The 113,005-nt window shown below is 65.4% G+C and carries 103 protein-coding genes and 1 tRNA gene (1 of these 104 cut by a window edge); 63 read left to right on the top strand and 41 right to left on the bottom strand.

Translation table 11 applies throughout. From position 1 onward, the window contains the following. From GTP77_RS12985 to GTP77_RS12960, 6 genes are all read right to left on the bottom strand, one after another. Positions 1 to 73: the start of a hypothetical protein gene (locus GTP77_RS12985; protein ID WP_161072577.1), read on the bottom strand. Its footprint begins 239 nt before the window's first position; the window shows 73 of its 312 coding nt (coding positions 1–73); the start codon lies at positions 71 to 73; its stop codon lies beyond the left edge, outside the window. A 25-nt stretch (positions 74 to 98) separates the two neighbouring features. Continuing rightward, on the bottom strand, positions 99 to 821 hold the full coding sequence (locus GTP77_RS12980) for a glycine-rich domain-containing protein (RefSeq protein WP_161072624.1): 723 nt from the start codon (positions 819 to 821) through the stop codon (positions 99 to 101). Between the two features lie 116 nt (positions 822 to 937). After that, entirely contained in the window at positions 938 to 1,909 is a 972-nt protein-coding gene (locus tag GTP77_RS12975) for an ABC transporter permease (RefSeq protein ID WP_161072576.1), read from the bottom strand. A 4-nt stretch (positions 1,910 to 1,913) separates the two neighbouring features. Continuing rightward, the gene (locus tag GTP77_RS12970) at positions 1,914 to 2,993 is read right to left on the bottom strand and encodes an ABC transporter permease (protein ID WP_161072575.1); all 1,080 of its coding nucleotides are present in this window, start codon (positions 2,991 to 2,993) and stop codon (positions 1,914 to 1,916) included. Further along, positions 2,990 to 4,519, bottom strand: coding sequence for an ABC transporter ATP-binding protein (locus tag GTP77_RS12965; RefSeq protein WP_161072574.1), 1,530 nt, complete (start codon positions 4,517 to 4,519; stop codon positions 2,990 to 2,992). Before GTP77_RS12965 ends, GTP77_RS12970 begins: the two co-directional genes overlap by 4 nt. 85 nt (positions 4,520 to 4,604) lie before the next feature. After that, complete coding sequence (locus GTP77_RS12960) at positions 4,605 to 5,600, bottom strand: BMP family lipoprotein (protein ID WP_161072573.1); 996 nt, start codon at positions 5,598 to 5,600, stop codon at positions 4,605 to 4,607. A 518-nt stretch (positions 5,601 to 6,118) separates the two neighbouring features. Here GTP77_RS12960 and GTP77_RS12955 point away from each other — a divergent pair. The 4 genes from GTP77_RS12955 to pcp all read left to right on the top strand — a co-directional run bounded on the left by GTP77_RS12955 (position 6,119) and on the right by pcp (position 10,790). Continuing rightward, complete coding sequence (locus GTP77_RS12955; RefSeq protein ID WP_161072623.1) at positions 6,119 to 8,371, top strand: TonB-dependent receptor; 2,253 nt, start codon at positions 6,119 to 6,121, stop codon at positions 8,369 to 8,371. Positions 8,372 to 8,440: 69 nt separating this feature from the next. Then, entirely contained in the window at positions 8,441 to 9,187 is a 747-nt protein-coding gene (locus GTP77_RS12950; protein ID WP_161072572.1) for a DUF969 domain-containing protein, read from the top strand. After that, positions 9,184 to 10,140 (top strand): DUF979 domain-containing protein, encoded by a 957-nt coding sequence (locus GTP77_RS12945; protein WP_161072571.1) that lies wholly within the window; start codon positions 9,184 to 9,186, stop codon positions 10,138 to 10,140. Before GTP77_RS12950 ends, GTP77_RS12945 begins: the two co-directional genes overlap by 4 nt. Before the next feature lie 2 nt (positions 10,141 to 10,142). Continuing rightward, the gene (gene pcp, locus GTP77_RS12940) at positions 10,143 to 10,790 is read left to right on the top strand and encodes a pyroglutamyl-peptidase I (protein WP_161072570.1); all 648 of its coding nucleotides are present in this window, start codon (positions 10,143 to 10,145) and stop codon (positions 10,788 to 10,790) included. Positions 10,791 to 10,934: 144 nt separating this feature from the next. On the opposite strand, the gene GTP77_RS12935 is transcribed toward pcp, so the two are convergent. Genes GTP77_RS12935 through GTP77_RS12925 form a run of 3 tightly spaced genes read right to left on the bottom strand, consistent with a single transcriptional unit; the run spans position 10,935 to position 13,892 of the window. Then, positions 10,935 to 11,834 carry a LysR family transcriptional regulator gene (locus tag GTP77_RS12935; RefSeq protein WP_161072569.1) on the bottom strand — a complete coding sequence of 300 codons (900 nt, stop codon included), beginning with the start codon at positions 11,832 to 11,834 and terminating at the stop codon, positions 10,935 to 10,937. A 12-nt stretch (positions 11,835 to 11,846) separates the two neighbouring features. After that, a complete protein-coding gene (locus GTP77_RS12930) occupies positions 11,847 to 12,767 on the bottom strand; it encodes a pseudouridine-5'-phosphate glycosidase (protein WP_161072568.1) in 921 nt (306 codons plus the stop codon). A 9-nt stretch (positions 12,768 to 12,776) separates the two neighbouring features. After that, complete coding sequence (locus tag GTP77_RS12925) at positions 12,777 to 13,892, bottom strand: carbohydrate kinase (RefSeq protein WP_161072567.1); 1,116 nt, start codon at positions 13,890 to 13,892, stop codon at positions 12,777 to 12,779. Between the two features lie 236 nt (positions 13,893 to 14,128). On the opposite strand from GTP77_RS12925, the gene xapA reads away from it, so the two are divergent. The 7 genes from xapA (at position 14,129) to GTP77_RS12890 (ending at position 22,773) form a co-directional block, all read left to right on the top strand. After that, on the top strand, positions 14,129 to 14,968 hold the full coding sequence (gene xapA / locus GTP77_RS12920) for a xanthosine phosphorylase (RefSeq protein ID WP_161072566.1): 840 nt from the start codon (positions 14,129 to 14,131) through the stop codon (positions 14,966 to 14,968). A 70-nt stretch (positions 14,969 to 15,038) separates the two neighbouring features. Then, positions 15,039 to 16,232: a phosphopentomutase gene (locus tag GTP77_RS12915; RefSeq protein WP_161072565.1), complete on the top strand. Its 1,194-nt coding sequence runs from the start codon at positions 15,039 to 15,041 to the stop codon at positions 16,230 to 16,232. Beyond that, positions 16,229 to 17,191, top strand: a complete 963-nt coding sequence (gene deoC / locus GTP77_RS12910; RefSeq protein WP_161072564.1) for a deoxyribose-phosphate aldolase — start codon at positions 16,229 to 16,231, stop codon at positions 17,189 to 17,191. Before GTP77_RS12915 ends, deoC begins: the two co-directional genes overlap by 4 nt. Positions 17,192 to 17,213: 22 nt before the next feature. Beyond that, positions 17,214 to 19,598: an aldehyde dehydrogenase family protein gene (locus GTP77_RS12905; protein WP_371869355.1), complete on the top strand. Its 2,385-nt coding sequence runs from the start codon at positions 17,214 to 17,216 to the stop codon at positions 19,596 to 19,598. A gap of 159 nt (positions 19,599 to 19,757) precedes the next feature. Continuing rightward, complete coding sequence (gene deoA / locus GTP77_RS12900; RefSeq protein ID WP_161072563.1) at positions 19,758 to 21,080, top strand: thymidine phosphorylase; 1,323 nt, start codon at positions 19,758 to 19,760, stop codon at positions 21,078 to 21,080. Positions 21,081 to 21,142: 62 nt separating this feature from the next. Continuing rightward, positions 21,143 to 21,550, top strand: coding sequence for a cytidine deaminase (locus tag GTP77_RS12895; protein WP_161072562.1), 408 nt, complete (start codon positions 21,143 to 21,145; stop codon positions 21,548 to 21,550). Between the two features lie 5 nt (positions 21,551 to 21,555). After that, entirely contained in the window at positions 21,556 to 22,773 is a 1,218-nt protein-coding gene (locus GTP77_RS12890; protein WP_161072561.1) for a nucleoside deaminase, read from the top strand. Positions 22,774 to 22,803: 30 nt separating this feature from the next. Here the strand turns inward: GTP77_RS12890 and GTP77_RS12885 are convergent, their stop codons facing one another. The 6 genes from GTP77_RS12885 to GTP77_RS12865 form a co-directional block, all read right to left on the bottom strand. Next, the gene (locus GTP77_RS12885) at positions 22,804 to 23,196 is read right to left on the bottom strand and encodes a YybH family protein (protein WP_161072560.1); all 393 of its coding nucleotides are present in this window, start codon (positions 23,194 to 23,196) and stop codon (positions 22,804 to 22,806) included. Beyond that, on the bottom strand, positions 23,193 to 23,624 hold the full coding sequence (locus GTP77_RS12880; RefSeq protein WP_161072559.1) for a VOC family protein: 432 nt from the start codon (positions 23,622 to 23,624) through the stop codon (positions 23,193 to 23,195). Before GTP77_RS12880 ends, GTP77_RS12885 begins: the two co-directional genes overlap by 4 nt. Positions 23,625 to 23,717: 93 nt before the next feature. After that, entirely contained in the window at positions 23,718 to 24,476 is a 759-nt protein-coding gene (locus tag GTP77_RS12875) for a LytR/AlgR family response regulator transcription factor (RefSeq protein ID WP_161072558.1), read from the bottom strand. Further along, entirely contained in the window at positions 24,476 to 25,402 is a 927-nt protein-coding gene (locus GTP77_RS12870; protein WP_161072557.1) for a sensor histidine kinase, read from the bottom strand. The genes GTP77_RS12875 and GTP77_RS12870 overlap by 1 nt, the downstream gene beginning before the upstream one ends. A 43-nt stretch (positions 25,403 to 25,445) precedes the next feature. Continuing rightward, on the bottom strand, positions 25,446 to 25,709 hold the full coding sequence (locus tag GTP77_RS30195) for a hypothetical protein (RefSeq protein WP_187358700.1): 264 nt from the start codon (positions 25,707 to 25,709) through the stop codon (positions 25,446 to 25,448). A gap of 132 nt (positions 25,710 to 25,841) precedes the next feature. Beyond that, a complete protein-coding gene (locus tag GTP77_RS12865) occupies positions 25,842 to 26,405 on the bottom strand; it encodes a GNAT family N-acetyltransferase (RefSeq protein WP_161072556.1) in 564 nt (187 codons plus the stop codon). A gap of 105 nt (positions 26,406 to 26,510) precedes the next feature. Between GTP77_RS12865 and GTP77_RS12860 the strand changes: the two genes are divergently transcribed. Beyond that, positions 26,511 to 27,587 carry a collagen-binding domain-containing protein gene (locus GTP77_RS12860; RefSeq protein ID WP_161072555.1) on the top strand — a complete coding sequence of 359 codons (1,077 nt, stop codon included), beginning with the start codon at positions 26,511 to 26,513 and terminating at the stop codon, positions 27,585 to 27,587. On the opposite strand, the gene GTP77_RS12855 is transcribed toward GTP77_RS12860, so the two are convergent. Then, positions 27,571 to 28,242, bottom strand: a complete 672-nt coding sequence (locus GTP77_RS12855; protein ID WP_161072554.1) for a TetR/AcrR family transcriptional regulator — start codon at positions 28,240 to 28,242, stop codon at positions 27,571 to 27,573. The two genes, GTP77_RS12860 and GTP77_RS12855, sit on opposite strands and share 17 nt — an antisense overlap. Before the next feature lie 10 nt (positions 28,243 to 28,252). Next, positions 28,253 to 29,722, bottom strand: coding sequence for an aminotransferase-like domain-containing protein (locus GTP77_RS12850; protein ID WP_161072553.1), 1,470 nt, complete (start codon positions 29,720 to 29,722; stop codon positions 28,253 to 28,255). Positions 29,723 to 29,896: 174 nt separating this feature from the next. Here GTP77_RS12850 and aptA point away from each other — a divergent pair, with 174 nt between their 5' ends. The 12 genes from aptA (at position 29,897) to GTP77_RS12790 (ending at position 46,292) form a co-directional block, all read left to right on the top strand. After that, entirely contained in the window at positions 29,897 to 31,213 is a 1,317-nt protein-coding gene (gene aptA / locus GTP77_RS12845) for an omega-aminotransferase AptA (protein WP_161072552.1), read from the top strand. A 54-nt stretch (positions 31,214 to 31,267) separates the two neighbouring features. Next, positions 31,268 to 32,383, top strand: a complete 1,116-nt coding sequence (ald, locus tag GTP77_RS12840; RefSeq protein ID WP_161072551.1) for an alanine dehydrogenase — start codon at positions 31,268 to 31,270, stop codon at positions 32,381 to 32,383. A gap of 14 nt (positions 32,384 to 32,397) precedes the next feature. Next, positions 32,398 to 33,900 (top strand): CoA-acylating methylmalonate-semialdehyde dehydrogenase, encoded by a 1,503-nt coding sequence (locus tag GTP77_RS12835; protein ID WP_161072550.1) that lies wholly within the window; start codon positions 32,398 to 32,400, stop codon positions 33,898 to 33,900. A gap of 61 nt (positions 33,901 to 33,961) precedes the next feature. Then, a complete protein-coding gene (locus GTP77_RS12830; RefSeq protein WP_161072549.1) occupies positions 33,962 to 35,329 on the top strand; it encodes an NAD(P)-dependent oxidoreductase in 1,368 nt (455 codons plus the stop codon). After that, complete coding sequence (gene preA / locus GTP77_RS12825) at positions 35,329 to 36,609, top strand: NAD-dependent dihydropyrimidine dehydrogenase subunit PreA (protein WP_161072548.1); 1,281 nt, start codon at positions 35,329 to 35,331, stop codon at positions 36,607 to 36,609. Before GTP77_RS12830 ends, preA begins: the two co-directional genes overlap by 1 nt. Positions 36,610 to 36,728: 119 nt before the next feature. Then, positions 36,729 to 38,213, top strand: coding sequence for an NCS1 family nucleobase:cation symporter-1 (locus GTP77_RS12820; RefSeq protein ID WP_161072547.1), 1,485 nt, complete (start codon positions 36,729 to 36,731; stop codon positions 38,211 to 38,213). A gap of 30 nt (positions 38,214 to 38,243) precedes the next feature. Then, positions 38,244 to 39,638 carry a dihydropyrimidinase gene (hydA, locus tag GTP77_RS12815; protein ID WP_161072546.1) on the top strand — a complete coding sequence of 465 codons (1,395 nt, stop codon included), beginning with the start codon at positions 38,244 to 38,246 and terminating at the stop codon, positions 39,636 to 39,638. Between the two features lie 86 nt (positions 39,639 to 39,724). Next, a complete protein-coding gene (locus GTP77_RS12810) occupies positions 39,725 to 40,963 on the top strand; it encodes a Zn-dependent hydrolase (RefSeq protein WP_161072545.1) in 1,239 nt (412 codons plus the stop codon). Next, positions 40,960 to 42,675, top strand: coding sequence for a putative bifunctional diguanylate cyclase/phosphodiesterase (locus GTP77_RS12805; protein WP_161072544.1), 1,716 nt, complete (start codon positions 40,960 to 40,962; stop codon positions 42,673 to 42,675). The genes GTP77_RS12810 and GTP77_RS12805 overlap by 4 nt, the downstream gene beginning before the upstream one ends. Positions 42,676 to 42,704: 29 nt before the next feature. Next, positions 42,705 to 43,988 carry a paraquat-inducible protein A gene (locus GTP77_RS12800; RefSeq protein WP_161072543.1) on the top strand — a complete coding sequence of 428 codons (1,284 nt, stop codon included), beginning with the start codon at positions 42,705 to 42,707 and terminating at the stop codon, positions 43,986 to 43,988. Beyond that, complete coding sequence (locus GTP77_RS12795) at positions 43,981 to 45,594, top strand: PqiB family protein (protein ID WP_161072542.1); 1,614 nt, start codon at positions 43,981 to 43,983, stop codon at positions 45,592 to 45,594. The genes GTP77_RS12800 and GTP77_RS12795 overlap by 8 nt, the downstream gene beginning before the upstream one ends. Next, the gene (locus tag GTP77_RS12790) at positions 45,591 to 46,292 is read left to right on the top strand and encodes a PqiC family protein (protein ID WP_161072541.1); all 702 of its coding nucleotides are present in this window, start codon (positions 45,591 to 45,593) and stop codon (positions 46,290 to 46,292) included. Before GTP77_RS12795 ends, GTP77_RS12790 begins: the two co-directional genes overlap by 4 nt. A gap of 18 nt (positions 46,293 to 46,310) precedes the next feature. Here GTP77_RS12790 and GTP77_RS12785 read toward each other — a convergent pair whose 3' ends face one another. Continuing rightward, on the bottom strand, positions 46,311 to 46,724 hold the full coding sequence (locus GTP77_RS12785) for a tellurite resistance TerB family protein (protein ID WP_161072540.1): 414 nt from the start codon (positions 46,722 to 46,724) through the stop codon (positions 46,311 to 46,313). Positions 46,725 to 46,748: 24 nt separating this feature from the next. Beyond that, complete coding sequence (locus GTP77_RS12780) at positions 46,749 to 47,711, bottom strand: TerC family protein (RefSeq protein WP_161072539.1); 963 nt, start codon at positions 47,709 to 47,711, stop codon at positions 46,749 to 46,751. A gap of 100 nt (positions 47,712 to 47,811) precedes the next feature. Here GTP77_RS12780 and nhaR point away from each other — a divergent pair, with 100 nt between their 5' ends. Next, positions 47,812 to 48,711: a transcriptional activator NhaR gene (nhaR, locus tag GTP77_RS12775; protein WP_161072538.1), complete on the top strand. Its 900-nt coding sequence runs from the start codon at positions 47,812 to 47,814 to the stop codon at positions 48,709 to 48,711. On the opposite strand, the gene GTP77_RS12770 is transcribed toward nhaR, so the two are convergent. Next, positions 48,690 to 49,613 (bottom strand): LysR family transcriptional regulator, encoded by a 924-nt coding sequence (locus tag GTP77_RS12770; protein ID WP_161072537.1) that lies wholly within the window; start codon positions 49,611 to 49,613, stop codon positions 48,690 to 48,692. The genes nhaR and GTP77_RS12770 overlap by 22 nt on opposite strands. Before the next feature lie 92 nt (positions 49,614 to 49,705). Between GTP77_RS12770 and GTP77_RS12765 the strand changes: the two genes are divergently transcribed. Further along, positions 49,706 to 50,446 (top strand): sulfite exporter TauE/SafE family protein, encoded by a 741-nt coding sequence (locus GTP77_RS12765; RefSeq protein WP_161072536.1) that lies wholly within the window; start codon positions 49,706 to 49,708, stop codon positions 50,444 to 50,446. Between the two features lie 112 nt (positions 50,447 to 50,558). Here GTP77_RS12765 and GTP77_RS12760 read toward each other — a convergent pair whose 3' ends face one another. Next, positions 50,559 to 51,467 carry a LysR family transcriptional regulator gene (locus tag GTP77_RS12760; RefSeq protein WP_161072535.1) on the bottom strand — a complete coding sequence of 303 codons (909 nt, stop codon included), beginning with the start codon at positions 51,465 to 51,467 and terminating at the stop codon, positions 50,559 to 50,561. Positions 51,468 to 51,563: 96 nt separating this feature from the next. Here GTP77_RS12760 and GTP77_RS12755 point away from each other — a divergent pair, with 96 nt between their 5' ends. Next, a complete protein-coding gene (locus GTP77_RS12755; RefSeq protein WP_161072534.1) occupies positions 51,564 to 52,271 on the top strand; it encodes a histidine phosphatase family protein in 708 nt (235 codons plus the stop codon). A gap of 113 nt (positions 52,272 to 52,384) precedes the next feature. Here GTP77_RS12755 and GTP77_RS12750 read toward each other — a convergent pair whose 3' ends face one another. Then, on the bottom strand, positions 52,385 to 53,131 hold the full coding sequence (locus tag GTP77_RS12750; RefSeq protein WP_161072533.1) for a FadR/GntR family transcriptional regulator: 747 nt from the start codon (positions 53,129 to 53,131) through the stop codon (positions 52,385 to 52,387). A gap of 193 nt (positions 53,132 to 53,324) precedes the next feature. On the opposite strand from GTP77_RS12750, the gene GTP77_RS12745 reads away from it, so the two are divergent. The 7 genes from GTP77_RS12745 (at position 53,325) to GTP77_RS12715 (ending at position 62,524) form a co-directional block, all read left to right on the top strand. After that, positions 53,325 to 56,036: a TonB-dependent receptor plug domain-containing protein gene (locus GTP77_RS12745; protein ID WP_229202175.1), complete on the top strand. Its 2,712-nt coding sequence runs from the start codon at positions 53,325 to 53,327 to the stop codon at positions 56,034 to 56,036. 87 nt (positions 56,037 to 56,123) lie between these two features. Further along, the gene (locus GTP77_RS12740; protein ID WP_161072531.1) at positions 56,124 to 57,278 is read left to right on the top strand and encodes a mandelate racemase family protein; all 1,155 of its coding nucleotides are present in this window, start codon (positions 56,124 to 56,126) and stop codon (positions 57,276 to 57,278) included. A 9-nt stretch (positions 57,279 to 57,287) separates the two neighbouring features. Then, complete coding sequence (locus GTP77_RS12735; protein ID WP_161072530.1) at positions 57,288 to 58,895, top strand: ABC transporter substrate-binding protein; 1,608 nt, start codon at positions 57,288 to 57,290, stop codon at positions 58,893 to 58,895. Positions 58,896 to 58,926: 31 nt separating this feature from the next. Beyond that, positions 58,927 to 59,949 (top strand): ABC transporter permease, encoded by a 1,023-nt coding sequence (locus tag GTP77_RS12730; protein WP_161072529.1) that lies wholly within the window; start codon positions 58,927 to 58,929, stop codon positions 59,947 to 59,949. Next, entirely contained in the window at positions 59,949 to 60,884 is a 936-nt protein-coding gene (locus tag GTP77_RS12725; protein WP_229202174.1) for an ABC transporter permease, read from the top strand. Before GTP77_RS12730 ends, GTP77_RS12725 begins: the two co-directional genes overlap by 1 nt. 9 nt (positions 60,885 to 60,893) lie before the next feature. Further along, complete coding sequence (locus GTP77_RS12720) at positions 60,894 to 61,751, top strand: ABC transporter ATP-binding protein (protein ID WP_371869354.1); 858 nt, start codon at positions 60,894 to 60,896, stop codon at positions 61,749 to 61,751. Between the two features lie 11 nt (positions 61,752 to 61,762). Next, positions 61,763 to 62,524, top strand: a complete 762-nt coding sequence (locus GTP77_RS12715; protein WP_161072528.1) for an ABC transporter ATP-binding protein — start codon at positions 61,763 to 61,765, stop codon at positions 62,522 to 62,524. Between the two features lie 19 nt (positions 62,525 to 62,543). Here the strand turns inward: GTP77_RS12715 and GTP77_RS12710 are convergent, their stop codons facing one another. Next, positions 62,544 to 64,301, bottom strand: coding sequence for an allantoate amidohydrolase (locus GTP77_RS12710; protein WP_161072527.1), 1,758 nt, complete (start codon positions 64,299 to 64,301; stop codon positions 62,544 to 62,546). Positions 64,302 to 64,378: 77 nt separating this feature from the next. Then, positions 64,379 to 65,314 carry a LysR substrate-binding domain-containing protein gene (locus tag GTP77_RS12705; RefSeq protein WP_161072526.1) on the bottom strand — a complete coding sequence of 312 codons (936 nt, stop codon included), beginning with the start codon at positions 65,312 to 65,314 and terminating at the stop codon, positions 64,379 to 64,381. Between the two features lie 112 nt (positions 65,315 to 65,426). Here GTP77_RS12705 and GTP77_RS12700 point away from each other — a divergent pair, with 112 nt between their 5' ends. The 4 genes from GTP77_RS12700 (at position 65,427) to GTP77_RS12685 (ending at position 70,093) form a co-directional block, all read left to right on the top strand. Next, positions 65,427 to 66,656, top strand: a complete 1,230-nt coding sequence (locus tag GTP77_RS12700) for a urate hydroxylase PuuD (RefSeq protein ID WP_161072525.1) — start codon at positions 65,427 to 65,429, stop codon at positions 66,654 to 66,656. A gap of 23 nt (positions 66,657 to 66,679) precedes the next feature. Beyond that, complete coding sequence (locus tag GTP77_RS12695) at positions 66,680 to 67,906, top strand: M20/M25/M40 family metallo-hydrolase (RefSeq protein WP_161072524.1); 1,227 nt, start codon at positions 66,680 to 66,682, stop codon at positions 67,904 to 67,906. Between the two features lie 83 nt (positions 67,907 to 67,989). Beyond that, positions 67,990 to 69,636 (top strand): DUF4214 domain-containing protein, encoded by a 1,647-nt coding sequence (locus tag GTP77_RS12690; protein ID WP_161072523.1) that lies wholly within the window; start codon positions 67,990 to 67,992, stop codon positions 69,634 to 69,636. Positions 69,637 to 69,646: 10 nt separating this feature from the next. Beyond that, a complete protein-coding gene (locus GTP77_RS12685; RefSeq protein WP_161072522.1) occupies positions 69,647 to 70,093 on the top strand; it encodes a thioesterase family protein in 447 nt (148 codons plus the stop codon). A gap of 4 nt (positions 70,094 to 70,097) precedes the next feature. Here GTP77_RS12685 and GTP77_RS12680 read toward each other — a convergent pair whose 3' ends face one another. After that, entirely contained in the window at positions 70,098 to 70,403 is a 306-nt protein-coding gene (locus GTP77_RS12680) for an NIPSNAP family protein (protein WP_161072521.1), read from the bottom strand. Positions 70,404 to 70,553: 150 nt separating this feature from the next. Between GTP77_RS12680 and GTP77_RS12675 the strand changes: the two genes are divergently transcribed. Further along, positions 70,554 to 71,531: a DUF4351 domain-containing protein gene (locus GTP77_RS12675; RefSeq protein WP_161072520.1), complete on the top strand. Its 978-nt coding sequence runs from the start codon at positions 70,554 to 70,556 to the stop codon at positions 71,529 to 71,531. A gap of 36 nt (positions 71,532 to 71,567) precedes the next feature. On the opposite strand, the gene GTP77_RS12670 is transcribed toward GTP77_RS12675, so the two are convergent. Next, positions 71,568 to 73,982 carry a S9 family peptidase gene (locus GTP77_RS12670; RefSeq protein WP_161072519.1) on the bottom strand — a complete coding sequence of 805 codons (2,415 nt, stop codon included), beginning with the start codon at positions 73,980 to 73,982 and terminating at the stop codon, positions 71,568 to 71,570. 210 nt (positions 73,983 to 74,192) lie between these two features. On the opposite strand from GTP77_RS12670, the gene GTP77_RS12665 reads away from it, so the two are divergent. From GTP77_RS12665 to GTP77_RS12655, 3 genes are read left to right on the top strand one after another with little or no spacing between them, the layout of a single operon-like run. After that, positions 74,193 to 75,203 (top strand): ABC transporter substrate-binding protein, encoded by a 1,011-nt coding sequence (locus GTP77_RS12665; RefSeq protein WP_161072518.1) that lies wholly within the window; start codon positions 74,193 to 74,195, stop codon positions 75,201 to 75,203. Positions 75,204 to 75,227: 24 nt separating this feature from the next. After that, the gene (locus tag GTP77_RS12660) at positions 75,228 to 77,732 is read left to right on the top strand and encodes an ATP-binding protein (protein ID WP_371869353.1); all 2,505 of its coding nucleotides are present in this window, start codon (positions 75,228 to 75,230) and stop codon (positions 77,730 to 77,732) included. A gap of 1 nt (position 77,733) precedes the next feature. Further along, positions 77,734 to 78,933: a hybrid sensor histidine kinase/response regulator gene (locus GTP77_RS12655; protein WP_161072517.1), complete on the top strand. Its 1,200-nt coding sequence runs from the start codon at positions 77,734 to 77,736 to the stop codon at positions 78,931 to 78,933. Here the strand turns inward: GTP77_RS12655 and GTP77_RS12650 are convergent. Next, the gene (locus GTP77_RS12650; RefSeq protein ID WP_161072516.1) at positions 78,930 to 80,198 is read right to left on the bottom strand and encodes a tetratricopeptide repeat protein; all 1,269 of its coding nucleotides are present in this window, start codon (positions 80,196 to 80,198) and stop codon (positions 78,930 to 78,932) included. The genes GTP77_RS12655 and GTP77_RS12650 overlap by 4 nt on opposite strands. Before the next feature lie 121 nt (positions 80,199 to 80,319). On the opposite strand from GTP77_RS12650, the gene GTP77_RS12645 reads away from it, so the two are divergent. Continuing rightward, positions 80,320 to 82,704: a DNA polymerase II gene (locus GTP77_RS12645; RefSeq protein WP_161072515.1), complete on the top strand. Its 2,385-nt coding sequence runs from the start codon at positions 80,320 to 80,322 to the stop codon at positions 82,702 to 82,704. Between the two features lie 29 nt (positions 82,705 to 82,733). Here GTP77_RS12645 and uraH read toward each other — a convergent pair whose 3' ends face one another. Together uraH and GTP77_RS12635 are read right to left on the bottom strand one after the other, a co-directional pair. Then, positions 82,734 to 83,138, bottom strand: a complete 405-nt coding sequence (gene uraH, locus GTP77_RS12640; RefSeq protein ID WP_161072514.1) for a hydroxyisourate hydrolase — start codon at positions 83,136 to 83,138, stop codon at positions 82,734 to 82,736. 9 nt (positions 83,139 to 83,147) lie between these two features. Continuing rightward, complete coding sequence (locus tag GTP77_RS12635) at positions 83,148 to 83,717, bottom strand: GlcG/HbpS family heme-binding protein (RefSeq protein WP_229202173.1); 570 nt, start codon at positions 83,715 to 83,717, stop codon at positions 83,148 to 83,150. A 97-nt stretch (positions 83,718 to 83,814) separates the two neighbouring features. On the opposite strand from GTP77_RS12635, the gene GTP77_RS12630 reads away from it, so the two are divergent. The 4 genes from GTP77_RS12630 to GTP77_RS12615 all read left to right on the top strand — a co-directional run bounded on the left by GTP77_RS12630 (position 83,815) and on the right by GTP77_RS12615 (position 87,291). Then, positions 83,815 to 84,504, top strand: a complete 690-nt coding sequence (locus tag GTP77_RS12630; RefSeq protein WP_161072617.1) for a heavy metal response regulator transcription factor — start codon at positions 83,815 to 83,817, stop codon at positions 84,502 to 84,504. Beyond that, positions 84,501 to 85,892: a heavy metal sensor histidine kinase gene (locus tag GTP77_RS12625; RefSeq protein WP_161072513.1), complete on the top strand. Its 1,392-nt coding sequence runs from the start codon at positions 84,501 to 84,503 to the stop codon at positions 85,890 to 85,892. The genes GTP77_RS12630 and GTP77_RS12625 overlap by 4 nt, the downstream gene beginning before the upstream one ends. 110 nt (positions 85,893 to 86,002) lie before the next feature. After that, positions 86,003 to 86,296: a hypothetical protein gene (locus GTP77_RS12620; RefSeq protein WP_161072512.1), complete on the top strand. Its 294-nt coding sequence runs from the start codon at positions 86,003 to 86,005 to the stop codon at positions 86,294 to 86,296. Next, positions 86,296 to 87,291, top strand: coding sequence for a 2-hydroxyacid dehydrogenase (locus GTP77_RS12615; RefSeq protein ID WP_161072511.1), 996 nt, complete (start codon positions 86,296 to 86,298; stop codon positions 87,289 to 87,291). Before GTP77_RS12620 ends, GTP77_RS12615 begins: the two co-directional genes overlap by 1 nt. On the opposite strand, the gene GTP77_RS12610 is transcribed toward GTP77_RS12615, so the two are convergent. The 4 genes from GTP77_RS12610 to GTP77_RS12595 all read right to left on the bottom strand — a co-directional run bounded on the left by GTP77_RS12610 (position 87,278) and on the right by GTP77_RS12595 (position 91,180). Then, the gene (locus GTP77_RS12610) at positions 87,278 to 88,927 is read right to left on the bottom strand and encodes an FKBP-type peptidyl-prolyl cis-trans isomerase (protein ID WP_161072510.1); all 1,650 of its coding nucleotides are present in this window, start codon (positions 88,925 to 88,927) and stop codon (positions 87,278 to 87,280) included. The genes GTP77_RS12615 and GTP77_RS12610 overlap by 14 nt on opposite strands. 93 nt (positions 88,928 to 89,020) lie before the next feature. Further along, a complete protein-coding gene (locus tag GTP77_RS12605) occupies positions 89,021 to 89,902 on the bottom strand; it encodes a hypothetical protein (protein WP_161072509.1) in 882 nt (293 codons plus the stop codon). A gap of 79 nt (positions 89,903 to 89,981) precedes the next feature. Then, positions 89,982 to 91,067, bottom strand: a complete 1,086-nt coding sequence (locus tag GTP77_RS12600) for a helix-turn-helix transcriptional regulator (RefSeq protein ID WP_161072508.1) — start codon at positions 91,065 to 91,067, stop codon at positions 89,982 to 89,984. A 36-nt stretch (positions 91,068 to 91,103) separates the two neighbouring features. Then, positions 91,104 to 91,180: transfer RNA gene (locus GTP77_RS12595), tRNA-Pro, on the bottom strand. Between the two features lie 204 nt (positions 91,181 to 91,384). Between GTP77_RS12595 and GTP77_RS12590 the strand changes: the two genes are divergently transcribed. The 7 genes from GTP77_RS12590 to arsC all read left to right on the top strand — a co-directional run bounded on the left by GTP77_RS12590 (position 91,385) and on the right by arsC (position 98,265). Next, positions 91,385 to 92,533, top strand: a complete 1,149-nt coding sequence (locus GTP77_RS12590; RefSeq protein WP_229202172.1) for a methyl-accepting chemotaxis protein — start codon at positions 91,385 to 91,387, stop codon at positions 92,531 to 92,533. Between the two features lie 9 nt (positions 92,534 to 92,542). After that, complete coding sequence (locus tag GTP77_RS12585; RefSeq protein ID WP_107876323.1) at positions 92,543 to 92,911, top strand: response regulator; 369 nt, start codon at positions 92,543 to 92,545, stop codon at positions 92,909 to 92,911. Further along, positions 92,908 to 93,210, top strand: a complete 303-nt coding sequence (locus GTP77_RS12580) for an STAS domain-containing protein (RefSeq protein ID WP_161072507.1) — start codon at positions 92,908 to 92,910, stop codon at positions 93,208 to 93,210. The genes GTP77_RS12585 and GTP77_RS12580 overlap by 4 nt, the downstream gene beginning before the upstream one ends. Before the next feature lie 55 nt (positions 93,211 to 93,265). Beyond that, complete coding sequence (locus GTP77_RS12575) at positions 93,266 to 95,464, top strand: chemotaxis protein CheA (RefSeq protein ID WP_161072506.1); 2,199 nt, start codon at positions 93,266 to 93,268, stop codon at positions 95,462 to 95,464. 22 nt (positions 95,465 to 95,486) lie between these two features. Next, a complete protein-coding gene (locus GTP77_RS12570; RefSeq protein ID WP_161072505.1) occupies positions 95,487 to 96,011 on the top strand; it encodes a chemotaxis protein CheW in 525 nt (174 codons plus the stop codon). A 9-nt stretch (positions 96,012 to 96,020) separates the two neighbouring features. Continuing rightward, the gene (locus GTP77_RS12565; RefSeq protein ID WP_161072504.1) at positions 96,021 to 97,838 is read left to right on the top strand and encodes a HAMP domain-containing methyl-accepting chemotaxis protein; all 1,818 of its coding nucleotides are present in this window, start codon (positions 96,021 to 96,023) and stop codon (positions 97,836 to 97,838) included. Positions 97,839 to 97,917: 79 nt separating this feature from the next. Beyond that, positions 97,918 to 98,265: an arsenate reductase (glutaredoxin) gene (gene arsC / locus GTP77_RS12560; protein WP_161072503.1), complete on the top strand. Its 348-nt coding sequence runs from the start codon at positions 97,918 to 97,920 to the stop codon at positions 98,263 to 98,265. A gap of 93 nt (positions 98,266 to 98,358) precedes the next feature. Here arsC and ispB read toward each other — a convergent pair whose 3' ends face one another. Then, complete coding sequence (gene ispB, locus GTP77_RS12555; RefSeq protein WP_161072502.1) at positions 98,359 to 99,348, bottom strand: octaprenyl diphosphate synthase; 990 nt, start codon at positions 99,346 to 99,348, stop codon at positions 98,359 to 98,361. A 266-nt stretch (positions 99,349 to 99,614) separates the two neighbouring features. Here ispB and rplU point away from each other — a divergent pair, with 266 nt between their 5' ends. From rplU to proB, 4 genes are all read left to right on the top strand, one after another. Next, complete coding sequence (gene rplU / locus GTP77_RS12550) at positions 99,615 to 99,926, top strand: 50S ribosomal protein L21 (protein ID WP_057153473.1); 312 nt, start codon at positions 99,615 to 99,617, stop codon at positions 99,924 to 99,926. A gap of 38 nt (positions 99,927 to 99,964) precedes the next feature. Next, on the top strand, positions 99,965 to 100,222 hold the full coding sequence (gene rpmA / locus GTP77_RS12545; protein ID WP_161072501.1) for a 50S ribosomal protein L27: 258 nt from the start codon (positions 99,965 to 99,967) through the stop codon (positions 100,220 to 100,222). An 89-nt stretch (positions 100,223 to 100,311) separates the two neighbouring features. Next, positions 100,312 to 101,421, top strand: a complete 1,110-nt coding sequence (obgE, locus tag GTP77_RS12540; protein WP_161072500.1) for a GTPase ObgE — start codon at positions 100,312 to 100,314, stop codon at positions 101,419 to 101,421. 234 nt (positions 101,422 to 101,655) lie between these two features. Continuing rightward, positions 101,656 to 102,774 (top strand): glutamate 5-kinase, encoded by a 1,119-nt coding sequence (gene proB, locus GTP77_RS12535; protein WP_161072499.1) that lies wholly within the window; start codon positions 101,656 to 101,658, stop codon positions 102,772 to 102,774. Between the two features lie 33 nt (positions 102,775 to 102,807). On the opposite strand, the gene nth is transcribed toward proB, so the two are convergent. Beyond that, entirely contained in the window at positions 102,808 to 103,455 is a 648-nt protein-coding gene (nth, locus tag GTP77_RS12530) for an endonuclease III (RefSeq protein WP_161072498.1), read from the bottom strand. Positions 103,456 to 103,477: 22 nt separating this feature from the next. Then, positions 103,478 to 104,170, bottom strand: a complete 693-nt coding sequence (gene rsxB, locus GTP77_RS12525) for an electron transport complex subunit RsxB (protein ID WP_228895207.1) — start codon at positions 104,168 to 104,170, stop codon at positions 103,478 to 103,480. Between the two features lie 171 nt (positions 104,171 to 104,341). Here rsxB and GTP77_RS12520 point away from each other — a divergent pair, with 171 nt between their 5' ends. After that, complete coding sequence (locus GTP77_RS12520) at positions 104,342 to 105,154, top strand: substrate-binding periplasmic protein (protein WP_161072496.1); 813 nt, start codon at positions 104,342 to 104,344, stop codon at positions 105,152 to 105,154. 101 nt (positions 105,155 to 105,255) lie between these two features. Here the strand turns inward: GTP77_RS12520 and GTP77_RS12515 are convergent, their stop codons facing one another. The 3 genes from GTP77_RS12515 to GTP77_RS12505 all read right to left on the bottom strand — a co-directional run bounded on the left by GTP77_RS12515 (position 105,256) and on the right by GTP77_RS12505 (position 108,656). Continuing rightward, entirely contained in the window at positions 105,256 to 106,491 is a 1,236-nt protein-coding gene (locus GTP77_RS12515; protein WP_161072495.1) for a polyhydroxyalkanoate depolymerase, read from the bottom strand. A gap of 261 nt (positions 106,492 to 106,752) precedes the next feature. Then, positions 106,753 to 107,073: a ferredoxin FdxA gene (gene fdxA, locus GTP77_RS12510; RefSeq protein WP_161072494.1), complete on the bottom strand. Its 321-nt coding sequence runs from the start codon at positions 107,071 to 107,073 to the stop codon at positions 106,753 to 106,755. Between the two features lie 152 nt (positions 107,074 to 107,225). Next, entirely contained in the window at positions 107,226 to 108,656 is a 1,431-nt protein-coding gene (locus GTP77_RS12505) for a gluzincin family metallopeptidase (RefSeq protein ID WP_161072493.1), read from the bottom strand. Positions 108,657 to 108,794: 138 nt separating this feature from the next. Between GTP77_RS12505 and GTP77_RS12500 the strand changes: the two genes are divergently transcribed. Together GTP77_RS12500 and GTP77_RS30620 are read left to right on the top strand one after the other, a co-directional pair. Next, positions 108,795 to 110,069: a putative Na+/H+ antiporter gene (locus GTP77_RS12500; RefSeq protein ID WP_161072492.1), complete on the top strand. Its 1,275-nt coding sequence runs from the start codon at positions 108,795 to 108,797 to the stop codon at positions 110,067 to 110,069. Between the two features lie 35 nt (positions 110,070 to 110,104). After that, positions 110,105 to 110,386 carry a polyhydroxyalkanoic acid system family protein gene (locus GTP77_RS30620; RefSeq protein ID WP_161072491.1) on the top strand — a complete coding sequence of 94 codons (282 nt, stop codon included), beginning with the start codon at positions 110,105 to 110,107 and terminating at the stop codon, positions 110,384 to 110,386. Positions 110,387 to 110,430: 44 nt separating this feature from the next. Here GTP77_RS30620 and GTP77_RS12490 read toward each other — a convergent pair whose 3' ends face one another. Continuing rightward, a complete protein-coding gene (locus GTP77_RS12490) occupies positions 110,431 to 110,688 on the bottom strand; it encodes an acyl-CoA-binding protein (RefSeq protein WP_161072490.1) in 258 nt (85 codons plus the stop codon). 160 nt (positions 110,689 to 110,848) lie between these two features. Here GTP77_RS12490 and GTP77_RS12485 point away from each other — a divergent pair, with 160 nt between their 5' ends. Next, on the top strand, positions 110,849 to 112,264 hold the full coding sequence (locus GTP77_RS12485; protein ID WP_161072489.1) for a wax ester/triacylglycerol synthase family O-acyltransferase: 1,416 nt from the start codon (positions 110,849 to 110,851) through the stop codon (positions 112,262 to 112,264). Positions 112,265 to 112,373: 109 nt separating this feature from the next. Here GTP77_RS12485 and GTP77_RS12480 read toward each other — a convergent pair whose 3' ends face one another. Further along, a complete protein-coding gene (locus tag GTP77_RS12480; protein WP_132136728.1) occupies positions 112,374 to 112,661 on the bottom strand; it encodes an HU family DNA-binding protein in 288 nt (95 codons plus the stop codon). Between the two features lie 182 nt (positions 112,662 to 112,843). On the opposite strand from GTP77_RS12480, the gene GTP77_RS31230 reads away from it, so the two are divergent. Next, a partial coding sequence (locus GTP77_RS31230) for a zf-HC2 domain-containing protein (protein ID WP_371869356.1) occupies positions 112,844 to 113,005 on the top strand: 162 nt, incomplete at its 3' end.

Below are 113,005 nucleotides of genomic sequence, written 5' to 3'. Positions count from 1 at the left end.
GCGTGGCGGCCATGACGCCGCCGAAGGCGAGCCAGCAGATGCGGGCCAGCAGATGGGTTTTGATTTTTTCCATGGGCGGCATTATACGGGGAGCGCCGTCAATCGCCACCCCCGCCGCAGCCGCCGCCACCGCAGCCGCTGTCGCCGCCGCTATCTCCGCCACCGCCGCCATCGCTTCCGCCGCTGCCGCAGGAACCGGAATCGCTGCTGCAGCCGCTGCCGCCGTCGCTGAGCGAGTGCCCGCTGCCGAGGTCTGCGCCGCAATAGACGCCGCCGCTGTCGTCGCTGCGGCGCACGCCGTGGCAGTCCGGCACGTAAAGGAAGCCTTCGTTGATGTTGAACTTGCCGTCCAGCGCGAATAGCAGCGGCAAACGGGTCGGCGCGTTCGGATTGATGTTCTCCTCCTTGCACACATAGCGCCAGCAGCGGCGGATGCCGTCGTTGCCGCGCTGGCCCTTGCTCAGCACGATGGCGGGCGTGTGGTGCAGGAAGCGGCCGAAGGCCTGCTGGCAGAACTGCTGGTAATTCTTGGTGTAGAGGATCAGCTCATGCCACAGGTCATCGGCCACCTGCGACGGCATCGACACATACATCCTGCCGCTTTTCAGGTGCGCCAGGAAGAACTGCCGCAAGCCGTGCGCGACCAGCTGGCAATCCTTGATGGTGAGCTGCGGATGCTTCTTCATCAGCTTTTCAAACAGGCCTTTCGGCAGCACATAGCTGCGGATAAAGGCCTCGCGCCGCAGCACCCGCTGGCGCCGCCAGAGGTAGGCGGACAGCACGGCGAAGGCCAGTGAGGAGAGGTAGACGCCGAAGGTCATGGGCACGTGTGGTCAGGGATCGTGCCCCATTGTTGCGCAGGATTGCCGAATTGGCAATGGGACAGCGCGTAGGGCGGGTTAGGAGCGCTGCTCCGTAACCCGCCATTGCGTGCGCGCTAGCGCGATTTGACGAACGGTACGCCGATGGCTTTGGGCGCCACGGATTTGGCCATCAGGCCGGCCAGCACGATCACGGTGACGACATACGGCACCATCTGGATCAGCGAGCCGGGAATGCGGCCCACCACCGGCAGGTCCACGCCTTCGATCTGGATCTGCACCGCGCCGAAGAAGCCGAACATCAGGCAGCCGAAGAAGGTGTACAGCGGACGCCAGTTGCCGAACACCATGGCGGTCAGCGCCAGGTAGCCGGCGCCGGCCGACATATCGCGCAGGAAGAAGCCGCTCTGCACGATGGCCAGGTAGGCGCCCGAGAACGAGCACAGCACGCCGGCGATCAGCATGGCCTTGTAGCGCGTCCATTCCACCGACACGCCGGCCGCATCGGCCGCGTGCGGATTCTCGCCGCAGGCGCGCAGGCGCAGGCCGAAGCGGGTGTGGTACAGCACCCAGTGCACCAGCGGCACCAGCGCGAAGGCCAGATAGACCAGCACCGAATGGCCGCCTATCAGCTTGGTGTACAGCCAGCCCACGAAGGGCACGTCCACGATGGCGGCGCTGCCCGGCAGCACCACGTCGAACAGGCGCGCCTGGCCCAGGTCCGGCGTACGGCCGCCCTGCTGGAAGAAGAACTGGGCCACCACGAAGGTCAGCCCGCTCATGGCGATGTTGATGGCGATGCCGGCCACCAGCTGGTTGCCCTTTTGCGTGATGCTGACATAGCCTTGCAGGGTGGCCAGCGCCACCGACACGGCCACGCCGGCGGCCACGCCGTACCACGGGTTCTGGGTGGCGAAGGCCACCGCCGCCGACACGAAGGCCGAGGCCAGGATCTTGCCTTCCAGGCCGATGTCGATCACGCCGGAGCGCTCCGCGAACAGGCCGGCCATGGCGGCGAAAATCAGCACCGGCGCGTTGCGCACGGTCGATACCAGGATGCTGCCGATATGCAGGTCTTCAAAAGTCATGTCATTACCCCTTGGCCTTGATCAGCTTCATGATGGCTGGTGCGTAGAAGTTCTCCATGGCGCCGCAGAACAGGATGATCAGGCCCTGGATGAAGATAAAGGTTTCGGTCGGAATGTTCGGTTTTTCCAGCGACAGGTCGAAGCCGCCCTGGATCAGTGCGCCGAACAGCACGGCCGACAGGAAGATGCCGACCGGGTGCTGGCGGCCCATCAGCGCAATCGCGATGCCGACGAAGCCGGCGCCGCCGACGAAGTTGAGCGACAGGTAGTGGGTCGAGCCCATGATGGAGTTGACCGAACCCAGGCCGGCCAGTGCGCCCGAAATCAGCATGACGACGATGATCATCTTGCTGATGCGGATGCCGGCGTAGTGCGCGGCGTGCTTGTTCAAGCCGGTGGCGCGCAGCTTGTAGCCCCAGGCCGAACGCGTGACCACCAGGCCGTAGATGGCCAGCGCCACGATGGCCAGCAGGAAGCTTACGTTGAGCGGCGTGTCGCCCAGCACCGGGAACCAGGTGTTCAGGCGCGGCATTTCGGCGGCGGCCGAGAACACGCGGCTGGCGGTGTTCTGCTCGCCCGCCGGTATCATGTATTTCACGATGAAGAAGTTCATCAGCGACGCGGCGATGAAGTTGAACATAATCGTGGTCACCACGATGTGGCTGCCGCGCTTGGCTTGCAGGTAGCCGGGCAGGAAGCCCCACAGCGCGCCGAAGAGGGCCGCGCCGACTATGCCGCAGGGGATCAGCAGCCACCACGGCAGCGATGCGTCCAGGGCCAGCATGGCGATGGTCAGCCCCAGGCCGCCGATATACATCTGGCCTTCGGAGCCGATGTTGAACAGGCCGGCCTGCATGGCGATCGACACCGACAGGCCGGTGAAGATAAAGGTGGAGGCGTAGAACAGCGTGTAGCTCAGGCCTTCGGGGTTGACGATGGCGCTGTTGATCAGGATGCGCAGGGAGTCCAGCGGATCTTCACCGAGCAGGTGGATCACCAGGGCCGCCACCAGCAGCGCCGACAGCAGGTTCAGTAAGGGCAGGACAAAGGCTGTCGCCCAGCGTGGCATATCGTTAGTGTTCATGATTTATGCATCCCGCCCATCAGCAAGCCGATGCGGGTGGTGTCGAATTCGTCGATTTTCAGTTCGCCGGTGATGCTGCCGCCGCACATGACCAGGATGCGGTCCGCCAGCGCGCGCACTTCTTCCAGCTCCACGGAGACCAGCAGGATGGCCACGCCCGCGTCGCGCAGGGCGAGCAGCTGGGTGTGGATGGACTCGATGGTGCCGATGTCCACGCCGCGCGTGGGCTGGCCCACCAGCATCAGCTTCGGGCTCGCCAGCACTTCGCGCGCGATCACCACTTTCTGCTGGTTGCCGCCGGAGAGCAGGCCGATGCGCAGGTCCGGATTGGCAGGACGCACGTCGAAGGCCTTCAGCAGGCCGGCGCAGCGCTCGGCCACGCCCTTGAAGTCGATCAGGCCCCAGCCGTTTTTCACGCGGTCCTGGTAGCCGAAGAAGGTGTTGTGCATGACCGAGAAGTTCTTGATCACGCCGTCGCGCAGGCGGTCTTCCGGCACATGGCCTATGCCCAGGTGGCGGAACTCCAGCGGCAGGCCGTCGGCGTCCGAGCGGCCCGCGTAGGGCAGGGCCTTGCCCTGGAAGTCCACCTGGCCCGAGGTGGGCAAACGCATGCCGGACAGGATTTCCATCAGCTCGCTCTGGCCGTTGCCGGACACGCCGGCGATGGCGACGATCTCGCCCGCGCGCAGCGTGAAATTGAGCTTGTCCAGCAGGACCACGCCCTGGTCGTCGGTCAGTTGCAGGTCGCGCACTTCCAGCACCGGCGCGCCGGGATTGTAGGCGCCGCGCGGCAGGTTGTTCTCAATCGGGCGGCCCACCATCATATTGGCCAGCGCCTCTTTCGAGGTCTGCGCGGTTTCCACCGCGCCCACCACGCGGCCGCCGCGCATCACGGTCACGGTGTCGGTGATGTCGAGGATTTCCTGCAGCTTGTGCGTGATCAGGATGATGGTCTTGCCCTGTTCCTTGAACAGGCGCAGGATGTCGAACAGCGACTCGGTCTCCTGCGCGGTCAGCACGGCGGTCGGCTCGTCCAGGATCAGGATGTTGGCGCTGCGGTAGATCTGCTTGAGGATCTCCACGCGCTGCTGGGCGCCCACGGACAGGTCGTGGATGGTGGCCAGCGGATCGACGTCCAGGCGGTAGCGCGTGCAGATCTCGCGCAGCTGCGCCTCCACCGCGGCGCGCTTGTTGGCCAGCTTGAAGCCGCCTTCCGCGCCCAGCATCACGTTGTCGAGCACGGTCATGTTCTCGACCAGCATGAAGTGCTGGTGCACCATGCCGATGCCGAGATGGATGGCCTCGTGGCTGCTGTGGATGTTGCGGGCCTGGCCGTCGAGCAGGATCTCCCCGCCGTCGGCGCGGTAATATCCGTACAGGATGCTCATCAGGGTCGATTTGCCGGCGCCGTTCTCGCCCACCAGGCCATGAATGGCGCCCTTGGCGATGCTGAAGCTGACGTCCGTGTTCGCCTTGACCGCTCCGAACTGCTTGGAGATGCCGCGAAATTCTACTGCTGGGTGCATAGGATCACTGGATGATGGTTGCTATGACTGAAAAACGCGCCGGACGGGAAAACCCGCCGGCGCGTTCTCTTTTTGAATCACGTGATTAGACCGGGCAGCTGTTGCCAGTACGGTAGTCGATCACTTTTACTTTGCCGTCGATAATGTCTTTGCGCACGCCCAGGACTTTCTTTTCGATTTCCGGGGTGATCAGCTTGCGGTTGTGCTCATCGAGAGCCCAGTCCACGCCGCCTTCTTTCAGGCCCTTGGCCAGCACGCCGGCTTTCCAGGTGCCGTTCTTCATCTGCATGAAGGAATCATACACGGCATTGTCGATGCGCTTGACCATGGAGGTCAGCACGCTGCCTGGGTACAGGCTGTTCTGGTTGGAATCGACGCCGATCGACAGCTTGCCTTTTTCCTTGGCCGTCTGCAGCGTGCCCATGCCCGAGCCGCCGGCCACTGCGAACACCACGTCCACGCCGCGTTCGAACTGCGAGCGCGCCAGTTCGCCGCCCTTGGCCGGATCGTTCCATGCGGCCGAGGTGGTGCCCACCATGTTCTGGAATACTTCCGCTTTCTTGTCGGTGGCTTTCGCGCCTTGAGCGTAGCCGCAGGCGAAGGTGCGGATCAGCGGAATGTCGATGCCGCCGATGAAGCCCAGCTTCTTGCTCTTGGAGGCCATCACGCCGGCCACGCCCACCAGGTAGGAACCTTCTTCTTCCTTGAAGGTGATCGAGTTCACGTTGGCGCCTTGCGCCACGCCGTCGATCAGCACGAAGCGGACTTTCGGAAATTCCTTGGCGACCTTCTGCACCGCTTGCGTTTGCGCGAAGCCGATGGAGGCGATCAGGTCCATATTCTTGCGGGCCAGGCCGCGCAGAACCTGCTCGGCTTGCGTGTCGCTGCTGGCTTGCGCTTCGAGGAAGCTGATGTTGGTGTCTTTCTTGAAGCGCGCGGCGCCTTCGGAAGCGGACTGGTTGAACGACTTGTCGAACTTGCCGCCCGCGTCGTAGACGATGGCCAGTTTCGGGTCAGCGGCGCAGGCGCCAGCTGCCACGCACATGGCGGCGATCGTCAGACTGAGTTGTTTGATTTTCATGAGTAGGCTCCTGGAAGTTCGATATTGTATATTTTTTGCGGCCAGAACATGTAACTTGGGCTGTTTTTTAGAGGCAATGCCCCGATTAATTGTTTTTCCTGCATCGCATCAAAAACGTGAAACTTGGTCATATTGTGTCGCGGCCTTGTCGTGCCGGTGCAACATTGTACAAAGCCCAAAATTTATTTTACGTTGTTGCTTTTTCATGCTGTTGCCGATTGATCTAGCCAAATCGGTACGCCGCTTCCATCTCGCCGCCACCGCCTTGCCACCCTCTGCGGCACTCTCGCCGCAATGCGCTATATAAGTGGTCCGCATGACGGTTGAATAGCCACTTACTATGCATGAGCCGGTATATGTATGGCAAATACGTTTTTTATTGTTTATTTATATGGGAATCATATAAATTGAATCTATTGTGTCGTAATTTCCAGTTAAAAGGTTTCATGCTAGGATTCGCCCTTGTAATGATTTTATTGGTTTTTTGTAAAGCAATCCCTGCTAGGAGCTGGTTCATGATGACAAAAAGTAAGTACGCGTCCCGCACGCTGATCGCCCTGGCGATCGCCGGCGCCTTCCCGCTGCAAGGCGCGATGGCCCAGGAAGCCGCCCAAGCCGACGCCAAGGCGCAAGCCGGCCAGCTGGAAACGGTGATCGTGACGGCAGCGCGCCGCTCGGAAAACATCAAGGATGTGCCTATGGCCATCTCCACCATGAAAGGCGAAAAGCTGGACGTGCTGACCGCCGGCGGCGACGACATCCGCTTCATGTCCGGCCGTACCCCGTCGCTGAACGTGGAATCGGACTTCGGCCGTTCCTTCCCGCGCTTCTACATCCGCGGCCTGGGCAACACCGACTTCGACCTGAACGCCTCCCAGCCTGTGGGCCTGGTGTACGACGGCGTAGTGCAGGAGTCGCCGATGCTGAAAGGCTTCCCGGTCTTCGACGTGGAACAGATTGAAGTGCTGCGCGGCCCGCAAGGCACGCTGTTCGGCCGCAACTCGCCGGCCGGCGTGATCAAGTTCGACTCGGTCAAGCCGACCAACAAGCAGGAAGGCTATGTGTCGGCCGGCTTCGGCAAGGACGGCGTGTTCAATGCCGAAGGCGCCTTCAACCTGCCGGTCAACGAGATGATCAGCGCCCGCGTATCTCTGCAATCGCAGTCGCGCGACGACCGCGTGCACAACCCGCGCATCACCGGCACCCAGGACTTCGAAGGCTACAAGGACAACGCGGCCCGCGTGCAGGTGGCGTTCAAGCCCAACAAGGACTTCAGCGCCTTGTTCAATGTGCACCACCGCGACATGGACGGCAGCGCCACCCTGTTCCGCGCCGGCATCATCAAGAAGGGCACCAATGAGATCGTGGACGGCTTCGACTACGGCCGCTACCCGACCGACGGCTTCAACACCCAGAAGCTGAAAGTCACCGGCTCCAGCCTGACCCTGCGCTACGACCTGCCGACGATGACGCTGCACTCCATCACCGGCTACGAGAAGGCCAAGTTCTACAGCCGCGCCGACGTGGACGGCGGCTACGGTTCCGGCGCCACCTCCGGCCCGGCTCCTGCCTTCATCCCGTTCACCTCCGAAACCGCCGACGGCCTGCCGGACCACAAGCAGATCTCGCAAGAGTTCCGCGTCGAGTCCAACACCAAGGACCGCCTGCAGTGGATCGGCGGCGTGTACTACTTCAAGGAAGACATCGTTGTCGACAGCTTCAACTTCGACACCCTGGGCGGCGGCGTAGTCAACGGCTATGCGCAGCAGACCCAGAACTCGCGCTCGTGGGCGGCCTTCGGCTCCGTCAACTACGCGCTGAGCGACGTTTGGAAAGTGCGCGCCGGCGTGCGCTACACCGACGACAAGAAGGACTTCGTGGCAGCCCGCACGCTGACTCCCTTCGGCGGCAAGAACGTCGGCCCGCTGTTCGCGCATCCGAAAGACACCAACATCAGCTGGGACCTGAGCACCAACTACGAGATCGACAAGAACACCAACGTGTACGGCCGCATTGCGACCGGCTACCGCGCTCCGTCGATCCAGGGCCGCGTGCTGTTCGGCGACACCATCTCGGTGGGCGATTCGGAGAAGAACCTGTCGGTGGAAGCCGGTATCAAGCAGGACTTCCTGAACAAGCGTGCGCGCCTGTCGGCTTCGGTGTTCAAGTACCGCGTGAAAGACCTGCAACTGACCGCAGGTTCGGGCGCCGTCAACCAGAACCGCCTGGTCAATGCGGACAAGGCTGAAGGCCAGGGCTTCGAGCTGGACATGCAAGCCATTATCTCGGAAGAATGGCGCGCCACCATCGGCGGCAGCTACAACGACACCGAGATCAAGGACGCAGGCCTGTTCGTGGCGCCATGCGGCAACGGCTGCACCGTCACCAACCCGACCAAGACCATCGGCGGCTCCACGGTTGCGCTGATCAACGGCAACCCGCTGCCGCGCGCGCCCAAGTGGGTGGGCAACTTCACGCTGCGCTACAGCACCCCTGTGGCCAACGGCGAGTTCTACGCCTACACCGACTGGGCTTACCGCGACAAATACAATATGTTCCTGTACGAAGCGAAGGAATACAAAGCCAAATCCATGCTGGAAGGCGGCCTGCGCGCCGGCTACAAATGGGCTGACGGCAAGTACGAAGTCGCCGCTTACGGCCGCAACATCACCGGCCGCGAGCAAGTCATCGCCGCGATCGACTTCAACAACCTGACCGGTATCGTCAACGAACCGCGCACCTACGGCGTGCAGTTCAAAGCGAACTTCTAATAAGTTCTTCGTTGGCGAAGCCCGCGCATCGTAAGATGTGCGGGCTTTTTTACTTTCAGGAGCGGCGGGATGCAGACAGCGGTAAGTTTATGGCCCTTGCTGGGCGTGGCGGTGATCGTGGTGGGCTTTTTGCTGCGCGCGCATCCGGTGCTGGTGGTGGCGGCGGCGTGCTTCACAACGGGCTTCGCCGCCATGATGCCGGTGGAGGCCTTGCTGGCGTCGCTGGGCAGGGCCTTCGTCAAGACGCGCAACCTGCCGCTGATCTATCTGCTGCCGCTGGCCGCGATCGGCCTGCTGGAGCGCTACGGCTTGCGCGAGCACGCGCAGGCCGCCATCGCCCGCGTGAAGGCGGCGACGGCGGGGCGCATACTGATTGTCTACCTGACGGTGCGCGAACTGTCCGCCGCAGGCGGGCTGACCAGCCTGGGTGGGCATCCGAACATGGTGCGGCCGCTGGTGGCGCCGATGGCGGAAGCGGCGGCCGAGCTGCGCCACCCGGGCCTGAGCGAACGCCTGCGCCAGCGCGTGCGCGCCATGGCCGCCGCCACGGACAACGTGGGCCTGTTCTTCGGCGAGGACATCTTCGTGGCCTTCGGCGCCATCGTGCTGATGCAGACCATCCTGCGAGGGGAGGGCATCGAGGTTGACCCGCTGCACGTGGCCATGTGGGGCATACCCACCGCCGTGACGGCCTACATCATCCACGCCTGGCGCTTGCGCCGCCTGGACCGCGAGATCGAGCGCGAGCTGCTCGCCGCCGCAGGCAAGGCCGCAGCAGGTGCAGCCGCTCCGCTGCCGACCGGAGGCCAGCCATGATCTTCAAGCTGGAATACTTTTACCTGCTGCTGGGCGCCGTGCTGGCGCTGATCGCGCTGCTCACGCTGGCCGACCGCAGCAACCCGCGCCGCCACACGACGGCGCTGTTCTGGGCGCTGTACGCCGCAATTTATCTGGCTGGCGAAGCGCTGCCGGAAGCGACGGCGGGCGCCATCATGATCACCATGGCGCTGCTGGCCGGCTTTGGCGGCGTGCGCATGGGCGCGCCGAATAATCTGCCCGAGTCCGAGCGCCGCAGCAGCGCCCAGCGCTTGGGCAACAAGCTGTTCGTGCCCGCGCTCATCATCCCCGGCGTCACCATGGCCTGCGCCACCTTGCTCAAGGACGTCAAGCTGGGCGGCCTTTTCCTGTTCGAGCAGAAGCACCTCACCCTGGCCGCGCTGGGCTGCGCCTCGGTGATCGCGGTGGCGGTTGCCTGCGTTATGCTGCGCGCCACACCGCTGCAGGCCGCGCGCGAGCAGCGGCGCCTGGTCGACGCCATGGGCTGGGCCATCGTTCTGCCGCACATGCTGGCCGTGCTTGGGCTGCTGTTCACGGAGGCGGGCGTGGGCAAGGCCGTGGCCCACGTCAGCACCTCCTACATCAATATGGACTACAAGCTGGTGGCGGTGGCCGTGTACTGCGGCGGCATGGCGCTGTTCACCATTGTCATGGGCAACGGCTTCGCCGCTTTCCCTGTGATGGCGGGCGGCGTCGGCATACCCGTGCTGGTGAACGTGTACGGCGCCAATCCGGCGGTCATGGCCGCCATCGGCATGTTCAGCGGCTACTGCGGCACGCTGATGACGCCCATGGCCGCCAACTTCAACATTGTGCCCGCCGCGCTGCTGGACCTGCACGACAAGCACGCCGTCATCAAGGCCCAGATCCCCACTGCGCTGCCGCTGTTGGGGGCGAATATACTGCTGCTGTATTTCCTGATGAACTATTGACGATGAAAACGATATTGCTGACCGGCTTCGAGCCGTTTAACCAAGAGACCATCAACCCCGCCTGGGAAACGGTGCGCGCGCTGGACGGCTGGAGCGAGGACGGCTTCCGCGTGGTGGCGCGCCAGTTGCCCTGCGTGTTCGGCGAGGCCAACGAGGCGATGGCGCAGGCGGTGGCGGAGCTTCATCCTGCGGTGGTGATCGCGGTGGGGCAGGCGGGCGGGCGCTGCGACTTGTCTGTGGAACGCGTGGCCATCAATGTGGACGACGCGCCGATCAGGGACAACCGTCAGCAGCAGCTGGTGGACGAGGCCATTGTGCCGGGCGGCCCGGCGGCGTATTTTTCCACGCTGCCGATCAAGGCCATCGTGGGCGCGCTGCGGGAAGCGGGGCTGCCTGCTTCGGTGTCGCAGACGGCGGGCACTTTTGTGTGCAACCACGTGTTTTATGGGCTGATGCATGCCGCAGCGAAGGGGCGGAGGGCGATGCGGGCGGGGTTCATCCACATTCCATATTTGCCCCAGCAGGCGGCGGCGCACCCGGGTGCGGCCAGCATGGCGCTGGCGGATATGATTGAAGGCCTGCGCATCGCGGTGCGCACCACGCTCGCCACCGTGGCCGATGTGCGCGTGCAGGGCGGGGCGATGCAGTAGCCGCGTCACCGCTGGCGGGTTACGGCGTTCCGCCTAACCCGCCCTACGTGTTCGCGTGGTTCGGGTGGTTCGCGTGGTTCAGGTAGTTCGCATGGGGCGCATGGGTCGCGTAGGGCGGGTTAGCGGAGCGTAACCCGCCGGCAGTCACGTGGCGGGCTTGAGGATGTTGAGGAAAGCCCGCACCACCGGCGCGTCGTCCAGCGTGGTGTAGGTGATGTACAGATTGGCCGACGGCGGGTTGGTGCGGATCGGCACGAACACCACGCCCGGCCAGCCGATGCGGCTGGTGGTCTCTGGCAGCAGTGCCACGCCCAGCCCCGCGCCCACCATGGCCAGCAGGGTCTGCGGCTCGGACGCTTCCTGGAAGATGGTGGGCTGGAAGCCTGCCTTCACGCAGCACTGGATCAGGTAGCGCGGGAAGGCCGACTTGTCGAGCGCCAGCGTCAGCATAGGCTCGTTGGCGATGTCGGTCAGCTCGATCGCGTCCTGCTTGGCCAGCGGGTGGTGCTCGTTCAGCGCCACGCACACGTTCTCGCGGAAGCACAGCTCCTGGCGCAGGTTGTCGTTGCGCAGGTCGTCCTCGTTCAGTTTCGGCTCGCGCCAGAAGCCCACGTCGATCTGCTTGGCGCGCAGCGCGTCGTACTGCACCGTCGGTCCGAATTCATGGATGGTCCACGTCACGCGCGGGAACTTGCTCTGGAATTCCTCCAGCAGCGAGGGGATAGGCCCCCACATCGCCGAACCCACGATGCCCACGCGCAGCCGGCCCACTTCGCCACGGTCGATCTGGCGGATGGTGTCTATGGTCATGCGCATCTTGGCCAGCAGCTCGGACGCTTCGGACATCAGCGCCTTGCCCGCCACCGTCAGCTCGAAGGTGCGCGTGGTGCGCGCGAACAGGCGCACGCCCAGTTCACTTTCCAGCTTCATGATCTGCTGGCTCAGCGGCGGTTGCGATATGTGCAGCCGTTCCGCAGCGCGGCTGAAACTCTTTTCTTCTGCAACGGCGAGAAAGTACTTTAGTTGTTTCAGATCGATGGACATGGCAGGCCTTCGTTATACGACGGGGTGCTCCAGCAGTGCGCGCGCCAGTTCGGCGCCGACGCGGGCGTTGTTCTTTACCAGGGCGATATTGGTGGCCAGGCTGCGGCCCTCGGTCAGCTGCTTGATGCGCGCCAGCAGGAAGGGTGTGACCTTCTTGCCGGTGACGCCGCCCGCCGCCGCTTCGCCCAGCGCCTGCGCGGTGATGGCGTCGATCTCCGCCTTCGGCATGGCCTGGTCTTGCGGCACCGGCGCGCTCACCACCACGCCGCCCTTCAGGCCCAGCTTCCACTTGGTGTTGATGAAGGAGGCCTGCTCGGCCGGCGTATCGAGCTGGAAGTCGGCGTTGAAGCCGCTTTCGCGCGTGAAGAAGGCCGGGAATCCGGGCTGGCCTACGCTCACCACCGGCACGCCGTGCGTCTCCAGGTATTCCAGCGTGAGGCCGATGTCGAGGATGGACTTCACGCCCGCGCACACCACGGCCACCGAAGTCCGCGCCAGCTCCTGCAGGTCGGCCGAGATGTCGAAGCTGGTCTCGGCGCCACGGTGCACGCCGCCGATGCCGCCGGTGACGAAGACATGGATGCCCGCCAGCTCGGCGCAGATCATGGTGGCGGCCACGGTGGTGGCGCCCAGCTTGCCGGTCGAGAGCACGTAGGGCAGGTCGCGGCGGCTCACCTTCATGGCGTCCGGCGAGTTGCCCAGCAATTCCAGCTGCTCGGGCGAGAGGCCGATGCAGATCTTGCCGCCGATGATGGCGATGGTGGCCGGCACGGCGCCCGCGTCGCGGATGATCTGTTCAACTTCCTGCGCGGTCTGCACGTTCTGCGGGTAAGGCATGCCGTGCGAGATGATGGTCGATTCCAGCGCCACGACGGGTTTGCCCGCTGCGCGCGCGTTGGCCACTTCGGCCGAGTAGGAGAGGAATTGGTGCATGGTGGTTTCCTAAAAGTGGAATTCGTTGATCTCGTCGAGAATGTCGGCGGCCAGCAGGGGGGAGACGGTGTCCGGGCTTTCCAGCGTCATGGCGGCCACTTTCAGGCCACGGCGGCAGGCCAGCGTGAGGTCGCCGTTGCCCTGGTAGATGGACCAGCACACGCCGGCGGCAAAGGCGTCGCCTGCGCCGGTCACGTCCACCACGTCCACTTGCGGGGCGGGCAGCCAGCTCAGGCCTTCCGCGCCGGTGTGCGAATTTGTATGAAACACGCCTTCGCCGCCGCAGGTGATGATGAGGTCCTGCGCGCCTTGCGCCTGCACGTCGCGGCAGGCTTGCGCAAGCGCGGCTTCGTCTGGCAGGGCGCGGCCCACGCGGGTTTCCAGTTCGCCGCGGTTGAGCACCAGCAGGCGCAGACCGTGCAGGTCTTGCGGCAGGCGCGCCATCTTGGGCTGGGACACGGCCACGATAATAAGCGGCAGGGCGTCGCGCTGCGCGTCCTGCAGCAGGGCGGCCACGCTGTCCAGCGGCAGGTTCAGGTCGGCCACCACCATCGCGGCGCCGCCGCGCTGCGGCGTGCGGCTGGCCAGGAAGTCCGGCGTCATCTGGTCGTACAGCGCCATGTCGGCCAGGGCCAGCACCATTTCGCCGCGCTCGTCCAGCACGGCGGTGTAGGTGCCGCTGTAGGTATTGTTCAGGCGCAGCGTGCCGCGCGTGTCGATGCCGGCCGTCTCGGCCTGTTGCAGCAGCGAGTGGCCGGCCGTATCGTCGCCCACGGCGGTGAGCAGGGCGGACGGCAGGCCGAGGCGGGCCAGGTTCTCGGCGATGTTGCGGGCCACGCCGCCATGCACTTCCTCGGCGTAGGCCGGATTGGAGGTGCCCATTTGCAGCGTTTCCAGCGTGCGCAACTTGCGGTCCAGGTTGGCAGCGCCTATACAGAGTACAGGGCGTTTATCCGGCAGCACGTAGGCGCGGCCGAGCAGGCGGCGTTCGCGTATCAGGCTGGCGATGTGGCCGGCCACGGCCGAGCGCGACAGGCGCAGCTCGACGGCCAGGTCTTGCTGGGAGACGAAGGGGTTGGCGCGGATCAGCTCGTAGAGCTGCTCTTTTTTGGATGTGTCCGTCACGGGCGGTGGCCTTGTAAACATTTGTCTTTCATCGTAAACATATGTCCGTGCAGTGTCAAATGCTGAAAAAAGAGGCGCAGCCCCTAATTTATACGACTTTCATATAAATGACCAAGAAAAATGGTATTTGCCATACATATAGGGCTCAGGCATAGTGTCGCCTGTATAGCCGTAAGTCACATTCCCCGCGCAGCAGCCCAAAACTCACAGATAAAACACTTAAAACGAGGATAACCATGTCTAACAATTCTCCATTCCAGGCCGCCGCCATCGTCCGTTCGCGCATGCCAGCGAACTTCCAGCCACGCCTGGCCATGATCCTGGGTTCCGGCCTGGGCGTACTGGCGGAGCAAATGACGGACGCGGTGACTATCGGTTTCGACGAACTGCCGGGCTTCCCCATCTCCACCGTGCACGGCCACGCCGGCGCCATGGTGCTGGGCACCCTGAACGGCGTGCAGATGGTGTGCCTGAAAGGCCGCGGCCATTTCTACGAAGGCTACGGCCTGGGCGTGATGACCTCCGCCGTGCGCACCCTGAAACTGCTGGGCGTGGACTTCCTGTTCGTGACCAACGCGGCCGGTTCGCTGCGTCCTGAAGTGGACGCCGGCTCGCTGGTGGCGCTGACCGACCACATCAACTTCCTGCCGGGCACCCCGATGATAGGCCCGAACGACGAACGCTTCGGCCCGCGCTTCTTCAGCATGGCCAACGCCTACGACGCCGACCTGCGCAATCTGCTGAAGAGCACCGCAGCCGAGCAGGCCATCACGCTGCATGACGGCGTCTACATCGCCTACGCCGGTCCGAACTTCGAAACCCCGGCCGAAATCCGCGCCTTCAAAACGCTGGGCGCGGACGTGGTGGGCATGTCGGTGGTGCCGGAAGTGGTGCCTGCGCGCCACTGTGGCCTGAAGGTGGTCGGCGTGTCCGTCATTACCAACCTGGCCGAAGGCCTGTCGCCGTTCCCGCTGTCGCACGAGCAGACCCTGAAGTACGCCGCCATCGGCGCCGAAAGCCTGATCAAGCTGATCCTGGCCTTCGTGGAAAACGTGGCAAAAACGCCTAAGGCGTAATAAGAAAAGGGGCGGCTGGACCGCCCCTGTGCTTTATTCGGCATAAACTGACCTTTTGAGCGAGCCTATCATGTCACGCGCATTCATCCTCCTACTGGACTCCTTCGGCCTGGGCGCAACGCCCGACGCCGGCAAATACGGCGACAGCGCCACCAACACCTTCGGCCATATCGCCGCATGGGCTGCCAGGGAAGGCAAGCCGATGTCGCTGCCGAACATGGAAAAACTGGGCCTGGCCGCTGCCGCCCACGAAGCCAGCGGCCAGTGGGCCGAAGGCTTCCCGCTGCGCGACGGCTTCACCGCAGCCTATGGCGCGGCGCGCGAACAATCGACCGGCAAGGACACGCAGAGCGGCCACTGGGAAATCGCCGGCGTGCCGGTGCTGTTCGACTGGGGCTACTTCCCCAAGACCGTGCCGTCCTTCCCGAAAGAGCTGACCGACAAGCTGCAGGAACTGACCGGCGTGCCGGGTTTCCTGGGCAACTGCCACGCTTCCGGCACCACCATCATCAATGAGTTGGGCGACGAGAGCGTTGCAAGCGGCAAGCCTATCCTCTACACCTCCGCCGACTCCGTGCTGCAGATCGCCTGCCACGAAGAGCACTTCGGCCTGGAGCGCCTGTACGATATGTGCGAGAAGGCCTATGAGCTGGTCAAGCCCTACAACATCGGCCGCATCATCGCGCGTCCATTCGTGGGCGCCAACGGCAACTACAAGCGCACCTCCAACCGCCACGACTACGCCATTCCGCCGCACGCGCCCACGCTGCTGGACCATGTGAAGAACGAAGGCGGCGAAGTGATCGCCCTGGGCAAGATCAGCGACATCTACGCCGCGCAAGGCGTGAGCCGCGTGGTGAAGGGCCCGGACAATATGGCCCTGTTCGACGCGTTGCTGAAAGTGCAGGACGAGGCGGGCGACAAGTCGCTCACCTTCGTCAACTTCGTCGACTTCGACCAGTCCTTCGGCCACCGCCGCGACGTGGCAGGCTATTCGAACGCGCTGCATGAAATGGACGCCCGCCTGCCCGAGTTCTTCGCCAAGATGAAGGACGGCGACCTGTGCGTGATTACCGCCGACCACGGCTGCGATCCCACCTCGCCCGGCTCGGACCACACCCGCGAACATATCCCGATGATCTTCTTCGGTCCAGGCGTGCAAGGGCGCCCGCTCGGCATCTCGGAAACCTTCTCCGACATCGGCCAGACGCTGGCCCACCACCTGGGCGTGAAACCACTTTCCAACGGAACCAACCTCCTATGACCATCCCGCACGACTTCAAGCGCACCGAGGCAATGGCCCTCGACCTGAGCTGGCTGAACCATATCCACGTGAACAAGGCGGCGGCCGACCGCCGCGCCGCCTCGCTGGCGAACCGCCGCTCGGTGAAGAAAGAGTACCAGGCCGCCTGGCTGGTCAAGGCCATCGGCCTGATCGACCTGACCACGCTGTCGGGCGACGACACCCCGGGCCGCGTCGAGCGCCTGTGCATGAAGGCCATGCGTCCGCTGCGTTCGGACCTGGTGGAAGCGCTGGGCCTGCAAGACCTGAACGTGACCACCGGCGCCGTGTGCGTGTACCACGAGATGATCAAGCCGGCAGTGCAGGTGCTGCAAGGCCGTTTGCCTATCGCCGCCGTATCGACCGGCTTCCCTGCGGGCCTGACCAGCATGGAAACCAAGGTGCGCGAGATTGAATTGAGCGTGGCCGCTGGCGCCACCGAGATCGACATCGTCATCACCCGCCAGCACGTCCTGACCGGCAACTGGCAAGCGCTGTACGACGAAATGCTGGCTTACCGCAAAGCCTGCGGCGAAGCGCACGTGAAAGCCATCCTGGCCACCGGCGACCTGGTGACGCTGGAAAACGTGGCCAAGGCTTCGTGGGTCTGCATGATGGCAGGCGCGGACTTCATCAAGACCTCCACCGGCAAGGAAGGCGTGAACGCCACCATCCCGGTGTCGCTGGTGATGGTGCGCGCGATCCGCGAGTTCTACGAGCAGACCGGTTTCAAGATCGGCTACAAGCCTGCGGGCGGCGTGGGCACCGCGAAGGGCGCCCTGCAGTACATGACCGTGATGAAGGAAGAACTGGGCAATGACTGGCTGGAGCCGCACCTGTTCCGCATCGGCGCATCGAGCCTGCTGACCGACATCGAGCGCCAGCTCGAGCACTACGTCACCGGCAACTACTCCGCTGCCCACCGTCACGCGCAACCGTAAAGAACATCGAGAAGACACCGCTATGCCAACTATCAACGAGATCCTCAATACCATGGAATACGGCCCGGCACCAGAAAGCCAGAAAGAAGCGCAAGCGTGGCTGGACCAGAAAGGCCGCCAGTTCGGCCTGTTCATCGACAACGCCTGGAGCGACGCCGGTGAAACCTTCGCATCGAACAATCCGGCCGACGGCAAAGAGCTGGCCAAGCTGACGCAGGCGACCGGCGACGACGTCGACCGCGCCGTGGCAGCCGCGCGCCGCGCGCAGCCGGGCTGGCAAGGCCTGGGCGGCCATGGCCGCGCCAAGATCCTGTACTCGATCGCGCGCCTGATGCAGAAGCATTCGCGCCTGTTCGCCGTGCTGGAAACGCTGGACAACGGCAAGACCATCCGCGAAACCCGCGACGCCGACCTGCCGCTGGTGGCGCGCCACTTCTACTACCACGCAGGCTGGGCACAGCTGCAGGACGAAGAATTCGCCAACCACCGCCCGGTGGGCGTGGTAGGCCAGATCGTCCCATGGAATTTCCCTCTCCTTATGCTGGCGTGGAAAATCGCTCCTGCGCTGGCCGCCGGTAACACGGTCGTGTTCAAACCAGCCGAATTCACTTCGCTGACCGCCATGCTGTTCGCGGACATCTGCGTGCAGGCAGGCGTGCCTGCCGGCGTGGTCAACATCGTCACCGGCGACGGCCGCGTGGGCGAAGCCATCGTCAACCATGCAGGCATCGACAAGCTGGCCTTCACCGGCTCCACCGAAGTGGGCCGCCTGATCCGCCAGGCCACCGCAGGCAGCGGCAAGAAGCTGTCGCTGGAACTGGGCGGCAAGTCGCCCTTCATCGTCTTCGAAGATGCAGACCTGGACGCCGCAGTCGAAGGCCTGGTCGATTCCATCTGGTTCAACCAGGGCCAGGTCTGCTGCGCCGGTTCGCGCCTGCTGGTGCAGGAATCCGTGGAAGAGCGCTTCCTGAACAAGCTGCGCGCGCGCATGGACAACCTGCGCCTCGGTTCGCCGCTGGACAAGTCGATGGACATCGGCGCCCTGGTCGATCCGGTGCAGCAGCAGCGCATCGCCGGCCTGGTGGAATCGGCCCGCAGCGAAGGCTGCACCGTGTACCAGCCTGCCGGCTGCCAGATCCCGGCCGACGGCTCCTGGTTCCCGCCTACGCTGATCACCGGCGCATCGACCTCCGCCGCCGTGGCGCAAGCCGAAATCTTCGGCCCCGTGCTGGTGGCGATGAGCTTCCGCACCCCGCCTGAAGCGGTACAGCTGGCCAACAACACCGTGTACGGCCTGGCCTCCTGCGTATGGACCGAGAACATCTCGCTGGCGCTGGACGTGGCGCCGCAGATCAAGGCCGGCGTGGTATGGATCAACACCGCCAACCAGTTCGACGCCGCTTGCGGCTTCGGCGGCTACCGCGAATCCGGCTACGGCCGTGAAGGCGGCCGCGAAGGCATGTACGAATACCTGGTGCCCGTGTCGGAAGACGCGCGTCCTGCCGCACCTGTGCTTGCAGCGCCTGCGAAAGCCAAGGCAGCTCCTGCCGCCGCCGACGCATTCGCCATCGACCGCACCGCCAAGCTGTACATCGGCGGCAAGCAGGCCCGCCCTGACGGCGCCTACAGCCGCGCCATCCACGGCGCGGACGGCAAGTTCATCGGCGAAGTGGGCGAAGGCAACCGCAAGGACATCCGCAACGCCGTGGAAGCCGCGCACAAGGCCACCGGCTGGACCAAGGCCACCGCGCACAACCGCGCGCAAGTGCTGTTCTACATCGCAGAAAACCTGGCCGCGCGCGGCGAGGAATTCGCTGCCCGCATCGGCGCGATGACCGGCGCGAAGAATCCGGAGAAGGAAGTGCAAGCGGCCATCGAGCGCCTGTTCTACTGGGCGGCGTGGGCCGACAAGTACGACGGCCTGGCGCACCAGCCGCCTATGCACGGCATTACCGTGGCGCTGAACGAAGCCATCGGCGTGATCGGCATCGTGGCGCCGAACGAGTCGCCGCTGCTGGGCTTCATCTCGCTGGTGGCCCCTGCGATTGCAGTGGGCAACCGCGTGGTGGTCGTGCCTTCGGAAGCGCATCCGCTGTCGGCAACGGATCTGTACCAGGTGTTCGATACGTCCGACCTGCCGGGCGGCGTGGTCAACATCGTCACCGGTTCGGCGGACGAACTGGCGCGCACGCTGGCTTCGCACTCGGACATCGACGCCGTATGGCGCCATGACGGTTCGGCCGAAGGCTGCGCCGAAGTGGAGCGCCTGTCGGCAGCGTCGCTCAAGCGCACCTGGACCGGCGGCGCCAAAGGCCGCGACTGGTACAGCACCGCGCAGGTGGGCGGCCGCGCAGTCCTGGCGCATGCCTCGCAAGTGAAAAACATCTGGATTCCATACGGCGTCTAATGTTGGCGGGTTACGCCTTCGGCTAACCCGCCCTACGCAAGACGCACCCGCGCCGCGCAAGCACGTAGGGCGGGTTAGCGCAGCGTAACCCGCCAAAGGGGCCGCAGACCAGACCCTGGCCTGCGGCCCCAAATACCTTACAAAGAAGAGAAAAAAGCCATGTTCCTCACTCAAGAGATCATCCGCAAAAAGCGCGACAAGGGCGCCCTGACTGCCGAAGAAATCCAGTTCTTCGTGCGCGGCATTACCGACGGCAGTGTCAGCGAAGGGCAGATCGCCGCGCTGGCCATGGCCGTCTTCTTCAATGACATGAACATGGACGAACGCGTGGCCTTCACCCTGGCCATGCGCGATTCCGGCCAGGTGCTGGAATGGAAATCCCTGAACCTGCCCGGCCCGGTGATGGACAAGCACTCCACCGGCGGCGTGGGCGACGTGGTCTCGCTGATGCTCGGCCCCATGATCGCAGCCTGCGGCGGCTTCGTGCCCATGATCTCCGGCCGTGGCCTAGGCCACACCGGCGGCACGCTGGACAAGTTCGACTCCATCCCCGGCTACTCCACCGTGCCGGACAACGACAAGTTCCGCCAGGTGGTGCGCGAAGTGGGCGTGGCCATCATTGGCCAGACCGCCTCGCTGGCGCCGTCCGACAAGCGCTTCTATTCCATCCGCGACGTGACCGCGACGGTGGAATCGGTGGCCATGATCACCGGCTCCATCCTGTCGAAGAAGCTGTCGGCCGGCCTGGACGTGCTGGCCATGGACGTGAAAGTGGGCTCCGGCGCCTTCATGCCTAGCTACGAAAAATCGGTGGACCTGGCCGAGAGCATTGTCACCGTCGGCAACGGCGCCGGCACGCTGACCTCCGCGCTGCTGACCGATATGAACGAATCGCTGTCGCCATGGGCCGGCAATGCGCTGGAAGTGCGCGGCGCGATTGACTACCTGACCGGCAAGTCCCGTCCGGCGCGCCTGCATGAAGTGACCATGTCGCTGTGCGCGGAGATGCTGGTGCTGGGCAAACTGGCCGCCACCGAAACCGAAGCGCGCGCCAAGCTGCAGCACGCGCTGGACTCCGGCGAAGCCGCCGAGCGCTTTGCTCGCATGGTGACCGCGCTGGGCGGCCCGTCCGACCTGATGACGAATATGGACAAGCACCTGGAGCATGCGCCTGTTGTGGTGGACGTGCCTGCGCTGTCGTCCGGCTTTGCGTCCAAGACCGTGTGCCGCGAAATCGGCCTGGCCGTGGTGTCGCTGGGCGGCGGCCGCCGCGTGCCGACCGACAAGATCGACTTCGCCGTCGGCCTTACCGACCTGGTCGAACTGGGCCAGCCGGTGCAAGCCGGCCAGCCGCTGGCCAGGGTGCATGCCCGCACCGAAGCGGCAGCGCAAGCCGCCGTGGCGCAGATCCAGGCAGCCTACACCATCGCCGACACCGCGCCCGCCGCCAACCCGGTCATCTACCGTACCATCCGTCCATAACACCATCGAAGGGCCGGGGTCAGACCCGATGGGTCTGACCCCAGGTTCTCAAGGATTCCTCAATGAACAACGAACAACTGATCGCCGAAGCCGCGCAGGCCCGCCTGAAAGCCTACACGCCTTACTCGAACTTCAAGGTCGGCGCTGCGCTGCTGACCAATGACGGCAAGGTTTTCCACGGCTGTAACGTGGAGAACGCGTCCTACGGCCTGTGCAACTGCGCCGAGCGCACCGCCTTCTTCAGCGCCATCGCGCACGGCTACAAGCCGGGCGATTTCGACAAGCTGGCCGTGATCGGCGAGACCGACGGTCCTATCGCGCCGTGCGGCGCCTGCCGCCAGGTGACGCTGGAACTGGGCGGCAACGAGCTGCCGGTGGTGCTGGCCAACCTGAAGGGCGACGTCTTCGAGACCACCGCGGCGGCCCAGCTGCCGAACGCCTTCGGCGGCGCGGACCTGAAGAAGAAGTAAGCATCTTGAAGAAGGTAATCGACGTTCAGGCTGCGGTCGCCGTTGCGGCGGCCGAGGCCATCGTGGCGAAGACGCAGGGGACTTTCGGCGTCGGTGGCGCCATGCTGGATCAAACCGGCAAGGTGCTCAAGTCGCTGCACAACAACGTCATCCGCCAGGGCATGGTGTACGACCCCACCGCGCACGGCGAGCGCCAGCTGATCGACTGGTATCACGCCGAGCGCGCCAAGGGCACGCCGCTGCCCGAGCCGAAGGACATCACCATCGTCACCTCGCTCGACCCTTGCTGCATGTGCACCGGCGCCATCCTGGCCGGCGGCTTCAACGTGCTGGTGGCGGCCACCGACGCCAACGCGGGCATCAATTACGACAGCAGCGCTTCCTTCGACGCGCTGCCGGAAGGCTTGCGCGCGCAGGCCCGGTCCACCTTCGGCTACCCGGCGGTGCTGGGCGACTCGCAGTACGCGCGCGCCGCGCACGGCATGGCGCCGAAGTCCTTCTTTATCGGGAAGACCATCAGCGAGCCGACGCAGGCCTTGTGCTCGCTGGTGTTCGAGGCCACGGCGAAGGGAGCGATGGCGCTGTTCAATGCCGACCCGCCGCGCGAGGAACTGAAAGACCCGGCCACGCTGTCGCCCAAGCACGCCATCCTGTGCGCGCTGAAGAAGGTGTATCCGGAGGCGCTCTCGGTGCGCTGCGCGCCGCAGCGGCCGGACGCAAGCCTGGCGCCGGCCCTGAAAAAGGCCATGGCGCGCGACAAGGTGATGGGCGGGAAGGGCGACGCCGTGGCGCTGCTGGACTCCTTTGGCAATCTGTTGCTGTGCATGCCGGGACGGCGCAACAAGTCGGGCATACGCACGGCGTTCATGGAGTGCACGCGCGCTTATGCGCAACTGCGCTACAAGCTGATGGACGGCGCCAGCGCGGCGCAGCGCGAGGAAGTACGCCAGTACCTGGGCCATCCGAAGGACGGCACGTTTGTGTTTGCCAACGGGCCGGACGACGGCGCCCTGAGCTTCATGGAACTGGGCGCGTATGGCTCGACCATGGAGGGCGAACTGCCGGAGTCGAATCCGGCGCAGTTCCAATATGTGCATCCCTCGCTGCCGCAGCAGGCGCTGGAACGGATCTGCCAGTCCATGCCGCCCCTGTACCGGCATTTGATACGCATACGCCCGGTGCAGGTAGCCGACAGCGGACTGATTGCTTCGTTAGCCGCGTAGGGCGGGTTAGGCGAAGCCGTAACCCGCCAATCACGCCACCGGCGCCAGCATATTCGCATCGCGCGCCAGCTGCCACGCGCCTTCGCTATTCCTGCGGAAGATGGACAAGGTATGCCCCGCGCGGCGCATGGCCTTGCCGCCTTCGGCCAGCGGCAGCACGCGCACTTCCAGCGTGGTGCGGCACCAGGCCATGTCGCCGCAAACCTCCACCTCGTCCACCGTGCTGTCCGATTCGATGCGGTGCGTGGCCAGCAGCGCGCGCAGGCCGGCGCCGAAGCCGTCGCGCCCATGCATGGGCGGCTGGCCTGCCACCAGGAAGACCGCGTCCGGCGTCATCAGCTTGAGCACCTTCTCCACATCGCCCGCGCGGGTCGCCTCCATCCATGCGGCGATCACGCGCCGGATTGCCAGTTCGTCGCTCATGCACTGGCCCACGGGTCGTAAGTGCCCACGCTCCACAACTGGCCTTCCGGGTCGCGGCAGGTGAAGCCGCGCCCGCCGTAGGCCTCGTCCTTGAGCGGCATGATGATGGGCGCGCCCGCGTCGACCGCGCGCTGGTGCACCAGGTCGGCGTCGTTGACCACCAGGTAGCAGCACTGGGTGACCTTCATGCCGGTGTCGGCCGGCTGCGCCATGAGCTCGCCGAACTCGGTGTTGAAGATGGAGCTGAGCATCACCATGCCGTTGCCGTAGCTAAGCTGCGCATGCGCGATGGTGCCGTCTTCGTTCGGAACAACCAGTGCCCGCTCGAAACCTAAAGTGCGGCACAGCCATTCTATGGCGGCGGGCGCGTCGCGGTAGCGCAGACACGGCGTGATGGTGGCGCGGGTGTTCTTCGGTATGCTGGACATGTGCTCCCCCTGAGTGGTGTGAGGCTAGTCCGAATAATATAGACCAGCACCCGGAGCGGAGCAAGTTGTTGCAGTGCGGCGTGTACGCGTTTGCTACATCTGCTGGAACAAATGCGTGTTGCCCCGGCTGACCTCGAGTTCCTCGTCCGAATTGCGCACGCGTACCATCTGGCGGCCGCGCAGGTCGCGCTTGACTTCGGCGATGGCGTCCACGCGCACCAGCGTGGAGCGGTGGATGCGCCAGAATTCTTTCGGGTCCAGCTCGTCTTCCAGCTCTTTCAGCGTCTTGCGGATCAGCACTTCGCCTTCCAGCGTCTGCACCCGCGTGTATTTTTCATCGGCGCGGAAGAACAGCACTTCGCGCGTGCTGATCATGCGCAGGCTGGTGCCCACCTGGGCCTGTATCCATTTCAGGAATTCCTGCGGCTTGCGCTGCGCCGTGTGCGCCAGCAACTGCGTCAACTGGCGCTCGATATTGTCGGGCGATCTGCCAAGCCGCGCCTGCAGCCGTTCGCAAGTGGTCTTCAGGCGCTCGCCGCCGGCCGGCTTGAGCAGGTAGTCCAGCGCGCCTTGCTCGAAGGCCTCGATGGCGTACTGGTCGTAGGCGGTGACGAAGACGATGTGGCAGCGGTTGAACAGCATGCGCGCCGCTTCGATGCCGGACAAGCCGGGCATGCGGATGTCGAGGAAGACGATGTCCGGCTGGTGCAGCCCGGTCAGCGCGATGGCTTCCACGCCGTTGGCGGCCTCGGCCACGATCTGCAGCTGCGGCCAGGCTTCGTGCAGGCGGGCGCGCAGCAGCTGGCGCATCGGCTCTTCGTCGTCGGCGATGATGGCGGTCGGGGTCTTCATTACAGTTTGCTTCCGGCAAAAATGTCTGGCGCGAAGGGCATGCGGATGATGGCGCGGGCGCCGCCGTCCAGCGGTGCTTCAATGATGAGCTGGGCGCGGCTGCCGTACAGCAGGCGCAGGCGCTCGCGGATATTGGTCAGGCCCAGGCCGTCGCCGGCGTGCACGTCGAAGCCCACGCCGTCGTCCTGCACTTCGATCTGCAGCACATTGCCGGCGGCGGTGCTGCTGGCGCTGGCGCGGATGTCGATGCGGCCGCCTTCCACCTTGGGTTCCAGGCCGTGCTTGATGGCGTTCTCGATCAGCGTCTGCAGCATCATGGGCGGGAAGGACGCGCTCAGCAGGTCGGGCGCCACGTCGATGGACACGGCCAGCCGTTCCCGCATGCGGGCCTGCATGATGGCCAGGTAGGCCCGCGACAGCTCGATCTGGCGGCCCAGCGTGCCGTTGCCCTTGGCGCGCATCTGCGGCAGGGTGGCGCGCAGGTAATCGATCAGGTGGGCGTGGATCTTGGCCGCTTGCGGCGGATCGGTTTCGATCAGCTGGCCGATCAGGGCCAGCGTGTTGAACAGGAAGTGCGGCTCGACCTGGGCTTGCAGCGCGGCCATTTGCGCTTCCACCAGACGGCGCTCCAGCGTTTCCGTGCCGGCCTGCTGCTCGGCCACGCGGGCCTCGCCTTCGGCGCGGCGCTTGCCGCCCGCCAGCACTTTCAGGCCGACCGAAAAGACGATGAGCATCGCGACCGATTCGCCGAGCCGGAACGGTGCGCTCAGCATCAGCGCCACCAGGGCGATGACGGCCAGTTTTCGCCATTCAACCTGGGCCAGCCAGTCGAAGAAGTTCCACCACAGGGTGCGGGCGGTGTCTCCCACTTCGCCGATGAAAGCGAACAGGCTGCGGGTGCCTTTTTTGGTGCGGCTGAATGCCATTTCAGTAGTCCTTGCTCAGGTTGCTTTGCTTGTTGCGCTTTGCCTATTGCTCTTTGTTCTCGTGCACGTGCTTGCTGGCATTGTGGCCGGCGATCAGCGCGATGGCGATCTTCAGCAGCAGGAAGATGGCGAACAGCGTCAGCGCCAGCGGCAGAATGGTCAGCAGCAGCGCCATCATTATGCAGCTTGCCAGCAGGGCAGGCCAGGACATGCGCGACAGGGCGCGGGTGAAAGCGCGGCCGATCTGCTGGGCTGCCAGGCCTACTTCGCGGAACACGCCGCCGATGGTGCGGTTGATGGTTTTCATAGTGACCTCCGTGGTTGGTATGGTCACAATGTATCAAGCGGCTCCGGGCGGCGCAGCCGCTTTCCGACGAATCGGCATTTCTGCGGGATAAGCTGCGCGCAGGGGGCGGCGAATTGCGCCGGACTGGGCCGGCTAAGTTCCGCGCTGCGCTTCCCAGTCCGCGCGCAGCAGGCCGAAGAAGTCGGTGTCGCAGATTTCGCCGTCCACGATCCAGCGCTGGCGCAAATGGCCTTCGTGCACGAAATGCAGGCGCTTGAGCAGCGCGGCCGAGGCGGTGTTGCGCGGGTCCACGTCGGCTTCGATGCGGTGCAGGTCGAAGGCCTGGAAGCCGTGGCTGATGGTGGCCGCGATGGCTTCCTGCATATAACCCTTGCCCCAGTGCGCACGCGACAGGATGTAGCCCATCTCGCAGCGCCGGTTCTGGCGGTTGAACTGGTGCAAACGGCACACGCCTATCAGCTCGCCCGTCGCCGGGAGGGTCAGGCCCATGGTGAAGATGGAGCCGTCCGCGTAGCCGGCCAGCGTCATGGCCACGTGGGCTTGTGCCTGGGCCTGCTCCTGCCACGGCGGGCTGCTCCAGTAGCGCATGGTCTCTGGGTCCGAATAGATGCCGAACAGGGCGGCCGCGTCCGCCTCCTCGATGTGGCGCAGCACCAGGCGCTCGGTTTTCAGTGTGATCTTGGGCAAGCTTGCCATATTTCTACCGGTTAATTTAAGTTCCCAAAAGGCACTATCGTGCTAAAATTACACATAGTGTTACTTTAATGCAAATCAATCAAAGTTGCAAAAGAGGTCAAATTGATGCCTTTCCGCTCCCTTCTTACCACGCTCGTCCTGGCCGCTACCGGCCTGCTGCCGGCGGCTGCGCACGCCACGGCCCTGTCGGCCATGGAGATCCTGAAGCAGTTTAATACCGTGGTGCTGGGCAGCGCCACGTCCAGCTCGCATACCGACGGCCGCACCTATGTGGGCGGCGCCTTGTCCGGCGGCGACTACGTGCAGCACGTCAACGACACCCCGGCTTCCAGCTACGCCGGCCTGACCGTGGCCGGCTCGGCCAGCAACGTCAAGGTGAACGGCCTGGGCGCCGTGATCGGCGGCGGCCTGAGCAACTCCACCGTCAACCAGGGCAGCAGCGTCATCAAGGGCGGCGCCAGCAACAGCAACCTGAACGGCAAGGCTTATGTGGAAGGGGCAAGCAGCGGCAACAACTTCAACGGCGGCAAGCTTTCCACGCCGGACGAGCTCATGCTCGCCAACCTTGCCGCATCGACTTCCACCAACTTCGGCAGCGTGCTGGGCGGCCTGTCGTCCAGCCTGAAAACCCTGGGCAGCACCGGCAGCAGCGTGACCTTCGACGGCAACCTGGCCATCTTCAACGCGGTGGTCAACGCGAACGGCCTGGCCGTGTTCGACCTGACCGCCATCGATACCGTACTGTTCACCAAGGGCGAGTTCCGTTTCAACCTGAACGGCGCCAAAACCGTCATCCTGAACACCGACGTCCAGAGCGCCAGCCTGGGCGCCAATTTCCTGGGCGGCTCGGCGCAGCAGTACGGCAGCCAGCTGCTGTGGAACTTCTACAACGCCACCGATCTCACCGTCAACAGCCAGTGGGGCGGCTCGCTGCTGGCCACCGGCGCTTATCTGACCAATAACCAGAATATCGAAGGCGGCGTCTACGTCAACGGCCTGGACCAGCGCGCCGAAATCCACCTGCAGAGCTTTACCGGCACGCTGCCAGGCAGCAATAATGGTCTGGCGGGCCGTCCTTCGGCCGCCGCGCCGGAGCCGGCCAGCATGGCGCTGCTCGCCGCCGGCCTGGGCGTGATGGGCCTGCTCGGCCGCCGCCGCAGCGCGGTCAGCCGGGCGCGCTGATCGTCGCCAGCACCATGCGCACGATGGTGGCCTCGCCGTCGTCGTAATCCTTGCGGGTGAGCTGCTTCTTGTCCAGCACCAGCGCCATCTGCGCCGAGAAATCGGCGTAGGACTGCGTCATCGCCCAGATCATGAAGATCAAATGGGTGGCGTTCAGCGGCGCGATGCGTCCCGCCGCGATCCACTTCTCAAACACGTCGATATCCTTGCGCAGCAGCGGCACCACGCGGCTTTTGATCTGCTCGCCGTACAGCTGCGCGCCGCTGATGATTTCCATCGCATACACCTTGGACGCCCACGGCTGCTCGCGCGAAAAGCGCAGCTTGGCCTGGATGTAGGCGCGCAGCACTTCGCCAGGTTCGTGCTCCTCGTCGGCCAGGCTTTCCATGCGCTGCAGCCAGTCGTCCAGCACGTCGTCCAGCACGCGCTGGTAGAGCGCCTGCTTGGTGGGGTAGTAGTACATGAGGTTTTGCTTGGACATGTCGGCCGCTTCGGCGATGGCGGCGATGGACGTGCCCTCGTAGCCGCATTCGGCGAACATGCGCACCGCCACGGCGGCGATGTCCGCTTCCAGCTTGTCGCGGTTGATCACGCGCCGCTTCACCTTGGGCGCGGCAGCAAGGCCTGGAACCATATTCAGTTTCACTTCTGGCATGGCGTACTTTCTAGCGAGGTTGGACGGATTGCAGGAACTGGCGCAGCTGCGCGCTGTCGCTGTAGGCTGCGTTGAAGCGGAACCAGATGCTGGCGCAGGGGCGCAGCATGAAAAATTCGCCCGGCGACAGCAGGATGCCGGACTTGAGCGCCAGGTCGGCGATGGTCTTGCCATTCAGTTCGGGCGTGGGCGCCTGCTCCCAGCCGGCGCTGACGAACATGCCGCCGCGCGCCTGGGCCAGCGGCCGCAGTCCGGCCGCCGCCAGGTTCTCGGTGCTGCGCGCGCGGCTTTCCTCCAGCTGGCTGACCAGCTTTTCCACCATGCGCTTGTAGGGCCGCGCGGTCACCGCGTGGAACACGGCGCGCTCGTTGATCTCGGAGGTGGTCAGCCCGGCCAGCATCTTCACACGCAGCAGTTCGGGCAGCAGCGAGCCCGAGGCCGAGATGGAACCCACCCGCAGCACCGGCGACAGCGTCTTGGAGAAGCTGCCCACGCGTATCACGCGCCGCAGGCCGTCCATGGCCGCCAGCGAAGCCTCGCCGCGCGGCGTGAGCTCGCGGTAGATGTCGTCCTCCACCAGCCAGAAGTCGAACTGCTCGGCCAATGCCAGCAGGCGGTGCGCCTGCGCGTGCGTGAGCGAAGTGCCGAGCGGGTTTTGCAGCACGGTGTTGACGAACATGAGCTTGGGGCTGTGGAGCCTGGCCTGCTCGGCCAGCACGGCCATGTCCAGGCCATTCGCGCCGCGCGGTATGCCGACCGGGATGCAGCCGTGGTGGCGTATCAGCGACAGCAGGTTGCTGTAGCCCGGATCTTCCACCAGCACCGTGTCGCCCGGCTTGGTGAGCGTGCGCAGCACCAGGTCGAAAGCGTGGGTGGCGCCGTGCGTGAGCAGGATCTGCTCCGGCTCCACCGGATACAGCTCGTCGCTCAGCACCGCCGCCATGTGCTGGCGCAGCGTGGGAAAGCCGAGCGGATGGCCGTAGCCGCGCAGGCGGTTGGCGGGAATGCGCATGGCCTGGCGCACCGCGTCGAGGATGGTGTCCTCGCCGTACAGCTCGGGCGGCAGCCAGCCCGCGCCCACCGGCAGCGCTTCGGACACGCCGGAATACAGCTCGGGCGTGAGCGCGTCGATGTGGACCGGGGCGGGGTGGAGGGGCTGCGGCAGCAAGGTGGCGGGCACGTCCTGGCGGGCCACGAAATAGCCCGAACCGCGGCGCGAAGACAGCAGGCCCAGCGTGACCAGGCGGTCGTAGGACTCGACAACTGTAAAGGTGGACACGCCATTACACTTTGCGAATTGTCTAACCGACGGCATTTTTGTGCCGATGCGCAACTCCCGGCGGGCTACCATGGCCGTAATGGCGGAAACGATCTGGTCCACCAGGCTGCCTTTGCGCGTCCGCTCTATGGCCAGCACGGGCCAGCCGCCGCCTTCGCCGGGGGCGCAGCCTGCTTCCTGCGCTGCCGTTAGCTCATCCATTCTTGGTTTCCAAATAAAGTTATATCAAAACTGTATTGTTTTTGTAACCTGTACGGTTGGCTGGTTTTGCTGATTGTGTATCTGTGCCATAGTGAAGCCGCTGACTATTATTGCACCATGATTTTGCCAACTGGTAAAGATTTTTACGGTTTGTAAAAAATTAAGGAGAAATGCATGAACGAGTCCCGCCCAGCATCCATGTCGTCCTTCTGGATGCCGTTTACGAACAACCGCGATTTCAAAGCCAACCCGCGCCTGCTGGTGTCGGCGGAAGGCGTGTACTACAAGGACGTGGACGGCAACGCCATCCTGGACGGCACGGCGGGCCTCTGGTGCGTACCCTGCGGCCACGCGCAGCCGAAGATTGTGGCGGCGGTGCGCGAAATGATAGGCCAGCTCGATTTCGCGCCCACCTTCCAGATGGGCCACCCGGCCGCCTTTGACCTGGCCGAAAAGCTGATGGAGTACAGCAACCACAAGTTCGGCCATGTGTTCTACACCAACTCCGGTTCGGAAGCGGTGGACACGGCGCTCAAGATCGCGCTGGCCTACCACAAGGCGCGCGGCGAGGCGAGCCGCACCCGCCTGATCGGCCGCGAGCGCGGCTACCACGGTGTGGGCTTCGGCGGCATCTCGGTGGGCGGCATCGCCGGCAACCGCAAGCCTTACGGCGTAATGCTGCCCGGCGTGGACCACCTGCCGCACACGCACAACCTGGAGAAGAACGCCTACACGCGCGGCGAGCCTGAGCACGGCGCCAACCTGGCCGACGAACTGGAACGCATCGTCGCGCTGCACGACGCGTCCACCATCGCGGCGGTGATCGTGGAGCCGGTGGCCGGGTCCACCGGCGTGCTGATCCCGCCCAAGGGCTATCTGAAGCGCTTGCGCGAGCTGTGCACCAAGCACGGCATCCTGCTCATCTTCGACGAAGTGATCACCGGATTCGGCCGCCTCGCCACGCCGTTCGCCGCCGACTACTTCGGCGTGGAGCCGGACATGATGACCACCGCCAAAGGCCTGACCAACGGCGTGATCCCGATGGGCGCGGTGTTCTCCAAGAAATTCATCCACGACGCCTTCATGGAAGCGCCGGCCGGCATAGAGCTGTTCCACGGCTACACCTACTCGGGCCACCCGGTGGCCTGCGCCGCTTCGCTGGCGACGCTGGAAGTGTTCAAGGAGCAGAACATCCTGGAGCACGCCAAGGGCCTGCAGGAATACTGGGCCGACGCGGTGCATTCGCTGAAAGGCCTGCCGCACGTGATCGACATCCGCAGCATCGGCCTGATCGCCGGCATCGAGCTGGCGCCCATCGAAGGCAAGCCCGGCGCGCGCGCCTTCAATGCGTTCAAGAAGGCATTCGCGGACGGCATTTTGATACGCACCACCGGCGACATCATCGCGCTGTCGCCACCACTGGTGTTCGAGAAAAAGCATATTGACGAGTTGTTCGGAAAGTTGGCGAAGGTGTTGAAGAATCTCGACTAAAGGCAGGGGTCAGACCCCATCGGGTCTGACCCCAGAATCTAAAAGGAGACAGCCATGCTGGTAGGCGTACCGAAAGAGATCAAAAATCAGGAATCGCGCGTTGGCCTTACCCCGGCCAGCGTGAAAGAGCTGGTCCTGCGCGGACACCAGGTTCTGGTGCAAAAAAACGCAGGCGCGGCCATCGGTCTGACCGACTCGATGTACGAAGGCTCGGGCGCTTCCATTATCGATACGGCGGCAGAAATCTTCGCCCGCGCGGAGATGATCGTCAAAGTGAAGGAGCCGCAGCCGCAGGAGTGCGCCATGCTGCGCGAAGGCCAGATCCTGTACACCTATCTGCACCTGGCGCCGGACCCTGAGCAGACCCGCGCGCTGGTGAAATCCGGCGCGGTCTGCCTGGCGTATGAAACCATCACCGGCGCGAACGGCGGCTTGCCGCTGCTGGCGCCGATGAGCGAAGTGGCGGGCCGCATGTCCATCCAGGCCGGCGCCGCGCACCTGGAGAAATCCAAGGGCGGCATGGGCCTGCTGCTGGGCGGCGTGCCGGGCGTGGCGCCGGGCCACGTGGCCATTATCGGCGCCGGCGTGGTGGGCACCAATGCGCTGCAGATCGCAGTGGGCATGGGTGCGCGCGTAACGGTCCTCGACAAAAGCGTGGACCGCCTGCGCCAGCTGGACCTGGTGTTCGGCAACCGCGTCTCCACCATGTATTCCAACGCGCACACCATCGAAGAAGCGGTGCTGGACGCGGACCTGGTGATAGGCGGCGTGCTGGTGCCCGGCGCGGCCGCGCCCAAGCTGGTGACCAGGGACATGATCTCGCGCATGAAGAAGGGCGCGGTGGTGGTGGACGTGGCCATCGACCAGGGCGGCTGCTTCGAAACATCGCACGCCACCACGCACGAGCAGCCCACCTTTATCGTGGACGGCGTGGTGCATTACTGCGTGGCGAACATGCCGGGCGCGGTGGCGCGCACGTCTACCTTCGCGCTGAACAACGCCACCATCGCGCACGCCGTGGCGCTGGCCGACAAGGGCTGGAAACGCGCGCTGCAGGCGAACCCGCATTTGAAGAACGGATTGAACGTATGCCAGGGCCATGTCACCTATGAAGCGGTGGCGCATGGCCTGGGCTACCCCTATATTTCGGCCGACTCCCTGTTGGCCTGACCGGAGCAAGCAGCATGAGCGATTTAGACACCATTACCCATTACATCAACGGCGGCAAGGTTGATACGCACAGCGGCCGTTACGGCGACGTGTACAACCCCGCGCTGGGCGAGCCGGTTGCGCGCGTGGCGCTGGGCACGGCGGAGGAAGTGGATGCGGCCGTGCAGGCCGCCGCTGCAGCCTTCCCGTCCTGGTCCGCCACGCCGCCGCTGACGCGCGCGCGCGTGCTGTTCAAGTATTTGCAGCTGTGCCAGCAGCACACCGACGAATTCGCCGCCATGCTCACCCGCGAGCATGGCAAGACCTTCAGCGACGCGCAAGGCGAAGTGGCGCGCGGCATCGAGATGGTGGAGTTCGCGGTGGGCATACCGCAAATGCTGAAAGGCGAATTCACCGACCAGATCTCGCGCGGCATCGACGCATGGTCCATGCGCCAGCCGCTGGGCGTGGTGGCCGGCATCACGCCGTTCAACTTCCCGGTGATGGTGCCGATGTGGATGTTCCCGGTCGCCATCGCCTGCGGCAACACCTTTGTGCTCAAGCCTTCCGAGCGCGATCCGTCGCCCTCGCTGCTGCATGCCAGGCTGCTGAAGGAAGCGGGCCTGCCGGACGGCGTGTTCAACGTGATCCAGGGCGACAAGGTGACGGTCGACGCGCTGCTGGACCATCCCGTGGTGCAGGCGGTGAGCTTCGTCGGATCCACGCCTATCGCCGAATACATCTACGCGCGCGGCAGCGCAAACGGCAAGCGCGTGCAGGCCTTGGGCGGCGCCAAGAACCACATGGTGGTGATGCCGGACGCGGACATGGACATGGCCGTGGATGCGCTGATGGGCGCGGCCTACGGCTCGGCCGGCGAGCGCTGCATGGCGATCTCGGTGGTGGTGGCCGTCGGCGACGCGGGCGACAAGCTGATAGGTGCACTGAAACAGCGCACCGCCGCACTGAAAGTACGCGACGGCATGGAGGCAGGCGCCGAAATGGGGCCTGTGGTCACCAGCGCAGCCAAGCAGCGCATCGAGCGCCTGATCGGCGAAGGCGTGGAGCAGGGCGCCACGCTGGTGGTCGACGGACGCGATTTCAAAGTGCCGGGACGCGAGAAAGGCTTCTTTGTCGGCGGCACCTTGTTCGACCATGTGACGCCGGATATGACCATCTACAAGGAAGAGATCTTCGGCCCCGTGCTGTGCGTGATGCGCTGTCCGGACGTGGTGCACGCGGTGGAACTCATCAACAGCAACGAGTACGGCAACGGCGTGGCCATCTTCACGCGCGACGGCGGCGTGGCGCGCGAATTCGTGCGCCAGATCCAGGTGGGCATGGTGGGCGTGAACGTGCCGCTGCCGGTGCCGATGGCCTTCAACAGTTTCGGCGGATGGAAGCGCAGCCTGTTCGGCGACCATCATGCCTACGGTCCGGAAGGCGTGCGTTTCTACACGCGCCACAAGGCCGTGATGCAGCGCTGGCCGAACACCGCCAGCGCTGGCGCGGAATTTGCATTTCCGCAGATGAAGTGACTTTGACTGCCGAGGCCAGCCTCACGGGGCTGACTTCAGAATTTTCCTTGGGATTAAAAACATGATCGCCACACTCACACACCTACCGCAGCCCAAAGCCACGAACGCCGAGTTGGGCGAACACTTCACCGACCTGGCGCCGCCGCTGAACGCGCGCCAGGCCGCGATAGAGAGCGCGCGCTGCCTGTACTGCTACGACGCGCCGTGCACCCGCATCTGCCCATCCGAGATCGACGTGGCCAGCTTCATCCGCAACATCCACGACCACAACGTGAACGGCGCGGCGGTCGGCATCCTCAAGCAGAACATCCTGGGCGGCAGCTGCTCGCGCGTCTGTCCCACCGAAATCCTGTGCGAGGACGCCTGCGTACGCAACGACGACGCCGAAGGCCAGCCGGTGAAAATCGGCCTGCTGCAGCGCTACGCGCTCGACAACATGACGCTGAAGGACCATCCCTTCCAGCGCGCGCCGTCCACCGGCAAGACCATCGCCGTGGTGGGCGCAGGCCCCGCAGGCCTGTCCTGCGCGCACCGCCTGGCAATGCTGGGCAACGACGTGGTGATCTACGAGGCGCAGGAGAAATCCGGCGGCCTGAATGAATACGGCATCGCCAAGTACAAGCTGACCAACGACTACGCTCAGAAGGAAGTGGAGTTCCTGCTCGGCATAGGCGGAATCGAAGTGCGCCACGGCCAGACGCTGGGCGGCAACGTGCAGCTTAAAGACCTGCACGCGCAATATGACGCGGTGTTCCTGGGCCTGGGCCTGGGCGCCAGCCGCGCGCTGGGTTTGACCGGAGAGGAAGCGCCCGGCCTGCTGGCCGCCGTGGACTATATCTCCGAGCTGCGCCAGGCGGATGACCTGAGCAAGCTGCGTGTGCCGCGCCGCGCCATCGTCATCGGCGCGGGCAACACCGCCGTCGATATGGCGGTGCAGATCCAGCGCCTGGGCGCGGAGGAAGTGACGCTGGTGTACCGCCGCGGCTTCGACGACATGAGCGCCACCCACCACGAGCAGGAGATCGCCAAGGCCAACCAGGTGCGCATGCGTACCTGGGCCGCGCCGCAGCGGGTACTGCTGGACGGAGACGGCCGTGTGTGCGGCATGCGTTTCGAGAACACGGTGCTGGACAACGGCAAATTGAAAGGCACGGGCATCACCTTCGAGCTGCCGGCCGACGCGGTGTTCAAGGCCATCGGCCAGAGCCTGGACGGCGCCAGCCTGTCGGACCCGATGGCGTCCACCATTGCGCGCGACGGCGACAAGATCCACGTGGACGAGTTCTACCGCACCGTGGTGCCCGGCGTGTATGCCGGCGGCGACTGCGTGGCGCCGGGGCAGGACCTGACGGTGCAGGCGGTGCAGCACGGGAAGCTGGCCGCGCAAGCGATACATCAAGACATACTTCTGAAAGTGGAGGCTGCATAATGGCCGATCTGAGCGTAAGTTTCTGCGGCATCAAATCGCCCAACCCGTTCTGGCTGGCTTCCGCGCCGCCGACCGACAAGGCTTACAACGTGGTGCGCGCATTCGAGGCAGGGTGGGGCGGCGTGGTGTGGAAAACGCTGGGCGAAGACCCGGCCGCCGTCAATGTATCGTCGCGCTATTCGGCGCACTACGGCAAGAACCGCGAAGTCCTGGGCTTCAACAATATCGAGCTGATTACCGACCGCTCGCTTGAGATCAACCTGCGCGAAATCACGGAGGTGAAGAAAGCCTGGCCGGACCGTGCCATCGTGGTGTCGCTGATGCTGCCTTGCGAGGAGAAGCTGTGGGCCGACATCCTGCCGCTGGTGGAAGCCACCGGCGCGGACGGCATCGAGCTGAACTTCGGCTGCCCGCACGGCATGCCGGAACGCGGCATGGGCGCGGCCGTGGGCCAGGTGCCCGAGTACGTTGAAATGGTGACGCGCTGGTGCAAGACGCACACCAAGCTGCCGGTGATCGTGAAACTCACGCCCAACATCACCGACGTGCGGGCGCCTGCACGCGCCGCCCACAACGGCGGGGCGGATGCGGTATCGCTGATCAACACCATCAACTCCATCACCCACCTGGACCTGGACCGCATGGTGGCCTTCCCCGCCGTCGGCAACGCCAGCACGCACGGCGGCTACTGCGGTTCGGCGGTCAAGCCGATCGCGCTGAACATGGTGGCCGAGATCGCGCGCGATCCGCAGACCAAGGGCTTGCCGATTTCCGGCATAGGCGGCATCGGCAACTGGCAGGACGCGGCCGAGTTCATCGCGCTGGGCGCGGGCTGCGTGCAGGTGTGCACGGCGGCCATGCTGCACGGCTTCCGCATCGTGGAGGAGATGAAGGACGGCCTGTCGCGCTGGATGGACGAGAAGGGCTACAAGAACATCGGCGAGTTCATGGGCAAGGCGGTGCCGAACACCACGGACTGGAAATACCTGGACATGAACTACCAGGTGATTGCGCAGATCAACCAGGACGACTGCATCAAATGCGGCCGCTGCTACGTGGCCTGCGAGGACACCTCGCACCAGTCCATTGCGCAGCTGATCGATGCGGCGGGCGTGCGAACCTACGAGGTGATCAAGGAGGAATGCGTGGGCTGCAACCTGTGCGAAATCACCTGTCCCGTGCAGGGCTGCATCACCATGGTGCCGCAGGATACCGGCAAGCCCTACATGAATTGGACGCAGGACCCGCGCAACCCGCGCCGCGAGGTCAAAGCCGCGTAAGATATGGCGGGTTACGGCGTGCCGCCTAACCCCGCCCTACGAATCACCAGGCGACGTAGGGCGGGTTAGAGCGAAGCTCGTAACCCGCCAATAAGCCGCAACTTCCCGGGAGAGATGCAGTGAGCAATGACTTGTCCGGCAGCACCCAACTCTGGAACGAAGACCTGGCGCCCACCAGCGCCGCGCAGCGCACCTGGCGCTGGTACCACTTTGCCGCCCTGTGGGTCGGCATGGTGATGTGCATCCCGGCCTACACCTTGTCGGCCAGCCTGATCGAAGGCGGCATGTCCGCCTACCAGGCCGTCTTCACGGTGTTCCTCGCCAATGCCATCGTCCTGCTGCCCATGCTGGCCATCGGCCACGCCGGCACCAAGTACGGCATCCCGTACGCCGTGCTGGCGCGCGCCTCCTTCGGCACTTCCGGCGCGCGGCTGCCGGCGCTGATGCGCGCCATCGTCGCCTGCGGCTGGTACGGCATCCAGACCTGGTTCGGCGGCCAGATGATCTACACGCTGATCGGCGTGCTGCTGGGCGGCGAGATCGGCGGCGCCAAGATCGCCGGCCTGGGCATCAACGGCATGCAGCTGCTGTGCTTCCTGGCCTTCTGGGCCATCCAGTTCTGGTACATCGTTCACGGCATGGACGCCATCCGCAAACTGGAGACCTACACCGCGCCGCTGAAAATCCTGATCTGCTTCGTTCTGCTCGGCTGGGTCTACCAGAAGGCGGGCGGCTTCGGCCCGCTGCTGGACCAGCCTTCGCAATTCGTGGAAGGCGGCAAGAAGGCCGGCCAGTTCTGGTCCACCTTCTGGCCCTCGCTGACGGCCATGGTAGGCTTCTGGGCCACGCTGGCGCTGAACATCCCGGACTTCACCCGCTTCGCCAAGACCCAGCGCGACCAGCTGGTCGGCCAGACCGTGGGCCTGCCTGTGCCTATGGGCCTGCTGGCCGCGCTCGCGGTGATCGTCACGTCGGCAACGGTGGTTCTGTACGGCAAAGCGATCTGGGACCCGGTGGACCTGGCCAGCCGCATGACCGGCGTGGCCGTGCTGGTGGCGCTGGTGATACTGCTGATCGACACCGTCAGCGTGAACCTGGCCGCCAACCTGGTGGGGCCTGCGTATGACTTTTCCGCGCTGGCGCCCAAGCGCATCAGCTACCGCGCGGGCGGCTATCTCACCGCCTCCATTGCCATCGTCATGATGCCGTGGAAGCTGCTGGAGTCCACCCAGGGCTATATCTTCACCTGGCTGATCGGCTACTCGGCGCTGCTCGGTCCCATCGCGGGCATCCTCATCATCGATTACTACTTCATCCGCAAGACGGAACTCAACGTGGAGCAGCTCTACCGCGAAGACGGCCAGTATTCCTATGGCAGCGGCTGGAACCTTGCGGCCATCGCCGCCTTCATCGTGGGCGTGGCGCCGAATATTCCCGGCTTCCTGAACGCCGCCTTCCCGGCGTCCTTCCCCGGCGTGGCCGATGTGTTCAAAACGATTTATACCTATGCCTGGTTTGTCGGCATTGCCATCTCGGCGCTGGTCTACGGCGTCATGATGAAGGGCCGCGCGCCCGCAGCGCTGCGGCCGGCCGCACAACCGTAGTCACACAACCCCGTTTTGGAGAAGCGCAATATGAGCATCATTATTCGCGGCGGCACCGTGGTCAATGCCGACCGGGCATTCAAGGCCGATGTGCTGTGCTTCGGCGACAAGATCGTCGCCGTTGGCGAAAACCTGGATGCGCCCGCATCCGCCACGGTGATCGACGCCAGCGGCCAGTATGTGATGCCGGGAGGGATAGATCCTCACACGCACATGAATTTGCCCTTCATGGGCACCGTGACGGCTGACGATTTCTTCACCGGCACGGCGGCGGGCCTGGCCGGCGGCACCACCACCATTATCGATTTCGTGATTCCCAGTCCGCAGCAGTCGCTGATGGAGGCTTACCACCAGTGGCGCGGCTGGGCGCAGAAGGCGGCCGGCGACTACACCTTCCACGTCGCCATCACCTGGTGGGACGAGAGCGTGCATCGCGACATGGGCACGCTGGTGCGCGACCACGGCGTGAACAGCTTCAAGCACTTCATGGCCTATAAGAACGCCATCATGGCGGACGACGAGACGCTGGTGAAAAGCTTCCGCCGCTGCCTGGAACTGGGCGCCATTCCCACCGTGCACGCGGAGAACGGGGAACTGGTCTATCAGCTGCAGCAGGACCTGATACGCCAGGGGCTGACGGGGCCAAGCTCGCATCCGCTTTCGCGTCCGCCGGCAGTGGAAGCCGAAGCGGCCAACCGCGCCATTGCGATTGCTGATGTGCTTCACACGCCGGTCTACATTGTGCACGTGTCTTGCCAGGAATCGCTGGAGGCGATCACGCGGGCGCGCGCCAACGGGCAGCGCGTGTACGGCGAAGCGCTGGCCGGGCATTTGATTATTGACGACAGCGTGTACCAGAGCGAGGACTTCGAGTTCGCCGCTGCGCACGTGATGAGCCCACCGTTCCGCAGCAAGCAGCACCAGGCCGCGCTGTGGCATGGCCTGCAAGGCGGGAATCTGCACACCACGGCCACGGACCACTGCACGTTCTGCGCCGAACAGAAGGCGGCCGGGAAGAACGACTTCAGCAAGATTCCGAACGGCTGCGGCGGCGTGGAAGACCGCATGGCGGTGATCTGGGATGCGGGCGTGAACACTGGACGGCTCACTCCGTCCGAGTTCGTCAAGGTGACGTCGGCCAATGCGGCGCAGATCTTCAATATCTACCCGCGCAAGGGACTGATCGCGGTGGGTTCGGATGCGGATATCGTGGTGTGGGACCCGCAGGGCACGCGCACGATTTCAGCCAAGACCCAGCACAACAAGGGCGGATTCAATGTATTCGAAGGGCGCACGGTGAAAGGCATTCCGTCGACCACGCTGGCGGCCGGCAAGATCGTCTGGCACCAGGGCGAGCTGCGCGCGGTTGAAGGCGCGGGCCGCCATATCGACCGTCCGGCATTCAAACCAGTCACCGCCACGTAGGGCGGGTTAGCGGGCACCGCGTAACCCGCCGGAGCCGCATGCGGCGTGAGCCGTCAAACCGATCACAAGCATCTAAGGAGTCTGATATGAACGAATTGCGTGTAAACGGCGACCGCCTGTGGGCCTCGCTGATGGAACTGGCCAAGATCGGCGCGACGGAAAAGGGCGGCGTCAAGCGCCTGACCCTGACGGACCTGGACAAGCAGGGCCGCGACCTGGTGGTTGGCTGGGCGAAGGAAGCCGGCATGAGCATCACCATCGACCAGATCGGCAATGTGTTCATGCGCCGCGACGGCCGCAACAACGCGCTGCCGCCCATCATGACGGGCAGCCATATCGACACCCAGCCCACCGGCGGCAAATTCGACGGCAATTACGGCGTGCTGGCCGGCATAGAGGTGGTGCGCACATTGAACGACCACGGCGTGCAGACCGAGGCGCCCATCGAGGTGGCGTTCTGGACCAACGAGGAGGGCTCGCGTTTCGTGCCGGTGATGATGGGCTCCGGCGTGTTCTGCGGCGCCTTCACGCTGGAGCACGCGTACGCCGCCAGGGACGTGGACGGCAAGACGGTGGGCGAGGAACTGGAGCGCATAGGCTATAAGGGCGACCAGGTGCCGGGCCAGCATCCCATCGGCGCTTATTTCGAGACCCACATCGAGCAAGGCCCGGTGCTGGAGGACGAGGGCAAGGTGATCGGCGTGGTGCCCGCGGTGATGGGGCTGTCCTGGTACGACTGCACCGTCACCGGCATGGAAGCGCACGCCGGGCCGACGCCCATGCATCTGCGGAAGGATGCGATGCAGGTGTCCACCCGCATCATCCAGGAAGTCGTTTCGATAGCAAACCGCTACCCTCCTTATGGCCGGGGCACGGTGGGCATGATGCAGGTTTTCCCAAATAGCCGCAACGTCATCCCGGGCGAGGTAAAATTCAGTATAGATTTGCGCAATGTGAATGATGAGCTGCTCAACACCATGCACGAGGAAATGTTGGCCTTTATCGAAAAAACCCGCCAGGAGACTAGGCTCGGCATCAAGATCGAGCGCGTTTCCTATTATCCGCCGTGTCCCTTCCATCCGGACTGCGTGGAGGCGGTGCGCAGCGCGACGGCCAGCCTGGGATACTCCACCATGGACGTGGTCTCCGGTGCGGGACATGACGCGATCTATGCCGCGCGCGTGGCGCCGGCCGGCATGATCTTCGTTCCGTGCAAGGACGGGATCAGCCACAACGAAATCGAGGATGCGAAACCCGAGCACCTCGAAGCCGGCTGCAACGTGCTGCTGCACGCCATGCTGGAGAGGGCAAGAGCCATGCAATGAGCGACCCGCGCCCGCCGTGTTCCGATGCGGATGCCCAGCGGCTGGGCGCGCTCCTCGCATGCACTCTCGATAATATCTCCGACGCCTTCCTGATGCTGGACCGGGACTGGCGCCTCACCTTCATCAACCGCGAAGCCGAACGCCTGCTGCACTGCACGCGTGAGGAAGTCATCGGCATGAACATCTGGGAGAAATTCCCGGAAGCGGTGGGCGGGCCGTATTACCAGGCCTACCACCGCGCCATCGCCACGCGCACTTCCGTGCTGTTCGAGGAATATTACGCACCGCTGGATTTGTGGACCGAGGTGCGGGCCTATCCTTCGGAGGAGGGCCTGGCGATCTACTTCCTCGACATCAGCACGCGCAAGGCGCAGGAGGCCGAGTTCCACCAGCTGGCTTTCTACGACCGCCTGACCGGCCTGCCCAACCGCCAGCTGCTGATGGACCGCATAGGCCGCGCGCTGGAGCGCTTCCGCCGCACCCTGCATTGCGGAGCGGTGCTGTTCATCGATCTCGACAACTTCAAATCCGTCAACGACGCGCGCGGACATGACAAGGGCGATATGCTGCTGCAGCAGGTGGGCCAGCGCCTGCTGCAATCGGTGCGTTCCAGCGACACGGTGGCGCGCTTCGGCGGCGACGAGTTTGTGGTGCTGCTGGAGGAGATGGGCGAGGGCGGCGAGGCGGCGGCGCTGCATGCGCGCGAAGTGGCTGACAAGGTCCTGCACGCCTTCGACCTGCCCTTCGATATCGCCGGCGTTCTGCACTACAGCACGCCCAGCGTGGGCGTGACCATTCTGGACAGCACCAGCGGCAGCATCGAGGAAGTGCTGAAGCGGGCCGACCTGGCCATGTACCAGTCCAAGGCGGCGGGGCGCAACACCAGCACCTGGTTCGAGGCCGGCATGGAGCAGCGCGTGGCGGCGCGCGCGGCGCTGGAGGCGGACTTGCGGCAGGCGCTGGGCGAGGGCCAGTTCGAGCTGCACTACCAGCCGCAGTGCGACCTGCGCCGCCAGATGACGGGCGCCGAGGCGCTGCTGCGCTGGCGCCATCCGCAGCGCGGCATGGTGCCGCCGGGCGAGTTCATTGCGCTCACCGAGGAAACCGGCATCATCATCCCGCTCGGCAGCTGGGTGCTGCGCACCGCCTGCGCGCAGTTGGCGCGCTGGGCGGACGATGCGCGCACTGCGCAGCTGCGCATGGCGGTCAACGTGAGCGCGCAGCAGTTCCACCGGCCGGACTTCGTGGAGCAGGTGCTGGCTGCGTTGGCCGAGACCGGCGCCCGCGCCGACCGGCTCAAGCTGGAGCTGACCGAGAGCCTGCTGCTGAAGGATGTGGAAGCGACGATAGCGCGCATGGAGCTGCTGCGGACCGAGGGCGTGGGCTTTTCGCTGGACGATTTCGGCACCGGCTATTCCTCGCTGTCGTATCTGCACCGGCTGCCGCTGGAGCAGCTCAAGATAGACCGCTCCTTTGTGTGGGACGCGGACAGCGGCCGCCATGGCAAGGCCATCGTGCATACCATCGCGGGGCTGGGCAAGGCGCTGCGCATCGAAGTGATGGCCGAAGGCGTGGAGACGGAAGCGCAGCTGGAGCTGATACGCGAGGGCGGCTGCCATCTGTTCCAGGGTTATCTGTACAGCAGGCCGCTGCCGCCGGACGCGCTGCAGGCTTTCATCGAGCAGGCGTCGCTGGCCGCTTTTCCCGTATGATGCAAGCTGGCCCACGTGTATAGATATCCGTGCAAAGAAATGATCTGATCAGCTGCCATGATTGCGGTGTGCTCTACCGCCGCCGCCCGCTGGCGCCGCGCGAGAAGGCGCGCTGCGTGCGCTGCGGCTCGGTGCTGTACCGCGGCGCACCGCCCAGGCTCAACCGGGTTGCCGCCATCACGCTGGGCGCCATCATTGTTTTCCTGATAGCGCAATTTTTCCCCATTGTTGAACTGGACGTGAACGGCTACACCGTCAGCGCCACGCTGCTGGGCGCCATCCGCGTGCTGTGGCAGGAGCAGATGCAGGCCGTGGCGGTGAGCGTGCTGCTGTTCACCTTTGTGTTCCCCGCCATTGAACTGGGCGCGCTGCTGTACGTCACGCTGGCGCTGCGCGCCGGCTACCAGCCGCCCGGCTTCCACCGCCTGCTGCGGGCGGTGCGCAAGGCGCGCCAGTGGGGTATGACGGAGGTGCTGATGATAGGCATCCTGATCACGCTCATCAAGATGACCAGCCTGGCGAAGGTGGTGGCCCAGCCCGGCCTGTTCGCCTTCGGCGCGCTGACGCTGCTGCTGACGGTGGTGGTGTCCTTCGACCCGCGCGCGCTGTGGCTGATGGGCGATGGCCTGGCGGCGCGGGACAAGCCGCAGCAGGACCGGCCCATGCGCTACAAGGCGCTGGAAGGCGCGCGTCCGCCGCTGGCCTGCCATGCCTGCGGCCTGGTGGCGGCAGACAGCGGCAAAGGCCACGGACAGCGGCAACACTGCGCGCGCTGCGGCAGCACCTTGCACCGCCGCCTGCCGGACAGCATCAGCCGCACCTGGGCGCTGCTGCTGGGCGCGGCCATCCTCTACATTCCCGCCAACCTGCTGCCGGTGATGTACACGCACTCCCTGTTCGGCAAGGAGGACGACACCATCATCAGCGGCGTGGTCTACTTCTGGAACAGCGGTTCGCCGGCGCTGGCGGCCATCATCTTCATTGCCAGCATCGTGGTGCCGGTGGCCAAGCTGGCTGCGCTGGCGCTGCTGGCCACCACCTCGCAGCGCGGCTCGCGCTGGCGGCCGCGCCAGCGCACGGTGCTGTACCGCCTGGTGGAGTTCGTGGGCCGCTGGTCCATGCTCGATATCTTCGTCATCACGCTGACGGTGGGGCTGGTGCGTTTCAGTTCGCTGGCCGTGATTACCGCCGGTCCGGGCGCGCTGGCCTTCTGCGCCGTGGTGGTGCTGACCATGCTGGCGTCCATGCAGTTCGATCCGCGTTTGATATGGGACGCGGTGGATCACAAGAAATCTGGAGAAAAGAATGCCTGAACACGAAGGCGAACATCCCGTCCTGCCCGAACCGCAAGTGGAGAAGGCCAGCCGCTGGCTGCCTTCGCTGGTGTGGCTGGTGCCGCTGCTGGCCGCGCTGATCGGCCTGGGGCTGGTGGCGAAGTCGGTGCTGGACCAGGGGCCGACGGTGGAAGTGAGTTTCCGCAGCGGCGACGGCCTGGAGGCCGGCAAGACCAAGGTGAAATACAAGGACGTGGACATCGGCATCGTGCGCACCATTGCGCTGCACCCGGACCTGTCCAGGGTGCTGGTGACCATAGACATGAGCAAGGACGCCAAGCGCTTCACGGCGGCCGACACGCGTTTCTGGGTGGTGCGGCCGCGCGTGGGCGCCAGCGGGGTTTCTGGCCTGGGCACGCTGCTGTCCGGCGCCTACATCGGCGTGGACGCGGGCAAGGGCGCGCTGGGCGCTGAAAAATTCACCGGCCTGGAACGCGCGCCGCCGGTCACGGTGGACCAGAAGGGCAGCCAGTTTACGCTGCATGCGGACACCCTGGGTTCGATCGATATCGGCTCGCCGGTGTTCTACCGCCGCATCCAGGTGGGGCAGGTGATCGACTTTGCGCTGGAGCCCAAGGGCACGGGCGTGTCGATGCGGGTATTCGTGAACGCGCCGTATGACCAGCACGTGGGCCGGAACACGCGCTGGTGGCACGCGAGCGGCGTGGACCTGCGCCTGGACTCGTCGGGCTTCAAGCTCAATACGCAGTCGCTGGCGGCCCTGCTGGTGGGCGGTATAGCCTTCGAATCGCTGAGCGGCCAGAAACCCGCTGCGGTGGCGCCCAGCGGCTCCGAGTTCCTGCTGGCGGACGACCAGGCCAGCGCCATGCGCGAGCCGGATGGGCAGCCGATACCGAGCGTGTTCTATTTCGACCAGTCGCTGCGCGGCCTGTCGCCCGGCGCCACGGTGGACTTCCGGGGCATCGTGCTGGGCGAGGTGCGCTCGGTGGGCGTGGAATACGATCCGAAGAAGAAGAGCTTCCGCATGCCGGTGACGGTGGACCTGTATCCGGCGCGGCTGGGCAAGCGCTTCCAGCAGGCGCTGGCGGCGGACCCGGAGGGCAAGGCCGGTTCCGAGGTGCTGGAGCGCATGGTGAGTCGCGGCTTGCGCGCGCAGCTGCGCACCGGGAACCTGCTCACCGGACAGCTGTATATCGCGCTCGACTTCTTCCCCAATTCGGCGCAGGTCAAGCTGGACGTGGACCAGTATCCGATGGAGCTGCCCACGATACCGAACAGCCTGGAGGAATTGCAGACGCAGATTTCCAGCATCGCGCGCAAACTGGACCAGGTGCCGTTCGCCGACATCGGCAACAACCTGAACGCCACGCTGAAGAACGCCAACGCGCTGTTCAAGCAGCTCGACACGCAGGTAGTGCCGGAGATGAAGAACACGCTGGGCGCGGCGAAGCAGACCTTCGGCACGGCGGAGCAATTGCTGCAAAAGGATTCGCCGGTGCAGTCCGACCTGCGCGAAGCGCTGCAGCAGCTGACGCAGACGCTGCAATCGCTGAACGCGCTGTCCGACTATCTGGAACGCCATCCCGAATCGCTGATACGGGGCAAGCAAGGAGACAAGAAATGACGCAGTATTTCCGTGACGCCGCAACCGCAAGCGCCGCCGCATTTGCTGCCGCACTTTCTGCATTTGCCGCTACCGCGCTGCTGAGCGGCTGCGCCAGCTCGCTGCCGGTGGAGCGCTTCTACAGCCTGACTGCGGGCGCCCCGCCTTCCACCGCATCCCCTGCCGATGCCGGCGGCGCTCAGGCGAAGACGCCGCTGTACATCGAGCTGCAGGCGGTGTCCGTGCCGCAGCAGGTCAGCCGCAATCAGCTCGTGGTGACGAGCGGCGCGGGCAGGGTGGAACTGCTGGAGCAGGAGCGCTGGGCGGCGCCGCTGGCCTCGGAGATCGGGCAGGCGCTGTCGCTCGGCGTAACGGCCGAATTGGGCGCCATCGACGTGTTCCGCACGCCGACGCCGGAGCAGGCCACGGTCTACCGCATCAGCACCAATGTGCAGCGCTTCGAATCCGCGCCCGGCCAGTACGCGCTGGTGGACGCGGTTTGGAGCGTGCGCAGGATCGGCGGCAGCGGCAGCAGCAAAGTACTGACCTGCCGCACCTTCGCCAGCGAACCCGTGGCGGCGGGCTACGACGCGCTGGTGGCAGGCCACCGCCGCGCCATCGCCCGCATCGCGGCCGGCATCTCGCAAGCCGTCCGCGCACAAGCCGGCGGCGCCGCGCCTGCCTGCCCGTCCGCGCCGCAAGGCGCTGCCGGCGGCTGAACCGTACCGGCGCGCGGCTTACTCCGCCAGATCCGGCTCCGTGATAAAGCGCGCCTCGGCGGCCCATATCACGCAGGCGCGCGCCAGCAGCTTGGCCTCGCCGTCGGCCAGCACGCCGTCGGCGTCGGCGATATTCCACATGGCGCGCAGCAGTTCGCGGCGCAGCTCCGAATCCGTGATGTCCGCCAGGAGCAGGTCCGTGGTGCCGGGATCGAGCTCCACGTAGTCGTTCTTCACATTGCAGGCCAGCAGGTCGTAGCACAGCTCCTGCACCAGGTCGTGAAAGCTGTCCATATCGATATCGATGTGCTCCAGCAGGCGTGAACGTTCCAGTGCGCGCAGTTCGGACGGCGCCATATGGCCGTCCACCACCATGGCCAGGGCCAGGATGCGGCCAGCCGCGCTGGCGCTGTTGGGTTGGTAATGTCGCATTGTGCTGCTCCTTGTGTGTGTAGGTTAGTTGTTGCTCTTGCGGGTGGCATAAAGGCTTGCCAGCACGCTGCCCGCGATCAGCGTCGCCACCACGGCCAGCGAGATATGCACCGGCATGTGGAACCACGGCATGATCAGCATCTTCGCGCCGATAAAGATCAGCACCAGCGCCAGGCCGTACTTCAGCAGATGGAAGCGCCCCGCGATATCGGCCAGCAGGAAGTACAACGCCCGCAAGCCCAGGATCGCAAACATGTTCGACGTGAACACGATGAACGGGTCCGACGTGATGGCGAAAATGGCCGGTATCGAATCCACCGCGAACACCAGGTCGGTCGCCTCGATCAGGATCAGCACCAGGAACAGCGGCGTCACATAACGCAGGCCGTCCTTGAAGACGAAGAACTTCTCGCCATGGTCGCCCTCCGACACGCGCAGGTGGCGGCGCGCAAGGCGCAGCACGGGATTCTTCTGCAGGTCCGGTTCGTGGTCGGCCGCCACCATCATGCGGATGCCGGTGATGGCCAGGAAGGCGCCGAACACGTACAGCATCCAGCTGAATTCACTCACCACCCAGGCGCCCGCCATGATCATCACGGCGCGCATCACGATGGCGCCCAGCACGCCGTAGATCAGCACGCGGCGCTGGTATTCGGGCTTCACGTGGAAGGACGAGAAGATCAGCAGGAAGATGAAGATGTTGTCGACCGAGAGCGCCTTTTCGATCAGGTAGCCCGACAGGAATTCCAGCGCCTTGCGCTCGGCGATTTCCGGTCCCACGGCGCCCTGCAGATACCACCACAGGCCGGCGTTGAACAGCAGTGCGAGCGAAAACCAGATCAGCGACCACGTGCCCGCCTCGCGCACAGTGACCTTGTGCGCCTTGTCGCCGCCGAAGACATACAGATCGAGCGCCAGCATCGCCAGCACGAAGACGACGAAGCCAGCCCACATGGGCGCCGTCGCAAACTGCTCCAGGCCGTTCATATCCACCTCCTTGTAGAAAGACCATGGTAAGCATGGAACTGACATCGAACAATTCGAATATACTTGGCCGATACATCGAAAAAATGGATGATAGACCGCCATGACCACGCTCAACTTCAAGCATCTGCGCTATTTCTGGATGGTGGCGCGCACCGGCAGCATCGCCAAGGCGGCGGAGCAGCTGCACCTGACGCCGCAGTCCATTTCCGGCCAGCTGAGCGAGTTCGCAGACACGCTGGGCGTGGAGCTGTTCCGCCGCGTTGGGCGGCGGCTGGAGCTGACGGACACCGGGCAGCGCATGCTGCACCACGCGGAGGAGATTTTCCGTTCAGGCGACGAGCTGCTGGAAGTGGTGCGCGACCAGGCCGGCGCGGCCAACGCCACCTTCCGTGTCGGCGTTTCCGATTCGGTGTCCAAGGCCATCGCCTGCGAGCTGGTGGCGCCCGCGCTGTCCCTGCCGTCGCCGACGCGGCTGATCTGCCGCGAAGGGCGCATGGAAGCCTTACTGGCTGACCTGGCGGTGCACAAGCTGGACCTCATCATCGCCGACCGCGCCATGCCCAGCCACCTGCATGTGCGCGGCTACAGCCACCTGCTGGGCGAAAGCCAGCTGCAGGTGCTGGCCGCTCCGGCGCTGGCCGCCAGCTTGCGCGGCGCTTTCCCGGATTGCCTGAACCACGCGCCGCTGCTGCTGCCGGGCGAGGACTTCGCAGTGCGCCCCAAGCTGATGCAATGGCTGCAGGAGCATGTCGCCCATCCGCACGTGGTGGGCGAGTTCGATGACAGCGCCATGATCAAGGCCTTCGGCCAGTCCGGCGCAGGCCTGTTCTTCGTGCCGGCCGCCATTGCGGGGCGCGTGTGCCAGCAGTACGGCGTGGCTGTGGTGGGCAGCATTCCCACGCTGCGCGAGCGCGTCTACGCCATTACCACCGAGCGCCGCATCAGCCACCCGATTACGCAAGCGATCAGCCAGGCGGCTCAGCGCACCTTGTCGGTTTGAGCGCCGGCGGCGGGGCGTAGCGCATCCACCAGTTCCCGGGCGTAGCCGGGCAGGTCGGCGTAGTGGCGAACGCAGATCAGCAGCTTGCGCACGGCCCACGGATCGGTGATGTGGACGTGGCGGATGTCCATTGCGCCGCTTGAGCGCAGCACGGCTGATTCGGGCAGCACCGCCAGCCCGGCGCCGCTGGCGGCCATGCGGCAGACCGCGTCCAGGCTGCGCAGGCGCACGCGGTAGGTCAGGCGCTTGCCCAGCCGCGCGGCGTGGCCGGCGATGTATTTGTGCAGCGCGCTGTCGCCCGCCAGGCCGATGAAGTCGTAGCCCAGCGCGTCCGTGAAGGCCATGCTGCGCTTGCGTTTCAGCTGCGCGGCCAGCGGGTGGCTGGGCGACATCGCCAGCACCAGCCTGTCGTCGCGGAAGGGATGGGTTTCCAGGCCGGTGCTGTCCACTGAGTCCGCGATCACGCCGATGTCGGCCAGGCCGTCCTTGATGGCTTGCACGATGTCGTAGCTGAGGCGTTCCTCGAGGTCGATATTCACTTGCGGATGCGCCGCCATGAAGCCCGCCAGCGCGTCCGGCAGGAACTCGGCCAGCGCGGAGGTGTTGCACATCACCCGCACATGCCCTTTCAGGCCGGATGCGTACTCGCCGAGGTCGGCGCGCATCTTCTCCATTTGCTGCGTGATCATGCGCGCGTGGTGCAGCAGCGTGCGGCCCGCTTCCGTGGTTTCCACGCCGCGCCTGCCGCGCTCCAGCAGCGGCACGCCCAGCGCTTCCTCCATGCCGCGTATGCGCGCGCTGGCCGACGCCAGCGCCAGGTGCGACTGTTCGGCGCCGGAGGTGATGCTGCCGCTTTCGGCTACGTGCAGGAACAGGCGCAGATCGGTGAGGTCGAATCGCATGGTGGTTTCCGGGTTAGCCTTCGGATCAGCCGTAGGCAGGCTGAGTATATTCCACATTTTCGCCGCCGTGGCGCCGTGCCAGACTGGGGGCCATGGAAAATATCATCTACATCACCGTGGTGTTCCTGCTTGCGGGAATGGTCAAAGGCGTAACCGGCATGGGGCTCCCGACCGTGGCGGTGGCCATGCTTAGCCTGGTCATGTCGCCAGTGGAGGCTGCGGCGCTGCTGATCGTGCCTTCGCTTTTGACGAATGTGTGGCAGCTGCTGTCCGGCTCGCCGGTGTATCCGCTGTGGCAGCGCTTGTGGCCCATGATGGCGGGTATCTGCATCGGCACCGGCGCGGGCACGCTGGTGGGCGGGGCGCTGGCCGTCGATGCGAAGATGGCCAGCGGTGCGCTGGGCGTGGCGCTGGTGGCGTATGCGGCCATGGGGCTGCTGTCGCTGCGCTGGCGTTTGCGCGGCAGCGAAGGCGTGATGTCGCCGGCTATCGGGGCGCTGACCGGCGCCATCACGGCGGCCACCGGCGTGTTCGTGATACCGGCCGTGCCGTATTTGCAGGCGCTGGAACTGGAGAAGGATGAGCTGGTGCAGGCGATGGGTTTGGCGTTCACCGTGTCCACCGTGGCGCTGGCGGTGTCGCTGGCGGCGCGCGGCGCGTGGCAGCCGGCGGCGGCGGGGATGTCGTTTGTGGCGCAGCTGCCGGCGGTGGCCGGCATGCTGCTGGGGCAGCGCCTGCGCAGCCGCATGGCGCCCGAGCTGTTCCGGCGCTGCTTCCTGTTCGCGCTGCTTTTGCTAGGCATGCACCTGGCGCTGGACGCGGCCTGGCACTAAGTGTCGGCGGCGCTTGGCGGGTTACGGTGCTTTGCACCTAACCCGCCCTACGGGATCGAGGCACGCAATGACTTCGTAGGGCGGGTTAGGCGCAGCCGTAACCCGCCATGCGTCAAGGCAGAGTATTCAGCACCTCGGCTATCTGCTCGCGCAGCCAGCGGTTGGCGGGGTCGCTGTCGACGTTGGCGTGCCAGTACAGCTGGTTGTCGATATGCGCCAGTTCCAGCGGCAGCGCCAGCAGCTGGTGGCCGAACTGCTGGTTCAGCACCTGCCCGTAGCGCTCCGGCATGGTCAGCAGCAAATCGGTCTGGCTTACCACTGTGCAGGCGGTGTAGTAGTGCTGGCAGCGCATGCGGATGCGGCGCTGCAGGCCGCGCCGGCTCAGTTCCACGTCCTCCAGGCTGGGCCCGCTGCGCCGCGAGCTGACCTGGATGTGCTCCTGCCGCAAATACATCTCCAGGTCCAGCGCATGCTGCACCTGTGGATGCCCTGCGCGCACCAGCACCACGGTCTGGTCGGACGGCAGCCGCATCTGGCGGATATCCTTGGACAGCGGCAGCAGCAAATCGATGGCCGCGTCGATGCTGCCCGCCGCCAGCTCGCCTTCCAGGTCGCCGCGCGCCACGCGCAGCGCGTTCACGCCCACCGACGGCGCGGCCTGCGCGATGCGCGCCATCAGCGGCGGCAATATGGTCGGCTCGACCACGTCGCGCATGGCGAGCGTGAAGGTGCGTTCACTGGTGGCAGGGTCGAAGCGTTCGGCGCCGTTCAGCGTGACTTCAAAGCCGCGCAGCGCCTGCCGCACCGGCTCGATGATGCTGCGCGCCAGCGGCGTCGGCACCATCACATGGCCCTGGCGTTCAAACAGCGCGTCGTTGAGCAGGGTGCGCAGGCGCGCCAGCGCGTGGCTGATGGCGGGCTGCGTCAGATTCATCTTCAGGCTGGCGCGCGTCAGGCTGCCCTCCGTGTAGATGGCGTCGAACACGACGAACAGATTCAGGTCGACTTTGGCTATATGCATGAGTTTTATTGGGAAGCATTAAAACTATTCATTTGATGAATTCTACACCGCAGGCTAAGCTGTGTTTCATTCTTTTTGTTACACGGAGCACGCGGGATGGGACAAATTTATCTGGTTCGCCACGGCCAAGCCTCGTTCGGATCGGCCAATTACGACCAGCTGTCGCCGCTGGGTTTTGAGCAGTCGCGCCTGCTGGGGCAATGGTTCGCCAACAGCCGCCAGATTTTCCAGCGCGTGGTCTGTGGCGGCATGGTGCGCCACCGGCAGACGGCTGATACCTGCTTGTCCGAACTGCCGAAGCCGCTGCTGGCCGACACGGAATGGCTGACCGATCCGGGCTTTGCGGAATTCAACCATGTGGAAGTACTGGTCAGGCACTGCCCGGAATTTTCCTCGCCGGAGGAATTCCGCGCTTACGCTGCGCTCCAGCCGGACCCCAAGCACGCCTTCGAGCATATCTTTGTCGCGGCGATGCAGCGCTGGATGGGCGGCGCGCATGACGGCGACTACACGGAGAGCTGGAAAGCCTTCCAGGCGCGCTGCGTGGGCGCGCTGGAGCGCCTGACGGAGCAGGGCGCGGAATCGGAAACGACGGTGGTGTTCACCTCCGGCGGCGCTATTTCGGCGCTCTGCCAGCACCTGCTGGACCTGCCCGACCACAAGACACTGGAGCTGAACTGGTCCATCGCCAATTGCTCGGTGACCAGGCTGCAGCACCGCCCGGGCAAGACCAGCTTGAGCTATTTGAACAACTTTGCCCATCTGGAATGGCTGGGCGAGGCAAATAGCGTTACTTACCGCTAATTTTCTTGGCTTGAGACGGCAAGATTGCCGTCTTTTTTTCGCCATAACATATCAGACGTCTGACAGGCTGTCGCGAAAAAAATGCCCGATGCAAGAGTATCGGGCCGGGCCGTTCAGCGGTCTTTGCTTGCTTCGTATTGCTCGTGCGCGCGCCGCAGGCGCTCGCGGCTGTTGCTGAGGTGGGTGCGCATGGCGGCGCGCGCCGATTCGGGATCCTGGCGCGCGATGGCGCTGTAGATGTCCTCGTGCTCGCGCCGCACCCGCTCAAGGTAGATCTCCGGTGCGTCGCGCGGAATGTGGGCCGAGGTCTGGCGCGCCTGCGGCAGCAGTTCCAGGTTGATGTGGCTCAGCACATCGTGCAGGTAGGGGTTGTTGGCCGCCTGCGCAATCGACAGGTGGTATTGCGTGTCCGCTGTTGCTGTTTCGCCGCCGCTGTTGCAGCGAGCCAGGAAGGCGTCCAGCGCCGCGCGGATGCGCGCCAACTGGGGCTCGCTGCGGCGGTTGGCCGCCAGTCCTGCGGCTTCGGTCTCCAGGCTGATGCGCAACTCCAGTATGGACAGCACGTCCTCTTTCGTCATCCCGGACTTGGCGCCCAGCCCCATGTGCTGCGGCGCGCGGCCCAGCACAAAGGTGCCCACGCCCTGGCGCGTCTCCACCATGCCGGCCGCCTGCATATGCGAAATTGCCTCCCGCACCACCGAGCGGCTGACGCCCAGCGCGCGGATGATCTCGGCCTCCGACGGTACTTTCTCGCCCGGCGCAATGCGGCCGTCCTTGATCAGGTCTGCAACATAGCTGACGACGCCGTGCGCCAGCGAGCGCGATTTTGGGAGGGGGGTGATGGGGCGGCTTGATTCCATGGATGGGCTGGGTCTCAAAACACAAGTTGCGTTTTCTAAAAGTGATGATTATACTTGCTTCCAAGTTGTCAGACGACCGATAACTTGGGGCCGGCACTACCAGCGTTACGGCGAGACAAAAAGGACAGCGCGGCAACGCATGATCCTCCGCCGACGTGAAGAAGAAAATTCTTACACCATGGAGGAGACAACCATGCAACACCGCACCCGCACATCCCCGCACCGCCTGGCCCGCACATCCATTGCCCTTGCCGTCCTGACCCTGGCCGGGCAGGCCGCCGCGCAGCAGACCGAAGCGGCCGCCGCCGCCGCGCCCATGCAGAAGGTGGAAGTCACCGGTTCCACCATCAAGCGCGTGGCCAGCGAAATGGCTTTGCCGGTCACCACCGTCAAGGCCGACGAATTCGCCAACGCCGCCCTGACCACGGTGGCCGACGTGGTGACGTCCATGCCGGTCGCTTCCACCAACGTGCCTTCCGCCGCCGGCGCCGGCACCAACATGAATATGCGCGGCATCGGCATCAACCGCACGCTGGTGCTGCTCAACGGCCGCCGCATGGTCAACGAACCGCTCAGCAACGGCTTCGTCAACGTCGACATGATACCGATGAGCGCTCTGAACCGCGTGGAAGTGCTGCGCGACGGCGCCTCCTCCACCTACGGCACCGACGCCATCGGCGGCGTGGTCAACTTCATCACCAAGCGCACCTACAATGGCCTGAACGTCACCGCGCAGGGCGTCGTGCCGGAGGCCTCCGGCGGCGGCCGCGAACACCGCCTGAGCGTGTTGGGCGGCATCGGCAATCTGGAAACGGACGGCTGGAATATCTACGCCACGGTGGACACGCACAAGCGCACCGCGCTGGACGCCAACGACCGCCCGGAGCTGACCAGCCCCGAACGGCTGGCCGAGCTGGGCATCGCGCCGCGCGCCACCACCGGCAGCTACGCGCAGCCGGCCAATATTTTCTCGCCCAGCACCGGCATCACCGGCAATCCCTATTTCTCGGCCGGCTGCACGCCGCCGTACTCCACGCCGGCGCTGCGCAACACCTGCATCCAGAACGCCAACTACTATGTGCTGGCGCTGCCGGCCAACTCGCAAACCACCTTCTTCACCAAGGGCAGCCTGAAGCTGTCCGAAGACCACCTGGTGACGGCCGAGCTGCTGTACGCGAAAGAACACATCACCACGCAGCGCGCGCCCAGCACCACGGTGGGCTTCAACGGCGCGGTGGCGCAGATCACGCCGAGCAGCCCATACTACCCGGGCGGCTCGGCCGGCGTGCCCGCCATTCCGGGCCTGAACGGCTCCACGCTGAACGTGTCCTGGAGCGTGGCCGAACTGGGGCCTGCCATCGCGCGCGACCAGCAGCAGGCCACGCGCCTGGTGGTGGCGGACGAAGGCCGCATCGGCCAGTGGGACTACCGCCTGGGCTTCATCTACGGCGCCGGCGAGCGCGATTCCTGGTTCCGCCAGGGCTATGTGAACGGCCTGAAACTGCAGGCCGGCGTGCGCAACGGCATCTTGAATCCCTTCGGCACGCAGAGCGCGGCCGGTCTGGCCTACCTGAAGGACATCTCGGCCGACGGCGGCCAGATCCGCCACACCACCAATCTCTACACCGGCGTTGACCTGACCGTGACGCGCGAGCTGATGCAGCTGGGCGGCGGCGCGCTAACCCTGGCCACCGGCGCCGAGTTCCACCACGACGGCAACAAGGACCGCGCGCTGGACGGCGTGATCGACGTGCCCTACCAGAACCGCCTGCCCAGCTACGCCGCCGGCCAGCGCAACATCAGCGCGCTGTTCGTGGAGACCGACCTGCCTGTGACCAAGGAGCTGGACTTCAACGTGGCCGCGCGCGCCGACCGCTATTCGGACTTTGGCAACACCGTCAATCCGAAAGCCAGCTTCCGCTACCAGCCTTTGAAGAACCTGATGCTACGCGGCTCGGCCAGCACCGGCTTCCGCGCGCCTACCCTGTTCGACCGCTACGGCTACCGCCTGCCCGGCGCCACCGCGCTCACCACCAGCCGCTGGGACGATCCGCTGCTGTGCCCCGGCACGCCGGGCCTGGCGGGCACCGGCAAGGCGGTGGCCGGCGCCAATCCGCTCATCGTCTGCAACGCGCTGCTGCCGGTGCAGCAGGGCAGCAATCCGGATGTGCTGCCGGAGAAGTCGCGCAGCCTGACGCTGGGCGTGGTGCTGGAACCGATGCGCAATATGATGCTGTCGCTGGACTACTACAATATCCACTTCCGCAACAGCATCGGCCAGCTGCCGCAGAACGCCATCTTCACCAACCCGGCCAAGTACACCGACCTGTTCGTGCGCAACGCGGACCGTTCGCTGGCCTACGTGAAGAACACCGTGATGAACCTGGGCGACCTGCGCACCAGCGGCGTGGACGTGGGCTTCAGCTACGGCTTCCCGCGCCAGCCCGTGGGCGACTTCAAGATCGGCCTGGACGGCACCTATGTGCACCAGTTCGAGAACCAGAACGAGAAGGACGGCGTGTGGATTTCCAACCTGGGCCGCTTCGGTTCGGTCGGTTCGGGCAACGTCAGCGCCAGCCCCACCTACACCTTCCGCTGGAAGCACACGCTGCGCATGTCGTGGGCCAAGGGCGACTGGTTCTCGCAGCTGACGCAGAACTTCAACACCGGCTACCACGACCTGAACAACGTGGCGCCCGAGTACTTCCGCGACATCAAGCCCTACTCGGTGTGGAACCTGACCGCTTCCTACAAAGGCTTCAAGCACATCACCGTGACCGGAGGCGTGAGCAATCTGTTCGACACCGCGCCGCCCGTCACCAATTCGAATTCGACTGCCTACGCCAACAACATCGCCAGCCCGATTGGCCGCGCGTTCAACGCCAGGATCAGTTACGAGTTTTAAGGCCGGCCCCGGCCCTTTTGGCGGGCGCGCCGCCGCAACGCAAACGCGGTGCGCCCACCCTTTTTTGAACCCAATGCGAGACAGCACATGAAAATCGAACGAGTACAAGGAACCGTGTTCCACTATCTGACCAGCCGCAGCGTCGATAGCGCGGGACATTCCCATCCCGGCCCGGAGAAGCGCGCCAACATGGCTATGATCACCATCACCGCCGACGACGGCAGCAAGGGCTACGCCTTCGGCCCGCCGGAAGTGGTGCGTCCGCACATCCTGGAGGCGTTCGCCCGCAAGGTGCTGATCGGGCAGGATCCATTCGACCGCGAGCGCCTGTGGCAGGACCTGGTGCACTGGCAGCGCGGCAGCGCCGGCCAGCTCACCGACCGCGCGCTGGCCGTGATCGAGCAGGCGCTGTGGGACCTGGCGGGCCGCGCGCTGAACACGCCGGTGTACAAGCTGCTGGGCGCCTACCGCGACAAGGTGCCGGCCTACGGCAGCACCATGTGCGGCGACGAGCTGAAAGGCGGCCTGTCCACGCCGGACGAATACGCGGCCTTCGCGGTCAAGCTGGTGGAGCGCGGCTACAAGGCCATCAAGCTGCATACCTGGATGCCGCCGGTCTCCTTCGCGCCCAGCGTGGCGATGGACATCAAGGCCTGCGCCGCAGTGCGCGAGGCGGTCGGTCCGGACGTGGCGCTGATGCTGGACGGGTATCATTGGTACAGCCGCGGCGACGCGCTCACCATAGGCCGCGCGCTGGAACGGCTCAACTTCGCTTGGTTCGAGGAGATGATGAACGAGCAAAGCATCGCGTCCTATGCCTGGCTGGCCAACCAGCTCGACATCCCCATCGTGGGGCCGGAGTCGATCTCGGGCAAGCACCACAGCCGCGCCGACTGGGTGCAGGCCGGCGCCTGCGACATCCTGCGCGCCGGCGTGCCGGGCGTGGGCGGCATCACGCCGACCATGAAGGTGGCGGCGCTGGCGGACGCTTTCGGCATGAACTGCGAAGTGCACGGCAACGGCGCGGCCAACCTGGCCGTCACCGCCGCCATCAAGAACTGCGAGTGGTACGAGCGCGGCCTGCTGCATCCCTTCCTGGACTACGACGTGCCGCCGGCCTATCTGCGCAGCCTGCCGGACGCGATGGACGCCGACGGCTTTGTGCACCTGTCGCAGCAGCCGGGCCTGGGCGAAGACATCGACTTCGACTACATCGCGGCGAGCACCGTGGAATCCTACTAAGGCCCGGCCATGAAACGTGCAATCAAACGTGCGTGCGCGCTGGCCGTGGCCGTGGCGCTGGCGCTGCCGGGCGCACCTGCGCTGGCCGCTACCCCGCGCGACCAGCTGGTGATCGGCATGAACATGAACAACCTGCTGTCGCTGGACCCTGCCGGCGCCACTGGCAACGACGTGCTGGGCGTGGTGGCCAACCTGTACGACTACCTGGTGGAGCTGGACCCGCATGACCTGAGCAAGGTGCATCCCGCGCTGGCCGAGCGCTGGGAGATCGCACCCGACGGCATGAGCCTGACCCTGACGCTGCGCGGCGACGCGCGCTTCCAGAGCGGTCGCGCGCTCACCGCCGCCGACGCGGCCTGGTCGTTGCAGCGCGTGCTCAAGCTGAACCTGGCCATGGCCTCGCCGTGGAAAAGCTACGGCTTCAGCGCCGGCAACGCCGAGCGCCTGATCCAGGCGGTGGACGCGCGCACCCTGCGCATCACGCTGCCCGAGCCGACCGACCCGAAGATGGTGCTGTACACGCTGGGCACCTCGGTCAGCGCCGCCATCCTGGACCGCGACACGGTGCTGTCGCACGAAAAGAACGGCGACCTGGGCGCGGCCTGGCTGCTGACGCACGCCGCCGGTTCCGGCCCCTACGCGCTGACCGAGTGGCGCGCCAAGGACGCCATGCTGCTGGACCGCTACGACGCCTACTGGCGCGGCCCGGCCAAGCTGCGCCGCGTGGTGATGCGGCACGTGCCGGAGTCGCTGTCGCTGCGCTTCATGATCTCGCGCGGCGACGTGGACCTGGCGGCCGGCATGGCCGGTCCCGACATCGAAGCGCTGCGGCACGACGCCAGCGCGGTGGTGCAGCCGGTGCTGCGCGGCACCTCCTACTACGTGGCGGTGAGCATGAAGGACGCCAAGTTCGCCGACAAGCGCGTGCGCCTGGCGCTGCGCAAGCTGATCGACTACGACGGCATCAACAAGGCCATCATGCCGCACTACGGCGTGGCGCATCAGCGCCCGGTGATGATAGGCCTGGCGGCCACGCTGCCCGATCCGGGCTACAAGCTGGACGTGCCGGCGGCGAAAAAGCTGCTGGCCGAGGCGGGCTACCCGAACGGCTTCCGCACCACCATCAAGGTGCTGTCCGATCCGCCCATGATCAATATCGCCACCGCGCTGCAAGGCACGCTGGCGCAGGCCGGCATCGAAGCCAGCATCCAGTCCGGCACCGGCAACCAGGTGTATGGCGCCATGCGCGACCGCAAATTCGAAATCGTGGTGGGGCGGGGCGGCGGCGGCGTGGAGCCGCATCCGCACGCCAACCTGCGCGCGCTGGTCTACAACCCGGACAACCGCGACGCCGCCAAGCTGACCAACTTCCAGGGCTGGCGCACTTCCTTCCACAGCCAGGAAATCAACCGGCTGATCGAGCAGGCGGTGCGCGAGCGCGACCCCGACACGCAGAACGCCATGTACCGAGAAGTGCAGCAGCTGTACGACAGCGAAGTGGGCGCCATCCAGCCCATCTCGCAGATGCTGGAGACCGTGGTGCTGAGCAAGCGGGTGCACGGCTACGTGGGACACCCGTCCGCCACCACCCACCTGCGGGACGTCTACAAAGATTAGACGCCCGCCAAAATAACAAGGGAGACAAGACATGAAAGCTTTCTGGGCGCGCGCCGGCACCATGCGAACGCGTTTGCTGAGCACCCTGGCCACGCTGTGCGGCTTGCTGGTGCTGACCTTCTTCATCGGCCGCGTGATGCCGATCGATCCGGTGCTCTCCATCGTCGGGCCGGACGCGGACGCGTCCACCTACCAGCAGGCTGCGGCGCGCCTGGGCCTGGACCAGCCGCTGTGGATGCAGTTCGGCCGCTACCTGGGCGAACTGGCGCACGGTAACCTCGGCACCTCGCTGCTGACCGGGAACGCCGTCAGCGCCGACATTGCGCGGGTGTTCCCGGCCACGGTGGAACTGGCCACGCTGGCCATCGTGCTCGGCGTGCTGGCCGGCGTGCCGCTGGGCGTGTGGGCCGCCAGCCGGCGCGGCCGCCTGGTGGACCATGTGGTGCGCGTCATCAGCCTGGCGGGCCACTCCACGCCGGTGTTCTGGTTCGCCATGATGGGACTGCTGGTGTTCTACGCCTGGCTGGGCTGGGCCGGCGGCTCCGGGCGCATCGCGCTGATGTACGACGGCGCCATCCCCTCCGTCACCGGCCTGCTGCTGATCGACACGCTGCTGGCCGGGAACTGGGACGCCTTCGCCAACAGCGTCAAGCACATCCTGCTGCCGGCCTGCATCCTGGGCCTGCATTCGATGGCCTATATCAGCCGCATGACGCGCAGCTTCATGCTGGCGCAGCTGTCGCAGGAATACATCCTCACGGCGCGCGTGAAGGGGCTGTCCGAGGCGGCTGTGATCTGGCGCCACGCCTTCCGCAACATCCTGGTGCAGCTGCTTACCATCGTCGCGCTGGCCTACGGCGGCCTGCTGGAGGGCGCGGTGCTGATCGAGACCGTGTTCGCCTGGCCGGGCTTCGGCCAGTACCTGACCAACAGCCTGCTGCTGGGCGATATGAATTCGGTGATGGGATGCGTGCTGCTGGTCGGCGTCATCTTCGTCACGCTTAATCTCGTCTCGGACGCCTTGTACCAAGTTTTCGACCCACGGATGCACTGATGCTGACACCTACCATGACTGCCGCGCCGAAGCCGGACGCCGCCCCCGCCACGCCGCCATCGCCGCGCGCGGCCGGCCCCGCCACCGCCGGCTCCGCGCTGCGCGAATCGCTGCGGCGCGCACTGCGCCACCTGCTGCTCAATCCCATGACGCTCGCGGGCCTGATCGTGATCCTGCTGCTGATCGCGGTAGCCTGCTTCGCGCCCTGGATCGCCACCCACGACCCGCTGCGCCAGGACTTGGCCGCCACCTTGCAGGCGCCCGGCGCCGCGCACTGGTTCGGCACCGACGAATACGGCCGCGACACCTTCAGCCGCCTGGTCTACGGCGCCCGCACCACCTTGTACATCGTGGGCCTGGTCACCATCGTGGTCGGCCCGGTGGGGCTGGCGGTGGGTGCCACTTCCGGCTACTTCGGCGGCTGGGTGGATACGCTGTTCATGCGCATCACCGACATCTTCATTTCCTTCCCCAGCCTGGTGCTGGCGCTGGCCTTCGTGGCCGCGCTCGGGCCGGGCCTGGAGCACGCGGTGATCGCCATCGCGCTCACCGCCTGGCCGCCCATCGCCCGCCTGGCGCGCGCCGAAACGCGCACCCTGCGCAAGGCCGACTTCGTGGCGGCCGTGCAGCTGCAGGGCGCTTCGCCGCTGCGCATCCTGGTGCGGCACATTGCGCCGCTGTGCCTGTCCTCGGTGCTGGTGCGGCTGACCATGAATATGGCCGGCATCATCCTCACAGCTGCGGGCCTGGGCTTCCTCGGCCTGGGCGCGCAGCCGCCGTCGGCCGAGTGGGGCGCCATGATCTCGGCCGGACGCCGCTACATGATGGAGTGCTGGTGGCTGGTGGCCATGCCCGGCGCCGCCATCATGGTGGTGAGCCTGGCCTTCAACCTGCTGGGCGACGGCCTGCGCGACGTGTTCGATCCACGCAGCTGACAAGGACCAATGATGACAAACACAGAGACCAAGCTGGAAGTGGAAGACCTGAGCGTGCGCTTCGCCACGCGCGACGGACTGGTGGACGCGGTGCGCGGCGTGTCGTTCAAGCTGGGGCGCGAGAAGCTGGCCATCGTCGGCGAATCCGGCTCCGGCAAATCGACCGTGGGCCGCACGCTGCTGAAGCTGCACCCGGCCAGCGCCCGCATCGACGCGCGCGTGCTGCGCTTCGGCGATACCGACCTGCTGCAGGCCGGCGAAAAGCAGATGCGCGCCATACGCGGCCAGCGCATGTCCATGATCATGCAGGACCCCAAGTATTCGCTGAACCCGGTGATGAAGGTGGGCGACCAGATCGCAGAAGCCCTGGTGGCGCACGAGAGCGGCCGGCGCCTGCCGCGCGCCGAGGTGCGCGAGCGGGTCATCGCCATGCTGGAGCAGGTGCGCATCCGCGAACCTCAGCGCGTGTACGAGCGCTATCCGCACGAGATCTCCGGCGGCATGGGCCAGCGCATCATGATTGCGATGATGCTGATCCCGAATCCGGAAGTTGTGATCGCCGACGAGCCCACATCGGCGCTGGACGTGTCTGTGCGCGCGCAAGTGCTGTCCGTGCTGGACGACCTGGTGGGCCAGCGCGACCTGGGCCTGGTCTTCATCAGCCACGACCTGAACCTGGTGCGCCACTTTTGCGACCGCGTGCTGGTGATGTATGCGGGCCGCGTGGTGGAGTCCATCGCGGCGGCGGACCTGGACCACGCCCAGCATCCTTACACCCGCGGCCTGCTGGCCGCGCTGCCCAGCATAGACGTGCGGCGCCCGGCGTTGCCGGTGCTGCAGCGCGATCCCGCCTGGCTCACCAATTAGGAGTTCGATTCATGATCACGGTAAATGAACTGGCGCTGTCCTTCGGCAGCGGCGGCCAGCGCAACAAGGTATTGAACGAAGTGGGCTTCTCGGTGAAGGAGGGCGAGGTATTCGGGCTGGTGGGTGAATCGGGCTCCGGCAAGAGCACGGTGCTGCGCTGCCTGGCCGGGCTGTACTCGCACTGGGAAGGGGAGATGGCTATCGCCGGCCAGCCGCTGGGCCGCAAGATAGACCGCGAACGCTGCCGGCTGATGCAGATGGTGTTCCAGGATCCTTACGGCTCGCTGCATCCGCGCCACACTGTGGACACGGCGCTGTCCGAGCCGCTGAAGATCCACAAGATGGACAACATCGGCGAGCGGGTGCGGCAGATGCTGCTGAAGGTGGGCCTGAATGAGTCCTTCCGCTACCGCTACCCGCACCAGATGTCGGGCGGCCAGCGGCAGCGCGTGGCGATCGCGCGCGCGCTGATACTGGAGCCGCGCATCCTGCTGCTGGACGAGCCCACGTCCGCGCTGGACGTGTCGGTGCAGGCCGAGATCCTGAACCTGCTGGCCGAGCTGCGCGCGCGCGACGGCCTGACCTACATCCTGGTGACGCACGACCTGGGCGTGGTGGTGCACCTGTGCGACCGCGTGGCGGTGATGCAGCAAGGCCGCATCGTCGACACGCTTGACAGCGCCTCGCTCAGCAACGGCGGCGCCACCCACCCCTACACGCGCAGCCTGGTCGATGCAACGCGGAGCTACAGCCGGGAGATGGCGGCCGTGTGAGGTCTGGGCAGGGCCAGTCTCAACGTGCCTTGGGCTCAAAGCTGCGCAGGAAGTCCAGCAGCGCCTGGGCGGCGATTTCGGCGTCGTCGGCGGTCATGGTTTCCAGCGGGTTGTGGCTGATGCCGCCGTTGCCGCAGCGCGTGAACAGCATGGCCACGTCGGTGATGGCGGCCATGGCCATGGCGTCGTGACCGGCACCGGACAGCAGGTCGAAACGCGGCAGGCCGGTGCGCTCGACCGCTGCGCCCAGCTGGTCCATCAGCCATGGCGCGCAGGGGGCTGCGCTGGCTTCCACCACTTTCTCCAGCTTGAATTCAACCTGGCGCCGCTCGCAGATCGCCGCGATGCCGTCGAGGACGTCCTGCACCGCCGCCTTGCGCACCGCGTCGTCCGCCGCGCGGATGTCGAGCGACAGCTTGCACGCGCCCGGGATCACGTTGACCGAACCATTCGGCACCTGCAGCTGCCCAACGGTGCCCACCAGGGCCTCGGCCGTGCCGCAGCGCTGCTCGACCAGCAGCACGATTTCGGCCGCAGCGGCAGCAGCGTCCTTGCGCATGGTCATGGGCGTGGTGCCGGCATGGCTGGCCAGGCCGTGCAGTTCCACCAGGTAGCGCGAACTGCCCGCGATGGCGGTGACCACGCCCAGCGGCAGGCCGCGCTGCAGCAGCACCGGCCCTTGTTCGATATGCACTTCCACGAAGGCCAGCAGTTTTGCCGGGTCGCGCGCGATGGCGGGAATGGCCTGCACGTTGTGGCCCGCAGCCTCCAGCGCCGTGCGCATGCTCACGCCGTCCGCGTCCAGCTGCTCCAGCAGGCCCATGTCGAAGCGGCCGGTGATGGCGTTACTGCCCAGGAAAGTGGAGCGGAAACGCACGCCTTCTTCTTCGGCAAAGCCGACAATCTCAAAGTCGAACGGCAGCTTTTCACCCTTCGCGTGCAGGCTCTTGACGATGGCGAGCGGCAGCAGGATGCCGAGGCGGCCGTCGTACTTGCCGCCGTTGCGCACGGTGTCGTAATGCGATCCCGTCATCAGCGTCTTGGCGCCGGCTGCGCCGCTCAGGTAGCGGCCCACCACGTTGCCCACGTTGTCGATCTCCACTTCCATGCCCGCTTCGCGCATCCACGCCGCCAGCTGGGCGGCGGATTTGCGGTGCGCGTCCGTCATGTAGGCGCAGGTCAGGCCGTGCTCGTCGTCGCTCCACTGCGCCAGGTCTTCCGACCATTGCATGATGGCGGGGCCGAAGTCCATCTTCACGCCCAGCAGGTCGTTGATGCGCATTTCGGCGATGCGGTGGATCTGGCGCAGGCACTCCTGCTGTTCGTCCGCCACCTGGTTGCGCGAGCGGCGCGTGAAGGTGGCGATGATCTGCTGGCGCGTCAGGCCGTTGCCGGTGGGGCCTTTCACGGCCAGGATGAAGGGGAAGCCGAACTTGGCGTTGTAGTCCGCATTCAGCTTGTGCAGCGTGGCGAATTCCTCGGCGCTGCACAGGTTCAGGCCGGAACGCGCCTGTTCATTGGTCGATTCTGCCGTCAGCTCGCCGGCGATGGCGGCCTTGCCTGCCAATTCCGGGTGGGCGCGGATCAAGCCCAGTTGTTCGTCGTTGCTTGCCCTGGCCACTTCCGCCTGCAAGGCCTGCTTGAGCGCCGCCACGCTGGCGTAGGGACGGCCCGCCGCTGCGCGCTGGGGTATCCAGGGCGAGTGCTCGTAGATGCCGTGCAGGCGCTCGGCGAAAGTGGAAACGTCGCAGCTATTGAGTTCGGAGAGTGTAGTCATCGTGATATCCATCCTTGGAGCTTCGATCATATAACTGCCGGGACAGGCGGGCTATATGCCGGAGCCTATGACCCTTATCACTTCAGCAGCCCTTTCGCCGCCTCGCTGACCTGGTCGCGCAGCCATTTGTGCTCGGGCGCGCCGTGCACGCGCTCGTGCCACAGCTGGTAGAAGCGCATCGGCGGGAACTTGATCGGCACCGTGTAGGTTTTCAGCGGCAGCGTCTTTTCATGGAAGCGGATGAACTGGCGGCCGGTGGTCAGCACCAGGTCGGTCTGCGTCAGCATGTAGGGAATGAGGCCGAAGTAGGCCGATTCCACCACCACGTTGCGGCGCATGTTCTGGCGCTCGAGGAAGGAGTCGATCACGCCGTGGTAGCCGGGCAGCAGCTGCGACGGCGCCACGTGCGGCAGCGACAGGTAGTCCTCGGCCGTCATGGCGTCGCTGGCGGTGCGCTTGGCGTAGGGCGCGGCCGCGTGCATGGCGCAGATGATGGGGTCTTCGAACAGCTTGGACATGTGCAGGTGCTCGGGCGGCTCGTCCCAGTTGGCGATCACCAGGTCCAGGTCGCCGTCCGACAGCAGGCGCACATAGTCCACGCCCGGCCCCAGGCCGTGGATGACGATGCGGCTGAGCGGCGAGCCGCGCCGCAGCAGCGACACCACATTGGGCAGGAACTGCGTGTCCAGATAGTCCGGCGCGGCGATGTGGAAGGTGCGCGCTTCCTCCTGCGGCACGAAGGGCGTCTTCTTGATGAACAGGTTTTCCGTTTCATCGAGGATGCGCTTGGCGGGCTTGAGCAGGCTCTCGCCGTGCTGGGTGGGCACCATGCCGCGCGCGCCGCGCACCAGCAGCGGGTCGCCGGTCAGTTCGCGCAGCTTGCGCAGGGAGGCGGAGATCGATGGCTGCGGCTGATTCAGCTTGAGCGCAACGCGCGACACATTCTTCTCCACCAGCAGCAGGTAGAGGATGCGGATCAGGTGCAGATCGAGATTTTTGGGCAGGCTGGACATAGGCTGGCTTTATATCAGATCGGATATGAGAAATATACGATATATTTCATGATGCAGGGACGAAAACCGTTTATCTTCTGTAAATTGCCGCTACTTTATTCTTGAGGAATCCATGGAAGTTTTTGCCTATCTGATCCCTTACGGCCTCGAGTGGCTGAACCTGATCGTGCGCTGGCTGCACATCATTACCGGTATCGCCTGGATAGGCGCCTCGTTTTATTTCGTCTGGCTGGACAACTCCATCCGTCCGCCGGCGCCCGGCTCCGAGCTGGCGAAGAAGGGCGTGTCGGGCGAGTTGTGGGCCGTGCACGGCGGCGGATTCTACAACCCGCAGAAGTACCTGGTGGCGCCGGCCGAGCTGCCCAAGGAGCTGCACTGGTTCAAATGGGAAGCTTACACCACCTGGCTGTCGGGCTTCGCGCTGCTGACCATCGCCTACTATTTCAACGCCCAGGCCATGATGGTGGACAAATCCGTGGCGGACCTGAGCAGCCTGCAGGCCGTGGGCCTGGGCATCGCTTCGCTGGTGGTGGGCTGGACCGTGTACGACCTGCTGTGCCGCTCCCCGCTGGGCAAGCATGACTTCTGGTTCGGCGTGGTGGTGTTTGCGCTGCTGGTGGCGGCGGCCTGGGTGCTGACGCATTTCCTCAGCGGCCGCGCGGCCTACATCCACGTGGGCGCGATGATAGGCACCATCATGGTGGCCAATGTGCTGATGCTGATTATCCCCGGCCAGCGCAAGATGGTGGCGGCCATCGCGGCGGGCGGCCTGCCGGACCCGGTGCATGGCCAGCGCGCCAAGCAGCGCAGCGTGCATAACAACTACTTCACCTTGCCGGTGCTGTTCATCATGATCAGCAACCACTACGCCATGACCTACCGCCACGACCACGCCTGGCTGGTGCTGGCGGCCATCATGGCGGCGGGCGTGTTTATCCGCCACTTCTTCAACCTGCGCCACAAGGGCCGCGTCGAGTGGCGCTATCCGGCCATCGGCGTGGCGATCCTGATCGCCGTGGCGGTGGCGATTGCACCGCCGCCGCCGGCGGCCCGCGCGGCTTCGGCCGCCGCCGCGCCGCTTGCGGTTTCGCAGTTCGGCAAAGTGCAGGCCATCCTGGCGCAGCGCTGCGTATCCTGCCACGCGGTGGCGCCCACGCAGCCCGGCTTTGCCGCCGCGCCGGCCGGCATCATGCTGGAGAACGAGGCGGAAGTGCGCCAGAATGCCGAGAAGATCTACAAGCAGGCGGTGCAGCTGAAAGCCATGCCGCTGGCTAACCTGACCAATATGACCGACGACGAACGCGCCCAAGTGGCTGCCTGGTTCGAGTCCGGCGCGAAGTAAGCCCCACGTCCAAGAGGAAGAACATGAGCAAGCAAGAACAACTGATCCAGTGGATCGACGCCCACTTCGACGAAGAAGTCGCCTTCCTGCAGCAGGTGCTGCGCGTGCCCACCGACACACCGCCCGGCAACAACGCGCCGCACGCGGACATGGTCGCCGAAGCGGTGCAGGCCTACGGCTGGCAGGCCGAGAAGCACGCCGTGCCCGCGCAGCAGGTGCATGACTACGGCATGGAGAGCATCACCAACCTGATCGTGCGCCGTCCCTATGCGGACGGCGGCCCCACCGTGGCGCTGAACGCGCACGGCGACGTGGTGCCGCCCGGCGAAGGCTGGACCTATCCGCCCTACGGCGGCGTGGTCGACAACGGCTACATCTATGGCCGCGCCGCCGCCGTCTCCAAGTGCGACTTCGCCACCTACATCTTCGCCGCGCGCGCGCTGGAAGCGCTGGGCGTGCCGCTCAAGGGACAGCTGGAACTGCACTTCACCTACGACGAGGAATTCGGCGGCCTGCTGGGACCGGGCTGGCTGTTGGAGCAAAAGCTCACCAAGCCTGATTTTGTCATCGCGGCGGGCTTCAGCTACAGCATCGTCACCGCCCACAACGCCTGCTTGCAGTTCGAGATCACCGTGCACGGCAAGTCCGGCCACGGCGCCATGCCGGAGACCGGCCACGACGCGCTGCAAGCGGCCACCAAGATCCTGAATGCGCTCTACACCCAGGTGGCGGAGTTGAAGAAGGTGAAGTCCAAAGTGCCCGGCATCGACAGCCCGACCATGCTGGTGGGCCGCATCGACGGCGGCACCAACACCAACGTGGTGCCCGGCAAAGTGGTGATGAAGATGGACCGCCGCATGATTCCGGAAGAAGATCCGGTGGCGGTGGAAGCGCAGGTGCGCGCGCTGATCGAGGACGCGGTGCGCGGCGAGCCCGGCATCCGCATCGAGATCAAGCGCCTGCTGCTGTCGCACGCGCTGCGCCCGCAGCCGGGTACAGAGCAGATCGTGGCCAACATCCAGAAGAACGCCAGGGCCATCCTGGGTGAAGACATTCCCGCCGTCGGCACGCCGCTGTACGCCGACGCGCGCCTGTACGGCGAGCAGGGCATCCCGGCGGTGCTGTACGGCGCCGGCCCGCGCACCGTGCCCGAATCCAACGCCAAGAAAGCCGACGAGCGCCTGGCGCTGGACGATCTGCGCAAAGCGACTAAAATCGTCGCACTGACGCTGGCCGACTTCCTGGCCTAAGTTGCTGTCGTTGTTATTGTTGCCACAAAGTAACACATCCGTTATAATTACTTTTTTGCAACAGTGAAACGGTGAAGACAGGCATGGCAGACGACTACAGCAGCGACGCATCTACCACCGGCCGCCTGGCCCTGTATGGCAGCGTTGCCGGGCGGATTGATACGGCCGGCGACCGCGATTGGTTCCAGATGGACCTGGACAGCAGCGTGGGCTACAACTTTGCGCTGGTGCCGGGTCCCGGCAGTCCGGCAGGGCAGCGCCTGGACCTGACAGTGTTCCCGAGCACGGGCTACACCGGGATGGCGATCTATAGCACTGAGCTTGATTTCTACAAGAGCGCGCCGCTGGGCGAGCCGGTGGCACCGTACCAGACCGGGCGCTACTACGTGCAAGTGAAAGGCAGCCAGGTGGGCGACTACACGCTCAGCGTAACACCTGTGGCGGATGACATCGCCAACAGCAGGGCTTCGGCGCTTGCATTCAATGCGGCGGGACAGGCCAGCGGAAGGCTGGACTATCTGTATGACCGGGACTACTTCAAGTTCGCTGCGCAGCAGGGCGTGACCTACAAGATCAAGTTGAATGTTACGGCGGAGCAGCAGCTCCTGGCGGCCGGCGCGCGGCCCGCGCTGGCCGTGGTCGACAAGGATGGCCAAACAAGCGGCAACTGGAACCCGGACAACGGCACCCTGACATTTCTCGGCTCCAGCAGCGATGGCTACAACTACATTCGTATCGAGACCGGCAGTTTCGCCACTTTGCCGCAAGGCGAGAAACTGAACTACAGCCTGTCGATGACCATGACCGATACCATTGCACCCCGGGTCAGCAATGGCGCAGGCGCAGTTGATGGCCCTCTCATATTGACTTTCGATGAGCCGGTCCGGGCTGGCACCGGCGTGATCAGCCTGCTCGACAGTTCGGGCACCGTGCTTGAGACGTTCGACATGCAGCAAGCCGGCCGGGTCACTGTGTCGGGTTCGGCCGTGACGATGCAGCCCAGCCACGTGCTCTTCCCTGCGAGTTACACCTTAAAGATGAGCGCCGGCAGCGTCGTTGACCTGGCCGGCAATGCCGCCAGCACCGCTACCATTTCAGGCATGGACGTCAGCACGCTGGCCAGCAAAGGCGCAGTGCAAGGCGGCAGGCTTGCGAATACCACGTACAGCGGCACCCAGGGCGAGCGCGATACCATCGTGTATAAAGGGAGCGTTGGCGACTACAGCATTTACAGTGCCTTCGGCCCGGGGAAGTTCCTGATATCCAAAGCCGGCGTCGGCGCCGATACACTGTCCAATATCGACCGGATTTTCTTCACCGGCAGCAGCGATGTGGTCGCGCTCAGCATGGACGGCGACGTCGGCCGCGCTTTCCGCCTGTACCGGGCAGCGTTGGACCGTGCGCCGGACAAGGCGGGCCTGGGCTACTGGATCTCGGTGCTGGAACACGGCACCAAGCTGGGCGACGTGGCGCAGGGCTTTATCGGCAGTGCGGAGTTCCAGCAGCATTACGGCGCCAACCCCGGCAATGCGGCGTTCGTCGACGGCCTGTACCGCAACGTGCTGCACCGCGAAGGCGACGCCGGCGGTGTCAGTTATTGGAACACCGTCCTGGAACACGGTGCATCGCGGGCGGACGTGCTGACGTCCTTCAGCGAAAGCGCCGAAAATATGAGTGCCGCCGTTGCGCTGGTGGGCAACGGCTTTGTCTACACAAGCTATGGAGCATAGGGGGATGGCCATGTTTGAAAAGAAGATGATGGCTGGCTGGGGCGATATGGATTTCAACAGCCATATGCGCAACACGGCCTTTCTGGACAAGGCGGGCGACGTGCGCATGCTGTTCCTGTCGGAGAACGGCTTCAGCATGGGCGAATTCAAGCGCCAGAACATCGGCCCGGTGGTGATGAAGGACGATATCGCCTACTTCAAGGAAGTGATGCTGCTGGAGCCGATCACAGTGACGCTGGGCCTGGCGGGCATGTCCCAGGACGGCAGCCGCTGGCTGCTGCGCAGCGACATCTATCGCGGCGACGGCAAGCTGGCCGCGCGCATCACCAGCGCCGGCGGCTGGCTGGACCTGGTGGCGCGCAAGCTGATCGTGCCGCCGCCGGCCCTGCTGGCGACCTGGCAGATCCTGGAAAAAACCGAAGATTTCGCGGATCTGCCCAGCAGCGTGGCGCGCTGAGAGCTTAGCGAAACACCGGACGGAAGAACGAGCGCTCGTAGCTGAGGAAGCACTTGGTCTGCTTGTAGTAGTCGACTGCCGCGATACATTCCTCGTCGCTGGCGGCCGCGATGCGGTACTGTTCGTAGGCGGCCAGTGACGCGAACGAGAACGAGGCCAGCGCGACGTCGCTGGCGCCTTCGCTGGGCATCAGGTAGCCGTGGTGGATGCCGCCCAGTTTCTCGACCAGCGGTATCCACAAGCGGGCGTAGTGTTCAAATTCCAGCAGCTTGTCCGCATCGATGATGTAGCGCAGGTGGCAGGTGATCATTGGGTGTCCTTGAAAATCCGGGAACCAGCAATGTATATCAATTCGCCGCGCCGCGCATCGCAGCGCCTTACGCCGTGGCCCGCGCGGAATGTGCCTGGGTTTTGTCTTTCGTCAATATGCTCAGGCAGGGCGCGACCGTAGACTGGGGGCATGCCCAATATCGCTCCGCCCGCGCGTTTCGATTTGCCCTGGAAGAGGGCGCTGACGCATGCCTTCCGGGCTTTCATGGCCTTCTTCTTCGCCGAACTCTGCATTCAGATCGACTGGTCAAAACGGCCGCGCTTGCGCGACAAGGAACTTGCGAGTATCGGTTTTGGCGACGCTCCGGACGGCATGGTGGCCGACAAGCTGGTGGAGGTATGCCTGCGTGACGGCAGCGTGCAATGGGTGCTGATCCACGTTGAGGTTCAAGCGCAGCGCGATGCATCGCTGGCGCGGCGCGTACTCGACTATAACTACCGCATCTTCAAGGAATATGCGCGGCCGGTGGCCAGCCTGGTGTTGCTGGCGGACGATGATCCGGGCTGGCAACCGCACGCCTTCCATAATCAGATACTGGGTACTGTAATGGGCATATCTTTTGCCACCGCCAAGCTGCTGGATTATGCCGACAGGACCGATGCATTGCTGGCCTCCCACAACCCTTTTGCCTGGATTACGCTGGCGCACTTGCGCACGCAGCAAGCCCGTCACGATGCGGACCAGCTCTACGTTGCAAAGTGGCAGTTGACCAAGCTACTGTACCGGCATGGCTGGAGCAAACGGCGCATAATTGTGTTGTTCAATGTGATCAACTGGATGATGGCCTTGCCCGCGACGCATCAGGACCGTTACTGGCAGGCTGTTCTCCAGATGGAAAAGGAGCGCAAAATGGAATGGATCACGCCGTTGGAGCAGTCATTCATGGACAAAGGCTGGCAGAAAGGCCTCGAGAAAGGCCTGGAGAAAGGCATTCTGCAAGGCCGCAAGGAAGGTGCAGCCGCGTTGTTGGAGCGACTGCTTACACAGCGGTTCGGGCCGCTGCCGCAAACTGCGCGGAAGAAGCTGGCCAAGGCCAGCGCTGAGCAGTTGACGGCCTGGAGCGATGCGCTGATGGAGGCGCAGTCGCTCAAGCAAGTGTTTGAATAAATTAAAAGGCCGGGAGCATCGTCCCGGCCTTGGTTCTTATTTCTTCAGCGTGCGTTCAAACAGCTGGTAGATGCGGCGGTACTGGTCGTACCAGCTTTCCGGCTGCAGGTAGGCGTGGCGCTCGAGCGGGTAGCTGGCCAATTCCCAGTTGTCCTTCTTCAGCTCGATGAAACGCTGCGCCATGCGCACCGAATCCTGGTAGAACACATTGTCGTCCACCATGCCGTGCGCGATCAGCAGATTGCCTTGCAGCTTCTCGGCGTATTCGATCGGCGACGATTTCTTGTACGCTTCGGGGTCCAGCTCCGGCGTGTTCAGGATGTTGGCGGTGTACTCGTGGTTGTAGGTGGTCCAGTCGGTGACCGGGCGCAGCGCCGCGCCGGACTTGAATTTGCCCGGCTCGCGCAGCAGCGCCATAAAGGTCATGAAGCCGCCGTAGCTGCCGCCGTAGACGCCGACATTGGCGGGGTCGCCCTGGTGCTGCGCCACCATCCAGTTCAGGCCGTCCACATAGTCGTCCAGTTCCGGATGGCCCATCTGGCGGTAGATCGCCGTGCGCCAGTCGCGGCCGTAGCCTTTCGAGGCGCGGTAGTCCATGTCCAGCACGATGTAGCCTTTTTCAACCAGCAGGTTGTGGAACATCTGCTCGCGGAAGTAGACCGGGAAGCGCTTGGTGGTGTTTTGCAGATAGCCCGCGCCGTGCACGAACATCACGATGGGGTACTTCTTGCCCGCTTCCAGCGTGGCCGGGCGGTACAGCTTGGACCAGATCGGACCCGCGCCGTGCGTGGACGGCACCGCCACCAGCTGCGGCTGCACCCAGTTGCGCGCCTTGTAGTCCGGCGTGCGGGTGTCGGTCAGCTTGACGGCGGCGCCGGCGCCGCTGGCCGCAACGGCCACGGTGGCGATCTGCGCCGGCACATAGGCCGACGAGTAGTGCACCAGCAGCTTGCGCTCGTCCGGCGACACGGCGTACTGCTCCACGCCGCCTTCCAGCGCGGTCACTTCGCGCACCGACGCGTCCTTGGCGTTGACGGCGCACACTTCGTATTCGCCCGGCGTCTTGCGGTTGCACAGCACGAAGGCGGTGCTGGCGTTGGCGGACCAGGTCACGCGCGTCGCTTCCCAGTTGCCTTGCGTGAGTGCGCGCTGCTTGCCATCCGCGCCCAGGGTGTACAGGTGGGAGTAGCCGCTTTCCTCGGACAGGAACCACAGCGTGGCGTTGTCCGGCAGCCAGCCGAATTCGTTGTAGCTGCCGTTCACCCAGGCCGTGTCGCTGACGCGGTGCAGCGGCTTCAGCGCGGCGGCAGGCAGGTCGATGGCGGCGATCCAGCGGTCTTTATTGTCGACCGCGCGCAGCATCACGGCCACCTTGGCGCCGTTGTCGGTCCAGGAGATGCCGCCGTCGCTTTCGTCGTCCAGGCGCACCGGGCGGTTGCCCTTCAGCGCTGGCAGCTTCTGCGCTCCGCGCATGGCCGCCAGCGGGTCGGTGGCGATGCCGGGCAGGGCGTCGAGTTTGATGTCCTGCACGGCGCGGGTTTGCAGGTCCACCAGTTTCAGGGTCTGCGTTTTGGGCGTGTCGCGGCCCACGCGGGTGCGCTCGTCGTCCGCTTCCTCGTAGCCGGACTCGGTCACGTAGCGCGGCATTTTGCCGATGCGGCCCTTGTCGCCCTTGAGCGAGGTGGCGAGCACCAGGTAGCGGCCGTCCGGCGACAGCGAGCTGGCGTCGATCACCACTTTGTCGCCCAGGTAGATCGGCTGCGGGCCGCGCGTGGCGTCGGCCGCGCGCTCGGCGTCGCCGCGTTCGCGCAGCGCGTCCTTGTCGTCCTTCTGGCGCTTCAGCGTGGCGATCAGGCGCAGCTGCATGTCGCGCATGGACGCTTCCAGCGGCGTGCCGTCGGGCGCGGCGGCCGGATCCTTCGCGGTGCGCGGCAGCGCCACCGGCGACAGCAGGCGCTCGGCGCGGTTCCAGCTGAACCAGTCGTGGCCGACGCGGAACTGCACGCTGCGGCCGTCGGCCGAGTAGCGCGCTGCCTGCGGCGCCGGCGTGGCGCCCTTGCTGATCTGCGTCAGCGCGCCGGATTTCAGGTCGCGCTCGAACAGGTCGCCGTTGCGCAGCAGCAGGGCGCGGCTATGGTCGCGGCTGTAGTGCACGCTGGCGCTGTCGAGCTTGGCGAGTTCGCTGTCGGCCACCTTGCGCGGCGCCAGGCCGGCGCGGGCGGCAGCCTCGAAGGTGTCGCGCAGCGGCGAGCCGGCGCGCTTCTGTTTGTAGTAGACCTGCTTGCCGTCCCAGCTCCACCAGGCGGTTTCCACCGGCGTGCCCAGCCAGTCCGGATGGGACATGGCCTGGTCCAGCGTGATAGGGGTAGGAGTCTGGGTCTGGGCTGCGGCAGGGATCGCCAGCGCAGCGCACAGGGCCGCGCCCAGCGCGGAGAGAGCAAAAGTTCGCATCGTTTCTTATGGGAAAGGGCAAGGTTGAGCGGGCATTCTAGCGTATGTGCCGGGCCTGATTTGTATAAGCATGTATCAGTAGCGGCCACAGGCGGCTAGCGCCATGCTAGCCGGGCGATCCCTTAGCTAAAGGGCAATCCTTGAATTGTTACATCGTGGCAGCGATTGTGTAAGCTGGACCGGTTAGCTTCGTTTCCACGGAGATACACCATGACCAAACAGACGGCGCGGCGCGCAGCGGCGGCTCTGGCTTTGCTGGCGGGACTGGGGGCGGCTGCCTGGTGGTGGCACAGCGCTGGCGCCGCCGGTCCGCTGGAGCCGCTGATACTGGCCACCAACACCAGTTATGTGGCCATGTGTCCCGTGCTGGCGGCGCAGCAGCAGGGCTATTTCGCGCGCCAGGGCATCGCCGCGCAGATCCAGCCGCACACCAGCGGCAAGGCGGCGCTGCAGGCAGCCTTGCAGGGCCGCGCCCACCTGGCCACGGTGGCCGACATTCCCATTATGTTCGCGGTGCTGGAGCAGGTGCCGGTGACGGTGGTGGCGACCTATTTCCGCGCCGAGCGCGACCACGGCATCGTCGGCCGCAAGGACCACGGCGTGACCCTGCCTGCCAGCCTGAAGGGCAAGCGCGTCGGCGTCACGCCGGGCACCTCCAGCCATTTCGTGCTGAACGCCTTCCTCAACCGCCAGCACCTGGCGGCGGCCGATGTGGCCATGGTCCACCTCAAGCCGGAGGAGTTCGCCGGTGCGCTGCTGCGCGGGGATGTCGATGCGGTGTCCGGCTGGGAGCCCTATCTGGATGCGCTGCTCAAGCAGCTGGGCCGCAACGGCGTCATGTTCGACACCGACGACCTGTACGAGATCCCCTACAACATCGTCGGCGCGCACGGCTATGTGCGCGATCACCAGGACACCATCAGGAAGCTGCTGCGCGCCCTTATCGACGGCAACCGCTACTGTGCCGAGCAGCCGCAGGCGGCGCAGGCCATGACCGGCGCGGTGCTGCAAAGCGGCAGCGACAAATGGCGCGAGCTGTGGCCCACCTACCGCTTCGCCGTCGGCCTGGACCAGGCGCTGCTGGTGGGGCTGGAGGACCAGAGCCGCTGGGCGATGGCGAACCGGCTGGCGCCCGCCGGCAAGGTGCCCAACTTCCTCGGCGCGCTGGACTACCAGCCGCTGAAGGCGGTGGCGCCTGCGGCCGTGACGGTCATCCACTGAAGGGGATACTGTGAGGGAGACACCGTGAAACTGGCGACGCGTTTTCAGCTGATGGGCTGGTTCTCGGCGGCCATCGTGGCCTTGATCGTCGCCGTGCTGCTGGGCGCCTCGCAGCGCGTGCAGCAGGAACTCGACAAGAACGAAACCGCCGACGAGATGCTCAACGCGGTGACGGCGCTGCGCTACCTCACGCTGGAATTCGTGCTACGCCACGAGGAGCGTTCGGAGGCGCAGTGGCAGCTGCGCAGCGGCTCGCTGGCCAGGCTGATGGCGCAGGCCGGCGCCTTCGACACCCGCGAAGAGGCCGCGCTGCTGGCCGGCCTGGAGCACACCCATTCCAGCCTGGAGCGCCTGTTCGGCACCCTGGCCGCGCAGCCCGACAAGCCGCCGCTGGGCACACCGCAGCGCGCGGTGGCGGACGAATTCGAGTCGCGCCTGGCCGGGCAGATCGGCAACAAGATGCAGACCATGATCTCGGACGTGCTGCGCCTGTCCGAGCTGAGCCGGCAGGAGCTGCTGGACGCGCAGCGCCGCGCCAGCGTGACGGTGGCGGTGTTCGGCGCGCTGGCGCTGCTGGCGGTGGCCGGCACCACCTGGCTGGGCTACCGCAGCGTGGCGCGCCCGCTGGACCGGCTGCGCGAGGGCACGGCGCGGGTGGGCGCCGGCGCGCTGGACTTCCGGCTGGACGTGAGCACGCGCGACGAGATCGGCGATCTGGCGCGCGCCTTCGACGGCATGACCGAACGGCTGCAGCAAACCACCGTGTCGCGCGACGAACTGGCCGGCCTGAACGGCGCCCTGCAGGCCGAAATGGGCGTGCGCCAGCAGGCCGAGGCGCGCACCACGGCGCAGCTGCAGCGCCTCAACTTGCTGCACCAGATCACCCGCTCCATCGGCGAGCGGCAGGACTTGCGCAGCATTTTCCAGGTGGTGGTGCGTTCGCTGGAGGACCAGCTGCCGATCGATTTCGGCTGCATCTGCCTGGTGGACCACGGCAGCGGGCGGCTGCTGGTGAGCTGCGTCGGCCTGCAAGGGGCGGCGCTGGCCATGGCCATGCCGGTGGCGGAGCGCGGCTATATCGACATCGATGAAAACGGCCTGTCGCGCTGCGTGCGCGGCGCGCTGGTGTACGAGAGCGACATCGCCGCCGTTGACTTTCCATTCCCGCAGCGCCTGGCCGGCGGCGGCCTGCGCGCGCTGGTGCTGGCGCCGCTGCTGGTGGAAAGCCACGTGTTCGGCGTGCTGGTGGCGGCGCGCCGTGCGCCGCACAGCTTTTCCAGCGGCGAATGCGAATTCCTGCGCCAGCTCAGCGAGCACGTGGCCCTGGCCTCCAAGCAGAGCGAGTTGTACGCCGCGCTGCAAGCGGCTTATGACGAAATGCGCCAGACGCAGCAAGCCTCGCTGCAGCAGGAGCGCCTGCGCGCGCTGGGCCAGATGGCCAGCGGCATCGCGCACGACATCAACAACGCCATTTCGCCGGTGGTGCTGTACACCGAGTCGCTGCTGGAAACCGAGGCCGGGCTGAGCGAGCGCGCGCGTTCCAGCCTGCAGGTGATCAAGCGCGCCATCGACGACGTGGCGGCCACGGTGGCGCGCATGCGCGAGTTCTACCGCCTGCGCGAGCCGCAGGCCAGCCTGGCGCCGCTGGACGCCGGCGCGCTGCTGCAGCAGGTGGCGGATCTGACGCGCGCGCGCTGGAACGATATGCCGCAGCAGCGCGGCATCACCATCCGGTTGGCGCTGGAGGCCGCGCCGGGACTGCCATCCATCATGGGCGTGGAGGGCGAGATCCGCGAGGCGCTGACCAACCTGGTGTTCAACGCGGTGGACGCCATGCCGGATGGCGGGCAGCTGACCCTGCGCACGCGGGTGGACGGCGCGCGCCGCGTCTGCATCGAAGTGGGCGACGGCGGCGTAGGCATGGACGAGGACACGCGGCGGCGCTGCCTGGAACCCTTCTTCACCACCAAGGGCGAGCGCGGCACCGGCCTGGGGCTGGCCATGGTGTACGGCATGGTGGAGCGGCATGGTGCGCAGATCGACATTGTCACCGCGCCGGGGCAGGGCACGCTGATGCGGCTGGCCTTCCCCTTGCCTGCCGCGGCGGCCACGGCTGCGCCGCCACGGCAGGCCGCGGCGCTGCGGCACAGCGTGCGCATCCTGGCGGTGGACGACGACCCGCTGGTGCTCAAGTCGCTGCGCGACATCCTCGAGCGCGACGGCCATGCGGTGACGGCGGCCGACGGCGGCCAGAACGGCATCGATTCCTTCCGCGCGGCGCAAGCGCGCGGCGAGCCATATGCGCTGGTGATCACGGACCTGGGCATGCCTTACGTGGACGGACGCAAGGTGGCGGAGGCGATCAAGGACATGTCGCCCGCCACGCCGGTGATACTGCTGACCGGCTGGGGCCAGCGCATTGTGGCCGAGGGAGATTTGCCGGTGCACGTGGACCGCGTGCTGGGCAAGCCGCCCAAGCTGAGCGAGCTGCGCGAAGCGCTGGCGGCCTGCTGCGGCGAGGAGGCCTGAGATGGAGCAACTGCTGGTGGAGGAGGCCATCCGTATCCTGATCGCGGACGACGAGCTGGCGCAAATGCGCGCCCTGTGCGACACGCTGAGCCAGTACGGCTATGAAACCGTGGGCTGCAGCTCGGGCGAAGCGGCGCTGCGGCTGATGCAGGCGGCGGAGAGCGGCGGCCAGCGCTTCCAGCTGCTGCTGGCGGACCTGATGATGCCCGGCCTGGACGGCATTGCGGTGGTGCAGGCGGCGCGCGCCATCGACGCCGACCTGGCCTGCGTCATCATGACCGGCGAGGGCAGCATAGGCTCGGCGGTGCAAGCCATGCAGGTGGGCGCGCTGGATTATGTGCTCAAGCCCTTCCGCGTGTCGGCCATTTTGCCGGTGCTGGCGCGCGCGCTGGAAACGCGCAAGCTGCGCATCATGAACGCCAGCCTGGAGCTGCGCCTGCGTGAGCACGCGGTGCAACTGGTGCGCATCAACGAGGAGCTGCAGGCGGCGCGCCTGCAGGCGGATCGCGCCAACGAGGCCAAGTCGGCTTTTCTGTCGAATATGAGCCACGAGCTGCGCACGCCGCTCAACGCCATCCTGGGCTTCTCGCAAATCCTCTCGTCCGAGCAGTTGCCCTCGACAGCAGCGCAGAAGAAGCAGTTTGCCGGGAATATCCTGCAAGCCTCGCGCCACCTGCTGCGGCTTATCAACGATATCCTGGACCTGGCAAAAGTGGAGTCGGGCGCGCTCACGCTGGAGCCCGAACAGGTGCCGCTGGCGCACGTGCTGCAGGAGTGCCGCACCCTGGTGGACCCGCTGGCGCGCCTGCGCGGCGTGGAGATGCGCATGGCGGTGCCGGAGCAGGCCAGCGTCACCGCCGACCGCGTGCGCCTCAAGCAGGTGCTGATCAATCTGCTCTCCAACGCCATCAAATACAACCGCGACCACGGCAGCGTCACCGTGCACTGCACCGAGATAGACACAGAGCGGCTGCGCGTCTCGGTGCAGGACACCGGCGCCGGGCTTAGCGAAGCGCAGCTGGCGGCCATGTTCCAGCCTTTCAACCGGCTGGGGCAGGAAGGCGGCACGCAGGAAGGCACGGGGCTGGGGCTGGTGATGACGCGCCACCTGGTTGAAAAGATGGGCGGAGAACTGGGCGTGGTCAGCACGCCCGGCCTGGGCAGCACCTTCTGGCTGGCGCTGCCCGGCTGCCTGGACTAGAAATACTCGGGATGGTTTTTGGCCAGCGTGGCTTCGTACTGGTCCACGGCGCGGAAGTTAGGGAAGGCTGGCGCCAGCTGGCGGCCTATGTCCCAGCAACGCCAGCCGTGCGCCATGTCGAAGCTGCGCAGCAGCGTGTCGCCCAGGTCCTTGTACACGCTGGCCATGTAGGGATTGGCTTGCAGCGCTTCGATGAACAGCGCGGTGGCCGTCTTCAGGTCGCCCAGTGCCACATGGTGGTTGGCCTCGAACACCTTGAGCAGGTAGGGACGGCTGGTCTTCGCGCGCAGTTCGCGCAGCGTGGCGATGGCGGCCGGCAAGTCGGCCTTGTTGCGGGCCTGGATGGCGGCCGCCAGGCGGGCCTGGTCGGGATCGTTGCGGATGATGGCGATCTGCTCCGGCGTGGCGGGGCCGGGATATTTTCCGCTCACGAAGGTCTGCTCGCTGGTGATCAGCATCGCCTCCACGCCGCGCTTGTCGGTGAAGGCCTGCTGGCGTTCGGCGGCCAGCTTGTTCAGCCTGGCCTGCATGCCGAAGGCGCCTGCGGTGGCCTGGTCGAGCAACTGGTCCAGCGCGGGCTGGACGGCGGCGCGCTTGCTGTAGGCGTTCAGGTCATAGCCAGCGGCCAGCGCGGGGGCGGCTGCCACGGCGCTGATGGCCAGCTTTTGTTCGGCGCCGCCGGTGTAGCTCCTGTAATGGAAATCCAGCGTGGCCGGTATGCTGGCGCGCTGCTGCAGTTCGCGCAGCACCAGCGGGTGGCCGCCGAACTGGTAGCGCGCGGCGCCGCCGGCTTCGTTGCGCTCCAGCGCAGGTTGCGTTTCAGGCGCCGCAGGCGCAGATGCGGAAGCGGGAGCCTCGGTTAGCGTGATCGACAGCGTGTGCTGCTCGTCCACCGGCGTCACCGGCGTCATGTTCTCCTTCACGGAAGCGAGCGCCTTGGAAATGACGGCGCGGTTGCGCAGCTCCATTTCGCGGAAGCCCACCGTGTCGTACAGCGAATAGTCGGTATAGGTCTTGGCGGCGCGGTCGATCTCGATGCGGCGGCGCTTGGCGAAGTCGTAGATCTGGATTTGTTGCGCGGTCTGCACGCTCAGGTAACTGTCGCCCAGCACCACCTGCATGTCGCTGCTGCTGGGCGGCGGTACGTTCTGGCTGTTGGGGCTGGGCGTGGTGATGGTGTCCGCATGCACCTGGAAGGTGGCGGCGGCGTTGGCGGCGCCGTGCAGCAGCAGGAGCGGGGCGAGGCAGAGCGCGTAGCGTGTCATGGTCGGCAATCCAGGACTAATATTGCCAACATTGTAATGCACGGCGGCGCAAGGCGGCCGGCAAAGGTGGGCTGGGTTTATATACAGTATAATCCTGGCATCGCATACAAACACCGCACCCGTGGCTCCGACTTTCCAGCAAGGCTTCCAGCAAGGCTTCATCCTGACCCGCCATTGGCGCGACACCCGCGACGGCACCGAGATCGAATTCTGGCTGGCCACGGACGAGGGACCGCGCAAGGTGAGGCTGGAGGCCCAGACATCCGTCGCCTTCGCCGAGGCGGGCCAGCGCGCGGCCATCGAGGCGCAGCTCGGCCTGTCCGGCCAGCAGCGCGCCGAGGTGCGCGAACTGCCGCTGAAGACCTTCAGCCAGCAGCCGGTGGTGGGCATCTACACCAGCCACTACAAGCAGCTGACGGCGCTGGAGCGCACCCTGCGCGAGCACGGCATCAAGCTCTACGAAGCCGACATCCGCCCGCCCGAACGTTACCTGATGGAGCGCTTCATTACCGCCACCGTGCAGATCGCGGGCGGCGAGCAGCGCGGGCACACCATCACCGGCTGCAAGCTCAAGCCCGCGCCGGAGTACCGGCCCGCGCTCAGAATGGTGTCGCTCGACATAGAAACCAGCGCCTACGAAGACCTGTATTCCATCGCGCTGGAAGGCTGCGGCCAGCGCCAGGTCTACATGCTGGGCGCCGCACCCGAGACATCGCCGCAGCTTGATTTCGCACTGGAGTATTGCGCCACGCCGCGCCAGCTGATAGAAAAGCTGAACGCCTGGTTTCAGCAGCACGACCCGGACGTGATCGTGGGCTGGAGCCTGGTGCAGTTCGACCTGCGCGTGCTGCAAAAGAACGCCGACAAGCACAAGGTGCCGCTGCTGCTGGGCCGCGAGGGCAGGCAGATCGACTGGCGCAAGCACCACGCCAAGCAGGAGTACGTGTTCGCGTCCCTGGCCGGGCGCATCGCGCTGGACGGCATCGAAGCGCTGCGCGCAGCCTCGTGGACTTTCCCGTCCTTCAGCCTGGAGAACGTGGCGCAAACCATGCTGGGCGAGGGCAAGGACATCGGCGACGCCTACGACAAGATGGCCGAGATCGAGCGCCGCTTCCGCGAAGACAAGCCCGCGCTGGCGCTGTACAACCTGAAGGACTGCGAGCTGGTGACGCGCATCTTCGACAAGGCGCGGCTGATGGCCTTCATCCTTGAGCGTTCGCACGTGACCGGGCTGCAGGCCGACCACTTCGGCGGCTCCATCGCCGCCTTCGGCCACCACTACCTCCCGCGCATGCACCGCGAAGGCTACGTGGCGCCCAGTGTCGGCGACATCGAAGTGGGACCGTCGCCCGGCGGTTTCGTGATGGACTCCAAGCCCGGCCTGTACGACTCGGTGGTGGTGCTGGACTACAAAAGCCTGTACCCCTCCATCATCCGCACCTTCATGGTCGATCCGGTGGGGCTGATCGAAGGCGCGGCGGCCGATGCGCAGCAAGGCATACCCGGTTTCCGCGGCGCCGTGTTCTCGCGCGAGAAACACTGCCTGCCCGCCATCGTCAACGCCCTGTCGGCCGGGCGCGACGAGGCCAAGCGGCAGAAGAACGAAGCGCTGTCGCAGGCGCTCAAGCTGCTGATGAACTCCTTCTGCGGCGTGCTGGGCTCGCCCGACTGCCGCTTCTTCAATCCCAAGCTGGTGTCCTCGGTCACGCTGCGCGGGCACGAGATGATGAAGCTCACGCGCGAGCTGGTGGAGGCGGCCGGCTACGACGTGATCTACGGCGACACGGATTCCATTTTCATCTGGCTGAAAAAAGAATACGCGGACGACGCGGCCATCGCCATCGGGCAGGGTCTGGTGGACCATATCAACGCGTGGTGGAAGGAAAAGCTCAAGCGCGAGCTGGGCCTGGACAGCCAGCTGGAGATTGAGTTCGACACCCACTACCGCAAGTTCTTCATGCCCACCATACGCGGCACCGATACCGGCAGCAAGAAGCGCTACGCGGGCCTGAGCGTGAACGGCAAGGGCGAGGAGGAGGTGATTTATCGCGGCCTGGAGGTGGCGCGCAGCGACTGGACGCCACTGGCGCACGAATTCCAGAAAGGGCTGTTCAACCGCATCTTCCGCAACCAGCCCTACCAGGACTATGTGCGAGACTACGCGCGCAAGACCGTCTCGGGCGAGTTCGACGAGCTGCTGGTGTACCGCAAGCGCCTGCGGCACCGGCTGGACGAATACCAGGTGAACGTGCCGCCGCAGGTGCGCGCGGCGCGCCTGGCGGACGACTACAACAAGTCCTTGCAGCGGCCGCAGCGCTACCAGAACGGCGGCTGGATCAGCTATCTGATGACCACCAGCGGCGCCGAGCCGCTGGAAGTGGTGAAGTCCGGCATCGACTATGAGCACTACCTGACCAAGCAACTGCAGCCCATCGCCGACGCCATCCTGCTGCCCTTGAACGACAGCTTTGCCGGCCTGACTACGTCACAGGGCAATCTGTTCTGAGTGCGGCGGCGGCCCGCCGGCGCAAGGCTTTAATTGCCGCGATAGGTGGAATAACCGTAAGGGCTGAGCAGCAGCGGAATGTGATAGTGCTGCGCCGGCGCGTCCACCTTGAACTCCACCGGTATGCGCGGGAAGAACGTCTGCTTGCCTTGCTTCGCGTAGTGCTCGCCGGTCTCGAAGACGATGCGGTATTCGCCCGCCGCGATGGTCTTCTCGTCCGGATACAGGACGGCGATGCGGCCCTGCGCGTTGGTGACGCCATTGGCCAGCGCGCGCCATTGCTCGCCGCTGCGCTGCTCCAGCGTGACGCGGATGCCTTCGGTGGGCTGGCCGTTTTGCAGGTCCAGCACGTGCACGCTGAGTGGATTGGCGGCGGCCGCGGCCGCCGCCAGGGCGAGGGCAAGGCTGAAGGCAAGGTGTTTGATCTGTGGCATGGTGTGCTCCTAAGGGTGGGTGGAAGGGGAAGGCTTGGCGGCGCCGGCCTGGTCGAGCGCTGGCACGGCGGCAATGGCGGCCATCGCGCAGGCGTGGTCGTTGACGGCGCCGCCGCCGCCCGCCACGCCCACCGCGCCTACGGCCTGGCCCTGCACCGTCAGCGGTACGCCACCGCCGAGCAGCAGCAGTTCCGGCAGCGTGTTCAGGTTGCGCGCATCGGGATCGGCTGCGGCCTGGCGCGCCAGGTCCAGCGTGGCCGTCTGCGTGGACAGGGCGGTGTAAGCCTTGCGGCGGCCTGCTTCGATATTGTGCGGACCGGCCGCTTCGGCGCGCTGCAGGGCCAGCAGCTGCCCGCCCCGGTCCAGCACGGCCACCACGATGCCGCGTCCCTTGCCCCGGCAGGCGTCGATGGCGCCGGCGGCAAGCCTGTTGGCGCTGTCCAGCGTGAGTACAGGCTGCCGGAGCAACTGCGCGGCGGCCGGCAGCGCGGCCGTGGCGCCAAGCAGCGCGCCGGTTAGCATAAGGGCGGGTTTCAGCATGCTGTCCTCGTTCAGGTGATTGAAGCCGGATTGTGGCATTGCGACACCGACGGCAAGATGATCGCCAGATGATAATTTCGTCATGTTGGCGTGCTGCGCGCGGGGGTAGAATGGCCGTTTGACTGCGTCCGCCGCCATGCCCATCCTGATCATCGAAGACGAGCCGAAAACCGGCGACTACCTGCTGCGCGGCCTGAGCGAGTCCGGCTTCGCGGTGCGGCTTGCCCGCACCGGGCGCGATGGCCTGGCGCTGGCGCGCGAAGGCGAAACCGAGTTGATCGTGCTCGACATCATGTTGCCCGGCATGGACGGATGGCAGGTGCTGGAGGCCTTGCGCGCCGACCCTGCGACCGAGCAAATCCCGGTGCTGTTCCTCACCGCGCGCGACGAAGTGCAGGACCGCGTGCGCGGGCTGGAACTGGGCGCCGACGACTACCTGGTCAAGCCCTTCGCCTTTGTGGAGCTGGTGGCGCGCATCCGCACGCTGCTGCGGCGCGGGCCTGTGCGCGAAGAGGAAGTGCTGCGCATTGGCGACATGGAGATCGACGTGCTGCGCCGGCGCGTGCGCCGCAGCGGCGCCGCCGTCACGCTCACGTCGCAGGAATTCGCCTTGCTGCACTTGCTGGCGCGGCGCCAGGGACAGGTTTTGTCACGTTCGCTGATCGCTTCGCAGGTATGGGACATGAACTTCGACAGCGACACCAATGTGATTGACGCCGCCGTGCGCCGCCTGCGGCGCAAGATCGACGACCCCTTCCAGCAAAAGCTGATCCACACCCGGCGCGGCATGGGCTATGTGTGCGAGCTGGAGGCGTCCGCGCCATGAAAGCCTGGCGCAACTCGCTGGCGGTGCGCGTGACGGCCATGTTCATGCTGATTGTGGCGCTGGCCGCCGCCGCCCTTGGCACCTATTTGTACCGCGCGTTCGTGGACGAGATCGAGCGGCGCGACGACATCCAGCTGATGGGCAAGCTGCGCCAGGTGCAAATACTGCTGGGGCGCCCCGGCGCCGCTGAACTGATACGCAATCAGCCGGAATTCTTCCGCGACACCATGAGCGGCCAGGAGAACTCGCTGGTGCGCTTCGTGGCCCCGGACGGCGCCATACTGGCCGATATCAATGCCAGCGGCGAGCGCTATCCGGCGCCGCCTTCGGCCGGCGCAACGGCGGACCGTGCAGCCATTGCGGATTGGACCAGCAGCCGGGGCGATCCGGGCCGGGTGGTGTCCGCCACGGCCCGCATGGGCGCCGGCGAGGTGACCGTCACCGTGGCCCGCGTGTATGCCGAGCGTGCCGCGCTGTTTACCCGCTATCGGCGCCAGATTGCCGCCGCCTCCGCCGTCAGCGCGCTGGCCGCCGCCTTGTGCGCGGCCTTGCTGCTGCATCGCGGCCTGCGCCCGTTGCGGGTGGTTGCGGCCCATGCGGCGCAGGTCCGCCCGGGCACGCTGGCGCAGCGGCTCGACCCCGGCAAGGCGCCGTCCGAACTGGAACCGCTGATTGCCGCGCTCAATGCCATGCTGGAGCGCCTGCAGCAAGGCTATGCGCGGCTGTCGGGATTTTCCGCCGACCTTGCGCACGAATTCCGCACGCCGGTGACCAACTTGCTCGGGCAGAGCCAGGTCATGCTGGGCCAGGTGCGCAGCGCGGCGGAGTACGAGCAGCTGATCGTATCGAACATCGAAGAGCTGGAGCGGCTGGCGCGCATGATCGAGAGCATGCTGTTCCTGGCGCGCGCAGGGCAGGAAGAGCTGCTGCCGGCCCGCCAGCCGCAGTCCGCACTGGAAGCGATGCGCAAGATGGCGGGGCTGTTCGAGGGCGCCGCCGAGGAGCGCGGGCTGCGCATAGTGTGCGAGGGGGACTGCGCGGTGCTGGCCGATGCCGGCCTGCTGCGGCGCGCGCTGGCCAACCTGCTATCGAACGCGGTGCGCCATGCCGACGAGGGCAGCGTCATTGTGCTGCGGGCCGAGCGGGGCGCCGGTACGGCCTTGATCAGCGTAGCCAATGCGGGCGCGCCGATTGCGCCGGAACACCTGCCGCATCTGTTCGAGCGCTTTTACCGCGCCGACCCGGCGCGCGGCAATGCGGACGGTTCGACCGGGCTGGGGCTGGCCATCGTGCGCGCCATCATGGAACTGCACGGCGGCACGGCAGCGGTCGAGGCCGCGGCGGGACAGACCCGCTTTACGCTCACGTTCGCGGCTGCCGCGCCGTGATGTGCAGTGCAACAAAATAGTCGCGCCCGAGGGTCATTTTTGCGTGCTCAGCCACAGTGGATGCAGTAATATGGAATCATGACTTTCCACCAATGCTGAGCGAGGCTGACATGACTCCCGAGCACGACCGACGCGAAAAATCCCAGGCCACGTCTGAAACCTCCGGCTGGCATTCCCTGGAGTACGTAGTGCGGCAGGCGCTGGAGGTCCAGCGCGACATCGGCACGGCTGCGGCGGAGGACTTCCTGAACAGCATAGGCGTGAACCAGGGCGTGATCGCGCGCGTGCTGGGTCCTGAAGGCAAGATCCGCGTTGCCGACCAGCAAGGCCTGGCGCCCACGCTGGCAGTGTCCGACCTGCCCGTCTCCAGTCCCCGCGCCTACTTCCGCCACGGCCTGATTTAGTGAAGGCAGCCGTATTCAGTGCGCGCCGCTACGACAAAGCCATGCTGGCGCGCGCCAACGTGGAGGCGGGCCATGAGCTGCTTTTTCTGGATGAGCGCCTGACGGCGGCGAGCGCGCCGCTGGCCGCCGGCTGCGCGGCGGTGTGCGTCTTCGTCAACGACACGGTGGACGCCGAGGTGCTGGCGCTGCTGGCCGCGCAGGGCACGCTGCTGGTGGCCACCCGTTCCACCGGCTACAACCAGATCGACATTGCCGCCGCCGAGCGGCATGGCATTGCCGTGGTGCGCGTGGCCGAGTACTCCCCGTATTCGGTGGCCGAGTTTGCAGTCGGCCTGCTGCTGGCGGTCAACCGCAAAATCGCCCGCGCCAGCGTCCGCACGCGCGAAGGCAATTTCGACCTCGATGGCCTGATGGGCTTCGACCTGCACGGCAAAACGGTGGGCGTGATCGGCACCGGCAAGATCGGCACCATCTTCGCGCGCATCATGCTGGGCTTCGGCTGCGCCGTGGTCGGCTACGACCGCTATCCGTCGGCCGCCTTCGAGGAGATGGGAGGGCGCTATGTCCCGGTTGAGGAATTGCTGGCCTGCAGCGACGTGGTGTCGCTGCACTGTCCGCTGACCGAGGACACCCGCCACATCGTCAACGCTGCCGCGCTGGCGCGCGCCAAGCGCGGCAGCATCCTGATCAATACCAGCCGGGGCGGCCTGGTCGATACCGTGGCCGCCACCGAGGCGCTCAAGACCGGCCAGCTGGGCGGCCTGGCGATCGACGTCTACGAGCAGGAAGCCAGCCTGTTTTTCCAGGACCTGTCCTCGGCCATTATTCGCGACGACGTGATCCAGCGGCTGGTGTCTTTTCCCAATGTGATCGTCACCGGCCACCAGGCGTTCTTCACGGAGGAAGCCATCGGCCAGATCATGCAGACCACCATCGCCAGCTTCACCGCGTTTGAGCGCGGCGAGGCGCTGGCGAACCGCGTTACCTCAGGCTGACCATTTCCACTTCGAACACCAGGGCCGCGTTGCCCGGAATCGACGCGCCCGCGCCGCTGGTGCCGTAGCCCATGCTGCTTGGAATGAGCAGGGTGCGCTTGCCGCCCACCCGCATGCCCTGCATGCCCTGGTCCCAGCCCTGGATGACAGCGCCCTGGCCCAGCGTGAAGCTGAAGGGGCCGCGTCCGCTCGAGGAATCGAATTGCGCGCCCTTGAAGCCGGGTGCGGCCGGATCGTACAGCCAGCCGGTGTAGTTGACGGTCAGCGTCTGGCCGTTCTGGGCGGCGGCGCCGCTGCCGGGCAGGGTGTCGGTCACCGTCAGCGCCGCTGGCTGGGCGCTGGCGGGGGATTGCGTGTAGAGCAGGTGGACGCCGCTGGAATAGGTCTCGTCCACGGCCAGCTGCGCCAGCGAGCCGTCGCTGCCGATGCGGTAGCGGGCAACGCGGGTCAGGGCCGTGGCGCCGCTCGCGTCGCTGTGCACCGCCGTCAGTTTCAGGATGGCGCTGGTGCGCGAGTTGCCGTCCGCTTCCAGCGCGTAGCTCAGCACGCGCTTGCCGGGGCTGCCTTGCTTGGCACTGCTGGCGTAGCGCGCCTGGGTGGCGTAGATGCCCTGGTCGCCGATCCTGGCCGCTGCCGGCAGGCTGCGCTGCTCGCCCGTGCTGACGTCGTATTCGCTGCCGGGCTCGGCGTGGCCGAGCAGGGCGTCGCTGCCGTCGAAATAGTCGATGCTGTTCCAGCCCAGGCTGGCGGGGTAGCAGGTCGTCAGGCCCACGCTGACACTGGTTTGCGCCAGCAGCGCGCTGCCGCCCTCGAAGCTGCCGGCGCCCGGCAGCGCGTTGCTGAAGGCCGCGTAGCCGCTGCAGTCGCCCGAAATGGTCAGGTAGTCCGTACCGCCGGCGAAGACGCGCTGGTGGTAGGCCGCGCGCAGCGGGAAGCTGGCCGGCATGCCGTCGTAGGCTACGCCGGCTTCGAGGTAGGCGATGCCGTTTTGCACAACGGCGGCGGTGGCGTTGATGTTTTCCGGGCTGTCGCTGAAACTGGCCAGCACGGCGGCCACGGAGGCGGCTTTGCTGTCGAGGATATTGACCCAGTAGGCTTGGCCGACGGCGTCGCCTTCGCGGTTCAGGACGTTTTTATAGAACTGGGTGACGATGGCGCTATTCGTGGTGGCGCCGGCGTACAGGTTGATGAACTCGGCCGAGCCGACAAAGCCCTGGGCCACGTTGACCAGGCCATAGCCACGGTCGAGCACGCCCATCCAGTAGCCTAGCCCTGATACGTCCGGCGTGCGCGCGAAGGCGGCCCGGTAGAGGCGGTAGGCCTGGCCGGGAACGCCGTCCAGATCGAAGGTGAGCGAAATGTCGCTGAAGCGCAGGCGCGCGGTGGCGGCCACCGTGCGCGGCGCTTCGCTGCCGCGGTTGTCGGTGACCAGGTAGCCGTCGGCGGTTTTGCTGATGCTGTAATTGGCGCGCGCGCCGTTGAGCACGATGAGGGCGGCGCCGGGCTGGGCGGCCGCGGACTGGCGCAGCCGCTGCTGCGCCGCCGGTGCCGTCTCGCTGCCGGCCCCGCCGCCGCAGCCTGCCAGGACGAAAACGAGTGTGGTCAGCAGGCTGGCGTTACGCAGGAAGGGACGCATGTTCGATATTTTCAGTTTTCAAAGCCGCCTAGTGTAGCGTATTGGATTGCGTTGCGGCAATCATGCGCGGGCGCGGCTTCGAGACTGCGGCGCTTACATAAACCTCGCGCTGGGCCTTTTCGTAGGCTCCACCTCCAGCACCTTCGCCAGCTGGGGCTTGTCGATTCTGATCACGTCGCCAAGATCCTTGCGGTCTATCGTGAACAGGGGCTTGCCGTCTTTGGGACTCAGCGCCACCACGGCATCGACCACCAGATAGGAGGTCGCCGGCTCGCGCCAGTCGCTGCCCACCGATTTGACGATGTGGCCGAGATAAATGCATGGCAAGTAGGCCGACGTCGCATTGGTGGTGACGATGGACGACAGCCGGTTTTCGATCTCGCGCGCTTCGCCCTCGCTCTTCGGGTGGTAGAAGGGTTTTGCCTCGTGGGCGCGCTGATTCGTCCAGGCGCCAACCAGCGTTACCACCCACTTGGGATCGGGCTTGGTGCCGCTCTCGTTGGGCTTGTTCCAGCCGTAGCCTTCCCCTTGGTTCGCACGCAGGGAGACTTCAAAGCCGCGTTGCGCGGCGTCGTAGCGCCCCACCACCAGCCCCCCGGTATCGGGCCGGTGCACCGCATAAAGCACGCTGCCTTGGCTCGCCTTGTACGCACTGTCGAGCTGCGCGGTGCTGGCCTTGAGCAAATCGGCGCGTTTGAACGTGTCTTTTTCCTGGCGATAAGCCGGAAGAAAGTCGTAGGCCAACAATGCATGGTCGCGCGCCGCCTTGGACCAGTACATGCCGCGTATGGCGGCAAGATTGGCCGCATTCAGTTTCTCGTCGCCCTCGTTGACTGCATAGTACGGGATGTACTCTCCAATGGGCCGCAGGTTTTGCCGCGTGACGTTGGCGGCGCCGTCCGCAGCGATGGCGGCACTGGCCGCCAGCAGCGCGATGAATGGAAGAAGGAAGCGGGATGTGGAAAACGGTGGCATTCGGATACCTCACAAGAGTATAGACCGGTGAGATAGTGCATCGGGCGCGGCCGCTGCGGCATCATCAAAAGTGATGATTTTATACAGGCAGGCTTGCCAGCAGCCGGATGAGATCCTGAAGGCGCGGCGCCCGGGTTTTTTTCAGCACCGCGCGCAGCTGCGTGCGCGCGGTGGCGACGCTGATGGCGTACTTGCTTGCGTACTGGTCAACGGTGCAGCCGGCCCCCAGCTCATGTGCCAGCCGCGACTCTGCCGGCGTGAGGCCGAACCAGGCGATGAGCTGGCTGGGGCGCGCGCTTGCCCTACGATCACCGGCGTTGAAGACCAGCACCACCTCGGCGCGCCGCTCCCAAAGCATCAGCGCGCGCTCCGCAGGACGGGCGGGAAAGGCCGTCACGTGCTGCTTCGGCAACGGTGGCTGCGGCGCGAGCAGGGCGCTATGCGGCAAGCCGTCGCCGCGCACTCGGCGCACCAGCGCCATCAGGGCGCCGCCTTCCGCCAAGGCGCCCGATTCCAGCTCGGACTTGGGCACATGCTGTTCCGCGTAGCGGTTCAGGTAGCAAATCCTGCCCTTGCCGTTTACGCCCATCACCCCCTGCTGCAGCGACGACAGCGCCTGCTCGCCGGAATGGATGGCCTGGCTGAGCGACTGGGTATGGATCTGGCTCGCCACGACGGTGCTGAGGTGCCGGCACACTTTGCCGAACATGGCTTCTTCGGCATCGGAAAACGCCTGTCTGCCCCGGCCGTGGTTGAAGCCCACGAAGACGGTCTGTGCCGCGCTGCGGTACAGGCATGAGCCGACGATATAGCGCAGGCCGTGGGGCCGCAGGTAATCCTGGTAGAACGCGCTGCGGCTGGCGAAGCGCTCGTTAAACAGCTTGCTGCACCGGTTGGCCGCGCCGATGGGCTGCGTATCGAAGTAGTTGCGGCGCGGATCGAGGTCGACGAAATTGGCATAGTCGGCTACCGAATCCGCATAGCTGGCTTCAGTGAGGATGTTGGTGACCATTTCGCCGTCCGGCGCCAGGCCGAGCAGATGGCAGACATCCGAATCGAGCATGCGATTGAGCTTCGCCAGCTCGGACGGCAGGGTATCGGGTTGTAATATGGTGTCGTAAAGACTGACGACTGCGCGATCCCATTGCTCAGCTTCTATTAGCATCTTCATCCTGCGGAAAGGCCGTCGTGCCCGCACGCTTGGTCGGGGTGAGAGGATTCGAACCTCCGGCCTCTGCGTCCCGAACGCAGCGCTCTACCAGGCTGAGCCACACCCCGACGGTGCAGGGCTAAATTACAGCAGAAAATGACGGAAATGGCAACGATGCTGAATCGCCATGGCAACACTGCACGTTTTTCGTGCAAGCGTGGTTTTTTGGTACAAGCGCATTGATATTGCATAAGGCAAATACCTTTTTGATAGAATGATACGGCAGTGTGCATGACATGGTTTGAAGTTCTCCCACCCTGAGAAGACGCCCATTGAACTCACTTCTGGACAATACCGGCGGCCGCAACTATCCGGCCGCCCTCGCTCTCGCCGGCGCCCTGATGGCGCTGTTCTGGCCCCACGGCGGCTGGTATGGCATCCTGGGGGCGCTGGCCTTCCTCGCCGCAGGCGCCTACGCCTGGCTGCAGCTCAGCGGCGGCAAGTCCGACCCGCGCGCCGAAGTGCATGACTATCTTGACGGCCGCCAGCAGTTCGCCGAGGAAGTCACGCCGGTCTGGTGCCGCCACATCGAATCCTCGCGCAGCCAGATGGAAGAGGCGGTGTCCGAACTGGCCAGCCGCTTCTCCACCATCGTCGACAAGCTGGACGACACGCTGCGCCTGTCCAGCGCCGCCGCCGACAGCCAGGACGGCGCCTCCCTGAGCCAGGTGTTCACGCACAGCGAACGCCAGCTGGGCGAGGTGGTGGCCACCATGAAATCGGCGCTGGCCTCCAAGCACGCCATGCTGACCCGCATCCGCGAACTGGAACAGTTCACGCGCGAGCTGCGCGACATGGCCGAGGGCGTGGCCAGCATCGCCGCGCAGACCAATCTGCTGGCGCTGAACGCGGCCATCGAGGCGGCGCGCGCCGGCCCGGCCGGACGCGGCTTCGCCGTGGTGGCGCAGGAGGTGCGCAACCTGTCCAACCGCTCGGCCGAAACCGGCCGCAGCATCAGCGACCGCGTGGGCAAGATCAGCAGCGCCATCGTGTCCGCCTGCAAGGCCGCCACCGAATCGAGCGCCGCCGAGGACCAGGCCATGCAATCCTCCGAAGGCACCATCGACGCGGTGCTGCGCGAGTTCCGCAACCTCACCGACGCCATGGCGCAGTCGTCCGAACTGCTCAAGCAGGAGAGCGTCACTATCAAAGGGGAAGTGGGAGAGGCGCTGGTGCAGCTGCAATTCCAGGACCGCGTGAGCCAGGTTCTGGGGCATGTGAGCCACAATATCGGGCTTTTGCCCGGTTTGCTTGACGAGAACCGCCGCCAATTTCAGCATGGCGCTACACTGGAGGCGCCGCACGCCAATGCGCTGCTGGGCGAGCTGGAGAAAACCTATGCAATGGCCGAGGAGCACGCTGTGCACCGGGGCGATCAGAAAGCGATCGCGGCACCGTCCGACGAAGTGACATTTTTCTAGGGAAGCACTATGGCAAAAACCATCATGGTCATCGACGATTCAGCCTCGCTGCGGCAGGTGGTCGGCATTGCGCTGAAAAGCGCGGGTTATGACGTGATCGAAGCGCGCGACGGCATGGATGCGCTGTCCAAGCTGACCGGACAGAAGGTCAACCTGGTGGTGTGCGACGTCAACATGCCCAATATGGATGGGATTACCTTCGTCAAGGAAATCAAGCAGCTACCCAATTACAAGTTCACCCCCGTCATCATGCTGACCACCGAGTCGCAGGAGGCGAAAAAGCGCGAAGGCCAGGCGGCCGGCGCCAAGGCCTGGGTGGTCAAGCCCTTCAAGCCGGAAGTGCTGCTGGGGGCGGTGCAGAAGCTGGTGCTGCCGTGAGCGCGGCCCGCATCGCCATCGACGGCGAACTGAATATCTACCGCGCGGCCGACCTGAAGACCCTGTTGCTGGGCGAGCTGCAGCGCAGCACCAGCCTGGAGGTCGACCTGGCCGGCGTGACCGAAGTCGACAGCGCCGGCCTGCAGGTGCTGATGCTGGCCAAGCAGGCCGCGCGCGCCGACAAGCGCGAGCTGCGCCTCACCGGCCACAGCCCGGCCGTGCTGGACGTGTTTGAACTGCTGGACCTGGGCGCCTGGTTCGGCGACGCCCTGCTGATGGCTCCGCGCAAGGATCACTAAGCGCATCACCGAGCACTCCCCCCCGCACTGCCGTACCCTCTCTGGAGGCAAGACGATGGACTTGGACCTGGCGCTACAAACCTTCATCCTGGAAAGCCGCGAACTGCTGGAGGACATGGAGAACGCGTTGCTCAACGCGGGCCACTCCGGCGAGGGCGGGGGCGACGAGGCGGTGCACGCCATCTTCCGCGCGGCCCACACCATCAAGGGCTCGGCCGGGCTGTTCAGCCTGGACCATATCGTGGAATTCACCCACGTGGTGGAAAGCCTGCTCGACGACGTGCGCGACGGCAAGCTGGCGCTGAGCGACGAACTGATCGTGCTGCTGCTGTCCTGCTGCGACCACCTGTCGGGCATGATCACGGCGCTGGCGGCGGGCCAGACCGAGGCCGACGCCGCCATGCTGGCCGAGGGCAAGCCGCTGATCGTCCAGCTGCGCGCGCAGATGGGCCAGCCAGCCGACGGCGGCCATGGCCAGGCCAGCCATGGCGAAGGCGGCGCGCTGGTGGCGGAAGACCACCCCGGCGTGGAGCGCATGGGCGAGCCGGGCGGCTCCAGCGACGCCTGGCACCTGTCGCTGCGCTTCGGTCCCGACGTGCTGCGCGACGGCATGGACCCGCTGTCCTTTATCCGCTACCTGGGCCAGATCGGCCGCATCGTCGGCATCGTCACGCTGGCCGACGCCATCCCCGCCGCCGAGCAGATGGACCCCGAGACCTGCTACCTGGGCTTTGAAATCGCGCTGGAAACCGAGGCCGACAAGGCCGCCATCGAAGGTGTGTTCGAATTCGTGCAGGACTCCTGCACCTTGCACATCCTGCCGCCGCGCAGCCGGGTCGAGGAGTATGTGCGCCTGATCCGCGAGTTGCCCGAGCAGAAGGCGCTGCTGGGCGACATCCTGGTGCGCTGCGGCTGCATCACCCAGCGCGAACTGGACGCGGCGCTGCAGGTGCAGGCCGCCGCCGGCCATTCGCCGGCCGCCGCGCCGCCGCTGGGCGCCATCCTGGTGGGGCAGGGCACGGCCGAGCCGGCCATGGTGGAGGCCGCGCTGAGCAAGCAGAAGCAGGGCGGCGATCCCAAGCCGGCAGAGAGCCGCTCCATCCGCGTCGATGCGGACAAGCTGGACCTCTTGATCAACCTGGTGGGCGAGCTGATTATCGTGGGCGCCTCCGCCAACCTGATCGCGCGCCAGGTGCGCAACAGCGAGCTGCTCGAATGCACCTCCATGCTGAGCGACCTGGTGGAGCAGGTGCGCGACTCGGCGCTGCAGCTGCGCATGGTGAAAATCGGCGCCACCTTCAACCGCTTCCAGCGCGTGGTGCACGACGTGGCGCGCGAAATCGGCAAGGACATCGGCCTGGCCGTGAGCGGCGAGGACACCGAACTGGACAAGACCGTGGTGGAGAAAATCGGCGACCCGCTGACCCACCTGGTGCGCAACGCCATCGACCACGGCATCGAACCGGCCGAGCTGCGCGCCGAGCGCGGCAAGCCGCTGCGCGGCACCGTGCGCCTGAACGCCTTCCACGACTCGGGCAGCATCGTCATCGAAGTGAGCGACGACGGCGGCGGCCTGGACCGCGAGCGCATCCTGGCCAAGGCCATCGAGCGCGGGCTGATCGAGCCGGACCGCAAGCTGAGCGACCAGGAAATCTACGGCCTGATCTTCGAGCCGGGCTTTTCCACGGCGGCCGCCATCACCAATCTGTCCGGGCGCGGCGTGGGCATGGACGTGGTCAAGCGCAACATCACCGCGCTGCGCGGCACCGTCATGGTGGACAGCGCGCCGGGCCTGGGCACCACGGTCACCGTGCGCCTGCCGCTGACGCTGGCCATTATCGACGGCTTCCTGGTCGGCCTGGGCACGGCCACCTTCGTGGTGCCGCTGGACATGATCGATGAATGCATCGAGTTCGCCGCCGAGCCCGGCCACGACTACACCAATCTGCGCGGCCAGGTGCTGCCCTTCATCCGGCTGCGTTCGCTGTTCGGCGTCAGCACGCCGCCGCCGCGGCGCGAAAGCATCGTGGTCGTGAAGCACCAGGGCCAGCGCATCGGCCTGGTGGTGGACGCGCTGCACGGCGAATTCCAGACCGTCATCAAGCCGCTGGGGCGCATGTTCAGCCAGCTGCGCTGCATCAGCGGCTCGACCATCCTGGGCAGCGGCGAGGTGGCCCTGATCCTGGACGTGCCGGCCATCGTCGGGCGCGGCAGCGGCGGCGGTTCGGCCGACACCCCGCAGCTGGCCGCCTGAACACAACAACAAGGAGACCATCATGACAGCTATGGTGCAAGCAGGCCGGGGCACGCCGCCGGCCGCAGTACAGGAGTCGGCCCAGTTCCTGACCTTTATGCTGGGCGGCGAAGTGTTCGCCATCGGCATCCTGGCCATCAAGGAAATCATCGAGTACGAGGGCCTGACCACGGTGCCGCTGATGCCCGAGTGCGTGCGCGGCGTGATCAATCTGCGCGGCGCGGTGGTGCCGGTGATGGACCTGGCGGCGCGTTTCGGCCGCCCCGCCACGCAGATCGGCAAGCGCACCGCCATCGTCATTGTCGAGATCGACGCGGACGGCGAGCAGCAGGTGGTGGGCGTGATGGTGGACGCGGTCAACGCGGTGATCGACATTCCGCCGGCCGACATCGAAAAGGCGCCGCAGTTCGGCGCCCGCATCCGTGCCGAATTCATCGCCGGCATGGGCAAGGTCAACGGCAAGTTCGTGATCCTGCTCAACACCGACCAGGTGCTGTCCGTGTCCGAACTGGAAGCGATGGCGCAGGTTGCCGCCGTGCCCGCCTAAGGAGGCTCTATGCTCAATAACATGACGGTGCGTGCCAAGCTGATCACCCTGGTGGGCGTGAGCCTGCTGGCCCTGCTGATCGTGATGGCGATCGGTATACGCGGCATGCAGCACGACCGCGTGATGCTGGACGACGTGGGCCGCAACAAGCTGCCCTCCGTGCTCAGCCTGCAAACCATCAACCAGGGCATGACGGCGCTGCGCTCGGCCAGCCGGGCCATCGACGCGGTGGCGGCCTATCCCGACGAGTTTGTCGAGGTGGACCGGCTGCTCAAGCGCAAGCAGGAGTTCAACGCGCGCGTGGACAAGGCCTGGAAAATCTACGACGCGCTGCCGCAGGAAACCGAGGAGGCGGTGTTGTGGAAGCAGTTCGTCAAGGAATGGGACGCGTGGAAGGCGGCCGATACGCGCTACGACCAGATGGCGGCCGAGGTGGGCCGCGCCGGCAGCGCCGAGAAACGCAAGGACGCGTTCGCCGCCATGCACACCGAGCTGACCGCGCAGCGCCAGCTGTTTAACGCGGCCGAAGCCTCGCTGGGCAAGGTGGTCGAGCTCAACGAGAAATACGGCACCGCCGCCGTGGCCAACGCTGAAGAGTCCTCCAACCGCGCGCTCACCTTGATGTACGCCGCCGCCGCGCTGGCGCTGCTGCTGCTGATAGGCATAGGCTGGATGATACTGAGCGGTGTGCTGCGCCAGCTGGGCGGGGAGCCGGCGTATGCGGCGGGCATTGTGCATGAAGTGGCGCAGGGCAATTTCGCGGTCGACGTGCAGCTGCGGCCGGGCGACACCAGCAGCCTGTTGTATTCGATGAAGCAGATGGTGGACAAGCTGCTGCAGCAGATCGGCGGCGAGCCGGCTTACGCGGCGCGCATCGTCAACGAAGTGGCGCGCGGCGACCTGATGGTGCAGGTCGACCTGCGGCCCGGCGACAAGGCCAGCCTGCTGTTCGCCATGAAAACCATGATAGACAAGCTGTCCTCGGTGCTGACCGAGGTGAGCAGCGGCGCCCAGGCGCTGGCCAGCGCTTCCGAGGAAATCTCCGCCACCGCGCAGTCGCTGTCGCAGGCGGCCAGCGAGCAGGCCGCTGGCGTGGAGGAAACCAGCGCCTCGGTCGAGCAGATGACCGCTTCGATTGCGCAGAACACCGAGAACGCCAAGGTGACCGACAGCATGGCCGGCCAGGCCTCGGCCCAGGCCGCCGAGGGCGGCTCGGCCGTGAAATCCACGGTGGAAGCGATGACGCAGATCGCCAAGAAAATCAGCATCATCGACGACATTGCCTACCAGACCAATCTGCTGGCGCTGAACGCGGCCATCGAGGCGGCGCGGGCGGGCGAGCACGGCAAGGGCTTCGCCGTGGTGGCGGCCGAGGTGCGCAAGCTGGCCGAGCGCTCGCAGGTGGCGGCGCAGGAGATCAGCGAAGTGGCCGGCAGCAGCGTGGAGCTGGCGCAAAAAGCCGGCAAGCTGCTCGACGAGATGGTGCCGAGCATCAAGAAAACCTCCGACCTGGTGCAGGAGATCACGGCCGCGTCCGAAGAGCAATCGAGCGGCGTGGCGCAGATCAACTCCGCGATAGGCCAGCTCAGCCAGACCACCCAGCAGAACGCCTCCAGTTCCGAAGAGCTGGCCGCCACCGCCGAGGAGATGAGCGGCCAGGCCGAGCAGCTGCAGCAGGCGGTGGCCTTCTTCCGGGTGGAAGGCAGCGACCGGCGTCCGCCGCCGCGCCGCGCCGCCACCGCGCCGGTGCGCGGCCGGAGCGCGCCCAGCACGCGCACCCTGGTGGTCGAGACCGAGCCGGACGACAGCAATTTCGTGCGCTTCTGAGCCGGGGGCGGGACGGGTGCTTGCGCAGCCGTCCCGTATCGCCTAGCATGGCCGCCTCAACGAACCACAGGAGGCGGCCATGGCCATCACCATCTACCACAACAACGCCTGCAGCAATTCGCGCGGCGCGCTGGCGCTGATACGCGAGAGCGGCGTCGAGCCCGAGATTATTGACTACCTGAACGCGCCGCCCACGCGCGCGCGCCTGCAAGAGCTGATTGCGCAAGCCGGGCTGACGGTGCGCGGCGCCATGCGCGACAAGGGCGAGCTGTACGACCAGCTCGGCCTGGCCGACCCCAGCCTGGGCGACGCCGCCCTGCTGGACGCCATGATGGCGCATCCCAGCCTCATCAACCGCCCCTTCGTCGTCACCGCCAAAGGCGTGCGCCTGTGCCGCCCGCCCGCGCTGGTCCACGAAATCCTGTAGCCATTCCGTAGCCAAAAACCAAAAAGGGGTCAGGGTTAGTTTTCCCACGCGAGAAAACTAACCCTGCCCCCTTTTTGGTTGACGGCAAGCTGCTTAGTGGGTGCGGTCGACGGCGAAGCGGGCCAGTTGCAGCAGGGCGTCTTTGTAGACGCTGGCGGGCAGGCCGGAGACGGCGTCGGCGGCGCGCTCGGCGGCCACTTCGGCGGCGCGGCGGGTGTAGTCCAGCGCGCCGCTGCCGGTGATGGCGGCAAGGATGGTGTCGAAGTGCTGCTCGTCGCCATTCTCGATGCAGGAGCGCACCAGCTGGCGCTGCTCTTCGGTGCCGTGGCTCATCAGCCAGATCAGCGGCAGCGTCGGCTTGCCTTCGCGCAGGTCGTCGCCCACGTTCTTGCCGATCTCGGCGGCGTCGCCGGCGTAGTCGAGCACGTCGTCGATCAGCTGGAAGGCAGTGCCCAGCGAGCGGCCGTATTCGCCGGCGGCGGCGATCTGCTCGTCATTGGCGCCGGAGATCAGCGCACCCAGCTCGGCCGCCGCTTCGAACAGCTTGGCGGTCTTGGAGCGGATCACCTGCAGGTAGCGCTCCTCGCTCACGTCCGGGTCGTGCATGTTGAGCAGTTGCAATACTTCGCCTTCGGCGATCACATTGGTGGCGTCCGACAGGATCTGCATCACGCGCATGCTGTTCAGCGAGACCATCATCTGGAAGGCGCGCGAGTACAGGAAGTCGCCCACCAGCACCGAGGCGGCGTTGCCGAACAGGGCGTTGGCGGTGGCGCGCCCGCGGCGCAGCGACGATTCGTCCACCACGTCGTCGTGCAGCAGGGTGGCGGTGTGGATGAATTCGACCACGGCGGCCAGCTCGTGGTGGGCCGCGCCTTGATAAGAGTAGGCGTTGGCCACCAGCAGCACGAGCACGGGACGGATGCGCTTGCCGCCGGCGCTGATGATATATTCCGCGATCTGGTTAACCAGCGGCACTTCGGAGTGCAGGCGCTGGCGGATCACCACATTCACCGCGTCCATATCGGCGGCGATGGTCTGGGTGATGGTGTTGGAGTTGGCGTGTTGGGTAGCGGCAGACAAGGCAAACCTGCAAGGGTGAGTGAAGTGCCGCGATTATACGTCATGCCCCGGCTGTGGTGGCGATTGCCATAGGGGATGTCGGCTTGGCAAGTCCGCCGCCCCGGCCCGGCGGCAATATTGCCGACATACCATGCTCGCCAAGAATTTGGAATACTCTTTGACGCAAATTTTCAGTTTGTGTATAATCGCAGGTTCTCCCCGTTCCACACTGTTGTTCTGCGGTACGCAGCGGAGGATTCTTTTAACATTTGATGAGGTTTCAAATCATGTACGCGGTCATAAAAACCGGTGGCAAACAGTATAAAGTTGTCGCTGGCGAAAAACTCAAAGTAGAACAGATACCTGCTGACATTGGTTCCGAACTCACCATCGATCAAGTACTCGCGGTTGGCGAGGGCGAAGCCATCAAGTTTGGCACGCCCCTGGTCGCAGGTGCTACGGTTCAGGTGAAAGTAGTTTCCCAAGGTCGTCACGACAAGGTCAAGATCTTCAAAATGCGTCGTCGTAAGCATTACCAGAAGCATCAGGGCCATCGCCAGAACTACACCGAAATCCAGATCGTTTCGATCAACGGCTAATCGTCGTCTTTAACTACAGCTAATTTAGGAGCTAATAAATGGCACACAAAAAAGGCGGCGGCACAACCCGCAACGGCCGCGACTCGGAATCAAAACGCCTGGGCGTTAAAGTGTACGGCGGTCAATCGATCAATGCTGGCGGCATCATCATTCGTCAACGCGGCACCCCAGTGCGCGCTGGCGAAGGCGTAGGCACCGGCAAGGACCACACCCTGTTCGCCCTGGTGGACGGCAAGGTGAAGTTCGTTGTCAAAGGCCCGGACTCGCACCAGTTCGTGACCGTAGTAGCCGCTTAATACAGCGCTACCACGCAAAGTAAGGCGCAAGCCTTCAATCGAAAGGCTCTGCCAACGGTAGAGCCTTTTTAGTTTTATGGCGGCACATTATGAAGTTTATCGACGAAGCACGAATTGAAGTGATCGCCGGCAGCGGCGGCAACGGCTGCGCCTCTTTCTGCCGTGAGAAGTTCCGCCCCTTCGGCGGCCCTGACGGCGGCGACGGCGGCAAAGGCGGCTCCATCTGGGCCATCGCCGACCGCAACGTCAACACCCTGGTCGACTACCGCTATTCGAAAATGCACCGCGCCAAGGACGGCGAATCGGGCCGCGGCTCGGATTGCTACGGCAAGGGCGCGGACGATATCTACCTGCGCATGCCGGTGGGCACCCTGATCATCGACGAAGTCAACGGCGACATCATCGCCGACATGACCGAGCACGGCCAGACTGAATTGCTGGCGCTGGGCGGCGAGGGCGGCTGGGGCAATATCCACTTCAAAACGTCGACGAACCGTGCGCCGCGCCAGAAGACCGAAGGCAAGGAAGGGATGCGCCGCGAGCTGCGCCTGGAATTGAAAGTGCTGGCCGACGTCGGCCTGCTGGGCATGCCGAACGCCGGCAAGTCCACCTTCATCACGGCCGTGTCCAACGCCAAGCCGAAGATCGCCGATTACCCGTTCACGACGCTGCACCCGAACCTGGGCGTGGTGCGCGTGTCGCATGAAAAATCCTTCGTCATCGCCGACATTCCCGGCCTGATCGAAGGCGCCGCCGAAGGCGCCGGCCTGGGCCACCAGTTCCTGCGCCACCTGCAGCGTACCGGCCTGCTGTTGCACATTGTGGACCTGGCCCCGTTCGAGGACGCCGCCGATCCGGTCAAGGAAGCCAAGGCCCTGGTCAAGGAACTGAAGAAGTACGACGAGGCGCTGGTGGACAAGCCGCGCTGGCTGGTGCTCAACAAGCTGGACGTGATACCGGAAGCCGAACGCGCCAAGCGCGTGAAGGATTTCGTGAAGAAGTTCGGTTTCAAGGGACCGGTGTTCGAGATCTCCGCCCTGAGCCACGAAGGCACGCAGGAACTGGTCAACGCCATCTATATGCACCTGGAGCAAGTGAAGCACAGCGAACAGCGTGCCGAAGAAACCCAGATGACGGAAGAGGCGCGCGGCATTTCCTCGATCGATCCGGATGATCCCCGTTTCAAAATCCTGGACTAAAATCCGGGACTGAGTTGCTACTGAGATTCAGTAACTCGCAATAACTCTGCAACAACGGCATAATCAGCTATTCGCTGATTTGCATTCCCATCAACAGTGCCGGCCCGCCATCATGGGCCGGCGCTGTCTGCGGCAAGGCAGGGCAACCCGCCCTTCGAAAATCAAGCAAGGCACGACTTGGCAGCGCAGCGCGCGCCGGGACTATCGAGTTGATTGAGTGAGAACCGCCGCATCATGAATTCCGTCATACAGAAATCCACCCGCATCATCATCAAGGTCGGCTCCTCGCTGGTCACCAACGACGGGCGCGGCCTGGACCACGCCGCCATCGCGCGCTGGGCCGCCCAGATCGCCGCCTTGCGCGCGCTGGGCAAGGAAGTGGTGCTGGTCAGCTCGGGCGCCATCGCCGAGGGCATGCTGCGCCTGGGCTTCGAGGCCCGCCCCACCGACATCCACGAACTGCAGGCCTGCGCCGCCGTGGGCCAGATGGGCCTGGCGCAGATCTACGAGACCAGCTTCCGCGCCCACCAGCTGGGCACGGCGCAAGTGCTGCTGACCCACGCCGACCTGGCGGACCGCGAACGCTACCTGAACGCGCGCTCCACGCTGACCACCTTGCTGCGCCTGGGCATAGTCCCCATCATCAACGAGAACGACACCGTGGTCACCGACGAGATCAAGTTCGGCGACAACGACACCCTGGGCGCCCTGGTAGCCAACCTGATCGAGGCCGACGCGCTGATCATCCTGACCGACCAGCGCGGCCTGTTCAGCGCGGACCCGCGCAAGGATCCGTCGGCCTACCTGATCGCGCAGGGCCGCGCCGGCGACCTGGCGCTGGAGGCGATGGCGGGCGGCGCCGGCTCCAGCCTTGGGCGCGGCGGCATGCTGACCAAGATCCTGGCGGCCAAGCGCGCCGCCAAGTCCGGCGCGCATACGGTGATCGCGTTCGGGCGCGAGGAAAATGTGCTGACGCGGCTGGCCGGCGGCGAAGCCATCGGCACCGAGCTGTCGGCGCAGACCGGGCACCTGACGGCGCGCAAGCAGTGGATGGCCGACCATCTGCACACGGCCGGCCAGGTGGTGCTGGACGCGGGCGCGGTGCAGAAGCTGAGCAAGGAAGGCAAGTCGCTGCTGCCTATCGGCGTGATCGACGTGAAGGGCGAGTTCGGACGCGGCGCGGTGATTACCTGCGTGGCGGAAGACGGCAGCGCCGTCGCGCGCGGACTGTCGAACTACAGCAGCGCGGAGGCGCGCAAGATCAAGCGCAAGCCGTCGGCCGAGATCGAGTCCGTGCTCGGCTACCTCGAAGGCCACGAGCTGATACACCGGGACAATATGGTCCTGCTGTAATGGCGGGTTAGGCGCGTGCGCCGTAACCCGCCATTAGACGCCGGCCGGAATCGGGGTCTTGCCCTTGAACTCGCACAGGTCGGCGATGATGCAGTTCCAGCACTGCGGCTTGCGCGCCATGCAGGTGTAGCGGCCGTGCAGTATCAGCCAGTGGTGGGCGTCCAGCAGGAACTCTTTCGGCACGAACTTCATCAGCTTTTCCTCGACGATGTCCACGTTCTTGCCCGGCGCGATGCCGGTGCGGTTGGACACGCGGAAGATATGCGTATCCACCGCCATGGCGATCTCGCCGAAGGCCGTGTTGAGCACCACGTTGGCGGTCTTGCGGCCCACGCCGGGCAGCTCCACCAGCTCCTCGCGCGTGCGCGGCACTTCGCCGCCGTGCTTGTCCACCAGTATCTGGCAGGTGGCCAGCACGTTCTTGGCCTTGGTCTTGTACAGGCCTATGGTCTTGATGTAGTCGGTCAGTTCGTCCAGCCCCAGGTCCAGCATGGCTTGCGGCGTGTTCGCCACCGGATACAAGCGCCGCGTGGCCTTGTTCACGCCCACGTCGGTCGCTTGCGCCGACAGCAGCACGGCGATCAGCAGCTCGAACGGCGTCGTATATTCCAGCTCGGTTTTCGGGGAGGGATTGGCCGCGCGCAGGCGGCTGAAGATTTCGTGGCGCTTAGTGGCATTCATTGATTGCGTTCATTCGCTGCGTTCATTCCGTTTTCTCGTTCTTTGCCGCTTCGGCCTTCAGGCGCGCGCGCTCCATCGCCGCGGCGATAATGGCGCGCTTGCGTTCCTTCTCCGCTTCGCCGGCCGCCGTGCCCGGATCCAGCGCTTCCACCGCCTTCATTTTCTCCGCCGCCTTGGCCGCCAGCCGGGCGTCGTTCTCTTCGCTTTCGCGGCGCAAGCGCATGGCGCGGAAGTCGTGCCGCTCGCGCGCCGCGTCGGCGTCGGCCTGCGGCCAGGCTTGCCAGCCCGTGCTCTCCGTGACCGGGAACATGACGATGCAGTCCACCGGGCAGGGGTTCACGCACAGGTCGCAGCCGGTGCACAGCTCCGGCACGATGGTGTGCATCTGCTTGGCCGCGCCCACGATGGCGTCCACCGGGCAGGCCTGGATGCACAGCGTGCAGCCTATGCACAGCGCCTCGTCGATATAGGCCACCGCGCGCGGCCGCTCCAGGCCGTTGACCGGGTTGAGCGGGATGACGGGATAGCCGGTGACGGCCGACAGGCGCGCGATGCCTTCGGCGCCGCCCGGGGGGCACTGGTTGATGCCCGCATTGCCGGCGGCGATCGCTTCGGCGTAGGGGCGGCAGCCGTTGTAGCCGCACTTGGTGCACTGCGTTTGCGGCAGCGCGTCTTCAATGCGGTCGGCGAGGGAGGGAGGCGCGGCGTCTGGCACGGCTAAGTCGGTGGTGATGAATATGGCATTATCCGATATCTGCGGGCGGCAGGCTGGAAAAACCTTCCAGCGTGCGGGGAATCTTGTGGATTTGGAATAACAATTTGCTAGCGGTAACATTTTGTGGGAGCATAGCCGGATGGAAAATAGGGCAAGCATGCGGAGCGAACGATGACGACCGGGCTGCGACTGCGGCTGAGCAGCGGCTTGCTGTCGGCCGCCGTGCTGGCGTCCTCGCTGGCTTTCTGCCTGCCTTCCTCGGCGGCTCCGCCGGCGCCGCTGCGCTTCGCCGCAGAGGACTGGGCGCCCTTCGTCACCAATTCCCTGCCCGGCCAGGGCTTGTCCGCCTCCTTTGTGGACGCCGTGCTGGCGCGCGCCGGCTACACGGCGCGGATCGATTATTTTCCGTGGAAGCGCACCGTGGAAATCGGCTTGCACCATCCGGGCTACGCCGGTTTCCTGGCCGTGTGGCGCACGCCCGAGCGCGAGAAGCTGTGCCATTTTTCCAGCTCCATCGGCAGCACCAGGAATGTTCTGGCTTACCTGAAGGACGCGCCGGTGCAGGCCGCATCGCTGGCGGACTTGCAGGGCATGCGCATCGGCACCGTGGCGGGCTATTCGAACGGCGAGCAGTTCGACGGCATGGCGCGGGCCGGAAAGCTGCGGGCGGAGGAGGGCGTGAACGACGAGACCAATCTGCGCAAGCTGCTGACCGGACGCTACCCCGCCATCGTGATCGAGAAGCGGGTGCTGCGCCATTTGCTGGCCAGGGGGCCGTTCAGCCGGACCGAGCGCGAGCGTATCGTGTTTTCCGAGCAGCTGTTCAAGGAGCGGTCGGTGCATGTGTGCTTCAAGCGCAATGAGGAAGGGCTGAAACTGCAGAGGGCGTTCAATGAAGCGGCCAGGGAGTTTGACCTGGGGAACGTCGAGCGCGAGTACTGGCGCCGCATGGGCGACGAGGTGGCGCTGCTGCCGATGCAGTGATGGGCGGCTGCTCGGCGGCTTACGCAGCTGCGCTGCTAACCCGCCCTACGGCGTCCCTTGGGATTCGGTAAAAAAATCCCCGGCGGACCGGGGATTTGCTCTTATCCGTGTTTGCGGATGAATTCGCTGATCTTGGGGCAGACTATCTCGCGCCAGCGGCGGCCGGAGAAGATGCCGTAGTGGCCTGCGCCCGGCGTGACGAAGTCCTGCTGCATGTCGGCCGGAATGTTGGAGCACAGCTCGTGCGCGGCCTGGGTCTGGCCGGCGCCGGAGATGTCGTCCAGCTCGCCTTCCACGGTGAACAGCGCCACATTCGTGATGTCCTGCGGACGCACCAGCTGGCCGCCCACTTTCCATGTACCTTGCGGCAGCGAGAAGTCCTGGAACACGGTCTTGATGGTGTCCAGGTAGTACTCGGCCGGCATGTCCAGCACGGCGTTGTACTCGTCGTAGAACTTGCGGTGGCTCTCCGCCGGCTCGTCGTCGCCCGTGACCAGGTGCATATAGAACTCGCGGTGGCTTTGCGCGTGGCGGCCCGGATTCATGGCGATGAAGCCGGCGTGCTGCAGGAAGCCCGGATAGACCTTGCGGCCGAAGCCCGGGTAGTTAGGCGGCACCGAGTAGATCACGGTGTTTTCAAACCACGAGAACTTCTTTTCGGTGGCCAGGTTGTTCACGGCCGTCGGCGATTTGCGCGGGTCGATCGGGCCGCCCATCATCGTCATGGTCTTTGGCAGTTTCGGGTCCTTGGCGGTGGCCATCAGCGAGATGGCGGCCAGTACCGGCACGGTGGGCTGGCAGACCGAAATCACATGCAGGTCCGGGCCCAGGTGGCGGATAAAGTCCTGGACATAGAAAATATAGTCGTCCAGGTGGAACGGTCCGGCCGACAGCGGCACCATGCGGGCGTCGGTCCAGTCGGTGATGTAGACGTCCTGCTCCTGCAGCAGCGCGGACACGGTGTCGCGCAGCAGCGTGGAGTGGTGGCCGGACAGCGGCGCCACCAGCAGCACGGTGGGCTGCTTGAGCGCGCGGATTTCCTTGTCGCTCAGGTCTTTCTTGAAATGGATCAGGCGGCAGAAAGGCTTGTTGACCACGACGTGCTCGACGATGCGGGTCTCTTTGCCGTTGACGGTAACGCTATCAATGCCGAACGGCGGTTTTTCGTATTCTTTGCCCAAACGGTACATCAGCTCGTAACCTGCTGCGATCCTCTGCGAAAATGGCGTATGCGCCAGAGGAGAGACTGGGTTGCTGAACAGTTTGGAAGACGCGTCCGCCCATTGCATCAGCGGCGTAAGGAATGTGCGTTGCATTTCGTGCAGTTGGTAAAGCATAAATATTCCTGGGTAATAATCGGGGACTTGGGCGCCCCGGTGGGTGGAATCATGAACCCATTATAGGATATTTGACCATGACGTAAAGCACTTTGCGATGACCATAGGCAAGGCACGCCGGCACCACCATAGTGGCACTGGGTATAAAGATAATACGGGAGAAAAAGTAAAAAAAGCAGCGTTTCCGCTGCTTTTCTGTAGGATGTGTCCGAGATGTGGTGCTGGGGGGACGCGGCGCGCGCCCCGATTTCACCAGATGAATCAGCGCTTCAGCAGATGCAACTTGTCCTGGACGTCTTTGAATTGTTCCGCTTCCGGCAGGGCCGCCTTGGTCTTGGTGATGGAAGGCCAGTGCGTCAGTTCGGCGTTGATCTTGATGAATTTCACCTGGTCGGCCGGCACGTCTTCCTCGGCGAAAATCGCGTTTACCGGGCATTCCGCCACGCAGACCGCGCAGTCGATGCACTCGTCCGGATCGATAATCAGGAAGTTCGGGCCTTCGCGGAAGCAATCTACCGGGCAAACATCGACGCAGTCGGTGTAACGGCAGCTGATGCAAGATTCGGTAACTACGTGGGTCATGACAGTCCTATCTATGTTGGTCGCACGGCAAAGCACTGTATTTTAAGGTAATTTGCGCGCCGCCACAATTCGCCGCCGGTTTTTTGCTTAGATACTATGCGCATAAGCAAATGCGGATGGGGCGGCGAATGTGGCGCGCAGGCGGGGGCTTTTCAAGCGCCGTTGCGCGCGGCGTAGCCCTGGCACCAGCGCGCCAGCTCGGCGCGCTCCTGGTCCAGCGCGTCCTCCAGCTCGAAGTACTGGGCGTTGTTCATGGTGCCGCAGCAGGCGCGCCTGTCCTGCGGCGCGCCCGGCAGGTCTTCCACGGCGGGCGCCAGTTCGGCCATTTCGCCGTTGGCCTGCTGCGCGCCGGCGGCTTCGGCTGCGGGCGGATGCGCGGGCGCGATCACGACTTCGCGCACGGTGAAGCGCTCGCGGATAAAGCCGGCGTACTCGGCCGGCTTGCCGTCCTCGGCCACGATGCGCAGCATCTGGTTCACCACGTGGGCGTAGGTGGCCTTGTGGTCGGGCGCGGCCATCAGCGCGCGCAGCACCAGGCCGCACAGGTATTCGCCCACCCGGTGCAGCAGGGCGGCGTCGTCCTCCAGGCCGGGGTGGCGTTCGTGCGCGAACATGTCGGCCAGGATGTCGTAGATGGCGCCGGTGAACACCTGCGAAATGGCGTGCACCTCGTTGCCGGCGTCGGACAGCTTGAGGTCGTTGTCCGCGTTGCGCAGGCCGTTGGGGCGGCCCAGCGCCAGGCCGAACTGTTCGGCCATGTCGGCCAGGAAGGTCTTGTCGTGCAGGTCGGCCTTGGTCTGGGCGATGACGGCCTCGGTCTGGTCGAGCTGGGACAGCGTCAGGAAGATGGCGGTCAGGTCGCCGAAGGATTCGTGCAGGCCGCCGGTCTGCGGCGGGTTGTTGCTCAGCAGCCAGCGCGGCTTCAGGCCGTCCAGCACGGCGTGCCCGGTTTCGTGCGCCACGATGTCGAAGGAGCGGCAGGTGTACATGCGCTCGCTCGCGCCGCTGGGCACGAAGTCGCCGAATTTCAGGGCGCGCTCGTCGCGGCTGTAGTAGGCGTTCATCACGTCCGGCAGGCCGTGCGGGAAGACCTGCAGCGGATTGGTGTTGCTGGCGCTGTTCCACTGCCAGGGCAGCGGCGCGGCGTCGCCGCCGGTGGCCAGCGCGCGCTGGTACATGGTCAGCGTCTGGCGCACCACGGCGAAGGTGTGCACGGCGTCGAACTGGTCGGTGTTGGGCTGCATGATGAAGTCGCCGAAGGTGTTCGGGCTGACCGGGGAGATGCCCGGCGCGCCGCTGGCGATGCGGGCGTCGCGCGGGCCTTCCAGGATCACGCCGGGCAGGAAGGTCTTGCGCGTGCCCATCTCCGTCACCGAGGGGTCCTGCTTCCAGATCAGCACGCGCGAACCGGCCGGGAAGGGCGCCGCCGCCAGGCCGTTGGTGCTGCGGCCCGGGCGCCCCGGCTGCAAGGTGGCCTGGGCGGCTTTGCGGTGCACGCGGTACGGTGCGGACGGTGTCGGCACGTAGCCTACCGGCAGGCGGTTGGGCTGGGTCAGCACTGTTTCTATCACGTCGGATTCCATAATCGTCTCCAGTTCGAAAGGCCGGCGGCCGGATGCGCGCCGAATAGAGAGTGTGGCCCGGCGCGGGCAGCGCCCATTTGCGTTTGCGCAAACGGCGCTGACGTACAATGCCGCTAGCACAGGCATACAGGAGACAGCGTGGCACCCGGCACTATCGACATCATTGGCGCGGCCTTGTTCGCAATCGCCATTGCGCATACCTTTTCCACCAAGCTGTTCGAGCGGCTGGCGCACGCGCGTCCGGCGCACGCCGGACTGTGGCATTTGCTGGGCGAGGTGGAGGTGGTGTTCGGCTTCTGGGCGCTGGTGCTGGTGCTGTGCATGTTCGCGCTGCAGGGCAGGGACGGCGCCATTGCCTATCTGGACGGGCGCAACTTCACCGAGCCGCTGTTCGTGTTCGTCATCATGGTGATCGCCGCCACCCGTCCCATCTTGCAGACCACGGCCGCCGCCGTGGGCCTGCTGGCGCGCGCGCTGCCGCTGCCGGGCAGCATGGGGCCGTACATCGTGATCCTGGCGGTGGTGCCGCTGCTGGGCTCCTTCATCACCGAGCCGGCCGCCATGACGCTGGGCGCGCTGATACTGGCGCGCCGCATTTTCGCCGCCGGCATTTCGCCGCGCCTGCAATACGCCACGCTGGGCGTGCTGTTCGTCAACGTGTCGATAGGCGGCACGCTCACGCCCTTCGCCGCGCCGCCGGTGCTGATGGTGGCGGCCAAGTGGCACTGGGACACGGCCTTTATGCTCAGCCACATCGGCTGGAAAGCGGCCGCCGCCGTGTTGTTCAACGCGGTGGCCGCCGCCCTGCTGTTTGCGCGCGAGCTGCGCCGGCTGGACGACCCCAGCGACGGCATCGGGCCGGGCGAAGTGAAGGAGGAGGCGGTGCCCGCCGCGCTGGTGCTGGTGCACCTGCTGTTCCTGGCCGGCGTGGTAGTGTTTTCCCACCACAGCGCGGTGTTCATGGGCCTGTTCCTGTTCTTCCTCGGCGTGGCGCACGCCTACGAGCGGCACCAGGACAGGCTGATGCTGCGCGAAGGCCTGATGGTGGCCTTCTTCCTGGCCGGGCTGGTGGTGCTGGGCGGGCGGCAGCAGTGGTGGCTGCAGGAGGCGCTGATGAGCATGAGCAGCAGCGCGGTCTACTACGGCGCCACCGCGCTGACGGCCGTTACCGACAATGCCGCGCTGACCTATCTGGGCTCACTGGTGGAGGGCCTGAGCGACGACTTCAAGTACGCGCTGGTGACCGGCGCCGTCACCGGCGGCGGCCTGACGGTGATCGCCAACGCGCCCAATCCGGCCGGCATGGCGCTGCTCAAGCGCTACTTCGGCGACGGCTGCGTCAGTCCGCTGGGCCTGCTGCTCGGCGCGCTGCCGCCGACGGTCGTGGCCATCCTCGCGTTCCGCCTGCTGTAAAATGGCGCCCGCCCCAGATCAAGGAGAGAATATTCGTGGCAGATATCAATATCGTTCAGGAACACACCCTGACGCCCAAAAAAGCCCGCGACGCGGCACAAAAGGTCGCTGAGAAGCTGGCCGAGGAGTTCGACCTGGCATACGAGTGGGAAGGCGACGTGCTGCGCTTCGAGCGCAGCGGCGTGAACGGCACGCTCACGCTGACCAAGCACAAGGCGGAGATGTCCATCAAGCTGGGCTTTTTGTTCGGCGCCTTTGCGCCCGTCATCCAGAGCAAGGCAAGCGAGAAGATGGCCAAGATTTTCGGCGCGGCCTGATGCGCCGCCAGTTGTGAAAAAGCCCGCTGCTGCGGGCTTTTGTTTTATGCGGCCTTCAGTTCTTCGATCAGGTCGATGTACTGCTGCTTGGCCTCGTCCTGGGAGGTGCCTTTCAGGTTGGCCCAGGCGTCGTATTTGGCGCGGCCCACCATGTCGGTGAAGCCTGGACGCGAGCCTTCCACGTCGCCGGCCGAGCCTTGCTTGAACAGCGCGTAGATCTTCAGCAGGGTCATATTGTCCGGACGCTCCGGAAGGTTTTTGGAATCGGCCATCGCCTGATCGAATTGTTCTTGCAGACTCATAAACTCTCCTAGAGTAATATCACTAAAGTAACTTTGCGCACGTCCGTGCAGAAGCCACATAATACAAAAATTATGCTGTGCTGGCGCGTCCGGCTGGAAACTATAGAGGAGAAACTCAAATATGCTGTCACAAGCCTTGTCGGCGCTTGGCCGCAGAAAAATGTCCACCGTGGATACGGCCTGGCTGCGCATGGACTCGGAAGGCAACCAGATGATGATAGTCGGCGTGGCCATGATGGCCGAGGCTATCGGCGTGGACGGGCTGAAAGAGGCGCTGCAGTCGCGCTTCCTGGCCTACCGCCGCTTCCGCAGCCGCGTGGTGACGGACCTGGCCGGCTCCTGGTGGGAGGAGGACGAGGTGGACCTGGACGACCACGTGGTGCACACCCGCCTGGACGACCAGGGCGGCGCCTGCAACAAGGCGGCGCTGCAGCGCATGGTGGGCCTGCTGTCGCAGCAGCCGCTGGACCCGGCGCGGCCGCTGTGGCAGATGCACCTGGTGGACAACTGCATCGGCGAGGACGGCAAGGTGCGCCAGGCGCTGATTGTGCGCATCCACCACTGCATCGCCGACGGCATAGCGCTGGTTGGCGTGTTCATGTCCATGTTCGGGCAGCACCCGGACGAGCAGCCCGCCAAGCCGGCCGCGGCCGCCGTGGCCGAGGCCGAAGCCAATCCCTGGGAGCAGATACTCAACCCCATCACCGCCGCCGGCGTGAAGACCATAGACCTGTCCTCGTCGGTGCTGCTCAAATCCATGAGCATGTGGGCCGACCTGGACAAGGTGGCCGGGCGCGTGGCCGCCGTCGGCCAGACCGCCGCCCAGCTCACCACGGACGCGGTCAAGCTCACCACCATGGCCGACGATAGCGCCACCCGCCTGAAGGGCAAGCCGAACGGCAAGAAGCATGTATCCTGGAGCGAGCCGCTGCCGCTGGACGAGATCAAGGCGGTCAGCAAGGCCTATGGCTGTTCGGTGAACGACGTGCTGATGGCCAGCGTGGCCGGCGCCATCCGCGCCTATCTGAAGGACTGTGGCGACGAGGTGGCGGACGATTGCGAAGTGCGCGTGATGGTGCCGGTCAACCTGCGCAAGGCCAGCCGCCAGCAGCGCCTGGGCAACGCTTTCGGCCTGGTGCCGCTGGTGCTGCCGGTGGGTGTGGCCGATCCGGTGGCGCGGCTGATGGAGGTGCGGCGCCGCATGACGGAGCTCAAGGGCAGCTACACGGCGCTGGTGGCCATGTCGGTGCTGGGCGTGCTGGGCGCCTCGCCCAAGCAGGTGCAGAACGAAATCCAGAACTTCTTCGCGCGCAAGGCCACCGCCGTGATGAGCAATGTGCCGGGGCCGCAAACGCCGCTCTACCTGGCCGGCAGCCGCCTGGACCAGATCATGTTCTGGGTGCCGCAGTCGGGCGATATCGGTGTGGGGGTCTCGATTTTGTCCTACAACGGCGGGGTGCAGTTCGGCATTGTGACCGACGACGCGCTGGTGAAAGACCCGGACAACATCATCCGCCGCTTTGCGCCCGAGTTTGAAAAGCTGGTGTTGCTGGCGCTGATGGATGGTTGTGCTTGAGTTGGCGGGTTACGGCGCTTGGCGCCTAACCCGCCCTACGGCCTCGCGGCAGCGGCGGGCAAAAAAATGGCCGGGCTAAGCCCGGCCGGGAACCCAATCACCGAAATGATTATTTCTTCTTGGCTGGGTTCACTGCCGCTTTCAGGGTCGCGCCAGCGGAGAATTTCGGAGTTTTGGACGCGGCGATCTTGATCGCTTCGCCGGTTGCAGGGTTGCGGCCTTTGCGTGCTGCACGCTTGGCGACGGAGAAGGTGCCGAAGCCGGTGATGCCGACCGTGTCGCCCTTTTTCAGACGCTCGGTAACGATGGCAATCAGAGTGTTCACTGCGTCGTTGGCCGCTGCGCCCGACATTTCGGTACGCTTAGCAAATTCTGCAATCAGTTCGCCTTTTTTCATTACTACCTCCTTGGTTAATAGAGCGCGCAGATTAGCACATAATTATTGCCTGGAGTAAGAATCTGCTGACAGAATTTTCCAAAGTAAGCCATACGGGCGTTGGCCTGCGTCGATTTTGCGTCACGCCCGCTACCCCTGCCGCGCCTGTGGGGGTATGATCGGAACTAGCGAGGAACCGTATCATGAGCTTTTCGGACGACATCCTGATGGCATACGCCGACGGTGAACTGGACCAGGCAACCCGGCGTGCCGTGGAGGCGGCTGCGCTGCGCGACGCCGTGCTGGCGCAGCGCCTGGCCCGCTTCCAGGCGGCCCGGCAGCGCCTGGCCGCGCCGCGCCGGGGC

The organism is Pseudoduganella aquatica, from assembly GCF_009857595.1.
Taxonomy (GTDB): domain Bacteria; phylum Pseudomonadota; class Gammaproteobacteria; order Burkholderiales; family Burkholderiaceae_D; genus Rugamonas; species Rugamonas aquatica_A.
The sequence above is the reverse complement of the archived record's forward strand: the minus strand, read 5'-3'. Positions and strand labels throughout refer to the sequence as shown.

Excerpts from the sequence above, each read along its gene's own strand:
- GTP77_RS12980 (WP_161072624.1), bottom strand. The coding sequence starts at position 821 with ATGACCTTCGGCGTCTACCTCTCCTCACTGGCCTTCGCCGTGCTGTCC.
- GTP77_RS12975 (WP_161072576.1), bottom strand. The coding sequence starts at position 1,909 with ATGACTTTTGAAGACCTGCATATCGGCAGCATCCTGGTATCGACCGTG.
- GTP77_RS12970 (WP_161072575.1), bottom strand. The coding sequence starts at position 2,993 with ATGAACACTAACGATATGCCACGCTGGGCGACAGCCTTTGTCCTGCCC.
- GTP77_RS12965 (WP_161072574.1), bottom strand. The coding sequence starts at position 4,519 with ATGCACCCAGCAGTAGAATTTCGCGGCATCTCCAAGCAGTTCGGAGCG.
- GTP77_RS12960 (WP_161072573.1), bottom strand. The coding sequence starts at position 5,600 with ATGAAAATCAAACAACTCAGTCTGACGATCGCCGCCATGTGCGTGGCA.
- GTP77_RS12955 (WP_161072623.1), top strand. The coding sequence starts at position 6,119 with ATGACAAAAAGTAAGTACGCGTCCCGCACGCTGATCGCCCTGGCGATC.
- GTP77_RS12950 (WP_161072572.1), top strand. The coding sequence starts at position 8,441 with ATGCAGACAGCGGTAAGTTTATGGCCCTTGCTGGGCGTGGCGGTGATC.
- GTP77_RS12945 (WP_161072571.1), top strand. The coding sequence starts at position 9,184 with ATGATCTTCAAGCTGGAATACTTTTACCTGCTGCTGGGCGCCGTGCTG.
- pcp (WP_161072570.1), top strand. The coding sequence starts at position 10,143 with ATGAAAACGATATTGCTGACCGGCTTCGAGCCGTTTAACCAAGAGACC.
- GTP77_RS12935 (WP_161072569.1), bottom strand. The coding sequence starts at position 11,834 with ATGTCCATCGATCTGAAACAACTAAAGTACTTTCTCGCCGTTGCAGAA.
- GTP77_RS12930 (WP_161072568.1), bottom strand. The coding sequence starts at position 12,767 with ATGCACCAATTCCTCTCCTACTCGGCCGAAGTGGCCAACGCGCGCGCA.
- xapA (WP_161072566.1), top strand. The coding sequence starts at position 14,129 with ATGTCTAACAATTCTCCATTCCAGGCCGCCGCCATCGTCCGTTCGCGC.
- GTP77_RS12915 (WP_161072565.1), top strand. The coding sequence starts at position 15,039 with ATGTCACGCGCATTCATCCTCCTACTGGACTCCTTCGGCCTGGGCGCA.
- deoC (WP_161072564.1), top strand. The coding sequence starts at position 16,229 with ATGACCATCCCGCACGACTTCAAGCGCACCGAGGCAATGGCCCTCGAC.
- GTP77_RS12905 (WP_371869355.1), top strand. The coding sequence starts at position 17,214 with ATGCCAACTATCAACGAGATCCTCAATACCATGGAATACGGCCCGGCA.
- deoA (WP_161072563.1), top strand. The coding sequence starts at position 19,758 with ATGTTCCTCACTCAAGAGATCATCCGCAAAAAGCGCGACAAGGGCGCC.
- GTP77_RS12895 (WP_161072562.1), top strand. The coding sequence starts at position 21,143 with ATGAACAACGAACAACTGATCGCCGAAGCCGCGCAGGCCCGCCTGAAA.
- GTP77_RS12885 (WP_161072560.1), bottom strand. The coding sequence starts at position 23,196 with ATGAGCGACGAACTGGCAATCCGGCGCGTGATCGCCGCATGGATGGAG.
- GTP77_RS12880 (WP_161072559.1), bottom strand. The coding sequence starts at position 23,624 with ATGTCCAGCATACCGAAGAACACCCGCGCCACCATCACGCCGTGTCTG.
- GTP77_RS12875 (WP_161072558.1), bottom strand. The coding sequence starts at position 24,476 with ATGAAGACCCCGACCGCCATCATCGCCGACGACGAAGAGCCGATGCGC.
- GTP77_RS12870 (WP_161072557.1), bottom strand. The coding sequence starts at position 25,402 with ATGGCATTCAGCCGCACCAAAAAAGGCACCCGCAGCCTGTTCGCTTTC.
- GTP77_RS30195 (WP_187358700.1), bottom strand. The coding sequence starts at position 25,709 with ATGAAAACCATCAACCGCACCATCGGCGGCGTGTTCCGCGAAGTAGGC.
- GTP77_RS12865 (WP_161072556.1), bottom strand. The coding sequence starts at position 26,405 with ATGGCAAGCTTGCCCAAGATCACACTGAAAACCGAGCGCCTGGTGCTG.
- GTP77_RS12860 (WP_161072555.1), top strand. The coding sequence starts at position 26,511 with ATGCCTTTCCGCTCCCTTCTTACCACGCTCGTCCTGGCCGCTACCGGC.
- GTP77_RS12855 (WP_161072554.1), bottom strand. The coding sequence starts at position 28,242 with ATGCCAGAAGTGAAACTGAATATGGTTCCAGGCCTTGCTGCCGCGCCC.
- GTP77_RS12850 (WP_161072553.1), bottom strand. The coding sequence starts at position 29,722 with ATGGATGAGCTAACGGCAGCGCAGGAAGCAGGCTGCGCCCCCGGCGAA.
- aptA (WP_161072552.1), top strand. The coding sequence starts at position 29,897 with ATGAACGAGTCCCGCCCAGCATCCATGTCGTCCTTCTGGATGCCGTTT.
- ald (WP_161072551.1), top strand. The coding sequence starts at position 31,268 with ATGCTGGTAGGCGTACCGAAAGAGATCAAAAATCAGGAATCGCGCGTT.
- GTP77_RS12835 (WP_161072550.1), top strand. The coding sequence starts at position 32,398 with ATGAGCGATTTAGACACCATTACCCATTACATCAACGGCGGCAAGGTT.
- GTP77_RS12830 (WP_161072549.1), top strand. The coding sequence starts at position 33,962 with ATGATCGCCACACTCACACACCTACCGCAGCCCAAAGCCACGAACGCC.
- preA (WP_161072548.1), top strand. The coding sequence starts at position 35,329 with ATGGCCGATCTGAGCGTAAGTTTCTGCGGCATCAAATCGCCCAACCCG.
- hydA (WP_161072546.1), top strand. The coding sequence starts at position 38,244 with ATGAGCATCATTATTCGCGGCGGCACCGTGGTCAATGCCGACCGGGCA.
- GTP77_RS12810 (WP_161072545.1), top strand. The coding sequence starts at position 39,725 with ATGAACGAATTGCGTGTAAACGGCGACCGCCTGTGGGCCTCGCTGATG.
- GTP77_RS12805 (WP_161072544.1), top strand. The coding sequence starts at position 40,960 with ATGAGCGACCCGCGCCCGCCGTGTTCCGATGCGGATGCCCAGCGGCTG.
- GTP77_RS12795 (WP_161072542.1), top strand. The coding sequence starts at position 43,981 with ATGCCTGAACACGAAGGCGAACATCCCGTCCTGCCCGAACCGCAAGTG.
- GTP77_RS12790 (WP_161072541.1), top strand. The coding sequence starts at position 45,591 with ATGACGCAGTATTTCCGTGACGCCGCAACCGCAAGCGCCGCCGCATTT.
- GTP77_RS12785 (WP_161072540.1), bottom strand. The coding sequence starts at position 46,724 with ATGCGACATTACCAACCCAACAGCGCCAGCGCGGCTGGCCGCATCCTG.
- GTP77_RS12780 (WP_161072539.1), bottom strand. The coding sequence starts at position 47,711 with ATGAACGGCCTGGAGCAGTTTGCGACGGCGCCCATGTGGGCTGGCTTC.
- nhaR (WP_161072538.1), top strand. The coding sequence starts at position 47,812 with ATGACCACGCTCAACTTCAAGCATCTGCGCTATTTCTGGATGGTGGCG.
- GTP77_RS12770 (WP_161072537.1), bottom strand. The coding sequence starts at position 49,613 with ATGCGATTCGACCTCACCGATCTGCGCCTGTTCCTGCACGTAGCCGAA.
- GTP77_RS12765 (WP_161072536.1), top strand. The coding sequence starts at position 49,706 with ATGGAAAATATCATCTACATCACCGTGGTGTTCCTGCTTGCGGGAATG.
- GTP77_RS12760 (WP_161072535.1), bottom strand. The coding sequence starts at position 51,467 with ATGCATATAGCCAAAGTCGACCTGAATCTGTTCGTCGTGTTCGACGCC.
- GTP77_RS12755 (WP_161072534.1), top strand. The coding sequence starts at position 51,564 with ATGGGACAAATTTATCTGGTTCGCCACGGCCAAGCCTCGTTCGGATCG.
- GTP77_RS12750 (WP_161072533.1), bottom strand. The coding sequence starts at position 53,131 with ATGGAATCAAGCCGCCCCATCACCCCCCTCCCAAAATCGCGCTCGCTG.
- GTP77_RS12745 (WP_229202175.1), top strand. The coding sequence starts at position 53,325 with ATGCAACACCGCACCCGCACATCCCCGCACCGCCTGGCCCGCACATCC.
- GTP77_RS12740 (WP_161072531.1), top strand. The coding sequence starts at position 56,124 with ATGAAAATCGAACGAGTACAAGGAACCGTGTTCCACTATCTGACCAGC.
- GTP77_RS12735 (WP_161072530.1), top strand. The coding sequence starts at position 57,288 with ATGAAACGTGCAATCAAACGTGCGTGCGCGCTGGCCGTGGCCGTGGCG.
- GTP77_RS12730 (WP_161072529.1), top strand. The coding sequence starts at position 58,927 with ATGAAAGCTTTCTGGGCGCGCGCCGGCACCATGCGAACGCGTTTGCTG.
- GTP77_RS12725 (WP_229202174.1), top strand. The coding sequence starts at position 59,949 with ATGCTGACACCTACCATGACTGCCGCGCCGAAGCCGGACGCCGCCCCC.
- GTP77_RS12720 (WP_371869354.1), top strand. The coding sequence starts at position 60,894 with ATGATGACAAACACAGAGACCAAGCTGGAAGTGGAAGACCTGAGCGTG.
- GTP77_RS12715 (WP_161072528.1), top strand. The coding sequence starts at position 61,763 with ATGATCACGGTAAATGAACTGGCGCTGTCCTTCGGCAGCGGCGGCCAG.
- GTP77_RS12710 (WP_161072527.1), bottom strand. The coding sequence starts at position 64,301 with ATGACTACACTCTCCGAACTCAATAGCTGCGACGTTTCCACTTTCGCC.
- GTP77_RS12705 (WP_161072526.1), bottom strand. The coding sequence starts at position 65,314 with ATGTCCAGCCTGCCCAAAAATCTCGATCTGCACCTGATCCGCATCCTC.
- GTP77_RS12700 (WP_161072525.1), top strand. The coding sequence starts at position 65,427 with ATGGAAGTTTTTGCCTATCTGATCCCTTACGGCCTCGAGTGGCTGAAC.
- GTP77_RS12695 (WP_161072524.1), top strand. The coding sequence starts at position 66,680 with ATGAGCAAGCAAGAACAACTGATCCAGTGGATCGACGCCCACTTCGAC.
- GTP77_RS12690 (WP_161072523.1), top strand. The coding sequence starts at position 67,990 with ATGGCAGACGACTACAGCAGCGACGCATCTACCACCGGCCGCCTGGCC.
- GTP77_RS12685 (WP_161072522.1), top strand. The coding sequence starts at position 69,647 with ATGTTTGAAAAGAAGATGATGGCTGGCTGGGGCGATATGGATTTCAAC.
- GTP77_RS12680 (WP_161072521.1), bottom strand. The coding sequence starts at position 70,403 with ATGATCACCTGCCACCTGCGCTACATCATCGATGCGGACAAGCTGCTG.
- GTP77_RS12675 (WP_161072520.1), top strand. The coding sequence starts at position 70,554 with ATGCCCAATATCGCTCCGCCCGCGCGTTTCGATTTGCCCTGGAAGAGG.
- GTP77_RS12670 (WP_161072519.1), bottom strand. The coding sequence starts at position 73,982 with ATGCGAACTTTTGCTCTCTCCGCGCTGGGCGCGGCCCTGTGCGCTGCG.
- GTP77_RS12665 (WP_161072518.1), top strand. The coding sequence starts at position 74,193 with ATGACCAAACAGACGGCGCGGCGCGCAGCGGCGGCTCTGGCTTTGCTG.
- GTP77_RS12655 (WP_161072517.1), top strand. The coding sequence starts at position 77,734 with ATGGAGCAACTGCTGGTGGAGGAGGCCATCCGTATCCTGATCGCGGAC.
- GTP77_RS12650 (WP_161072516.1), bottom strand. The coding sequence starts at position 80,198 with ATGACACGCTACGCGCTCTGCCTCGCCCCGCTCCTGCTGCTGCACGGC.
- uraH (WP_161072514.1), bottom strand. The coding sequence starts at position 83,138 with ATGCCACAGATCAAACACCTTGCCTTCAGCCTTGCCCTCGCCCTGGCG.
- GTP77_RS12635 (WP_229202173.1), bottom strand. The coding sequence starts at position 83,717 with ATGCCACAATCCGGCTTCAATCACCTGAACGAGGACAGCATGCTGAAA.
- GTP77_RS12630 (WP_161072617.1), top strand. The coding sequence starts at position 83,815 with ATGCCCATCCTGATCATCGAAGACGAGCCGAAAACCGGCGACTACCTG.
- GTP77_RS12625 (WP_161072513.1), top strand. The coding sequence starts at position 84,501 with ATGAAAGCCTGGCGCAACTCGCTGGCGGTGCGCGTGACGGCCATGTTC.
- GTP77_RS12620 (WP_161072512.1), top strand. The coding sequence starts at position 86,003 with ATGACTCCCGAGCACGACCGACGCGAAAAATCCCAGGCCACGTCTGAA.
- GTP77_RS12610 (WP_161072510.1), bottom strand. The coding sequence starts at position 88,927 with ATGCGTCCCTTCCTGCGTAACGCCAGCCTGCTGACCACACTCGTTTTC.
- GTP77_RS12605 (WP_161072509.1), bottom strand. The coding sequence starts at position 89,902 with ATGCCACCGTTTTCCACATCCCGCTTCCTTCTTCCATTCATCGCGCTG.
- GTP77_RS12600 (WP_161072508.1), bottom strand. The coding sequence starts at position 91,067 with ATGCTAATAGAAGCTGAGCAATGGGATCGCGCAGTCGTCAGTCTTTAC.
- GTP77_RS12585 (WP_107876323.1), top strand. The coding sequence starts at position 92,543 with ATGGCAAAAACCATCATGGTCATCGACGATTCAGCCTCGCTGCGGCAG.
- GTP77_RS12575 (WP_161072506.1), top strand. The coding sequence starts at position 93,266 with ATGGACTTGGACCTGGCGCTACAAACCTTCATCCTGGAAAGCCGCGAA.
- GTP77_RS12570 (WP_161072505.1), top strand. The coding sequence starts at position 95,487 with ATGACAGCTATGGTGCAAGCAGGCCGGGGCACGCCGCCGGCCGCAGTA.
- GTP77_RS12565 (WP_161072504.1), top strand. The coding sequence starts at position 96,021 with ATGCTCAATAACATGACGGTGCGTGCCAAGCTGATCACCCTGGTGGGC.
- arsC (WP_161072503.1), top strand. The coding sequence starts at position 97,918 with ATGGCCATCACCATCTACCACAACAACGCCTGCAGCAATTCGCGCGGC.
- rplU (WP_057153473.1), top strand. The coding sequence starts at position 99,615 with ATGTACGCGGTCATAAAAACCGGTGGCAAACAGTATAAAGTTGTCGCT.
- rpmA (WP_161072501.1), top strand. The coding sequence starts at position 99,965 with ATGGCACACAAAAAAGGCGGCGGCACAACCCGCAACGGCCGCGACTCG.
- obgE (WP_161072500.1), top strand. The coding sequence starts at position 100,312 with ATGAAGTTTATCGACGAAGCACGAATTGAAGTGATCGCCGGCAGCGGC.
- proB (WP_161072499.1), top strand. The coding sequence starts at position 101,656 with ATGAATTCCGTCATACAGAAATCCACCCGCATCATCATCAAGGTCGGC.
- nth (WP_161072498.1), bottom strand. The coding sequence starts at position 103,455 with ATGAATGCCACTAAGCGCCACGAAATCTTCAGCCGCCTGCGCGCGGCC.
- GTP77_RS12520 (WP_161072496.1), top strand. The coding sequence starts at position 104,342 with ATGACGACCGGGCTGCGACTGCGGCTGAGCAGCGGCTTGCTGTCGGCC.
- GTP77_RS12515 (WP_161072495.1), bottom strand. The coding sequence starts at position 106,491 with ATGCTTTACCAACTGCACGAAATGCAACGCACATTCCTTACGCCGCTG.
- fdxA (WP_161072494.1), bottom strand. The coding sequence starts at position 107,073 with ATGACCCACGTAGTTACCGAATCTTGCATCAGCTGCCGTTACACCGAC.
- GTP77_RS12505 (WP_161072493.1), bottom strand. The coding sequence starts at position 108,656 with ATGGAATCCGACGTGATAGAAACAGTGCTGACCCAGCCCAACCGCCTG.
- GTP77_RS12490 (WP_161072490.1), bottom strand. The coding sequence starts at position 110,688 with ATGAGTCTGCAAGAACAATTCGATCAGGCGATGGCCGATTCCAAAAAC.
- GTP77_RS12485 (WP_161072489.1), top strand. The coding sequence starts at position 110,849 with ATGTCCACCGTGGATACGGCCTGGCTGCGCATGGACTCGGAAGGCAAC.
- GTP77_RS12480 (WP_132136728.1), bottom strand. The coding sequence starts at position 112,661 with ATGAAAAAAGGCGAACTGATTGCAGAATTTGCTAAGCGTACCGAAATG.